Annotated in this window: 104 protein-coding genes, 1 tRNA gene, 1 pseudogene and 1 riboswitch (2 of these 107 running past the window's edge); of the genes and pseudogenes, 31 read left to right on the forward strand and 75 right to left on the reverse strand. The window is 63.3% G+C overall.

Annotation, left to right across the window (positions count from 1 at the left end):
• From HU144_RS17135 to HU144_RS17170, 8 genes are all read right to left on the reverse strand, one after another.
• Nucleotides 1-104 carry the beginning of an MIP/aquaporin family protein gene (locus HU144_RS17135; RefSeq protein ID WP_235352321.1) on the reverse strand. The gene continues 619 nt to the left of window position 1, outside the view, so 104 of the gene's 723 nt are visible here — the first part of the coding sequence; its start codon is at nt 102-104; its stop codon lies off the left edge, out of view.
• Nucleotides 105-141: 37 nt separating this feature from the next.
• Entirely contained in the window at nt 142-1863 is a 1722-nt protein-coding gene (locus HU144_RS17140) for a glycerol-3-phosphate dehydrogenase/oxidase (protein ID WP_235352322.1), read from the reverse strand.
• Between the two features lie 143 nt (nt 1864-2006).
• Entirely contained in the window at nt 2007-2972 is a 966-nt protein-coding gene (locus HU144_RS17145; RefSeq protein ID WP_235352323.1) for a Ppx/GppA phosphatase family protein, read from the reverse strand.
• Nucleotides 2973-2992: 20 nt separating this feature from the next.
• Nucleotides 2993-3844: an enoyl-CoA hydratase/isomerase family protein gene (locus HU144_RS17150; RefSeq protein WP_235352324.1), complete on the reverse strand. Its 852-nt coding sequence runs from the start codon at nt 3842-3844 to the stop codon at nt 2993-2995.
• 26 nt (nt 3845-3870) lie between these two features.
• Entirely contained in the window at nt 3871-4992 is a 1122-nt protein-coding gene (locus tag HU144_RS17155; protein WP_235352325.1) for a bifunctional 2-methylcitrate synthase/citrate synthase, read from the reverse strand.
• Nucleotides 4989-5894 (reverse strand): methylisocitrate lyase, encoded by a 906-nt coding sequence (gene prpB / locus HU144_RS17160; protein WP_235352326.1) that lies wholly within the window; start codon nt 5892-5894, stop codon nt 4989-4991. Before prpB ends, HU144_RS17155 begins: the two co-directional genes overlap by 4 nt.
• Entirely contained in the window at nt 5894-7390 is a 1497-nt protein-coding gene (locus HU144_RS17165) for an MmgE/PrpD family protein (RefSeq protein WP_235352327.1), read from the reverse strand. The genes prpB and HU144_RS17165 overlap by 1 nt, the downstream gene beginning before the upstream one ends.
• A 264-nt stretch (nt 7391-7654) precedes the next feature.
• Nucleotides 7655-7957, reverse strand: a complete 303-nt coding sequence (locus tag HU144_RS17170) for a putative quinol monooxygenase (RefSeq protein WP_235352328.1) — start codon at nt 7955-7957, stop codon at nt 7655-7657.
• A 60-nt stretch (nt 7958-8017) separates the two neighbouring features.
• On the opposite strand from HU144_RS17170, the gene HU144_RS17175 reads away from it, so the two are divergent.
• Together HU144_RS17175 and HU144_RS17180 are read left to right on the forward strand one after the other, a co-directional pair.
• Entirely contained in the window at nt 8018-8557 is a 540-nt protein-coding gene (locus HU144_RS17175) for a DUF4916 domain-containing protein (RefSeq protein WP_198397686.1), read from the forward strand.
• A 114-nt stretch (nt 8558-8671) separates the two neighbouring features.
• Nucleotides 8672-9580: a universal stress protein gene (locus HU144_RS17180; protein WP_235352329.1), complete on the forward strand. Its 909-nt coding sequence runs from the start codon at nt 8672-8674 to the stop codon at nt 9578-9580.
• Between the two features lie 58 nt (nt 9581-9638).
• Here HU144_RS17180 and HU144_RS17185 read toward each other — a convergent pair whose 3' ends face one another.
• Nucleotides 9639-11489, reverse strand: a complete 1851-nt coding sequence (locus HU144_RS17185) for a fibronectin type III domain-containing protein (RefSeq protein ID WP_235352330.1) — start codon at nt 11487-11489, stop codon at nt 9639-9641.
• 115 nt (nt 11490-11604) lie between these two features.
• Nucleotides 11605-11713, forward strand: a riboswitch (TPP riboswitch).
• Nucleotides 11714-11736: 23 nt separating this feature from the next.
• On the opposite strand from HU144_RS17185, the gene HU144_RS17190 reads away from it, so the two are divergent.
• From HU144_RS17190 to HU144_RS17200, 3 genes are read left to right on the forward strand one after another with little or no spacing between them, the layout of a single operon-like run.
• Nucleotides 11737-12366 carry an ECF transporter S component gene (locus tag HU144_RS17190; protein ID WP_235352331.1) on the forward strand — a complete coding sequence of 210 codons (630 nt, stop codon included), beginning with the start codon at nt 11737-11739 and terminating at the stop codon, nt 12364-12366.
• On the forward strand, nt 12366-13901 hold the full coding sequence (locus HU144_RS17195; protein ID WP_235352332.1) for an ABC transporter ATP-binding protein: 1536 nt from the start codon (nt 12366-12368) through the stop codon (nt 13899-13901). Before HU144_RS17190 ends, HU144_RS17195 begins: the two co-directional genes overlap by 1 nt.
• Entirely contained in the window at nt 13898-14728 is an 831-nt protein-coding gene (locus tag HU144_RS17200; RefSeq protein WP_235352333.1) for an energy-coupling factor transporter transmembrane component T family protein, read from the forward strand. The genes HU144_RS17195 and HU144_RS17200 overlap by 4 nt, the downstream gene beginning before the upstream one ends.
• A 23-nt stretch (nt 14729-14751) precedes the next feature.
• On the opposite strand, the gene HU144_RS17205 is transcribed toward HU144_RS17200, so the two are convergent.
• The 5 genes from HU144_RS17205 to HU144_RS17225 form a co-directional block, all read right to left on the reverse strand.
• A complete protein-coding gene (locus HU144_RS17205; protein WP_235352334.1) occupies nt 14752-15297 on the reverse strand; it encodes a hypothetical protein in 546 nt (181 codons plus the stop codon).
• A gap of 75 nt (nt 15298-15372) precedes the next feature.
• Entirely contained in the window at nt 15373-15693 is a 321-nt protein-coding gene (locus HU144_RS17210; protein ID WP_235352335.1) for a putative quinol monooxygenase, read from the reverse strand.
• 63 nt (nt 15694-15756) lie between these two features.
• Nucleotides 15757-16524, reverse strand: a complete 768-nt coding sequence (locus HU144_RS17215) for a class I SAM-dependent methyltransferase (protein WP_235352336.1) — start codon at nt 16522-16524, stop codon at nt 15757-15759.
• 14 nt (nt 16525-16538) lie between these two features.
• The gene (locus tag HU144_RS17220) at nt 16539-17141 is read right to left on the reverse strand and encodes a class I SAM-dependent methyltransferase (RefSeq protein ID WP_235352337.1); all 603 of its coding nucleotides are present in this window, start codon (nt 17139-17141) and stop codon (nt 16539-16541) included.
• Nucleotides 17138-18028: a LysR family transcriptional regulator gene (locus tag HU144_RS17225; RefSeq protein ID WP_235352338.1), complete on the reverse strand. Its 891-nt coding sequence runs from the start codon at nt 18026-18028 to the stop codon at nt 17138-17140. Before HU144_RS17225 ends, HU144_RS17220 begins: the two co-directional genes overlap by 4 nt.
• A gap of 89 nt (nt 18029-18117) precedes the next feature.
• Here HU144_RS17225 and HU144_RS17230 point away from each other — a divergent pair, with 89 nt between their 5' ends.
• The 3 genes from HU144_RS17230 to HU144_RS17240 all read left to right on the forward strand — a co-directional run bounded on the left by HU144_RS17230 (nt 18118) and on the right by HU144_RS17240 (nt 21335).
• Nucleotides 18118-19437: an NAD(P)/FAD-dependent oxidoreductase gene (locus tag HU144_RS17230; protein ID WP_328284308.1), complete on the forward strand. Its 1320-nt coding sequence runs from the start codon at nt 18118-18120 to the stop codon at nt 19435-19437.
• Nucleotides 19438-19521: 84 nt separating this feature from the next.
• Nucleotides 19522-21060, forward strand: a complete 1539-nt coding sequence (amaB, locus tag HU144_RS17235; RefSeq protein ID WP_235352339.1) for an L-piperidine-6-carboxylate dehydrogenase — start codon at nt 19522-19524, stop codon at nt 21058-21060.
• Between the two features lie 32 nt (nt 21061-21092).
• Nucleotides 21093-21335 (forward strand): PLD nuclease N-terminal domain-containing protein, encoded by a 243-nt coding sequence (locus HU144_RS17240; RefSeq protein ID WP_235352340.1) that lies wholly within the window; start codon nt 21093-21095, stop codon nt 21333-21335.
• Here the strand turns inward: HU144_RS17240 and HU144_RS17245 are convergent, their stop codons facing one another.
• Nucleotides 21336-21575: a hypothetical protein gene (locus tag HU144_RS17245; protein WP_235352341.1), complete on the reverse strand. Its 240-nt coding sequence runs from the start codon at nt 21573-21575 to the stop codon at nt 21336-21338.
• Between the two features lie 150 nt (nt 21576-21725).
• Between HU144_RS17245 and map the strand changes: the two genes are divergently transcribed.
• The 3 genes from map to HU144_RS17260 all read left to right on the forward strand — a co-directional run bounded on the left by map (nt 21726) and on the right by HU144_RS17260 (nt 24356).
• On the forward strand, nt 21726-22493 hold the full coding sequence (gene map / locus HU144_RS17250; RefSeq protein ID WP_198397700.1) for a type I methionyl aminopeptidase: 768 nt from the start codon (nt 21726-21728) through the stop codon (nt 22491-22493).
• 75 nt (nt 22494-22568) lie between these two features.
• Complete coding sequence (gene radA, locus HU144_RS17255; protein WP_143922047.1) at nt 22569-23921, forward strand: DNA repair protein RadA; 1353 nt, start codon at nt 22569-22571, stop codon at nt 23919-23921.
• 42 nt (nt 23922-23963) lie between these two features.
• The gene (locus tag HU144_RS17260; protein WP_235352342.1) at nt 23964-24356 is read left to right on the forward strand and encodes a VOC family protein; all 393 of its coding nucleotides are present in this window, start codon (nt 23964-23966) and stop codon (nt 24354-24356) included.
• A 30-nt stretch (nt 24357-24386) separates the two neighbouring features.
• Here HU144_RS17260 and HU144_RS17265 read toward each other — a convergent pair whose 3' ends face one another.
• Nucleotides 24387-25160: a hypothetical protein gene (locus tag HU144_RS17265; RefSeq protein ID WP_235352343.1), complete on the reverse strand. Its 774-nt coding sequence runs from the start codon at nt 25158-25160 to the stop codon at nt 24387-24389.
• Between the two features lie 36 nt (nt 25161-25196).
• Here HU144_RS17265 and HU144_RS17270 point away from each other — a divergent pair, with 36 nt between their 5' ends.
• Nucleotides 25197-26234, forward strand: a complete 1038-nt coding sequence (locus HU144_RS17270) for an A/G-specific adenine glycosylase (RefSeq protein WP_235352344.1) — start codon at nt 25197-25199, stop codon at nt 26232-26234.
• Between the two features lie 97 nt (nt 26235-26331).
• On the opposite strand, the gene HU144_RS17275 is transcribed toward HU144_RS17270, so the two are convergent.
• From HU144_RS17275 to HU144_RS17345, 15 genes are all read right to left on the reverse strand, one after another.
• Nucleotides 26332-26916: an amino-acid N-acetyltransferase gene (locus HU144_RS17275; protein WP_235352345.1), complete on the reverse strand. Its 585-nt coding sequence runs from the start codon at nt 26914-26916 to the stop codon at nt 26332-26334.
• Between the two features lie 95 nt (nt 26917-27011).
• On the reverse strand, nt 27012-29564 hold the full coding sequence (locus HU144_RS17280) for an ATP-dependent Clp protease ATP-binding subunit (RefSeq protein ID WP_235352346.1): 2553 nt from the start codon (nt 29562-29564) through the stop codon (nt 27012-27014).
• A gap of 552 nt (nt 29565-30116) precedes the next feature.
• Nucleotides 30117-30455, reverse strand: coding sequence for a histone-like nucleoid-structuring protein Lsr2 (locus HU144_RS17285; RefSeq protein ID WP_143922051.1), 339 nt, complete (start codon nt 30453-30455; stop codon nt 30117-30119).
• Nucleotides 30421-30666 (reverse strand): hypothetical protein, encoded by a 246-nt coding sequence (locus HU144_RS17290; protein ID WP_198397867.1) that lies wholly within the window; start codon nt 30664-30666, stop codon nt 30421-30423. The genes HU144_RS17285 and HU144_RS17290 overlap by 35 nt, the downstream gene beginning before the upstream one ends.
• Nucleotides 30667-30670: 4 nt before the next feature.
• On the reverse strand, nt 30671-32230 hold the full coding sequence (gene lysS / locus HU144_RS17295) for a lysine--tRNA ligase (RefSeq protein ID WP_235352347.1): 1560 nt from the start codon (nt 32228-32230) through the stop codon (nt 30671-30673).
• Between the two features lie 82 nt (nt 32231-32312).
• A complete protein-coding gene (locus tag HU144_RS17300) occupies nt 32313-33218 on the reverse strand; it encodes a Rossmann-like and DUF2520 domain-containing protein (protein WP_235352348.1) in 906 nt (301 codons plus the stop codon).
• Nucleotides 33215-35080, reverse strand: a complete 1866-nt coding sequence (locus tag HU144_RS17305; protein ID WP_235352349.1) for a PH domain-containing protein — start codon at nt 35078-35080, stop codon at nt 33215-33217. The genes HU144_RS17300 and HU144_RS17305 overlap by 4 nt, the downstream gene beginning before the upstream one ends.
• Before the next feature lie 2 nt (nt 35081-35082).
• The gene (locus HU144_RS17310) at nt 35083-35583 is read right to left on the reverse strand and encodes a PH domain-containing protein (protein ID WP_235352350.1); all 501 of its coding nucleotides are present in this window, start codon (nt 35581-35583) and stop codon (nt 35083-35085) included.
• A complete protein-coding gene (locus HU144_RS17315) occupies nt 35580-36041 on the reverse strand; it encodes a DUF3180 domain-containing protein (RefSeq protein WP_143922057.1) in 462 nt (153 codons plus the stop codon). Before HU144_RS17315 ends, HU144_RS17310 begins: the two co-directional genes overlap by 4 nt.
• A 28-nt stretch (nt 36042-36069) precedes the next feature.
• Nucleotides 36070-37002: a 2-amino-4-hydroxy-6-hydroxymethyldihydropteridine diphosphokinase gene (gene folK, locus HU144_RS17320; RefSeq protein ID WP_235352351.1), complete on the reverse strand. Its 933-nt coding sequence runs from the start codon at nt 37000-37002 to the stop codon at nt 36070-36072.
• Complete coding sequence (gene folP / locus HU144_RS17325) at nt 36999-37865, reverse strand: dihydropteroate synthase (RefSeq protein ID WP_235352352.1); 867 nt, start codon at nt 37863-37865, stop codon at nt 36999-37001. Before folP ends, folK begins: the two co-directional genes overlap by 4 nt.
• Nucleotides 37866-37874: 9 nt before the next feature.
• Nucleotides 37875-38498 carry a GTP cyclohydrolase I FolE gene (gene folE / locus HU144_RS17330; RefSeq protein WP_235344446.1) on the reverse strand — a complete coding sequence of 208 codons (624 nt, stop codon included), beginning with the start codon at nt 38496-38498 and terminating at the stop codon, nt 37875-37877.
• Nucleotides 38498-40648, reverse strand: a complete 2151-nt coding sequence (gene ftsH / locus HU144_RS17335) for an ATP-dependent zinc metalloprotease FtsH (protein ID WP_235352353.1) — start codon at nt 40646-40648, stop codon at nt 38498-38500. Before ftsH ends, folE begins: the two co-directional genes overlap by 1 nt.
• A gap of 167 nt (nt 40649-40815) precedes the next feature.
• On the reverse strand, nt 40816-41367 hold the full coding sequence (gene hpt, locus HU144_RS17340; RefSeq protein WP_092103277.1) for a hypoxanthine phosphoribosyltransferase: 552 nt from the start codon (nt 41365-41367) through the stop codon (nt 40816-40818).
• Between the two features lie 46 nt (nt 41368-41413).
• Nucleotides 41414-42739 carry an MFS transporter gene (locus tag HU144_RS17345; RefSeq protein WP_235352354.1) on the reverse strand — a complete coding sequence of 442 codons (1326 nt, stop codon included), beginning with the start codon at nt 42737-42739 and terminating at the stop codon, nt 41414-41416.
• Nucleotides 42740-42881: 142 nt separating this feature from the next.
• Here HU144_RS17345 and HU144_RS17350 point away from each other — a divergent pair, with 142 nt between their 5' ends.
• Nucleotides 42882-44153: an amidohydrolase family protein gene (locus tag HU144_RS17350; RefSeq protein ID WP_235352355.1), complete on the forward strand. Its 1272-nt coding sequence runs from the start codon at nt 42882-42884 to the stop codon at nt 44151-44153.
• Nucleotides 44154-44175: 22 nt separating this feature from the next.
• On the opposite strand, the gene tilS is transcribed toward HU144_RS17350, so the two are convergent.
• From tilS to dacB, 3 genes are read right to left on the reverse strand one after another with little or no spacing between them, the layout of a single operon-like run.
• Nucleotides 44176-45201 carry a tRNA lysidine(34) synthetase TilS gene (gene tilS, locus HU144_RS17355; RefSeq protein WP_235352356.1) on the reverse strand — a complete coding sequence of 342 codons (1026 nt, stop codon included), beginning with the start codon at nt 45199-45201 and terminating at the stop codon, nt 44176-44178.
• Nucleotides 45188-46204, reverse strand: coding sequence for a zinc-dependent metalloprotease (locus tag HU144_RS17360; protein ID WP_235352357.1), 1017 nt, complete (start codon nt 46202-46204; stop codon nt 45188-45190). The genes tilS and HU144_RS17360 overlap by 14 nt, the downstream gene beginning before the upstream one ends.
• A complete protein-coding gene (dacB, locus tag HU144_RS17365; RefSeq protein WP_235352358.1) occupies nt 46201-47667 on the reverse strand; it encodes a D-alanyl-D-alanine carboxypeptidase/D-alanyl-D-alanine endopeptidase in 1467 nt (488 codons plus the stop codon). Before dacB ends, HU144_RS17360 begins: the two co-directional genes overlap by 4 nt.
• Before the next feature lie 112 nt (nt 47668-47779).
• Between dacB and HU144_RS17370 the strand changes: the two genes are divergently transcribed.
• Both HU144_RS17370 and HU144_RS17375 read left to right on the forward strand, forming a co-directional pair.
• A complete protein-coding gene (locus tag HU144_RS17370; protein WP_143922067.1) occupies nt 47780-48265 on the forward strand; it encodes an inorganic diphosphatase in 486 nt (161 codons plus the stop codon).
• Between the two features lie 177 nt (nt 48266-48442).
• Nucleotides 48443-49087, forward strand: coding sequence for a VOC family protein (locus tag HU144_RS17375; RefSeq protein ID WP_198397720.1), 645 nt, complete (start codon nt 48443-48445; stop codon nt 49085-49087).
• A 397-nt stretch (nt 49088-49484) separates the two neighbouring features.
• On the opposite strand, the gene HU144_RS17380 is transcribed toward HU144_RS17375, so the two are convergent.
• The 12 genes from HU144_RS17380 to HU144_RS17435 form a co-directional block, all read right to left on the reverse strand.
• Nucleotides 49485-52016: a PhoX family protein gene (locus HU144_RS17380; protein ID WP_328284309.1), complete on the reverse strand. Its 2532-nt coding sequence runs from the start codon at nt 52014-52016 to the stop codon at nt 49485-49487.
• A gap of 130 nt (nt 52017-52146) precedes the next feature.
• Entirely contained in the window at nt 52147-52908 is a 762-nt protein-coding gene (locus tag HU144_RS17385) for a CPBP family intramembrane glutamic endopeptidase (RefSeq protein WP_235352359.1), read from the reverse strand.
• A 25-nt stretch (nt 52909-52933) separates the two neighbouring features.
• Nucleotides 52934-56626 carry an efflux RND transporter permease subunit gene (locus HU144_RS17390; RefSeq protein ID WP_235352360.1) on the reverse strand — a complete coding sequence of 1231 codons (3693 nt, stop codon included), beginning with the start codon at nt 56624-56626 and terminating at the stop codon, nt 52934-52936.
• 131 nt (nt 56627-56757) lie between these two features.
• Nucleotides 56758-58089, reverse strand: a complete 1332-nt coding sequence (locus HU144_RS17395) for an MFS transporter (protein WP_235352361.1) — start codon at nt 58087-58089, stop codon at nt 56758-56760.
• A complete protein-coding gene (locus HU144_RS17400) occupies nt 58086-58904 on the reverse strand; it encodes a nitroreductase family protein (protein ID WP_235352362.1) in 819 nt (272 codons plus the stop codon). Before HU144_RS17400 ends, HU144_RS17395 begins: the two co-directional genes overlap by 4 nt.
• Nucleotides 58905-59435 carry a peptide-methionine (S)-S-oxide reductase MsrA gene (msrA, locus tag HU144_RS17405; RefSeq protein ID WP_235352363.1) on the reverse strand — a complete coding sequence of 177 codons (531 nt, stop codon included), beginning with the start codon at nt 59433-59435 and terminating at the stop codon, nt 58905-58907. It lies immediately after the preceding gene.
• A gap of 43 nt (nt 59436-59478) precedes the next feature.
• Complete coding sequence (locus HU144_RS17410; protein ID WP_235352364.1) at nt 59479-59970, reverse strand: peptide deformylase; 492 nt, start codon at nt 59968-59970, stop codon at nt 59479-59481.
• A complete protein-coding gene (locus tag HU144_RS17415) occupies nt 59970-60149 on the reverse strand; it encodes a hypothetical protein (RefSeq protein WP_235352365.1) in 180 nt (59 codons plus the stop codon). Before HU144_RS17415 ends, HU144_RS17410 begins: the two co-directional genes overlap by 1 nt.
• 16 nt (nt 60150-60165) lie before the next feature.
• On the reverse strand, nt 60166-60969 hold the full coding sequence (locus tag HU144_RS17420) for an HpcH/HpaI aldolase/citrate lyase family protein (RefSeq protein ID WP_235352728.1): 804 nt from the start codon (nt 60967-60969) through the stop codon (nt 60166-60168).
• A gap of 8 nt (nt 60970-60977) precedes the next feature.
• The gene (locus tag HU144_RS17425; RefSeq protein ID WP_235352366.1) at nt 60978-61517 is read right to left on the reverse strand and encodes a MaoC family dehydratase; all 540 of its coding nucleotides are present in this window, start codon (nt 61515-61517) and stop codon (nt 60978-60980) included.
• Between the two features lie 135 nt (nt 61518-61652).
• Entirely contained in the window at nt 61653-62138 is a 486-nt protein-coding gene (locus HU144_RS17430) for an SRPBCC family protein (protein WP_235352367.1), read from the reverse strand.
• Nucleotides 62139-62161: 23 nt separating this feature from the next.
• Entirely contained in the window at nt 62162-62473 is a 312-nt protein-coding gene (locus HU144_RS17435; protein WP_198397727.1) for an ArsR/SmtB family transcription factor, read from the reverse strand.
• A gap of 137 nt (nt 62474-62610) precedes the next feature.
• Between HU144_RS17435 and HU144_RS17440 the strand changes: the two genes are divergently transcribed.
• Both HU144_RS17440 and HU144_RS17445 read left to right on the forward strand, forming a co-directional pair.
• Nucleotides 62611-63432: an HAD-IIA family hydrolase gene (locus tag HU144_RS17440; protein WP_198397728.1), complete on the forward strand. Its 822-nt coding sequence runs from the start codon at nt 62611-62613 to the stop codon at nt 63430-63432.
• A 235-nt stretch (nt 63433-63667) separates the two neighbouring features.
• The gene (locus HU144_RS17445; RefSeq protein WP_235352368.1) at nt 63668-64651 is read left to right on the forward strand and encodes a hypothetical protein; all 984 of its coding nucleotides are present in this window, start codon (nt 63668-63670) and stop codon (nt 64649-64651) included.
• Between the two features lie 141 nt (nt 64652-64792).
• Here the strand turns inward: HU144_RS17445 and cls are convergent, their stop codons facing one another.
• From cls to HU144_RS17465, 4 genes are all read right to left on the reverse strand, one after another.
• On the reverse strand, nt 64793-66265 hold the full coding sequence (gene cls, locus HU144_RS17450; protein WP_442862665.1) for a cardiolipin synthase: 1473 nt from the start codon (nt 66263-66265) through the stop codon (nt 64793-64795).
• A gap of 148 nt (nt 66266-66413) precedes the next feature.
• Nucleotides 66414-67586: an acyl-CoA dehydrogenase family protein gene (locus HU144_RS17455; protein WP_143922081.1), complete on the reverse strand. Its 1173-nt coding sequence runs from the start codon at nt 67584-67586 to the stop codon at nt 66414-66416.
• Between the two features lie 43 nt (nt 67587-67629).
• Entirely contained in the window at nt 67630-69648 is a 2019-nt protein-coding gene (locus tag HU144_RS17460) for an acetyl/propionyl/methylcrotonyl-CoA carboxylase subunit alpha (RefSeq protein WP_235352370.1), read from the reverse strand.
• Nucleotides 69649-69656: 8 nt separating this feature from the next.
• Complete coding sequence (locus HU144_RS17465; RefSeq protein ID WP_235352371.1) at nt 69657-71270, reverse strand: carboxyl transferase domain-containing protein; 1614 nt, start codon at nt 71268-71270, stop codon at nt 69657-69659.
• Between the two features lie 125 nt (nt 71271-71395).
• Here HU144_RS17465 and HU144_RS17470 point away from each other — a divergent pair, with 125 nt between their 5' ends.
• Nucleotides 71396-72028: a TetR/AcrR family transcriptional regulator gene (locus HU144_RS17470; protein WP_235352372.1), complete on the forward strand. Its 633-nt coding sequence runs from the start codon at nt 71396-71398 to the stop codon at nt 72026-72028.
• 6 nt (nt 72029-72034) lie between these two features.
• On the opposite strand, the gene HU144_RS17475 is transcribed toward HU144_RS17470, so the two are convergent.
• The 3 genes from HU144_RS17475 to HU144_RS17485 form a co-directional block, all read right to left on the reverse strand.
• A complete protein-coding gene (locus HU144_RS17475; protein ID WP_235352373.1) occupies nt 72035-72955 on the reverse strand; it encodes an NADP-dependent oxidoreductase in 921 nt (306 codons plus the stop codon).
• A 78-nt stretch (nt 72956-73033) separates the two neighbouring features.
• Nucleotides 73034-75205: a 3-hydroxyacyl-CoA dehydrogenase NAD-binding domain-containing protein gene (locus HU144_RS17480; protein ID WP_235352374.1), complete on the reverse strand. Its 2172-nt coding sequence runs from the start codon at nt 75203-75205 to the stop codon at nt 73034-73036.
• 1 nt (nt 75206) lies between these two features.
• The gene (locus HU144_RS17485) at nt 75207-76415 is read right to left on the reverse strand and encodes an acetyl-CoA C-acetyltransferase (protein WP_235352375.1); all 1209 of its coding nucleotides are present in this window, start codon (nt 76413-76415) and stop codon (nt 75207-75209) included.
• 298 nt (nt 76416-76713) lie between these two features.
• Here HU144_RS17485 and HU144_RS17490 point away from each other — a divergent pair, with 298 nt between their 5' ends.
• Nucleotides 76714-77124, forward strand: coding sequence for a hypothetical protein (locus HU144_RS17490; RefSeq protein ID WP_235352376.1), 411 nt, complete (start codon nt 76714-76716; stop codon nt 77122-77124).
• Nucleotides 77125-77171: 47 nt separating this feature from the next.
• Entirely contained in the window at nt 77172-78683 is a 1512-nt protein-coding gene (locus HU144_RS17495) for a hypothetical protein (RefSeq protein ID WP_235352377.1), read from the forward strand.
• Nucleotides 78684-78850: 167 nt separating this feature from the next.
• Here HU144_RS17495 and HU144_RS17500 read toward each other — a convergent pair whose 3' ends face one another.
• From HU144_RS17500 to HU144_RS17510, 3 genes are all read right to left on the reverse strand, one after another.
• Nucleotides 78851-79066 carry a hypothetical protein gene (locus HU144_RS17500; RefSeq protein WP_235352378.1) on the reverse strand — a complete coding sequence of 72 codons (216 nt, stop codon included), beginning with the start codon at nt 79064-79066 and terminating at the stop codon, nt 78851-78853.
• A gap of 129 nt (nt 79067-79195) precedes the next feature.
• Complete coding sequence (locus HU144_RS17505) at nt 79196-79576, reverse strand: hypothetical protein (protein ID WP_235352379.1); 381 nt, start codon at nt 79574-79576, stop codon at nt 79196-79198.
• Complete coding sequence (locus tag HU144_RS17510) at nt 79573-80079, reverse strand: hypothetical protein (protein WP_235352380.1); 507 nt, start codon at nt 80077-80079, stop codon at nt 79573-79575. Before HU144_RS17510 ends, HU144_RS17505 begins: the two co-directional genes overlap by 4 nt.
• 90 nt (nt 80080-80169) lie before the next feature.
• Here HU144_RS17510 and HU144_RS19580 point away from each other — a divergent pair.
• Nucleotides 80170-80601 (forward strand): annotated as a pseudogene (locus HU144_RS19580) (tyrosine-type recombinase/integrase); the annotation flags it as partial.
• Nucleotides 80602-80638: 37 nt separating this feature from the next.
• Here HU144_RS19580 and HU144_RS17515 read toward each other — a convergent pair.
• Nucleotides 80639-80711: transfer RNA gene (locus HU144_RS17515), tRNA-Thr, on the reverse strand.
• A gap of 126 nt (nt 80712-80837) precedes the next feature.
• Here HU144_RS17515 and HU144_RS17520 point away from each other — a divergent pair.
• Both HU144_RS17520 and HU144_RS17525 read left to right on the forward strand, forming a co-directional pair.
• Nucleotides 80838-81749, forward strand: a complete 912-nt coding sequence (locus HU144_RS17520) for a GNAT family N-acetyltransferase (protein ID WP_235352381.1) — start codon at nt 80838-80840, stop codon at nt 81747-81749.
• 112 nt (nt 81750-81861) lie between these two features.
• Nucleotides 81862-82953 (forward strand): M20/M25/M40 family metallo-hydrolase, encoded by a 1092-nt coding sequence (locus tag HU144_RS17525; RefSeq protein WP_235352382.1) that lies wholly within the window; start codon nt 81862-81864, stop codon nt 82951-82953.
• A 3-nt stretch (nt 82954-82956) separates the two neighbouring features.
• On the opposite strand, the gene HU144_RS17530 is transcribed toward HU144_RS17525, so the two are convergent.
• Together HU144_RS17530 and tmk are read right to left on the reverse strand one after the other, a co-directional pair.
• Entirely contained in the window at nt 82957-84114 is a 1158-nt protein-coding gene (locus HU144_RS17530) for a DNA polymerase III subunit delta' (protein WP_235352383.1), read from the reverse strand.
• Nucleotides 84115-86826 (reverse strand): dTMP kinase, encoded by a 2712-nt coding sequence (gene tmk, locus HU144_RS17535; RefSeq protein WP_235352729.1) that lies wholly within the window; start codon nt 86824-86826, stop codon nt 84115-84117.
• 115 nt (nt 86827-86941) lie between these two features.
• Here tmk and HU144_RS17540 point away from each other — a divergent pair, with 115 nt between their 5' ends.
• Nucleotides 86942-87676: a lipoate--protein ligase family protein gene (locus tag HU144_RS17540; RefSeq protein WP_235352384.1), complete on the forward strand. Its 735-nt coding sequence runs from the start codon at nt 86942-86944 to the stop codon at nt 87674-87676.
• Between the two features lie 79 nt (nt 87677-87755).
• Nucleotides 87756-88283 carry a GNAT family N-acetyltransferase gene (locus HU144_RS17545; RefSeq protein WP_235352385.1) on the forward strand — a complete coding sequence of 176 codons (528 nt, stop codon included), beginning with the start codon at nt 87756-87758 and terminating at the stop codon, nt 88281-88283.
• A gap of 144 nt (nt 88284-88427) precedes the next feature.
• Here the strand turns inward: HU144_RS17545 and topA are convergent, their stop codons facing one another.
• Both topA and HU144_RS17555 read right to left on the reverse strand, forming a co-directional pair.
• Entirely contained in the window at nt 88428-91310 is a 2883-nt protein-coding gene (gene topA, locus HU144_RS17550; RefSeq protein ID WP_235352386.1) for a type I DNA topoisomerase, read from the reverse strand.
• A 135-nt stretch (nt 91311-91445) separates the two neighbouring features.
• The gene (locus HU144_RS17555) at nt 91446-93128 is read right to left on the reverse strand and encodes a DUF7059 domain-containing protein (RefSeq protein WP_235352387.1); all 1683 of its coding nucleotides are present in this window, start codon (nt 93126-93128) and stop codon (nt 91446-91448) included.
• A gap of 55 nt (nt 93129-93183) precedes the next feature.
• On the opposite strand from HU144_RS17555, the gene HU144_RS17560 reads away from it, so the two are divergent.
• Nucleotides 93184-95460 carry a DEAD/DEAH box helicase gene (locus HU144_RS17560; RefSeq protein WP_235352388.1) on the forward strand — a complete coding sequence of 759 codons (2277 nt, stop codon included), beginning with the start codon at nt 93184-93186 and terminating at the stop codon, nt 95458-95460.
• Nucleotides 95461-95488: 28 nt separating this feature from the next.
• On the opposite strand, the gene HU144_RS17565 is transcribed toward HU144_RS17560, so the two are convergent.
• From HU144_RS17565 to HU144_RS17605, 9 genes are all read right to left on the reverse strand, one after another.
• On the reverse strand, nt 95489-95806 hold the full coding sequence (locus tag HU144_RS17565) for an Rv3654c family TadE-like protein (RefSeq protein WP_235352389.1): 318 nt from the start codon (nt 95804-95806) through the stop codon (nt 95489-95491).
• Nucleotides 95803-96228 (reverse strand): TadE family protein, encoded by a 426-nt coding sequence (locus tag HU144_RS17570; protein WP_235352390.1) that lies wholly within the window; start codon nt 96226-96228, stop codon nt 95803-95805. Before HU144_RS17570 ends, HU144_RS17565 begins: the two co-directional genes overlap by 4 nt.
• A 1-nt stretch (nt 96229) precedes the next feature.
• Complete coding sequence (locus HU144_RS17575) at nt 96230-96586, reverse strand: DUF4244 domain-containing protein (RefSeq protein ID WP_235352391.1); 357 nt, start codon at nt 96584-96586, stop codon at nt 96230-96232.
• Nucleotides 96587-96756: 170 nt separating this feature from the next.
• On the reverse strand, nt 96757-97359 hold the full coding sequence (locus HU144_RS17580; RefSeq protein ID WP_143922100.1) for a GNAT family N-acetyltransferase: 603 nt from the start codon (nt 97357-97359) through the stop codon (nt 96757-96759).
• 110 nt (nt 97360-97469) lie between these two features.
• Complete coding sequence (locus tag HU144_RS17585; protein WP_235352392.1) at nt 97470-98060, reverse strand: type II secretion system F family protein; 591 nt, start codon at nt 98058-98060, stop codon at nt 97470-97472.
• Between the two features lie 5 nt (nt 98061-98065).
• A complete protein-coding gene (locus HU144_RS17590; protein WP_235352393.1) occupies nt 98066-98743 on the reverse strand; it encodes a type II secretion system F family protein in 678 nt (225 codons plus the stop codon).
• Nucleotides 98743-99912 carry a TadA family conjugal transfer-associated ATPase gene (locus HU144_RS17595; RefSeq protein WP_235352394.1) on the reverse strand — a complete coding sequence of 390 codons (1170 nt, stop codon included), beginning with the start codon at nt 99910-99912 and terminating at the stop codon, nt 98743-98745. Before HU144_RS17595 ends, HU144_RS17590 begins: the two co-directional genes overlap by 1 nt.
• Nucleotides 99909-100916, reverse strand: coding sequence for a septum site-determining protein Ssd (ssd, locus tag HU144_RS17600; RefSeq protein ID WP_235352395.1), 1008 nt, complete (start codon nt 100914-100916; stop codon nt 99909-99911). The genes HU144_RS17595 and ssd overlap by 4 nt, the downstream gene beginning before the upstream one ends.
• Nucleotides 100917-101160: 244 nt before the next feature.
• Nucleotides 101161-103725 (reverse strand): hypothetical protein, encoded by a 2565-nt coding sequence (locus HU144_RS17605; protein WP_235352743.1) that lies wholly within the window; start codon nt 103723-103725, stop codon nt 101161-101163.
• A gap of 737 nt (nt 103726-104462) precedes the next feature.
• Between HU144_RS17605 and acs the strand changes: the two genes are divergently transcribed.
• Both acs and HU144_RS17620 read left to right on the forward strand, forming a co-directional pair.
• The gene (gene acs, locus HU144_RS17615; protein ID WP_235352396.1) at nt 104463-106397 is read left to right on the forward strand and encodes an acetate--CoA ligase; all 1935 of its coding nucleotides are present in this window, start codon (nt 104463-104465) and stop codon (nt 106395-106397) included.
• Between the two features lie 167 nt (nt 106398-106564).
• Nucleotides 106565-106972 carry a phage holin family protein gene (locus tag HU144_RS17620; RefSeq protein WP_009883350.1) on the forward strand — a complete coding sequence of 136 codons (408 nt, stop codon included), beginning with the start codon at nt 106565-106567 and terminating at the stop codon, nt 106970-106972.
• Between the two features lie 184 nt (nt 106973-107156).
• Here the strand turns inward: HU144_RS17620 and HU144_RS17625 are convergent, their stop codons facing one another.
• Nucleotides 107157-108176: a TetR/AcrR family transcriptional regulator gene (locus HU144_RS17625; RefSeq protein WP_235352397.1), complete on the reverse strand. Its 1020-nt coding sequence runs from the start codon at nt 108174-108176 to the stop codon at nt 107157-107159.
• Nucleotides 108177-108279: 103 nt separating this feature from the next.
• On the opposite strand from HU144_RS17625, the gene HU144_RS17630 reads away from it, so the two are divergent.
• Nucleotides 108280-109230: an ABC transporter ATP-binding protein gene (locus HU144_RS17630; RefSeq protein ID WP_235352398.1), complete on the forward strand. Its 951-nt coding sequence runs from the start codon at nt 108280-108282 to the stop codon at nt 109228-109230.
• A gap of 2 nt (nt 109231-109232) precedes the next feature.
• Nucleotides 109233-110057 (forward strand): ABC transporter permease, encoded by an 825-nt coding sequence (locus HU144_RS17635; RefSeq protein WP_235352399.1) that lies wholly within the window; start codon nt 109233-109235, stop codon nt 110055-110057.
• A gap of 142 nt (nt 110058-110199) precedes the next feature.
• Here HU144_RS17635 and HU144_RS17640 read toward each other — a convergent pair whose 3' ends face one another.
• The 3 genes from HU144_RS17640 to nth all read right to left on the reverse strand — a co-directional run bounded on the left by HU144_RS17640 (nt 110200) and on the right by nth (nt 113381).
• Complete coding sequence (locus tag HU144_RS17640; RefSeq protein WP_235352400.1) at nt 110200-111654, reverse strand: HNH endonuclease; 1455 nt, start codon at nt 111652-111654, stop codon at nt 110200-110202.
• 222 nt (nt 111655-111876) lie between these two features.
• A complete protein-coding gene (locus HU144_RS17645; RefSeq protein ID WP_235352401.1) occupies nt 111877-112644 on the reverse strand; it encodes an NUDIX hydrolase in 768 nt (255 codons plus the stop codon).
• Entirely contained in the window at nt 112641-113381 is a 741-nt protein-coding gene (nth, locus tag HU144_RS17650) for an endonuclease III (protein ID WP_442862666.1), read from the reverse strand. Before nth ends, HU144_RS17645 begins: the two co-directional genes overlap by 4 nt.
• Before the next feature lie 246 nt (nt 113382-113627).
• Between nth and HU144_RS17655 the strand changes: the two genes are divergently transcribed.
• Nucleotides 113628-114305, forward strand: coding sequence for a Crp/Fnr family transcriptional regulator (locus tag HU144_RS17655; RefSeq protein WP_069599638.1), 678 nt, complete (start codon nt 113628-113630; stop codon nt 114303-114305).
• 144 nt (nt 114306-114449) lie between these two features.
• Here HU144_RS17655 and HU144_RS17660 read toward each other — a convergent pair whose 3' ends face one another.
• Nucleotides 114450-114632 carry the 3' portion of a hypothetical protein gene (locus tag HU144_RS17660; protein WP_235352402.1) on the reverse strand. It continues 171 nt past the right edge of the window, so the window shows 183 of its 354 coding nt (coding positions 172-354); the start codon falls outside the window, past its right edge; its stop codon occupies nt 114450-114452.

Below are 114632 nucleotides of genomic sequence, written 5' to 3' on the forward strand. Positions count from 1 at the left end.
CCGTTGCCTTTGGTCTTGCCCAAAACCACATTGGCGACGACACCGACGCCGAGCAGCATGAGCATCGCCGTTCCGCCGATCTCATAGAGGAAGATAGTACCCATATTTCACAAACTCCTATGTTTGTCCTGCTTAGCGGATTTACGGTTTCAGTGTCTCCTCGACGAGTGCCGCAGCGGACACATCGTCGTGGGTGGATTCGGCGGCGATCTGTGCGTCGACGTGAGCATTGAAGTCGGCGATCTCCTTCGCTTCCCGCTCATCGTCCCAACTCAGGATAGGCGCCACGATGGCGGCGACCGCCTCGGCGGCGCTCTTGCCTCGGTCCCTGACCTCATAGTTGAGGCGCATTCGGCGCTCGAGGATATCGCCGAGGTGGACGGCACCTTCCGAGGTCGCCGCATAGTGGGCCTCTGCGCGCAGGTAGCGCTGCGCGCCAGGGAGTGGGCGCCCGAGTTCGGGGTCCTCGTCGACGAGGTCGAGGATGTCCTCAAGCAGGGTGCCGTAGCGGCGGATGAGTCTCTTCACCCGGTCCTCGTCCCAGCCGTACTTCTCGGCGATGCCTGCCTGACCTCGTCTCACTGCGCCGACGCCTTGGGCGCCGAGCAGCGGGACCGATTCGGTCAGTGAGCGCCGATCCTTCGCATCGTCGCCGAGGACGAAGTCGACGGCGTCCTCGGCCATCACCCGGTAGGTCGTGAACTTTCCGCCGGCGATCGCGGCGAGTGCGGGTTCGATCTCCATCACCGTGTGCTCGCGCGATACCTTCGTCGAGGCCTGGCCCTCCTTGACCACGGGCTGAAGCAGAGGTCGGAGTCCGGAGTAGACGCCGATGACGTCGTTGCGGGTGAGCTTCTCGGTCAGGATCGCGTTCGCGTGCTTGAGCAGATAGTCGATGTCGTCGGAGTTGGCCACCGGAGAGTCGACGTCCTGGTCCCACGGGGTGTCCGTGGTGCCGATGACCCAGTAGCCCTCCCACGGGATCACGAAGAGCACGGACTTCTCCGTCTTCGAGATGATGCCGGTGTCTGGGTCGGCCCTGATCTTGTCCTGGTCGACGGTAATGTGCACGCCCTTGGACGCGAGCACCTGGAGGCCTGCGTCGGCCTTGGCCAGGTCCTGCTGCTCCTCGGTCCAGACTCCCCCGGCGAGGATTGTGCGGCGGGCGTGGATGTCGAACTCGCGTCCGGTCATCTCATCGCGGGCTCGGACGCCGGAGACTCGTTCTCCGTCGTGGAGGTAGTCGATGACGGAGACATGGTTGGCCGCGGCGGCGCCGTAGCCCACAGCTGAGCGGATGAGCGTCATGACGAAGCGGGCGTCGTCGACCTTCGCATCGTAGTATTCGAGGGCACCGACAGCGGCATCATCGGCCAGGCCGGGGAAATGCGAGGTCAGTGCCTTCTTGCCCAGATGCCGATGCAGGGGCAGAGCGCGTTTGCGACCGGGGCGGGTGGCCATGGTGTCGTAGAGCAGAACGCCGGATCCGATGAATGCCCGGTCGATGAGGCGATGTTCGAAGGGGAAGACGAAGGCGACGGGCTCAACCAGGTGGGGCGCCGTGTGCTGGAGGAGGAGGTCGCGTTCCTTCAGCGCCTCGGCCACGAGCTTGAAGTCGAGCATCTCGAGGTAGCGCAGTCCACCGTGCATGAGCTTCGAGGACCGCGACGACGTGCCCGAGGCCCAGTCCTTGGCATCGACGACCCCGACCTTCAGTCCGCGGGTGGCGGCATCGAATGCAGAGCCGGCTCCGGTGACGCCGCCGCCGACGACGAAGACGTCCAGCGGATTGTCGGGAGTGGTGTTCTCGAGGGTGTGCAGGGCTTCATCGCGGAACGATGGGGACAGCTCGCCATTTCGCATTGACAGTTCTTTTCCTTCTCCGAGCGTGTGTGTTCCCACCATTATCACGCCCCGAACTGTGGGTTCGGGTCGTGTGCGGCAGTTAGGAAAAATCTAACAGGCAATGCGCAGAAGGGAAACATAACGACCAGAAGCGTAACCCCTCAGACCAGTTCCACCCGCATCGCCGAGGAGGTCTCCGCGGAATCGAGCAGGTCGAGTTTGCGCATGATGATCCCTTCCCGCAGTGCCCATGGGGAGATGCTCATGACGTTGACGTCGAAGATGGCGAAGGCCGCGTCGGCGACGATGGCGCCCGCGAGGATCTGTCCGGCCCGAGCCTGGGAGACTCCGGGCAGCGTCGCGCGCTCTTCGGGGGTCCGGGAGGACAGTGTTTCGATGATTCCGGCGAGGTCACGGCGGAAGAGTTTGCGTGGCGCGTAGATGCCGTCGCCGCTGGGCGCCGCGCCGGCGATCCGAGCCAGCGAACGGAAGGTCTTCGATGACCCGACCACCTGATCGGCGGTGCCGACTCGGTTGATCTTGCCGGCGATGCGACCGATCTGGGACCGCGCATATTTCTGCAGGCTGTGGATGTCATCGGCACTGGGCAGTGGATCAGGGAGGAAATCGGAATAGGTGCGACCAGCGCCCAAGGGCACTGACACGGCCGCTTCCGGGTATTCGTCCTGACCGGCCGCGATTTCAAGGGAGCCGCCGCCGATGTCGAGCAGCAGGATCTTGCCCGCCGACCAGCCGAACCAGCGCCTGACTGCGAGAAAAGTCACCCGTGCTTCGTCCTTGCCGGACATCACGTTGAGGGTCACGCCGAGTTGAGCATTGATGGCATCGATGAGCTCGGTACCGTTCGGGGCATCTCTGACCGCCGAGGTGGCGAACGCCAGGATCTGTTCCGATCCTTGGTCTTCGGCGATCTCCACCGCCTCGGCGATGAAGTTGTGCAGTCGTTCCTGACCTGCGGCATCGATCATCCCGTCATCGCCTAAGTACTCGGCGAGGCGCAGGATCTCTTTGTGGGAGGTGGCAGGCAAGGGAGGGGCTCCGACGTGAGCGTCGACCACGAGGAGGTGGACGCTGTTGGACCCGATATCGAGGACTGCTAGGCGCATTCGATCAGTTTAACCACTGTTTACGGCTTTTCCGGTGCCGAGCTCCTAGGTATCGACCCCTCGGCCCAGTCCGTGCCCCGGAAGCCGAACTCGGGCGGGCGCTTCGCGAAGAACGCCTCCTGTCCGCGGGCGATCTCATCCTGGTAGGCCTCGTCGAGCCACTGTGGTGGGTTGAACGCGGTGTCTGCATCCGGAGTGCCGGCGGTCTCCATGAGGTCTCCGGCGAGGACTGCCTTCGAGCCGATCTGCGACAGACGCGAGAGTCCGACGATCTTCTCCCCCATCGCCTGTGCCGACTCCAGCGGAGCCTCGGAGACCTCGTGGAAGAAGCCGAGCTCACGCATCTGGTCGAACTTGACGATCGAGGCAGTGACCAGCAGATACCTGGCCCAGGAGTCACCGAGCACGGTGGCCAGGCGGCGGGTTGGACCCGGTGGGTAGACGAGGCCGAGCTTCGCAGCCGTGACGCCGAAGATCGAGCCGGGGGCCGAGATGCGGATGTCGCAGGCGGCCGCGATCTCGGTGCCCCCGCCCACGCAGTTGCCGGTGATGGCCGCGATCGTCGTGGTACGGGCATTGGCCACAGCCGCCTCGGCGGTCGAATTGAGTTCCCAGAAGTCGGCGAGGGCGACGTTGAGGTCCGCAATGTCGGACCCGGCGGAGAAGTGCCCGGCCGCGCCCGTGATCACCAGTGCCCCGATCGAGTCATCGGCGTCGATGCCGGCGATGATCTCCGGCAGGGCCCGCCACATCGGACGGGAGATGGCGTTGCGTTTTTCGGGCCGATCAATGACGAGGGTTCCGACTCCACCTGTGACGGTGAAGTCGAAACCCTCGAGATCGACCGGACGGTATGTGCCGTCAACGGTCATGTTTATCGCCTTTCAGCTGTGGCGCTTCAGCCCCGGTTTTCGGGGACCTCGCGCTGCTCGTGACCGTCGTAGGCGCTCAGCGGACGGATCAGAGCGTTGTTGGCCTGCTGTTCCATGATGTGAGCGGTCCAGCCGGTGATGCGGGCCATGACGAAGATCGGGGTGAACTGATCGGTATCGAAGCCCATCAGGTGGTACGCGGGACCTGATGGGTAGTCGAGGTTCGGGTAGATGCCCTTGCGTGAGACGAAGTCCTCTTCGAAGGCGTTGTAGAGATCGAGGAGATCGGTTGCGCCCTTCGCCGCAACCATGTTCTCGAAGGCCTTGCGCATGGTCGGAACGCGCGAGTCGCCGTTCTTGTAGACACGGTGTCCGAAGCCCATGATCTTGGCCTTCTTCGCCAGGGCGTCGTCGATCCACGCCGATGCCTTGTCGGCGGTGCCGACCTCTTCGAGCATCGCCATGACGGCCTCATTGGCACCGCCGTGCAGGGGGCCTTTGAGGGCGCCGATGCCACCGGCGACTGCCGAGTACAGGTCGGCCGTCGTCGAGGTGATGACGCGGGTGGTGAACGTCGACGCGTTGAACGAGTGCTCCGCGTAGAGGATCATCGAGATGTCGAAGCAGCGCACGACCGCCTCGTCGGGAACCTCATCGAAGACCATCTTGAAGAAGTTCGCGGCGTAGTCGAGGTCCTCGGTCGGAGCGACCGGGTCGAGGCCATGGCGGCGACGGTGGTCGATGGCCACGATCGTCGGCAGCTGGGCGTAGAGACGCTCGGCCTTAGCCAGGTTGGCCTCTTCGCCTTCGACGTCTGCGTCAGGATCGACGGCGCCGAGGTAGGACACGGCCGTCTGCACCACGTGCATCGGGTGGCAGTCCTTGGGCAGGTCGAGGATGAGCTGGATCAGCTTGTCATCGACGGTGCGCTGTGAGCGCTCGCGGGCCTTGAACTCGTCGAGCTGAGCCTTCGTCGGCAGTTCACCGTTCCAGATCAGGTAGGCGACGTCCTCGAAGTTGCGCTGTGCAGCGAGTTCCTGCACGGGATACCCGCGGTAGGTGAGCGAGTTCGTTTCCTGGACTACCTTCGAAACGGCCGTGGTGTCGACGACGACGCCGGCGAGGCCCTTCTTGATTTCTTCGGTCACTGGTGACCCTCCTGTGAAAAGTTGAATACGGCTGCGTCAAAATCGTTGTACGCAGCGTAGTCGATCGTGTCGTAGAGGTCCGCACGGGTCTGCATTCCCTCGAGCAGGTCCACCTGGGTGCCCTGATCTCGAATGGTCTGCAGGCCCGATTTGATCGCACCCATGGCGAGACGCAGAGTTGTGACCGGGTAGATCACGACTTTGACTCCGACGTTCGCCAACTGCTCGGTCGTGAACAGTTCGCTCTTTCCGAATTCTGTCATGTTCGCCAAAATCGGAACATCCACGCTGCTGGCGAATTTCTCGAACTCGCTCAGGTCGCGCATGGCTTCGGGGAAGATCAGGTCCGCTCCGGCGTCGACGTAGGCCTTCGCACGATCGATCGCCGCGTCGAGGCCTTCGCCTGCACGGGAGTCGGTGCGGGCGCTGATGACGAAGTTCTCATCCCGACGGCCCTTGACAGCGGCGGCGATGCGTTTGCTCATTTCAGCGGCGGTGACAACCTCTTTGCCGTCGAGGTGGCCGCAGCGCTTCGGATTCACCTGATCTTCGAGGTGCATCCCCGAGATTCCTGCGTCTTCGAATTCCTGGATGGTGCGCGCCACGTTCATGGCTTCGCCCCAGCCGGTGTCGGCGTCGATGAAGGTCGGCAGGTTCGTCACCCGGGCGATGTTACGTCCGTGATCGGCCACCTCGGTGAGGGTGGTGAGTCCGATATCCGGCAGGCCCATGGCGGCGGAGAAGGCGCCACCGGAGATGTAGACGCCCTCGAATCCGGTCTGCTCGATGATCTGAGCGTTGATCGGATTGATGGCGCCGGGGAACTGGACGATCTGGTCACCGGCGAGGAGTTCGCGGAACTTTGCGCGGCGCTCGGCCGGCGTTGCGGTTGCCCCCAACATCAGAAGATGCCCTTCGAGCCGGTGTGCTCGAGTCCGTCGACGGTGAAGCTGAGTTCGGCGACACCCTTCGCGTCGAGGTTCTCGAGGTTCTCGGCCAGGTCGATGAAGCGAGTCTGCTCGGCACCGGTGAGGATGCCCTCGGACAGGGTCTTGAACTTCTCGATGTAGTTCGCGCGGGCGAAGGGACGGGCACCGAAGGGGTGCGCGTCGGCCACTGCGATCTCGTCGACCAGGGTCGTTCCGTCCTCGAATTCGATCTCAACGCGGCCGCCGAAGGCCTTCTCATTGGGATCGGTCGAGTGGTAGCGGCGAGTCCATTCCTTGTCCTCGGTGGTCTCGATCTTGTGCCACAGCTTGACGGTCTCAGGACGTCCGGCACGCTCGGGAGCGTAGGAGTGCTCGTGGTGCCAGCCCTGATCCTCCATGGCCACGGCGAAGATGTACATGATCGAGTGGTCGAGGGTCTCGCGGCTGGCCTTGGGATCCATCTTCTGCGGATCGTTCGCGCCGGTGCCGATGACGTTGTGCGTGTGGTGCGAGGTGTGGATGACGATGCGCTTGATCTTCGTCAGGTCTTCGATCTCGCCACCGAGCTTGCGGGCGAGGTCGATGAGCGCCTGGGCCTGGTACTCGGCCGAGTGCTCCTTGGTGTAGGTGTCGAGGATCGCGCGCTTGGCCTCACCTGCACCCGGCAGAGGAATGGTGTAACGAGCCTCGGGGCCCGAGAGGATCCAGGCGATGAAGCCGTCTTCACCTTCATAGATCGGGTTGGGCGCACCCTCACCGCGCATGGCACGGTCGACGGACTCGACGGCCATCTTGCCGGCGAATGCAGGAGCGTGTGCCTTCCACGAGGAGATCTCGCCCTTGCGGGACTGACGTGTCGCGGTGGTCACGTGCAGGGCCTGCTGGATCGCCTGGAAGGTGATTTCGGTGTCGAGGCCGAGCATTGCGCCGATGCCGGCTGCTGCGGATGGGCCGAGGTGGGCGACGTGGTCGATCTTGTGCTCGTGCAGGCACATTCCCTTGACCAGGTCGACCTGGATCTCGTAACCGGTGGCGATGCCGTTGATGAGGTCCTTGCCGCTGATGCCCTTGTGCTGGGCGACTGCAAGGACTGGTGGGATGTTGTCGCCGGGGTGTGAGTATTCGGCGGCGAGGAAGGTGTCATGGAAGTCGAGTTCACGAACCGCGACTCCGTTGGCCCAGGCAGCCCATTCCGGGGAGAAGTGCTCGCCCAGGGGCAGACCGAAGACGGTGGCTCCGGGTGAGTATGGGTGGGTCTGTGCCTGTTCACGGGCGTGCAGCGGGGCCGAACGGCGCACCGAGGCTGCGGCCACCGAGGCGTTGTCGATGACGCGGTTGATCACCATTTCGGTGACCTCTGAGTCCACCGGAGTCGGGTCTGAGGCGACCTCGGCGATCTTCCAGGCGAGTTGGTCTTCGCGAGCCAGGTTCTCTGAGCTCTTGTGCGTGCGGACTTCATGATCGATCATGGTTAACCCCTTCAAACGTCCTTGACCGTTCAGGTCTTCCAGTGGCTGACACAACTGTAGGCTACGTCACGTCACTGTCACGGTCTGGTCAGAATTTTATCTCGACATCAAGATACTTTACCCGACCGCACCGAGTTCCCACCACCCGGTCTCGCAATGCCGATCCGGCAAGATTCGCTGGCACGGCCGCGGTCCGGGAGAGCCGCGCAGCCGCGATATGAGAAAGCCGTGCAGAAGTGAGGAGCCATCCACGAGATGCGAGGCTCAGTCGCGCAGGGGTGACCCTGCGATGTCGAAGCGGTAACCGCCGAATTCACCGGAGAGCATGGGGCGGGCTTCTGCGATCGAGGCCTGGACTTCCGACAGCTGCAGGGACTCTCGGTGTGCATGCTCGCTCTCCCAGAGTTCGATGACGAAGATGGTGTCGGGATGATCATCACTGACTCCGACTTCATAGCTCAGGCAGCCGATCCGCTTGAGGTAGTCGTTGCGACGGGTGAGGAGAGCAACCAGGACGTCGCGCTGTCCGGGCAGTGTCCCGAGGGTGCCGACATTCGCGAAGACCATGTTCTCAAGGATACCAGCGGGAGTGAACTGCATCACGTGCCGATGTGCCACAATTGAGCCATGACGCGCACTGCTCTGGACTTCGACGATAACTGGTTCGACGATGCCGAGTTCGCTCAGCTGCGACGGCGACTGCCCATCCCCTATGTCAATGCGATTCCTGTGCGGGTGGGCGAATCGGGAGACGTCGAGAGGATCGGTCTCCTGCTGCGCAGCCTGGACGACGGAACACTGGGCCGAGAGGTCGTCGGCGGGCGGATCCGCTTCCACGAGAGCATCCGCACAGCGCTGATGCGCCATGCAGAGAATGACCTCGGACCGATGGCACTGCCGGTCATTCCGCCTGCGATCGCACCGTTCCACATCGCCGAATACTTCCCCACCGAAGGCTCCTCGCTCCTCCACGACCCTCGCCAGCATGCGATCTCAATGTGCTTCATCCTCGAAGTCCGAGGCGAGTGCACTCCTCGCGCGGATGCACTGAGCCTCGACTGGCTGACGCCGGAGGAAACGCTGCGCTCTGACATCGTCGGCGAGATGTGCCACGGTCAGGAGCACATCCTCCGCTACGCACTGGCGCATATGGGCTTCGCGATCTGACAATTTTTCTACACTCCGTAGAGGTCCCTTGGTAGACTGAGTCCACGAGGACGGTTCTGATGACGGGGCCATCGTCCTCGTCCGGGTACAGTCGGCCCCCACGGGAGGTCTGCCATGACTGCCGAGAACCACACCGCCGACCAAGCATCGATGAACCTCGGAATCCTCGTCGGTTACGACGGCTCCGAACTCGCCGCGCGCGCCCTCGAGTACGCGGCAGCCGAGGCCACTCGCCGCAGCGCCGCTCTCACCGTCGTCGCCGCTTATACCGTTCCTGCGATGATCTATCCGAACATCGCATCAATGCCGGAGGAGAACGAGGAGCAGGCCTCACTCCGAGCGGTCGAGAAACTCCTCGGTGAAGCGGCCGGACTCCTGCGAGACCACGTAGGCAAGGTCTCCTACCGCGCCGATCGGGGAGACGCGGCCGGGGTGCTGAAAGATCTGAGCGCACACGCACGGACAGTGGTGGTGGGCGCGAGAGGCCGCGGCGGATTCATGGGCCGAATTCTCGGCTCGGTTTCCACAGCACTGCCTGCCCACTCCCACTGCCCGACCATCGTGGTCCCGGGCCACCGAACGGAGACGGATGATGCCCCGGTGGTCGTCGCCGTCGACGGCTCGGATGCCGGACGTCTGGCGATGTTCACCGCCGCCGAGGTGGCCAGCTCCCGAAGCGCCGCCCTCGACATCATCTCCGTCCTCCCAGCCGGCGAGGAATGGCTCTACTGGTACCCCGAACTGGAGCTGAGCGCCGAGGTCTCCGTTCGGAGGAAGAAGCAGCTCGAGGCAGCGCTCGAGGCCGAGGTCGCGGCAGTGGCTCAGCAGTTCCCCGATCTGCAGGTCGATGCCGAGGTGCCCATCGGAGACCCGACCGAGGTTCTCGTCGAAGCCGCAAAGACCGCACAGCTGACTGTCCTCGGCACCCGCGGACGCGGAGCAGTCCGAAGTGCGCTTCTGGGCTCCGTATCCCGTGGAGTCCTCCACCGCGCGGACGGTCCGATCATGGTCGTCCCGAGCTGAGCCGGCGGCGTCAGCGCAGACCGCGCAGGCAGCGTCAGCGCAGACCGCGCCGGTAGCGTCAGCGCAGACTGCGTCGGCGCCTTGACATGAACAGCAGCACCGCGCCGATGATGATTGCGGTGGCACCGACAATGATCGGCACACCGAGCTGAGTGCCGGTGCGCGGGAGATCGCCGGCGTCCGCATCTGCACCTACGTTCGCCGAGGTGGCACCCGAGCTGGCCGCAGCAGAGGTGGCATTCTCCTGCGCACCGGCTTCCACGCCGGCAGTCGTGCCGTCGGCCTCGTTTGTGCCGTCCGTCTCGTTTGTGCCGTCAGACTCGTTTGTGCCGTCAGACTCGTTTGTGCCGTCAGACTCGTTTGTGCCGTCAGTCTCGGTCGTACCGTCGGCTTCGGCGGTGTCCGAGCCCGAGTCAGCTTCAGTCCCGTCTGAGCTGGTGGCCGCATCCACGCTGTCCGCGCCGCCGCCAGCGTCCGCACCGTCGGCTTCCGCGTTCGCATCTGCTTCCACGTCGGCTCCCGGCTCTGGAGCGTCATTTCCGGCGCGGGTGATCTCGACATCGTCGATCTTCTCGGACGCTGCCTGCGCTTCCGGCTCCTGTGCACCGCCTTCTGGGACCTCATAGGTCGTTGCCTGCAGAGCTTCGTCACTCACCCGCACTCGGGTGAAGGCCGGGGTGTCGTTGTGCACGCTCTTGGCCTCCCATTCCAACCCCGGAACGTAGTCGTAGTACTTCGAACCCGAGGATGAGGTCAGCGTCAGGTACATCGTCTGCCCTTCGTCTTTTTCCTGCTCGAAGCCGGCATCGGAATCTTCGACCTTCTTGCCCTCGGAGTCCATGAGGAACGTCCGGTTGTAGATGTGGTCGTGACCGGACACCACGAGGTCGATGTCGTTGCGTGCAGCAACCGGTGGAATCGCCTCACGCAGCTTCTTCACATCAAGGTCGCTGTTATGCGTCGCGGTCGAATAGATCGAGTGGTGGAAACCGAGGACCTTCCACCGGGCCTCGTCGCCGTGGGCCTTGACGACTTCGTCGATGAATTCGGCGTGCTCGTCGGTGTCATGACTGTTCGAATTGATGTTGATGAACAGAACCCCGGAATCGATGAACCAGTAGTCCCCGCCGGAGGTGATGGCTCCACCTTCACCGTGGTCCTGACTGACGTTGGGCCGATTGAAATGCTGCTCATACGATTTCGATGCGACATCATGGTTGCCGATCGTCGTCGCCTGCGGAACAGTTGTCATCGCCTCAGGTGCCAAGTACTCCTCGTACTGGCCCTGGTCATTGGCGGAGTTCACCTGATCGCCCAGAGAGTAGACCAACCGCGGATCCTGCGCTGTCCCCAGCGCCGAGGTGAGCGTCCTGTTCCAGCCGGTCGCATCGTCGGGGTTGCCACCACCGGCACCGATCTGCGGGTCGCCGAAGACAAGGAACTCGCTGCCCCCGCCCGCTGTCCCCGTATCGAACTGCGCCACCGGTGAGAAGCCGTCATCCTCGCTTCCGACCTGGTAGACGTATTCGGTGTCCGGCTCCAGCCCGGTCATAATCGCATGGTTGTAGTGGCGTTTGAGATCAGTTGAGAGCCCGGACTTCGTCGTCGTGGCGCGCTTCGCATCGGCGGGAAGCGCCGAACCCTCAAGTTCGGAAGCCTTGGCCCAGCGGACCTCTCCCCCGCCGGAGCTCTCACTCATCCACGACAGGTTGCGCGTTCGCTCGTCGGCTCCGACTTGGAGGACGGGATCGGTGATCGCGGATGTCCGTTCCTGGCTCTTCGCGGTGGGATCGCTGCTGAGCAGCTGTTCCTGGGCATGTGCCGGAATCGGTGCCGAGACGAGCACGGCCAGCAGCGTCAGTGCGGACAGGAAGCCCAGTGGCCTGATCAGATGATGTTGTGTTTTCACCCGATCATTCCTACCCGCCGGTAATGAAAGCCTCGACCCCGACGGGCGGCCGCCGAGTCAACGGCAGGTGAACTTTTCGCCACGGGGCACTGCCGTGAACTGTTGTACAGTTGGCCCTACACGACAGGGGAGCGCCAATAGGGGCGCTGAGAGTGCAGATGAAGCTGCAGACCCTCGAACCTGATGCGGCTAGCACCGCCGAAGGAAGTCGAGACTCTTCTACCCCTCCTTGATATGAGGAGGCACAATGCCAGAAACAGCCGCGCCTGAATCCACTTCGAAGACCGCGCGAAACCATTCCCACGCACCGACGACGAAGCAGTGGCGGGTCGTCGACTATGTCGTCACCGCTGTGCTCGGGATCAGCGTCGGACTCATCTTCTGGGTCCTGGCCCTGAGCTGGAAGGTCCTCGAACTCGGGTTCCAGGCTTTCCCTCCCTCGATCGGCCTCATCGCCGGGCTCTGGGTCCTCGCCGGGCCGTTGGCCGGGGCCATCATCCGCAAGCCCGGTGCCGCACTGCTGTGCGAGATGATCGCCGCCATCGTCGAGGCCGTGCTGGGCTCCCACTTCGGCGCTACCGTCCTGCTGTCCGGGCTGGTCCAGGGCCTCGGCGCCGAACTCATCTTCGCAGCCTTCGGCTATCGCAAGTTCAACCTGTGGGTCACGAGCCTGGCCGGCCTCCTGGCCGCCGCGTTCATGTCCGTGAGCGAGAACATCATGTACAACGCCGAATGGCAGTTCGGCTTCCAAGCCGCCTACACGGTGTGCGCCGTCATCTCCGGCGTCGTCATCTCCGGCATCGGCGCCTGGTTCGCCTACCGCGCGATCGCGAAGACCGGGGCGCTGAGTTCCTTCGCCTCCGGTCGCCTGCGCTGATGGCCCTGCCAATCACTGCCCGCCGGTACTCGTGGCGCCACGCCGATCGCGAGCAGCCTGCGTTCGTCCCCCTCGACCTGCACATCGACGCAGGTGAGAAGGTGCTTCTTCTGGGCCCATCCGGGGCTGGCAAGACCACCCTGCTGCATGCGATCGCCGGGGTCCTCCCCGCCGAATCCGGCGAAGCCGCCGGCGAGCTGCTCATCGGTGACCTGCCACCCGATCCTCGCCGAGGTGAGACCGGGCTGGTCCTGCAAGATCCCGATTCGCAGGTGATCTTCTCCCGCGTCGGCGACGACGTCGCCTTCGGGATGGAGAACCTGGGACTGCCTGCGGAGATCATCGATGCCCGCGTCTCCGCCTCGCTGCAGACGATGGGTCTCGACCTCCCCCATGACCATCCCACCGCGGCACTGTCAGGAGGTCAGAAACAGCGGCTGGCACTGGCGGGAGTCCACGCGATGGCACCACAGGTGATCATCCTCGACGAGCCGACGGCGAATATCGATCCGGACTCGGCCGCCTCCGTCCGTGATGCTGTCCTCGATACCCAGGCGGCCACCTCGGCGACGATGATCATCGTCGAACACCGGGTCGAACTGTGGCTCGATCATGTGGACACCGTGATCGTCCTCGGCCCAGATGGGCTGCTCGCGCAGGGCACACCGAGTTCGGTCTTCGGTGATCCCGAACTCGCCGAGGTGCTTCTCGAGTGTGGAGTCTGGGTGCCGGGAACGACAGAATCCTTGGCAGGAGACGATCGGAATCCGGTGGAGTCCGTATCAAGAGCTGCTGCTGTGGCTACCGGAGAGGTCGTCCTCCAGACCGAGCAGCTCAGCGTTGCTCGACCGAGGGTGAAGGCTCCGGCCGCGACCGGTCTCGATCTGTCCATTCGGGCTGGTGAGGCCGTGGGTATCGTCGGCGCCAACGGGGCCGGCAAGTCGACGCTGGCCCTGACCTTGGCCGGCCTCATTCCCGAGTTCGGTGGAGAAGTCGCCGCGCTGGGCTCTCTGCGGGCTGGGGCTAAACATGACCGGCCCTTCCGCTGGCCCTCAGCATTTCTGGCTCCTCGCATCGGGATGGTGTTCCAGGAGCCGGAGCATCAGTTTCTGCGCTCCAGCGTCGCCTTAGAGCTGGCGCTGGGTCCGCGTCTGTCCGGATGGTCAGCGGGCCAGGTTGAGGAGCGTGTCGTCGAGCTGCTGCAGGCGCTTGGCCTTGAGACTCTCGCCGAGGCGCATCCGCAGGGGCTTTCGGGAGGTGAGAAGCGGCGCCTGTCGGTAGCGGCCATGATGGCTCCCCGACCGCAGGTCCTCATCGTCGACGAGCCGACCTTCGGTCAGGACGCCCTGACCTGGGCAGGGCTGGTCGAGCAGTTCCTCGATGTCCTCGCACGCGGATCAACGGTGGTCGCCATCAGTCACGACCATGCCTTCCTCGACGCGATCGGTGCCAGACGCGTCGTCCTCGGCGGTGCCAAGCAGCCCACAGCGGAGAAGACCGGAGCTGGAGACATCCAGGAGGGGCGAGAGTTTTGAGTGCACCAACACCGTCACCGGCCGCAGTTCACGATCCGGGCCAGCTCATCCCCCTTGTGCGCAGGACGGCGCTGGTCAGGTGCAATCCGCTGACGAAGATCGCTGTGGCGCTCATCCTCATGGTCGGGACGCTGCTGAGCATCGACATGGTCTCAGCAGGAATCGTCCTCGGGTTCTGCCTGCTTGCGCTGCCGGCGACGGGACTCGACCTGCGGGCGGCGCTCCTGCGGTTGTGGTTCCTGCCTCTCGGTGCACTGTTGGCCGCGTGGGGCACAGCGATCTTGGCGGAGAAGACAGGTGCGGTGGTCGTCGACGTCGGTCCGATCCTGATGACAACTGATTCGCTGGAGGCTGCGGCGGCGATCTTCCTGCGAGCCCTGGCGCTGGCGATTCCGCTCATCGTGCTCGCCTCCACCATCGATCCCCGTGACTTGGCGGATGCGCTCGTCCAGCGGCTGCGGCTGCCCGAGGTGGTTGTCGTCTCGGTGCTGGCGGCCAGCAGACTGCTCGGTCTCCTCGTCAGTGAGTGGCAGACCCTGGCGATGGCCAGACGGGCCAGGGGCATTGCCGGCGGTTCGATCATCCGGCGCACGCGCAGTCTGTTCGCCGGCATCTTCGTGCTGTTGGTGCAGTCGATCCGTCGCGGCACCACCTTGGCGATGGCTATGGAGGGCCGGGCGTTCGGTCGTCCGGGGCGGACCTGGCGTCGGGAGTCGACCTTCGGCTCCGGTGACCGTCTGGCGGTGGTGGTGTCTCTGGCAGTGTGTACTCTTGCCATCGTGGCCGCACACATACTCGGAACCTGGAATCCGATCGTCGGCGGCTGAGCGCGCACACCGTCGGCAAGACGTCAGAGCTGCCGGAGAAGGTTCTTGAGATCGGCTCGCCATTCTTCGAGTCTCTCGGCGCTGGGGAGTTTGGAGACTGTGAGGACGAGGAGTGTCCTGTTCTCGTCCTTCGGTTCGGCGGCTGCCTCGAACTTGGTTCCGTCCTCGAGGTTCGCCCGCCAGAAGGAGCGCTTCTCCGTCTTCGACGTGCGCGCCTCCCCGTCGAGGGCCAGGCCCGCCAGCGTTCCCTCATTAATGAGGAACGCGAATCGGGTGATGACATCATCACGCTGACCGGTCACGGTGCGTGAGACCGCCACATCGAAGGTGCCGTCGGCCCGTTGGCCGGGCACCCGTCGGCCGATCTCCTGCTCATAGGCCACGACCGCGCCTTGGACCCACCAGCCGTGCTTCTCGACGACTCCGTCGAACTGCGGGTAGAGGGCGTCGGCGAGTTCCTTGTGACTCGCCGACGCTCCCCCGGCCGATTCGAGGCGGGCCTTGGTATCCGCCCAGGATTCGCCGAGAGCCTTCTCGATTGCCGCCACATTCATCGCCTTGGTCACCATGAGTGAAGTCTAGGCAACTATCGCCCAGCCGTGAATGCTCAGCGGGCCGATAATGCTCAGCGCTGCAGAGAGGCCTCAGCCGATCTGCAGTTCGCCCATCTCGTCCCAGCCTTCGCCGTCGATCTTGCGGGAGATGATCTTCGGCGTCGACGCCAGGTGCGGACGCATAGCCTCGAGGCCGGCAGCGAAGTGGTCACTTTTGACGTGGGGTTCTGCCCCTTCGTCGGTGAATGCTTCGATGAGGACGAACTCGTTGTCCTTCTCCAGGCTCTTGGACCATTCGAACCACAGGTTGCCGGGCTCCTGTCGCACTGCCTCGGTGAAGGTGCGCACCGCCTCGGGGAACTCATCGACGCTCTCGGGCTTCACGTCGTACTTCACAACGATGAAAATCATGCTGACCGCTCCTGTGTTTGTGCGAATTCCGTCGGACCGTGTCGGCCCGACGCCACCAGCCAATCATGTTTCGGCCTGCGCTCCAAGAGCCACGTCTGCGCTCACCGCTTCAACGATCATCAGCGGTTCGTCGACAGATCCCGTGAACGGAGTACGATCCCAGTCCCGCCAGACATTGCGCACGGACAGACCGGCTGCACCTAGATCGTCACGCAAAGTGTCGAACGTCCGGAACTGCAATCGCTGACTGACCTTGATCACCTCATCGGCATCAAGGAATTCGTTGACGCTGTCCATGGTGATGATGCCCAGCTCGTCCGGCGCCGAGGTGGCCGTCGTTTCGCGCAGACGCCCCACTGCGGTCTGCCGGGTCTCGGCATGCGTGTTCCAGTTCCGCCAGGCTTCAGCATCTGGATTGCGAGCTTCGAAGGCCACGATTCCGTCCTCGCGGAGTCCTCGGGTGATGTCTTGCAGCGTCGACTTCCACTCATAACCGAGGATGTGCATCGCGACGTTGCCGCTCAACACTATCAGGTCGCTTGATTTCGTCTCAATCAGTTCCGATGTTCCCAGGCGCCATTCAACCATGTCCCCACCGGGCCGTTTCGAAGCGATTTCGAGCATCGCTGCGGCAGGATCGATGCCGACGACGACGCGATCAGGTGCTGCCAGGGTTGCTGTCAGCATCCCTGTGCCGCATCCCAGATCTGTGATGCAGGCGGCCGACAGGTCTCGTGCGAGTTCACGAAAGTAGTCGTGATCTGGCCCATCCGGATTGTCATCATCATAGATGGCGGCGAGAAACTCGTCCTCATAGGCGCGATTGCTCACTTCAGAGCCCGCGCTCACACACGTTCGGCGATGAGCACGAGGAAATCGCTGTCGGGTTCGAAGGGGTGGAGTTCCCACGTGGACAGCTTGAGGTTGACGAGCATCCCGGTCGACTTCACATCGTCGATGAAGTCTGCAAAGTCGTAGCCGCGGCCGGCCCCGAATCCGGCGACGAAGCGTCCACCGGACTTCAGCGTCGATCTGATGTTGCCCAGGGTCTGGCGACGCGAGGCGGGATCGAGGAAGGACAGGACATTGCCGGCACAGAACGCCACGTCGATGTCGTTGATGCCCGCATCTGCGAAGTCGAATTCGGCCAAGTCGCCGGTGTGCCATTCACCGCTCGGGAAGTCCTCCTCGGCGACTGAGATGAGGAACTCATCGAGGTCGACGCCGTAGACGCTGTGCCCTTCGCCTAAGAGCAGGCCACCAGCACGACCGGTGCCGCAGCCGGCGTCGAGGATACGCGCCCCACGCGGTGCCATCGCATTGACGAACCTCGCCTCTCCCCCGATGTCGTGGCCGGAGGCGGCGAGAGTGCGCCACCGCTGCGCATAGTTCGCGGAGTGGTCGGGATTGGTCTCACGGATGCGGTTCCACTGATGATCGAAGCTCATGGCCCCATCCTAGGACGAAAGACCTCGGCCACCACCTCGGCGACGGCAGCGACCGGATCTGCCGGGTCCGGGGAGGTCAGAACGATGATCTCCCTGCCGCCCGCCTCGGCGATGGGATGGAGGTCGACGTCGGGCCCGCCCAGGGACATCATGATCGGCGTCGCCAGGGTCAGCCCGAGTCCCGTGCCTGCCAGGGCGAGCGCGACGGCGGTGTCGGTGACGATGTGGGTCTCCTTCGCAGCGATCCCCAGCGCCGAGGTGGCCAGTCGCATCGCTCGGCCGAAGAGCTCTTCGGCCGGGGGCAGGATCCAATCGGCCTCGGCCAAGGCCTGCTGTGTGGGACCCCGTGCGCCCGCGGGCACGACGATGCCGAAGTCCTCACTGGCCACCGTCGTCCAGCTCAGACCCCGCATCGGCGGCAGGGGCACGGCCGGATAGTTGATCCCGATGCCTAAGTCGATGGCTCCGTCGATGACGGCCGCCGACATAGTCTCGACATTGATCTCCCGGGCCCGAACCTCGATGTGCGGGTGCTGTTGGCCCAGGAGGCGCACAATGGCCGGCAATGCCCTCGTCGATGCCGAACCGAAGACGCCGAGCGTGACGATGGCCTCGCTGCGGAAGTCCCTGCCCAGCATCGCCATCTCTGCCTGCTTCTGGGCGGCGAGGATGCTTCGGGCGCGCGGAAGCAGCGTTCGGCCGGCTTCGGCGAGGACCATCCCCCTGCCTCGACGAAGGAACAGCTCGGAACCGACCGCGCGGCGCAGGGCGCTCATGTGCTGCGAGACCGCCCCGATGCTGTAGCCCAACTGTTCCGCGGCTCGGGTCATCGACCCGAGTTCGGCCACCGTGACGAAGGTGCGCAGCTGTCCCAGAGTCCATGCCATGGCCACAGCCTAGCTGTTTTCAGGTTTGCTAAAAACAGTTTTCATGAACTCGCTCTTGTCCTTAAACGTGACTGGAACCACAATGGGCAGTGAGCCGCAATACGCCGACATCGACGTCGGCGCTCCCCGTTGCCGCGACGGCCAAGGAAGGGCGTTCGCAGCAGAAGACAGTGAGGTTGAAGTTGGAGAGCACATCACCGACAGGCACGGCCCCGACGAGCGCCGAGGTGGTCATCATCGGTGCCGGGGTCATGGGAGCATCCATCGCCTATCACCTGGCCAAACACGGCGTGAAGGACATCGTCCTCGTCGAACGCGACGTCCCCGGTTCGGGGTCGACGTCAAAGGCCGCCGGCGGGGTGCGCAGCCAATTCTCCGATGAGGTCAACATCGCCCTGTCCACACGCAGCCTCGAAGTGCTGCGCAGCTTCGAGAGCGAGTTCGGCGTCGACATCGATCTGGTGAGCAATGGGTACCTCTTCCTCCTCGATTCCGCCGAGGATGCCGAGACCTTCACCGCCAACGTCGAACTCCAGCAGCGGATGGGTCTGAATTCCCGGATGCTCACCGTCGCCGAGGCGGCTGATCTGGCCCCGTACATCGACACAGAGGGACTCGTGGCCGGTGCCTTCAATCCCGGAGACGGTCATTGCACCCCTGAGGCCGTGGTGTCCGGGTACGTGAATGCCGCACGGAACCTGGGTGTGCAGGTGCTCAAGAAGTGCGAGGTGACCGGGTTCGAAACCGCCGGCGATGCCGGTTCGGTGGGCAGCGACGGTTCGAACAGCGGCCGCAGAGTCAGCGCGGTGACGACCAGCAAGGGCAGGATCGAATGTGCACAGGTCGTCTGTGCCGCCGGCGCCTGGTCCGGTCTCATCGGCGAGGCAGCCGGAGTCGATCTGCCGGTCAGGCCCCTGCGCCGCGAGATCATGGTCAGCGAACCCGTGGATGAAACGCAGCTGGGCATCGAACTGTCGCGGTTGCCCTTCACCATCGACTTCTCCACGAGCTTCTACGTCCATCCGGAGGGTCCGGGCCTGCTCTTCGGATGCCCGGACGAGACGGACGTGTGGGAATTCGATGACAAGCGCAATCCCGACTGGCTGCCCACCCTGGCAGAGCTCATCGAATCTCGGGCTCCGGCCTTGGGCGATGTCGAAGTCAAGCGCGGCTGGGCGGGACTCTACGAGATGACGCCCGATCACAATGCGCTCATCGGTGAGGCCGAGGAACTCGCAGGCTTCTTCTACGCCTGCGGATTCTCCGGCCACGGGTTCCTCATGGGCCCGGCAGTCGGAGAGGTCGTCGCCGACCTCATGACCGGGCATCAGCCCTTCGTCGACGTCTCCGGCTTGGACAAACGACGCTTCGCCACCTCTGGCCTGCGCAAGGAGCTCAACATCGTCTGACGACCCCTCCCCCACTGCAATCGACCGTGACTCAACCACATCATCAGATTCCCGCTCACCAGATGCACCAGCGAAAGGACAGCAATGACTGCATTGCCCACCGACCAGACCATCACCGATCTCCTCACCTCCGGACTTAAGGCCTGCGGAGTCGAGGCGGCCGTGCTCAACGCCGGACCTGGAGCCCCGGCGAACCTGCCTGCCCGCTCCCCCATCACCGGCCAGAGCCTGGGCACGCTGGCTGCGGACACCAAGGAGTCCGTTGCAGACAAGATTGGCGCAGCCGCCGAGGCGTTCGCTGCCTGGCGTGACGTTCCCGCACCAGTGCGCGGCCAATTGGTTCAGCGCTGGGGGCAACTGCTGGGCGAGCACAAGGAGGATCTCGCAAAGATCATCACTGTCGAGGCCGGCAAAACCCCGTCCGAGGCCGCCGGTGAGGTGCAGGAGATGATCGACATCTGCGAGTACGCCCTGGGCCAGTCCAGGCAGCTGTGGGGCAAGACCATGCCCAGCGAACGCCCCGGACACAGGCTGATGGAGACCTGGCATCCGCTCGGCGTCGTCGGCGTCATCTCGGCCTTCAACTTCCCTGTGGCCGTCTACTCCTGGAACACTGCGCTGGCCCTGGTCGCCGGCGATGCCGTGGTGTGGAAGCCCTCGGAGAACGCCGTGCTCGCAGCCCTTGGCGCCCAGTCCCTTCTGGCCCGCGCCGCCGCTGAGGTGGGTGCACCGGAGGGGCTCGTCCCTGTCCTCGTCGGCGGCAGGGACATCGGCGATGCCATGGTCCGCGATGAGCGCGTGGCCCTCGTCTCGGCCACCGGGTCGGTGCGCATGGGCCGCGAGGTCGGACCCGTCGTGGCCGAGCGCTTCGGTCGCCTCCTGTTGGAGCTCGGCGGCAACAATGGTGCGATCGTGGCCCCGAGTGCCGACATCGACCTGGCGCTGCGCGGTGTCGTCTTCGCTGCCGCAGGAACCGCGGGACAGCGCTGCACCACGCTGCGCCGCCTCATCGTCCACGAATCCATCGCCGATGACTTCGTAAACAAGATCGTCGCCGCCTATAAGACCTTGAGCATCGGGTCTCCCACCGAGGACGGAGTGCTGGTGGGACCGCTCATCAATGAGGGCTCATTCGAGGCGATGCAGGCGGCCCTGAAACAGGCCGAGTCGGAAGGCGGCACCGTCCTGACCGGCGGTGGGCGCGTCCTCGACGGTGATCGACCCGACGCACACTATGTGGAGCCGGCGGTCGTGCGGATGCCTGCCCAGACCTCGGTGATGGAGTCGGAGACCTTCGCCCCGATCCTCTACGTCGTGACCTACAACGATCTCGACGAGGCGCTCGACATCCACAACGGAGTGCCACAGGGTCTGTCATCGGCGATCTTCACCTCGGAGCTGGCCGAGTCGGAGAAATTCCTGTCCCGATCCGACTGCGGCATCGCCAACGTCAATATCGGCACCTCCGGTGCGGAGATCGGCGGGGCCTTCGGTGGCGAGAAGGAGACCGGCGGCGGCCGCGAATCCGGCACCGACTCGTGGAAGGCCTACATGCGGCAGGCCACGAACACCGTCAACTATTCGGGTGAGCTCCCGCTGGCCCAGGGTGTGGAGTTCCTCTGAAGGTCACTTGTCAGATGAGATAGTCTGCTGAAATGTCTGAGACTCCGCTGCTCCCCGCTTGGTACGACTTCGCCTGGACCGCGGTCCTCCTCGTCGTCATCGGTCTGGCAATTTGGTCATTGGTGTCGCTGGCTCAGTCGAAAGTCGATGCGCCCACCAAGCTGGCGTGGGCAGTATTCATCATCGCCTTACCGATTCTCGGATCGCTCGTCTGGCTCGACTATCGCCGCAGAAGTTTGGCGCAGCGCAAACATTCCGATGAGTTGGCGCAATAGTCAGCGAGGTTGTTCTGGCTGCTGATCAGTATTAGGAGAATCCGGGCGTCGGCTTTCAGCCGGCGCCCGCTTCTTTCTGTGCTCGAGGAGCAGGGCCACGAGCCCTGCCAGCGCGGCGAGCGGGAAGACGATCAGTAGGAAGACCCAGCTCACCCCTCCATCGTTGACTGATTCCACGCCCGAGAGCAACGAGTTCGTAAATGCCGTCCCCAGGATGAATGCCATGATGATGTTCCGCATGGTTCGGAACCTACCTGCCAGCATGATTCCTTGCAATGGAACTCACTCGCAACTGTCTGCTTGATCACGGAAAGCAGGTGCGACCGCGACGGGAGGGACCGGAACGACTAAAGTTGCGATTGAGCCCGTGCATACTGAAGGAGAACACCTGTGATTGAGTTGAAGACACCCGCCGAGATCGACAAGATGGCGGTCACCGGCCGATTCGTCGCGAAGACACTGGCCGAATTGTCTTCGATCGCAGAACCGGGCATGAACATCATGCATCTGGAGAAGCGCGCCAGGAAACTCATCGAAGAGGCCGGCGCTGTCTCCTGCTATTGGGACTATGCACCATCATTCGGTGAGGGCCCCTTCCGAAACGTCATCTGCCTCTCGGTCAATGACGGGGTCCTCCACGGCAAGCCCCACGAATACGTGATGAAGGACGGCGACCTTCTGACCTTGGACTTCGCCGTGTCCATCGACGGCTGGGTCGCCGATGCAGCACGGTCCGTCATCGTCGGGAACGGCAGCGAAGAAGATCAGCGCCTCATCGACTCAACCTGGTCAGGACTCGAAGCCGGCATCTCCGCCGCCCAGCCGGGCAGCCGCCTCGGCGATATATCGAAGGCCATCGGCGATGTCGCCGATGAGCAGCGCATTCCGGTCAACCTCGACTTCGGCGGTCACGGGCTGGGCCACACGATGCATGAGGATCCGCACGTGGCCAACCGCGGGAAGGGCGGACGCGGCCTGGTGCTCAAGCCCGGTCTCACACTGGCGATCGAACCATGGTGGTCATTCACCTCGAAGAAGCTCTCCGTGGACAAGGACGGATGGACCCTGCGCTTGGCCGACGGATCGAACGGCGCGCATTCGGAGAACACGATCGCCATCACCGAGGATGGGCCCAGGATCCTCACCGCGCTGGACTGATCGGCTCCTGTGGCCCGGCAGTGATCTCTGCGTCTGCACCCCCTCCGTGTCAGTAGGGCGTGCCAGAATTGTCCTATGTCTTTCACCTGCACCGAATGCGGCTATTCGACCGTCAAGTGGCTGGGCCGCTGCCCCGAATGCCAGGCCTGGGGCACGCTCGAGGAGAAGGGCGCCGGCAAGTCCTCGGTCAAGACGAAGGTCAAGAAGTCCAGCGGTGCGAAGTCGATCAACCAGATCGACTCCACACTGGCCCAGGCGAAGACCACCTACGTCAGCGAATTCGACCGTGTCCTCGGAGGCGGGATCGTCCCCGGCGCCGTCGTTCTCCTTTCTGGCGAGCCCGGTGTCGGCAAGTCGACGCTGCTGCTCGATGTCGCGTCGCGCGTTGCTAAATTCGGGGCCAAGGTTCTCTACGTCACCGGTGAGGAATCGGCTGGGCAGGTGCGGCTGCGGGCCGAGCGCATCAACGCCCTCGAGGACTCCCTGCTGCTGGCTGCGGAGACCGACCTCGGCGCGGTCCTGGGCATGATCGAGGCAGAGGAGCCCGAAATGCTCATCGTCGACTCCATCCAGACGCTCGCCTCCTCCGAGATCGACGGGGTCCCAGGCGGGGTCACCCAGGTCAGAGAAGTGGCCGCGGCCCTGATCCGCGAGGCGAAGGCCAGGTCTCTGCCGACTGTGCTCGTCGGCCACATCACGAAGGACGGCACGATCGCCGGCCCCCGACTTCTCGAACACCTTGTCGATGTGGTGTGCAACTTCGAAGGGGAACGTCACTCCCGACTGCGTCTTCTGCGAGCCGTGAAGAACAGGTTCGGACCGACCGACGATGTTGGCTGCTTCGACATGGAGGAGAACGGCATCAAGAGCCTCGAGGACCCGTCTGGCCTCTTCCTCTCCCGCAGCGGCAGCAATCCTCCAGGGACCTGTCTGACCGTGACGCAGGAAGGCAAACGTCCGCTCCTCGTCGAAGTTCAATCACTGATCACCGAGTCCGCCGGCGGACAGTCCCGCCGGTCTGTCTCCGGCGTGGACTCCTCCCGTGTGGCGATGATGCTCGCCGTGCTCAGCCAGAAGATCGGAAACATCAGTCTGGCCAAGTCCGATGTCTTCACCGCAACTGTCGGGGGCGCGAAATTGGCAGAACCGGCCAGCGACCTGGCGATCTGCCTCTCACTGGCCTCGGCCGCGATCGGAAAGTCGCTTGCCGCAAAATTCGTGGCTATCGGTGAGATCAGCCTCTCGGGCGAGATTCGCAATGTACCCAACCTCGGGCAGAGGCTCAATGAGGCGTCACGCCTGGGCATCACCCATGCGATCGTCGCCCACGGTGCGCTGCGCAACGTCTCCACCCCCCAGGGGATGCGCGTCAAGGAATGTGAACACGTTTCGGAGGCTGTCGAGTTACTTTTGGGAGGCAATCGGTAAAAATTCCGGGACATCTGCATGAAAATGGCGCATCCTGGAAGTATGACCACGACAGTCTTTCCCGCAATGAGGACCACAGACGCGGCCGCAACGACCGCTCTGCTGCTCGCGCTCGGTTTCACCGAGAGGCTCATCGTCAGGGACGAGTCTGATCCCGAGATCGTCGTCCACGCCGAATACGCACTAGGCGAGACGGGCGGAATCATGTTCGGCTCCGTCCGCAATGACGGCTCGGCTCTGGACAGCGTCGGCGGGAGCTCTATCTACGTCGTCGTCGACACCGAACGGGAGGTCGACCGACTCTACGAGGAGATCGTCGACATGGGCCATGCGATCGTCCGTCCCGTGGCAACGCAGCCTCACGGCGGTCGGGAATTCGACTTCCGCGACCATGACGGCAATTCCTGGGGCGTGGGGTCCTACCGCGGAGCCTGACCAACAGCCGGCTGGGTCAGCAGGGATCTACTACTCTGTTGACTTCTCTTCCGATGGCTTCTCGTCAGGCGCCTCGGACTCCTTTTCCTCCGACTTCTTGTCCTCGGCCTCTTTCTTCTCCTTGGCCTTGGTGGCGGCGTCCTTCTCCAGTTCGAACTTCGCTGGCTTGCTCTTCTCATCGCCGAGTTTGACGACGAGCTCGTACTCCCCCGGTCCGAAGGCCTTGTTCGTGCGATTGCAGTTCTTGTCGACCTGTACCCGATTCCATTCGAACTGAGCAGTCTTCTCAGACTCCGGCGCGAACTCGGTCGAGACTTCAGCGTTCTCGTCCTCATCGGCGGCGCAGAACTTCGATGACCAGACGACGTCACCGTTCTTCTCGACCAGGAACTCCTGCTCCTTGGTGCCGACCTCGATCAGGCATGTGGCCGTGTGGTTGTTCTCGATCACCATTTCGAACTTGGGCTTGGCCTCTTCTTTGAAGCTCTTCTTGTCGACCTTGGCTTTGAGTCCGACCTTCTCCTCGGGACACTTCCCACTTGCGGCCTTCTCGTCTGGGACCGGTGCTGCAGAGGTCGTGCTTGCCGACGGTGTCTCCTCGGCGACAGGTTCGTCTCTGCTGCCCCCACCCAGTCCTTTGACGATTCCGACGACGCCTAGCACCAATAGTGCGACCACCACGAGGCTGGCCACCAACAGCGCGTAACGTCGCCGACGGTACACGTGCGATGGCAGCTTCCCGCTAGACTGGCGGGGCTGCCTGGCGCCGTTCTTCGGCTGCGAACCACGATTGGAAGGAGTCATCGCTTTGAGCCTAGGCCGAAGCGATTGAGCATCCAAATGACACACCGAGCCGCTTCCGAATCGAGATCTTCGCGCCGCGACTCTCCGTTCCCCACCGTCGCGAACGCGGACATCCACCACGTTCGCGAGACGATCATCACCTGGTTCGAAACCGCTGCTCGCCCTCTGCCTTGGAGAGATGCAGACACCAGCGCCTGGGCCGTCCTCGTCAGCGAGATCATGTCGCAGCAGACTCCAGTCTCCAGAGTCGAACCCCGGTGGCGGGAATGGATGCACAAGTGGCCGACGCCCGCAGATCTGGCACAGGCGCCCACCGCCGAAGTGCTCCACAGTTGGGACCGCCTCGGCTACCCACGAAGGGCACTGCGACTCCAGGAAGCCGCACGGGTGATCGCCGAGGAACTCGACGGTCACGTGCCGCAGACTGCGCAGGAGCTCGAGCGTCTCCCCGGCATCGGTTCCTACACCGCAGCGGCTGTGGCCTCCTTCGCCCACGGTGAGCGCACCACCGTGCTCGACACAAATGTGCGCCGTGTTCTCATCCGGCTCTTCGCTGGCCGCGATCGTCCCTCAGCTTCACCGGGACGCGCAGAGACCGAATGGGCCAGCCAGTTCGTTCCCGAGACAGATCACAAGCAGTGGAACGCCGGGGTCATGGAATTCGGGGCGCTCATATGCACGGCCAGGAACCCCCATTGCGAGACCTGCCCGCTCAGCGACATGTGCGCCTGGCAGAAGGCGGGAAGGCCAGCCTCGGCGGTGAAGCCGAAGACACAGAAGTGGGCGGGCACGGACCGTCAGCTGCGCGGTGCCATCATGGATGTGCTCAAGTCCGCGCACGAACATTCCGACGGCAGCGACAATTTCGGCTGCGTCTCCTTCGATCTCTTCACCGCATCCACCGCCGAGGTGGATCTCAAGCTGCTCGACTCGCTCCCTTCCCACACATCGACGAAGCTTGCGCAAGTACGGGAACTCAGCGCAGATGCGGATCGGATCTCCCGCCTCATCGGCGATTTGATCTCTGACGGTCTGGCAACTCAGGACGGTGAGATGCTTCGTCTTCCCGGGTGAGCGCCGCTGCCGCTGCGCGCTTGGGCTCTCAGATGCGCCCGAGGATACGGTCTCCATCGTCGAAGAGTTCATCTCGAAGTTCGACGGGCAGTGATCCTCACAGGAACTTGATCATCCGGGCGTTGCCCAGGGTATTGGGTTTGACGCGGGCGAGGTCCAGGAACTCTGCCACACCTTCGTCGGCGGAGTGCAGGAGTTCGACGTAGACCTCTGGGGAGACAGGGATGCCCTTGATCGGCTCGAATCCGAGTGCACCGAAGAATCCGGTCTCGAAGGTCAGGCAGAAGACCCTGTCGACGCCGATCGCCACGGCGTCTGCCAGGAGCTGCCGGATGAGGGCCTTACCCACTCCACGCCCCCGATAGGCCGGCGAGGTGGCAACGGTGCGCGCCTCCGCAAGGTCCGCCCAAATGATGTGCAGTGCGGCGCAGCCGGCCAGAACTTCGGTTCCGTCCGCCTGCGGGTCCACCACCAGCCAGAATTCCTGCAGGGTCTCGAAATAGGTGACGGTGTCCTTGGCGAGCAGAATGCGCTCTTCGGCCAGCGGTGCGACCAATGCCTCAATCCCTTTGACGTCGCTCGTGCGCGCCCTGCGCAGGTAGAGCCCGCCGGGAAGGGAATGGTTGAAGTGATGGTCTGAGGAGACCTGGTGATGGTCGAAGTCGACTGGGGCTGAGCTCATATCTTCATTCAACACCATCGGCCAGCGGGCATGAAAAAGCCCGGGGACGCAGCTTGTGCTGTGCCCCCGGGGCTCTTCAACGCTCTAGAAGGAGATCAGGACGCGGAGCTTCCCGATCCGCTGCCGCCGGACGAACCGGCACCAGCGAGTTCTCCACCGGAACCGGAATCATCCGGACCGCTGGCGGCAATGCTCTCGGTCTCCACGCCCTCGAACGTGAATTCCGCTTCCTTGCCCTCTCCCTTGACGTCGACCTTGATGGTCTGACCGCTGCCGATCTCCTTGAACAGGATCTTCTCGGACAGGTGGTCTTCGATCTCGAGCTGGATCGTCCGACGCAGCGGACGAGCGCCCAAGACAGGATCGTAGCCACGGTCGGCCAACAGACTCTTGGCCGCATCGCTGACCTCGACCTTCATGCCCTGATCGGCCAGACGGGCGTCCAGACGTGCCAGGAACTGATCGACGATCTGCAGAATCTCTTCCTTGTTCAGCTGAGGGAAGACGATCGTGTCATCGACACGGTTGAGGAACTCGGGGCGGAAGTGCTGCTTGAGCTCCTCGTTGACCTTCTGCTTCATGCGCTCGTAGTTGTTGTTCGTGTTGCCCTCAACCTGGAAGCCCAGCTGCAGGCCACTCGAGATGTCTCGAGTACCCAGGTTGGTGGTCATGATGATGATGGTGTTCTTGAAGTCCACCTCACGACCCTGCGAGTCGGTCAGACGGCCATCCTCAAGGATCTGCAGCAGCGAGTTGAAGATATCCGAGTGAGCCTTCTCCACCTCGTCGAAGAGGACCACTGAGAACGGTTTGCGACGGACCTTCTCCGTCAGCTGGCCGCCCTCTTCGTAGCCAACATAGCCGGGAGGAGAACCGAAGAGTCGGGACACGGTGTGCTTCTCCGAGTACTCCGACATGTCCAGGCTGATGAGCGAATCCTCATCACCGAACAGGAACTCCGACAGAGCCTTCGCCAACTCGGTCTTGCCGACACCGGTGGGGCCAGCGAAGATGAACGACCCGGAGGGGCGCTTCGGATCCTTCAGACCCGCACGGGTCCGGCGGATGGCACGGGAAATCGACTTGACCGCGTCGTTCTGCCCGATGATGCGCTTGTGCAGCTCGTCTTCCATCCGCAGCAGACGCGAGGATTCTTCCTCGGTGAGCTTGAAGATCGGAATACCGGTGGCTGCAGCCAGCACCTCGGCGATCAGCTCCGCGTCGACGACCGCAGAGGTGTCCTTGCCGCTCTTGCGCCAGGCTTCTGTCTGTTCATCCTTATCCTGCTGCAGCTTCATCTCGGAGTCACGCTCAGATGCCGCGAGCTCAAAGTCCTGAGCGTCGATGGCGGCTTCCTTGCGGTGACGGGCCTCGAGGATCTGCTCCTCCAGGTCGCGGATCTCCTGCGGCACCGACAGACGCGAGATGCGCAGCTTGGCGCCTGCTTCGTCGATGAGGTCGATTGCCTTGTCCGGCAGGTACCTGTCGTTGACATAGCGATCCGACATGTTCACGGCGGCCGAAAGTGCACCTTCCGTGATCGTGACCTTGTGGTGCGCCTCGTACTTGTCGCGCAGACCCTTGAGGATCTCGATCGAATGCGCCAGCGATGGTTCAGGAACCTGAATCGGCTGGAAGCGACGTTCGAGTGCAGCGTCCTTCTCGATGTGCTTGCGGTACTCGTCGAGAGTCGTCGCACCGATCGTCTGCAGCTCACCTCGCGCCAGCATGGGCTTGAGAATCGAGGCAGCGTCGATGGCACCTTCAGCGGCACCTGCACCCACCAGAGTGTGGATCTCGTCGATGAAGAGAATGATGTCGCCGCGTGTGCGGATCTCCTTGAGGACCTTCTTCAGGCGTTCCTCGAAGTCACCGCGGTAGCGGGAGCCTGCCACCAGTGAACCGAGGTCCAAGGTGTAGAGCTGCTTGTCCTCCAGAATCTCCGGAACTTCGCCGTTGACGATCGCCAAGGCAAGTCCTTCGACCACTGCGGTCTTGCCGACACCGGGTTCACCGATGAGGACAGGGTTGTTCTTGGTCCGGCGGGACAGGATCTGCATCACGCGCTGCATCTGCTCGTGCCGGCCGATGACCGGATCGAGGTTGCCTTCGCGGGCGGCTGCGGTCAGGTTCGTTCCGAACTGGTCGAGGACGAGCGAACCGGATGGGGTTCCCTCCTCGCGTCCACCTGCGGAGACGGGCTCCTTGCCCTGGTAGCCCGACAGAAGCTTGATGACTTCCTGGCGAACTCGTCCCAGGTCGGCGCCCAGCTTGACGAGCACCTGTGCGGCAACGCCTTCGCCCTCGCGGATCAGACCGAGCAGGATGTGCTCGGTTCCGATGTAGCTGTGTCCCAGCTGCAGCGCCTCACGGAGGCTGAGCTCGAGGACCTTCTTGGCACGCGGCGTGAACGGGATGTGCCCGCTCGGTGCCTGCTGCCCCTGTCCGATGATCTCCTGGACCTGGTCGCGCACCTGCTCGAGGGAGATGTCCATTCCCTCGAGTGCTTTGGCTGCCAGGCCCTCACCCTCGTGGATCAGCCCGAGCAGGATGTGCTCGGTTCCGATGTAGTTATGTTTGAGTAGTTTGGCTTCTTCCTGGGCAAGCACTACCACTCGGCGTGCTCGGTCAGTGAACCGCTCGAACATATTCACCCTCCTCGGTCTTGTTATTCTTTAGAGCCTAACGACCATTGGCCACGATCTATTGCACGTTTCGCCATCAGCCGAAACCGTTTGGCTGTGGGCGAAATTCGGTGTTCGCCCCTTCGTCACTCCTCTGCACGACATACTGCCGCCTCGTCCTGCGCAGATTCCGGTTCTCCGTGTCCCTGAGGTGTGTCGATTCCGTACTTCGCAACGGGAAATCGAGATACTCCACAAATTGCTGCGGTCATAGATTACCGCGGATGGGAATTGAGTAAATCGTCTAACTTTACTGTCGGCGGTCAAGTGACAACGTGATTGCAGTCAGCCGTCATATTCGGCAATGGTGCTGGGACGTCATTCACTCCAACGTCATCCGCGGGGTGGATATTCCGGTGCCGACTCCGGAAGCCCGGCTTGCGAAACTCATCAGCAAAAACACTGAAGGACCAACGGTTCAACCGTTGGTCCTTCAGGAAGCGATTATCGAATCAGTCGCAATCAATCGATTCGCTATACCGCTTCAGTTATCGGCGGTGACTGGATTGAGGCGGATCAGCTGTCTGCAGCTTCGTATGCCTGGACGATTTCAAGCGGAATGCGTCCGCGATCGCCCAGCTGGTAACCGTTTGCCTGTGCCCATTCGCGGATCTTGGCAGTGTCGCGCTTCGGACCCGCGGTGGAGCCGGCCCCTGCACGACGTCCACGGCCACCCGGGTTGGCTACCCGACGAGCCTTGGCGATGAACGGGGCGAACGTTTCACGGAGCTTTTCGGCATTCTCTGTCGACAGTTCGAGTTCGTAGGTACCTTGGTCGAGGCTGAAGCGAACGGTTTCCGACGCCTCCGAGCCATCGAAATCATCCGTGAGAACGAGTCGCATCTCCCTTGCCATGTTCACTCTTTTCATAATCAGAAGTATTTGTCGCAGTCAGCTTAACATCTGATTCATGATTATCGCCTAATTCGCTAACCTCATGCTCTGAATAGAATTTATCGATCTGCTCTCGTTCGGTCCGATCTGCACGCAGGATGTTTCTCATCACGTACCAGAACAGCAAACCAACACAGATCGAAGGCAATAGTGCCTTCATCAGATCCATCATGTGCTCAACCTTCCTCAGCCATTTCCGAATTACCGGAGGCAATTGGCTTCGTGAATGGGAAGAGAATCGTTTCTCGAATTCCCAGGCCGGTCAAAGCCATGAGCAGACGATCAAGTCCCATTCCCATACCGCCGGTCGGCGGCATTCCGTGTTCCATCGCGGTGAGGAATTCCTCGTCGAGTCCCATCGCCTCTTCATCACCCTTGGCCGCGTCGGCTGCCTGAGCCTCGAACCGTTCACGCTGAATGACCGGGTCGACGAGCTCGGAATAGCCTGTGGCCAATTCGAAGCCGCGAACATAGAGGTCCCACTTCTCCACGACGCCCCTCTTGGTCCGGTGTTCACGAACCAGAGGTGAGGTGTCGACGGGGAAGTCGGTGACGAATGTCGGCACCCACAGCTTGTCCTGGTAGAAGTGCTCCCACAGCTCCTCGACATACTTGCCGTGTGAGCGGAATACTCCACCCAGGTCGACGTTGTTATCGGCTGCGATCTTGTCCAGGACGTCGAGTCCGGTCTCCGGGGTGACTTCGACTCCGGATTCCGCGGACAAGGTCTCGTACATGCTCACCACGGGCCAGTCACCGCCGAAGTCGTAGTCCTCACCGTCTCCCAACTTCACCACGAGAGATCCGGTGGCGTCCTGTGCCGCGTTCTGGACCAGCGTCTTCGTCAGTTCGGCGATCGAGTGGTAGTCGCCGTAGGACTGGTAGGCCTCGAGCATCGCGAACTCCGGTGAGTGCGTGGAGTCGGCGCCTTCATTGCGGAAATTGCGATTGATCTCGAAGACGTTCTCGATGCCGCCGACGATCGCCCGCTTGAGGAAGAGCTCCGGCGCGATGCGCAGGAACATATCGATGTCATAGGCATTCATATGTGTCTTGAATGGCCGTGCTGCAGCACCACCGTGCATGAACTGGAGCATCGGAGTCTCGATCTCGACGAAGTCCTGTTCTGCGAACGTCCGGCGCAGAGACGACATGACCTCTGCTCGCGCCAGCATGTTCTTCCGTGCGTCTTCGCGGGTGATCAGGTCAAGGTAGCGCTGACGCACACGAGTATCCTCGGCCAGCTCGGTGTGCAGGCCCGGCAGCGGACGCAGCGCCTTGCTCGCCATCGTCCAGGAATCGGCGAGCACAGAGAGTTCGCCGCGTTTGGACTTGATGACCTTGCCGTGGACGAACAGGAAGTCGCCCAGATCGACGTCGGTCTTGAAGTCGCCGAGTCGTTCCTCCCCCACTTCGCGCAGAGACAGCATGCCCTGAAGGCGCGTCCCGTCACCCGACTGCAGTGTCACGAAGCAGAGCTTGCCCGTTGTCCGGACGAACACGACACGGCCGACGACGCCGACGATGTCCTCGGTCTCGTCGCCGGCTTCCAGCCCGTCATGGGCGGCATGAACCTCGGCGAGGGTGTGCGTGCGAGGGATTCCGACCGGATAGGCATCGGTGTCGGAGTCTAAGAGTCGCTGGCGCTTTTCCTTTCGGATCCGGATCTGTTCGGGATCGAGATGCTCGGGTGAAAGGTCTGCGTTTTCGGGCGTGTTCGACTCGGTATCTGCCATACCCTCCAGGCTACCGTGAGCGCGGCCCCAGGGGGAATTCGCAACCGATCGCCGGCCCCTGCAAGCAGTTCCAGCACGTCGTTCAGTCCAGACGGGACAGGATCTCCTGCGCCTGCGACTGCGTGATCCGTCCCAAGCTCAGCGCCTTGGCGGTCGTCGATCTGGCCAGCGCTATGTAGCTGTTGCGAGCCGCAGGGTTGGAGACGTTGAGACTGAACTCACTGAGCGCTGCCAGGTGCGCAGAGACCGTGCCCACGTCTCCGCGGCTGACGGGTCCGGTCAGGGCCTTCGGACCGTTCTGCAGGGTGTTCGTCACGCTCGCATCGACGAGAGCTGTGAGCACACGTGAAGGGTCGCTGACTCCCGCCTCGGCGAGCATCTCCATCGCTTCGCTGATGATCGTTATCGAGTGGTTGGAGGCATGGGTGATGGCTGCATGGTAGAGCGGACGGTCGGCCTCGGCCACGTCAATCGGCTCGGCACCCATTTCGACGACGAGCGCCTGGCCCACAGGACGGATCGGTGCAGGTGCGGTCACGGCGATCGTCGACTGCCGCAGGCGTGGAAGATCGACTGCGGTGCCGGTGAAAGACAGCGATGGATGCAGTGCGATCGGCAGCGCGCCGAGGCTGGTCCCGGCTTCGAGGACGTCCGTTCCGTACCGGCCCGAGCAGTGAACAAGGATCTGCCCCGAATGGATTCGTGACACCTTCGCCAGACCGCTGACGAGGGATTCGATCTCATCGTCAGGGACGGTCAGGAGCAGAAGCTCGGCACGGTCTGCGACATCGTCCGGTGGCAGGACCGGTACTCCTGGCAGCATCTCCTCGGCCCGTTGCAGGCTGGTCGCCGAGGTGGCACTGACACCGATGATGGCATGACCGGCCTCGCGCCAGGCAGCTCCGATGGTCGCGCCGACCTTCCCACAGCCGATGATTCCGATTCCCAGACGAGGGGCCCCGTCTTGGCCCATACCTGCTTGGCTCATGGCCTGCCTTCCTTGGCCCTGCGGGCTTCCTCGTCGTAACGCTGCCGCGCGAGTCGCGTCCGGTTCGAGTGCTCACTGAAGAACCGCTTCGCGTCGTCGACACTCTGATGGGTGACGCGGGGGTCGATGGGACCAGCCGTGGAGTGCACGGCGACCGTGCCCAGACCGAGCGCGCGCATGAGCGGACCCTGGTGATAGCTCATCGACTGCACGCGCACATGCGGTACGAAGTCGACTCGACGGTCAAGGACACCCATTCGCAGCACGAGCAGTGAACCGGTCACGACATAGGCCCGCCGCTTCCACACCAAAGGGTCGATGAGCCTGGAGGAACGGGGCTGACCGTGGAAGAGCTCTTCTGCGGCTTCGGCCTGCGGGTCCTCGGACTTGCGGTCGTACATGGCTGATCGCACCAGGGTCGCGGCGCTGACCTCGTCTGGCATCTGCGGATCCGGGAGCGCGAGGCCGACCATGAGCAGTGCCTGGTCGATATCGCCGACGGGCAGCAGTATGTTCGTCTCGCCCGAGCCTCCGGCGCTGGCGAGGTTGTATTCGACCTTCCACCAACCGGCCCACCGCCACAGCAGCGGCTGATGGAGGCACACGGCCTGCAGACGGTCGAGTGGGATCACCTTGCGGGAGGTGGAGACGAGCCCGTGGTTGACGGCCAGTCCGTTCTCTCCCAGTTTGACCACGAAGTTCGCGTTGTCGAGGTTCTTCCTGAAGGCGGAGAAAGCTGCGAAGAGGCCGGGGATGACTGCGACGAGCATCGGGATGAAGGCCTCGGTCAGCCCCATAGCCAGGAGAACGATGGCTGCGGCGATGACGATAAGCACGACCAAGACCGAGATGATCGTCTCTGACTTCAACAGCGAGGAGACCACGACCCGGTGCACGGGCACGCGAACGATCTCGCCTTCGTCACTGACGTCGGCGGAGACATTGTATGGAGCCAGAAGTTCGTTGATGCTGGACTCCGCCTCCTGTGAGGCCCCTTCGGCCAGTGAGCCGAGGCGTTTGCTCAGGCGTACGCCGATGCTGTCATCGCGACGTTCGGGTACGCTGCGATCGATGGCCGGCTCTGCACCGGAATCGCCTGGTGCGCCCGTGGCTTCGGCATCGCCGGAAGCTCGGGGTTCGGTTCCGGCGGGCGCACCGACGGCGCCCGGAGCTGTGCCAGGGACCGCCTCGGCGGATCCTCCCGAGGCCGGGGTTCGCTCCCCCTGGTGAGCTCCTTGCCTCTTCTCACGGACAGCGGCGAGAAGCTCGTCCCGCAGTCCTTCTGCACGCTTCTTCGACAGATACTTCAGGGAGATGTTGGAGTCGGTGCCTCCGGCGACGTCGAAGACGAGTTCCGCCATTCCCAGCAGTCGGGGAAGCAGCTTCTGCTGCAGGTCAATCGACTGCACGCGGTCGAGCCTGGCTTTGCGCAGCTTCTTCGACAGCAGACCGCGTCGATAGTAGATGGACTCGGAATCGATCCGATAGCCCATCACCCTCCAGGCCAACCAACTGAAGAGTGCGGTGATGAGGAGGATGAGAACGAGCCCTCCGACGCCGCCGAGGATGACGAGGGGGTGGGTGCGCAGCCAACCGGCGAATCCCAGGTCGACCTCATCGCCCCTGGCCAGGTTTTCGATGGCAGTCTGCGCAAAGTTCTGCAGACCGTAGGCGGCCGCGATGAAGATACCCACGAGCACGCCGAAGCTTTCGAGAATCGGTGTCAGAGGGTGGACTCTGTGCCACACCTCGGGAGCCGCCGCATCCTGGTCTGCAGGCTCAGCTGCCGGCTTGGTCGCGGGTTCAGCTGCCGGCTTGGTCGCGGGTTCGGGAGGTTGGCCGTTCGGTCCGTCCTCAGTCATGCTCACAGCCCTGCCAAGTTGGCCTGACCCAGGCCGGCGAGGCTGTCGCGCAGACGATCGGCCTCGGCGCGTGGCAATCCCGGAATGGTGGCATCTGTGGCCGCCGAGGCAGTATGAAGTTTGACGGTGGCCAGGCCGAACATGCGATCGATGGGGCCGGCATCGACGTCGACGAACTGCAGACGTCCGTACGGGACGACCGTGGCCTTGTGGAACATGATGCCGCGCCGGATGAGGAGGTCGTCGGCCCTCTCGGCATAGCCGATGGCTTTGGCCTGACGGATGATGATGACGATGAGGAAGACGGTGAACGCCACAAGGCAGGCCCAGATCGCGTGCAGCCATGGAACTTCGGAAGTGAAGATGATGGCGAAGACGAGAGCAACGATGATCATCGGGACGAGCATCGTCAGAGTCGCGATCGTCTCCTTGAGACCGTATTTGGGACTGACCCGGTTGAAGTCGGCATCTGTTCCGGACAGATAGTTGAATTCGCGGCTCATGCTGCTTCGGCTCCTGGTGGATCTTGAGGGGGCAGCTCGCAGAAGCCTTCGACGATCAGGCCGACGATCATCAACGCTGCGGCTGCGATCATAGCGAACAGCATACCTGCCGCCAAATCATTGCGGATGCCGGGTGCGGACAGGAAGTAGTAGGCGGCGTTGCCCATATACCAACCGGCCAGTCCGGCCCCTGTCAGGGCACTGGCCTTGGCCATGACGGCTACGCGGGCTGCTTGGAGAGGGTCGATCTCCTTGGTCCGGTCGCCGTCATTCCATTTCTTGATCGGCCAACCCAGGACCAGCAGGACTGCAGCGAGTATGAGCATACCGATGATGGCGAACCAGGGCAGCCCCGGCAGTGCGAAGCCCTGACTCTCCAGCAGCACGTCGACCGTCGGCGCCACCACGGCGCCGATGACGGCCCAGATGACGAGAGTCCCCGACGATGTTCGCTGCATAGCTCCAAGTCTCTCAAACCTTGGCCCCTTATGGGGCCGGGATTCGCGTGATTTCCTGGTCGCCCAGCTCGCTCAGGACGGCGGTGATCGGTCGCGGACCGGTGGGTGTGCGGATTTCTGCGGCCGCATCGAGCTCGGCCCATGGTGCGAGGACGAATGCACGTTCGTGCGCCCGTGGGTGGGGCAGGGTCAGCGCGTCGGTGTCGATGATGAGCTCTGCCGGCTCGGTGCCGAAGCGGATCAGGTCGATGTCGAGGGTGCGTGGTCCCCAGCGCAGTTCCCGGGTCCGGCCGCAGGCGACTTCGATTCCCTGTGCCACGGCCAGGAGCTGTGCGGCGGGCAGGCTGGTGGCCACGATGAGGCCCAGATTGAGGAAGTCGTTCTGTTCGACTCCGCCCCAGGGCGCGGTGCGGTACAGGGAGGATCGCCTGAGCACGGTGATCTTGGGATGTCGATCGAGTGCGGCAACGGCCTGCTCGAGTGTGTCGGCCGCATCGCCGAGGTTGGCCCCGAGATTGAGGTACGCCTCGGTCTCGGCCGGCTCATCATCGACCGTGGCGGCCGTGGCGGCGCCGGTGGAGTCGGCAGCGTCGGTGGTGTCACGGGAACGGATGACGGTGACGCTGACGTCGTTGAAGCTGCGCTGGATCGGAGCTCCGGGCTTATGGACGACAACTTCGACATGTTCAGCCAGGCCCAGGCAGTGCTCGGCGATCCGGACGGCCAGGGTCTCGATGAGGTCGAAGGTGTTGTCTTCGACGATGTGTGCGACGTCTTCGGCCAGATCGCCGTAGTGGACGGTGTCGGCGATGTCGTCCGTGGCTGCGGCCCGCGATACGGAGGTGTGCAGGGTGACGTCGATGACGAAGTCCTGGCCCTCACGCTTCTCGAAGTCGAAGACTCCGTGGTTGCCGCGGACTCTCAGCCCGCGCAGTTCGATCCGATCCGAATCGGCACTCATGCGTCTGCCTCCGTTGCACGCTCATCCGGAGCGGCCGCCGGGGCATGTGAGTTCACGGCGTGAATGACCTTGGCCGCGATCGCTGAGGTGGAAGGTTCATGGACGCGCACCGCCCACGCTCCTGCCCTGGCCGACAGGGCCGAGATCGCTGCCGTGGCCTGATCCTTCGCCGACTCCTCAGCGAGTTTCGGGTCCTCCGGTGAGAGCAGGGTAGAGATGAAGCGTTTGCGGCTGGCGGCGACGAGGAGCCGATGATCCAGATCCGCAAATTCGTCGAGGGCTCCGAGGATCTGCCAGTTGTGTTCGGCGTTCTTTGAGAAGCCCAGGCCCGGGTCGAGGATGATGTTCTCATGCTTCACACCGACGGCCGTCGCTTCATCGATTCTCGTCTTCAGCTCCGTGATCACCTCGGCGACGACATCGTCGTAGTGGAAGGACGCCGACGCACGGTCGAGGTAGCCTCGCCAGTGCATGAGCACGACCGGGGCTGAGGTCTCGGCGGCGACGGTCAGCATCGTCGGATCGGAGAGTCCCGCGGAGACGTCGTTGATGATGTGGGCGCCGACATCCAGTGATGCCTCTGCGACCTTGGCTCGCATCGTGTCGACGCTGATGACGGCACCCGCGGCGGCCAGCTCTCTGATCACGGGGACGACGCGGCGCAGCTCCTCCGCCTCATCGACTCGAACCGAGCCGGGGCGAGTGGACTCCCCTCCGACATCAATGATGTCTGCGCCCGAGCGCAGCAGGTCGAAACCGTGGGCGACGGCGGCGTCGTGGTCGAAGTAGCGACCGCCGTCGGAGAAGGAGTCGGGCGTGACGTTGAGGACGCCCATGATCTTCGTGCGTTCCGGTGTGGGCATGTGCGACCTCTATCTCCGGATGATCAGACTCATGGCTTCTGCTCGGGATGCCGTTTCGCGCAGCTGCCCGCGCACCGCCGAGGTGATGGTCGAGGCACCCGGTTTCCGGACTCCCCGCATGGTCATGCACAGATGTTCGGCCTCGACGACGACGATCGCACCCTGAGGCTCGAGGTATTCGACGAGTGCGTCGGCGATCTGAGTCGTCAATCGTTCCTGGACCTGGGGGCGACGAGCATAGATCTCGACGAGGCGGGCCAGCTTAGACAGTCCGGTGACTTTGCCGTTCTTACTGGGGATGTAGCCGATGTGGGCGACTCCGTGGAATGGCACCAGATGGTGTTCGCACATCGAATACAGGTCGATGTCTCGGACGAGGACCATTTCCTCGTGGCTGATGTCGAAGGTCACGCCCAGAACGTCGGCCGGGTCGCGGTGGATGCCGGCGAAGACCTCTTCGTAGGCACGAGCGACCCTGTCCGGGGTCTCCAGCAGTCCTTCTCGATCAGGATCTTCACCGACGGCGATGAGGATCTCACGCACGGCGGCGGCGATCCGCGGCTGGTCGACCTTATTGCCGGTGCCGGCAGGCGCCTTGCCGAGGACCTCCGTCACCTCTTCGAGCTCTGACATCAGTAGCCGCTCTCCCCGCTGCCGTCGGTATTGCGTGGACTCGTCGGTCCGGATGGACCCGTCGGTCCGGATGGACCGGTCGGATCGTTGGGATTGATCGGTCCCGTAGGGTTATGGGGCACGTGAGGTCCGTTCGCACCCGTCGGTCCGGCGCCGGGAACGTCGGTGGTGTCGACCTCCGAGTTGCCGTTGCTCTTGCCGTTGCGGTCCCCGCTCAATGGTGCAGGCGGATCGATGGGGCCGCGTTCGGAGACCGGGCGTTCGTCATTGGCCAGCCACACATCGCGCGTGGGGCGTTTGACGATGGGGGTGAAGATCTCTGCCAGTGCCGCCTGATCAAGAGTCTCCCGCTCGAGCAGCTGGTAGGCGAGGTCGTCGAGGACGTCGCGGTTGTGCGTCAGCGCCCAGTAGGCGTCAGCATGGGCGGCGTCGATGATGTCGCGAACCTCGCTGTCGATCGAGGACAGTGTCGCATCGCCGTACTCGTCGCCCCCGCCGTAGCCGCGACCCGCGAAGGGCTCGCCCTGATCGTCTCCGATCTTGACCATGCCCAGCTTGTCGCTCATGCCGTACTGCGTGACCATCTTCCGGGCGATGTTCGTCGCCTTCTCGATGTCGTTGCTAGCACCGGTGGTGGGATCGTGGAAGACGACTTCTTCGGCCACGCGGCCACCCATGGCGTAAGCCATCTGGTCGAGCAGCTCGTTGCGGGTCGTGGAGTACTTGTCCTCACTCGGCAGGACCATGGTGTAGCCCAGGGCGCGGCCGCGGGGCAGGATAGTGACCTTGGTGACCGGGTCGGTCTGGTTCATCGCCGCGGCCACAAGTGCGTGTCCGCCCTCGTGATACGCGGTGATGAGGCGTTCCTTGTCGTTCATCAGGCGGGTCCGCTTCTGCGGTCCGGCGATGACGCGATCGATCGCCTCGTCGAGGATCCGGTTGTCGAGGACCGTCGCGCCCTCGCGAGCTGTCAGCAGAGCCGCCTCGTTGAGGACGTTGGCCAGGTCCGCGCCTGAGAATCCGGGGGTGCGCTTGGCGATCTGGGCCAGATCGACGTCATCTGCCAGGGGCTTGCCCTCGGCGTGGACCTCGAGGATGTGCTGACGGCCCTTCATGTCTGGGGCCTCAACCGGGATCTGCCGATCGAAGCGGCCGGGGCGCAGAAGCGCCGGGTCGAGAACGTCGGGACGGTTTGTGGCCGCGATGAGGATGACGTTGGTCTTCACGTCGAAGCCGTCCATCTCGACAAGCAGCTGGTTGAGCGTCTGTTCGCGCTCGTCATGGCCGCCGCCCATGCCGGCTCCGCGCTGGCGACCGACGGCGTCGATCTCATCGATGAAGATGATGCAGGGAGCGTTCGTCTTAGCCTGCTCGAACAGGTCGCGCACACGGGAGGCGCCCACGCCGACGTACATCTCGACGAAGTCAGAGCCCGAGATCGAGTAGAAGGGCACACCGGCTTCACCGGCCACTGCCTTCGCTAGCAGGGTCTTACCGGTACCGGGCTGACCGTAGAGAAGGACGCCTTTGGGGATCTTGGCTCCCACGGCCTTGAACTTCTCCGGTTCGGCCAGGAACTCCTTGATCTCCTCGAGCTCTTCAAGAGCCTCGTCGACACCGGCGACGTCCTTGAAAGTGACGTCCGGGTTCTCCTTGTTGACGAGCTTCGCCTTGGACTTGCCGAAGTTCATCATCTTCCCGCCCGACATCTGCGAAATGAGGAACCAGAAGACGACGAAGATGATGACGAATGGGATCAGAGTTCCCAGCAGGGACATCAGCCAGCTCTGCTTGGGCACCTCGTCGGTGTATCCCTTGCTCGGCTCGGCCGAGTCCACGGCCTTGACGATCTGTTCCCCACGCTGCTCCACGTAGAAGAACTGAACCTTCTTGCCGAAGTCCTTGCCCTCGATCTTGAGATCGTCTTTCAAGGTCAGGTCGACGCGCTGATCCTTGTCGACGATCTTGGCCTGTTCGACCTTGTCGTCCTGGAGCAGTTCGAGGCCTTGCTGGGTGTCAATCTGGCTGAATCCGACTCGGCTGAAGAGCAGAGCACCGATAGACACTACGAGGAGTGCCAGAACGATCCAGACCAATGGGCCCTTCGTCGCCTTGTTGAGCAGTGGGCGACGCTTATTCGACTCGGCCATAAGTCCTCTCAGGAAAAAGATGTGGGCAACCTGTTCAGGCTACCGAGGCTGCCTGGGAACATCCCCCACAGCCTAATACCTCGCACTGACATAGCTCGAATGCACCCGATTTTGTTCCCGGGTGCGGCAGGCACTCAGTCAATGCGCGGAACGCTCATGCGCAACGCTCAGCTGTAGACGTGCTGAGCCAGGGTCGCGACGAACGGAACGTTGCGGTATTTCTCGGCATAGTCGAGTCCGTAGCCGATGACGAATTCGTTCGGAACGTCGAACCCGATGTATTTGACGTCGATGTCGACCTTGACTGCTTCGGGCTTGCGCAGCATCGTGCAGATCTCAACGGTCGCCGCTCCACGCGAGCGCAGGTTCTGGACCAGCCAGGACAGAGTCAGGCCCGAGTCGATGATGTCCTCGACGATCAGCACGTGCCGGTCGGAGAGGTCAGTGTCGAGATCCTTGAGGATGCGCACGACACCGGACGATTTGGTACCCGAACCGTAGGAGGAGACGGCCATCCAGTCCATGGTCACGGGCGAATGGATCGCGCGAGCCAGATCCGCCATGACCATGACAGCACCCTTGAGGACGCCGACGAGCAGAATGTCCTTGCCCTTGTAGTCTTCATCGATGGCGGCTGCCAGTTCAACGAGTCGTGCGGCTATCTGTTCTTCCGAGACAAGTACTTTTTCGATGTCATTGCCGAGATCGTTGATGTCCACAGGTGTCGAATCTCCTCGCTTGGGGTGGGTGTGTCTCCATTATGATTCACTTCTGCCCTGGCGTGCCACCACGGAGGTCGTTCGTGCCACCACGGAGGTCGTTCGTGCCGCCGCGGAGGTCTGATGCTGCGCCGCGAGAGCTCGGTGCTGCCAGCTCATCGTCGACGGTCCCCGGGGCGGCAGCAAGGTACCCGGTCACGCCCATGAGCGCCGAAACGCAGATCATGAACCCCAGCGGCACCGACCAGCCGCCGCTGAGTCCGAGGAGACCGCCGACGGCCAAGGGACCGATCGCGGCCAGCACATAGCCGCTGGACTGCACGAATGCCGAGGTCCGGGCAGTGATGGACACGGCCTGTGTGCGGCCCGTGATGAGCGCGAGCGCGGCAGGGAAGGCGAAGCCGCCATAGCCGAGGAGGATTGCCCACAGCACCGGCACGGTGGTGGGCATGAGGAGCAGTCCGAGGTAGCCGCACACGGCGCTGACGGAGAAGCTGACGAGGAAGAAGCGGGGCAGGATGCTGCGCATGATGATCTGCGGAGCAAGGAAGCCGCCGGGGATCCCACCGAGGGTGACGACCGTGAGCATGAGTCCGGCGAGGACCGGATCGATCCCCGCATCACGGTAGATCTGCGGCAGCCATCCGAACTGGACATAGGCGTTGACCGACTGCAGACCGAAGAACATCGCCATGTATCTGGCCTTGGCTGAGGTGAAGATATGTCGCCGAGGCGGGCCGGCCTCGTGCGTGTCCTGCTCGGGCTGATCCAGTTGGGGTACGGATCGGACGAGTCTGAGGATGATCCAGGTGATCAGTGCGCAGGCGGGCACGAGTGCCCAGATGCCCAGTCCCACCCGCCAGTTGTCGAAGTGGCCGGTGAGCGGTGCAGTGAGGAAGGCGGGGAACATCGCGCCCAGTCCCAGGGACACCGTGAAGGCCGTGGCGCCGAGGTTGGCTCGGTTGGGGAAGCGCGTTTTCACGTACACCGGCAGAATGACGTTTCCGATGGACATTCCGGCCAGCGCGACCACAGTCAGCCCGGCGAAGCCGACCCAGTTGTCGACGAGGACCCGGGCGCCCACTCCGACCGCGATCAGCATGCAGGTCATCGCCAGCGAGCTGAAGAGTCCGATCTTCTTGAGCACGGGTACGGCGATGAACCCGCAGATTGCGAAGATCAGGCCGGGAAGTGCTGTGAGCAGGCCCGTCTGCCATTCGACCAGGGCGTAGGCGCCTTGGACTTCGGAGAGGACGGGGCCCAGGGACGAGGCGGCCGGTCGCAGGGAGCAGGCGATGAGGATGAGGCCCACGAGTGCCAGCACGTCGAGTCCCCGACCCGTACGATGGCCGTATTCGGGCTGAGAGGTCATTGGCTCATCCTTTCAGACGCTGTGCTCGCTCGGCCCGGGGGTCTGCACTCGTTGTGGACCCGTACCTGCCGGGGCCCGTACCCGAACCACACAACGGTATACCATTTGGAGATCACGTGCCCTCCTACTGTCAAGGACGACGATGACCACTCTGAGAAATGTTCGCCTCTTTCCCCGCACCGCCGATGCCCACACCGTTGATGTCGAGATCGACAACGGACGTTTCACCTCGTTCACGCCGACGCCCTCGGCGCAGGCGATCGGCCGCACCCACGCCGCCAGCTCCGAAGACATCGATGGGGCTGACTTCATCGATGGGGCTGGGCGAGCGCTGCTGCCCAGCCTCGGCGACGTCCATGCCCATCTCGATTCGAACCGGATGGGCCAGACTTTCCGTCCCCACACTGCCGACGGAACGCTGCACGGCTTCATCATGAACGATCGGGAGAATTGGCGGCAGGGCGAGCGCAGCGTCCGTGATCAGGCGGCCTTCGTGATCGCAGAGATCGTCTCCTCCGGCGGTACGCGCATCCGCTCACATACCCAGATCGACGCCGACTGCGGTCTCGAGCGCTTCATCGGCGTCCGGGATGCACTGGCCGATCACGCGGGGGTCCTCGACTCTCAGATCGTGGCCTTCCCGCAGGCCGGCATCGTGCGTGAAAAGGGTGTCAGGGATCTTCTCGACCTGGCCTTGAGCGAGGGCGCTGATCTGGTCGGAGGACTCGATCCGCTCCAATATGATCGCGATCCGGTCGCGCATCTCGACGTCGTCTTCGGGCTTGCGGAGAAGCACGGCAAAGGCATCGACATCCATCTGCATGAGCGCGGCAGCGCAGGCGTGTTCACGTTCGAGGAGATCGCCAGCCGCACGAAGACTCTCGGCATGGAGGGGAAGGTGACGATCTCACACGCCTTCGCCCTGAGTTCCAACCCTGCACCAGAGGTCGAACGGATCATCGAACTCGTCGCCGAGGCGGGCATCTCTCTGACGACGGTGGCACCGAACAACGGCGTCCTGCCGCAGCGCAGTCTGCGTGAGAATCGGGTGGCTGTGGGTCTCGGCGAGGACGGTCAGCGCGACTACTGGAGTCCCTACGGTGACGGTGACCTGCTGCGGCGGACCTGGCAGCTGGCATTCACGAATGGGCATCGCCTGGATGCGGACATCGAGGCCTGCTTGGACATCGCCTCCCGAGGTGGGGCGCAGGTGATGGCCGGCGCCCGACCGGACGGAACCGCACTGGTCGATGATGCCCGCTTCGGTCTGGGCATCGGTGCTCCGGCGGACTTCATGCTGCTCGAGGCCGATACGGTCACCTCGGCGATCATGGACTGCCCTGCCGATCGCGACGTCTTCAAGAACGGGCAGCTGGTGGCCACCGGCGGCCACCTGGTCGACGGCAAGGTCTGAGCCCAACCACAGTGGGCTGCAGTCAGCCGGTCTTCGCCTCGCGACGGAAGCACAGGAGCTGCCTGGTGATGATCACTTCGGTGTCACCGGGAAGCGACAGACGAGCGTGTGGGCGATCAGAGGTCCCAGGTTCGCGAATCTGGGCGCACAGTCGGGCCACGCGGGCGGCGCCGAAGCTCTGTGCGGGCACGTCGAGGGAGATCAGCCACTCGCGGACGACCCGGGAGAGGATCGCATCCTCCATTCCCGCCAATTCGGCCAACGGCACCTCGGTACGTCCGCGCACGGCGGCGGCAGAGGTCTCGGCGAGCCCGTCGAGGCAGTCGGCATCGGCACGGCACAGCTCGGCGGTGCGGGCCAGATTCGCGGTGACAGGCTGGCCCAGGTCGGCCTCCAGGGTGGCCAGCAGGGTCCGGGCACGCACCCGGGCGAAGGAATCGTCGGCGTTCATCGGGTCATCCCAGACTTCGATGCCCTGAGCCCGGCACGAAGCGACGTTGGTCGCCCGTTCGATGTCGAGCAGGGGACGCACCACGGTGCCGGTGCGCAGAGCCATTCCAGCCAGGGATCTCGTGCCCGAACCTCGCATCAGTCCCAGCAGCACCGTCTCCGCCTGGTCGCTGCGGGTGTGCGCGGTCAGCACCCACTCGGCCCCCTGCACCTCCCGGGCGGCTTCAAGTGCGCCGTAGCGGGCATCGCGGGCGGCAGCTTCGAGGCCCTCGTCACCGGCCGCGACGGTGACGGTGGCGACCTCGGCGGGCACACCCCAGGATTCGGCGATGGAGACGACCCGGCGGGCCACCTCGGCGGTCGAGGACTGCAGACCATGGTCGACGGTCACGGCCTGCGCATGCAGCTCCCCACGTCGGTGGAGGAAGGCGCAGGCGTGCAGCAGCGCCATCGAATCCGCTCCCCCGGAGACCGCGACGATGATGTTGGGCCGGGAGCTGCCCAACTGGGTCAAGGCTTCACGGACACTGGTGCGGATCGCTCCGCTGGCCGGATCGAGGCTCGGTCGCCGAGGTGGTCGCGCCTCAGCCGTGGACACGGTCCAACCACAGGCTCGGGGTGTGGATCTCCTCGCTCCTCGGCAGGTTCTCCGGTTCGGCATAGATGGCGGAGAAACCGGTCTGGCCGACTTCCTTGCGGACGGCGCGGACGAACGTGGCGCCGTCGCGGTACTGGGCGAGTTTGAGGTTCATGCCCAGCAGGTTCGACAGGAATCCGCCCTGACCGGCGTCGCGGCGGGCTTCGAACTTGCGTCGCAGCTTCCGCACGCTCGGGATCACTTCGATGCCGACCTCGTCCATGACCACGTCGGCGTGCCCTTCGAGCAGGCTGAGGATCGCCGTCGCCTCGTCGAGGGCGCTGCGCATCCCCTCGTCCCTGATCAGATCGACCATGCTCGCATCGCCCTTGATGATCCGGCCCACAGTGGAGAAGACGTCAGCGAGACCGCTGATGCCCGGTGCCTTGAGCGGAGTCGCGACGACCTGAGACAGAAGAGAGCGCATATGCTCACGCAGCCAGGGCGCGGTGGCGAACTGCACCTGGTGCGTGGCCTCGTGCAGGGCCACCCACATGCGAAAGTCGCGCGGTTTGACGTTCATCGCCTCTTCGGCGATGAGGACAGCCGGGGCGACGAACATCAGCCGGCCAGTGTCCACCGCAAAGGGGTCGAATTGGCCCAGAACTCGAGTCGACAGCAGCGAGAGCACGCCTGCCAGTTCCACGGCGGCCGCTTTCGCGGCTCCCGGACCGACCGGGGCGGGCAGGGAGTCCGCGTCGACCATGCCGTTGAGCGACTGCGCATTGGCCTTGATCCAGCCGATCTGATCGAGCACGAGCACGGAACCGGCGCCCAGGCGACTGCGCACGTCATCGGCATGGGCAGGGTCGAGGAGGAACGAGTCGACGACGAGTTCCTGCGCCGTCAGCGCATTGTCCTTGAGCCCGGCGACCAGCGCGTCGAGTTCATCGGTGTCGGGCATACGCGCCGCAGGGACGAGTTCCCGGGCTGTGCGGGCGGCGAACTTCTCATCGACGATCATCGGCAGCCGCAATCCGCGAGTGCTGCGACGATATCGTCAACTGTCTTCCTGGCTTCCAAAATTTTGTCCTTGTCCACATCGTCGATCTGCAGGGTGAAGACGAGATAGCGTCCATCGGCATCGAGCACCCCTCCTGCCAGTGAGGTCACGGTCGACAGGGTCCCCGTCTTCGCGTGCACCGTACCGGCTGCGGTCTTATCTTTGGTGAATCTGTCCGTGAGCGTGCCGGTCAGTCCTCCGACGGGCATATAGCTGATGAGGCTGGCGAGCGAATCGTCGGCGACGACCGATGCCTGCAGGATCGTCGTCAGGTCGTGCGGACTGATCTGGTTGTCATAGGACAGGCCCGAGGTGTCCTCGAGGTGGGTCTTGCCCAGGTCCACGGAATCGGACAGGGCCGCAAGAACAGCCTTCGGCCCCGCTTCCAGGCTGCCCGGCTCGCCCTGGGCGATGGCGACCTCATTGCCGAGGACTTCGGCGACGACATTGTCACTGTGTACGAGCGCATATTCCACGATTTCGGAGATCGTGGCCGACTCCACCCCCGCCAGCTCGGTGGTGTCGGAATCACCGTCGGTCTTCGCGTCCTCACCTGTCTTCGCGGCAGGTTTCGGGGTGTCGGTGACCGTGATCCCGGCCGCCTTGAGTTCCTTGGAGAAAACAGCGAAGGCGTCCTTGGCCGGGTGCTCGCTGCGGCCCCGCCACTCCTTGTCTTTGCTGCCGACATAACCGGTGTCGATCATCAGCGGCTGGATCGGGGTGATGACGCCCTTGGCGATATCGGCACGCTCCCACCCGGGGCTGAAGTCCTCGCCCGTGTACCGGGAGGTGTCCAAGTCAAGGGCCACCTCGGCGACGTTCTGGCTCTTGAGTGATTCGGCGGTCTGCTGAGCCAGCGTCTTCAGGCCCGCGTGACCGTTCACGGCACCCGGCTGCGACTCCCCCGCACCCAGCAGTGAGTCACCGCCGCCTGTCAGCGTCACCGTCGAAGTGGACGGGTCGAATTCCGTGGTCGTTCTCAGTCGCTTCTCGCCGCCGATGCTCAGCAGCGCCGCCGAGGCGGTGAGGACCTTGGTCACCGAGGCCGGGGTGCGAGGACTGTTCTCGTTCTCTGCGTAGAGGATGTCATCGCTGAGCCCGTCGCGGATCTCGATCCCGAAGCCCTTGACCTTGGCATCAGAGAGAACCTTGTCCACTGTGTCGGGGATCTTGGTGGGCACGGGTGCGGAATCATCCAGCGCCGAGGCGGGGGCAGTCATGTCCTTCCCCTGTGCGTGAGGTGCGGGGACCGCCTGGACCTCGACGGCGGGGTCGGTGGTCAGGATTCCCGGGAGCTCGGGAAAGACGTCGTAGGCGTCGATAGCTGCGATGCCGGCCAGCACCAGTGCGAGGCTGCCTGCGGTGATGCCGGCGACAGCCTTCTTCGACCGCTTCTGCCTCGTCCGTTCCGGAGTCTGGTTCAAGCGCGGGCTCTCATTCTCATTGCCATCGTCCTCGCCGTAGCCGTTGTGGTTGTCGTTCGTGGGGACTTGTAAGCTCTATTCTAGTGATGCAACCCTAGCTTGAAGGAGCACTATGGAACTCTTGGCCACAATCGAGATCCCGCGCGGATCGCGCAACAAGTACGAGGTCGATCATGAGACAGGTCGAGTCAAGCTCGACCGCTACCTCTACACCTCGATGCAGTACCCCGCTGACTACGGCTTCTTCGAGGACACCCTGGGCAACGACGGGGACCCGCTCGACGTTCTCGTGCTGCTGCCCGAACCCCTCTTCCCCGGCGTCCTCATCGATGTGCGCCCCATCGGCATGTTCAAGATGGAAGACGAAGCAGGCGGCGACGACAAGGTCCTCGGCGTCACGGCCGGCGATCCCCGCTGGGAGAGCTACCAGGACATCGGCGACGTCGATCAGTTCACCCTCGACTCGATCGAGCACTTCTTCACCCGTTACAAGGATCTTGAGCCGGGCAAGTTCGTCAAGGGCTCCAGCTGGGTCGGCCGCGCTGAGGCTGAGGCCGAGGTCGAGGCTTCGATCAAGCGCTTCAAAGACTCTCACTGAGTTCACCCTCACCGAGGCGGTGTGAAGCATCGCCTCAACCGTGATCAGAGACCGCCCGGACCTCGCCTTCCGGGCGGTCTCTGCGTTCATCAGACGAGTCGCTGCCGCACCTGGCACGACCCACTACTTAGGTGATCCTAATGAGAAGTGTGAGCTAGGTTATGCGATTGTCGAGACATGAAACTCGATCATGTGTCATTCGCCAGCGAACCAGACGGGTACAAAGCCACCGCCGAGCGCATCTCGGAGAAGCTCGGCGTGGTTCCCTACGACGGTGGTGTGCATCCTCGATTCGGTACCAGAAATCTGATCTTCCCTCTCGCGAACGGTCATTACCTCGAAGTCGTCGAAGCCTTGGAGCACCCGGCCGCGTTGTCAACACCCTTCGGCCAGGCAGTGCGAGCTCGCTCCGAGCTCGGCGGCGGCTGGATGGGCTGGTGCGTTTCGGTCGATGACCTCGCCGGAGTGGAGACTCGTCTCGAACGCAAAGCCGTCGACGGAAACCGCACCCCGGAATCAGGCCTGGAACTCAAGTGGCTGCAGATCGGAATCAAGGGGCTCATCGCCGACCCTCAGCTTCCGTTCTTCATCAAGTGGGCAGCCGACTCGTCTCAGCATCCTTCGTCCTACAAGACCAATGGCGATGTCGCCATCGACACCCTGCAGATCGCCGGGGATCGTGACCGACTCCGCGACTGGCTGGGGACCCAGGATCCCAAGCCCATCCCGGAGATCCACATCGACTGGTCGGCGCCGCACGGCACCCCCGGCATCATGTCGATCAGCTTCGACACCGCCAAGAACGGCCTCGTCACCATCTGAGATGCCGTCGCAGCCGTTGCCGGGCGACCGGCGGTGCACAGCACAGTCCAGAGGGCATCACACCAACGCGGTGTGATGCCCTCTGCGCTCTGCTGCTCGGCGACCCGCCGCGATGCTTCGTGATCTGGATGGATGTGAGCGATGATCTGCTCGACTCCGCGGGTGCGAAGACTGTCGGCGAGAAGCGACGGCGCCGCTTCAGGTCAGCTTCGCTGGCCGGTTCCCCACCCGTGTACCGGTAAAAGTCACGCGACAGTGCCAGTGGCTGCTGTATCGCCGGGTGTGGGCCAGGTTCACGCTCGAACGCCACCGGTCCACGTTCAAGTGGACGTTTTGGGCTGAAGACAAAGGGGTTTGTCAGCCCAAAACGTCCACTTAAGCTGGAGAGGCCGCGGAGTCAGACCTCCGCGGAGCCCTCTGTGAGGTCTTCGGTACCCTCTGCTGCCTTTTTCTTGCGCATGTGCGCGGCCGTTGCCATGGCGCCGCCCGCGGCGAGCAGGCCTGCACCTCCGCCGAGCAGCGGCAGAGTGCTGTCGTTGCCGGTCCGCGGCAGGTCACCGCCGCCACCGGAACCCGAACCGCCGGAGCCCGAGCCACCTGAGCCGGATCCGCCGTTCGCGCCCGAAGCGGACCCCGAACCGCCGGACCCGTAGCCGCCGTTCGAACCGGCGTCACTTGCGCCGGCTGCTCCGGCCGCTGCAGCTGCGTCCTTGGCGCCGTCCTGCGATCCGCTCTTCGATCCCTCGGACGAGGAGGTTCCATCGCCGCCGTCGGACGCGCCGCCGTCAGCCCCGTCGCTGCCATCGGACGAACCGTCCTCGTTGCCTTCGGCGTCAGCGTCTTGGTCTGCGTCCTTCGGGTCCTCTGTCGGAGGGTCTGTGGGCTCTTCGCCGCTGCCCTTGATCACCTGGACCACTGTTGGGCGGGGAAGCGCGGCCACGCCCTTGTCGACATCCGTCTCGTCGACGTAGTCGGGGAACTGCGAGTGCTGGTCCGACCATGCGCCGTCCTCACCGGGGTGCTGGACGGCCACGAACGCCGAGTTGTAGGAGTCGTGGATGAGTGGTCCGCAGACCTCACCTTCACGAGGGACTGAGAGGAACTGCTCGACGCGTCCGCGCTCCTCACCTTCGATGGTGACCTTGAACAGACCGTCGCAGTAGCCGATGCCATCGGGTGCACCGTCGGTGGAGATCCACAGGTTGCCTGCAGAGTCGAAGGTGACATTGTCGGGGCAGGAGATAGGCGAGACCTGGTCTTCGGGGAAACCTGAGAAGTAGGTTGTGTCGCCCTGCTTCGGGTCACCGCAGACCAGCAGAAGAGTCCAGTCAAATTCAGTGCCGGTGTGGTCGCCGCTGCGTTCGGTCAGTTCCACGATGTGTCCGTCTCGGTTCTCGGTGCGCGGGTTCGCCTCATCGGCCACGGCCTTGCCGTCCACGCCGCGGTCCGAGTTGTTCGTGCACGCGACGTAGATCTTCCCGTTGACGGGGTTGGGTTCGACGTCCTCGCAGCGGTCCATCTTCGTGGGACCGACCTTGTCGGCTGCCAGTCGGGTGTTGACGAGCACCTCTTCGACGGCCATGCCTGAGACCCGCGATCTGCCGTCCTTGATCAGCGGCAGCCACTGTCCGCTGCCATCGAACTCGCCGTCGGCCGGAACGTCGCCGCTGCCATCGATCTCACCCTTCGGGGAGTTGCCCGTGAACTTTGCTACGTACAGGTCACCCTCGGTCAGCAGGGTCATGTTGTGGGACAGGTCGCCCTCGACGTACTTCCCCTTGGACACGAACTTGTAGAGGTAGTCGAATTTCTCATCGTCGCCCATGTACGCAACGGCCTGACCTGAGTCGGCGATCGTGATGTTGGCTCCCTCATGCTTGAGGCGCCCCAAGTTGGTGTGCTTGAGCGGTGTCGATTCGGGGTCGCGCGGGTCGACCTCGACGATCCAGCCGAATCGGTTCGCCTCGTTGGCGTAGCCGGAGTTGTTCGTGTCGAATCGCTGCAGGTCTTCTTCCCAACCGTTCGCGGAGGCTTCGTTGGTCAGACCGTAGCGCTTGTCGGCCGCCGAGGTGCCCTGCGCCTTGAAGTAGGAGTTGAAGTTCTCCTCGCCGGAGACCAGAGTGCCCCACGGGGTCAGGCCTCCCGAGCAGTTGCCCAGGGTTCCCTGAGCCTTGTCGCCGTTGGGGTAGTCCCTCGTCCGAAGCAGGTCGGATCCGGCTGCCGGTCCGGTGAATTCGTATTCGGTGTCGATGAGGAAGCGGCGGTTGTTTGCGCCGTTGACGTCGACCTTCCACGGGGTCTTTTCATTGGTTCGGACCAGTTCGGCAACTGTCAGCCCGTGTGCGTCGCGGCTGATGGCGCGCTGAGTGGCCTTGTCCATGCTGTCGGGGTACATGATCGCATCGTTCGTGTACTCCTGATTCGAGAACAGGAGGGCGCGGTTGCCGTCTCCGCTCTCGTCGACCTGGATCTCGAGGTAGTCGTTGTTGTATCCGAACTGGCGGCGCTGCGATTCGACGCTCTGGTTCTCAGGGTCGAACTTCGGTGCGTCAGCGAACAGGGGGTCGCCCCAGCGAACGACGGGGTGCCAGGAGTACCCCTCGGGGACGATGAACTTATCGACCTCGTGCTGGACCGGGTCGATCGCGGTGAAGTCGAGACTGCCGCCGGTGCCTGCGGCTGCGGCGGCTGCGCGTGTGGTCGGGCTCGGGGCGCTCGTGACTGCGATGGCCAGTGCTCCTGCCGCCGACGCGCCCAACACTGCCCTGCGGGACAGCTGCGCTCCGACGATGTCGCGGAAGTAGCTGTTGGACGAGGTGTTGCAGATCGCCTTCGTGCACGCGTTGTCGCATTTGAGCGCGCATGTCACGGGGCTGCGCTTGCCACGGACGTGGCTGGCCATGGGCAGAAGTTCACGTAGGGGTGCCATCGGTTCAGTTGTCTCCTCGGGTCGTGTCCGTCGGCCCTGGCTCACGAAACTGAGTCGGGCTCACCAAATTGAGACTTTCAGGGTCAGTTGGACCCAGAACTACGGTTCGATGAACTGCGTGTGAACCAGTTCAGCCGATGTCGACGAGACTGAGGATTCCCGGTGCCAGGAAACCCACGGCATCGATGATGAAATGTGCCCACACCAGCGGCATCAGCCTGCCCCGACGCATGAAGTACCACCCGAAGATGATGCCCATGGCGACGTTGCCGATGAATGGCCCGATGCCCTGGTACAGGTGGTAGCTGGCACGGAAGATTGCCAGGCTGATGATGATCGGCCACATCCCGTAGCCCAGGCGCTGGAGCCGTTCGGCCCCGAAGCCGAAGATGATGACCTCTTCGACGATGCCGTTCTTCGCCGCCGCCAGAATGAGCACGGGAATGGTCCACCAATGATCGCCGAGGTTGGCCGGCTGGATCTCGGCCGTGATCCCCAGTGCCCTGCCGCCCGCATAGACGGCGAGGGTGCCGATGCCGATGATGGTGAAGATGAGCGTTCCGCGGCCGAGGTCCTTTCCGCACTGGCCATTCACGCCCAGCCGTGTGCTCAGGGGCGCGGCATTCGGGTCGCGAGTCAGCAGGTAGAGGGCCAGGAGCACTGGCACGAGGGTGAACCCGATGTCGAGGATCTGGTAGACAAGGTCGAATCCGGGTCGCGGCGACAGCGAGGTGTTGAGCTTCGCTTGGGCGTCGCTGATCGGACCGCGGGTGGTGATGTCGGCCAACCGCACGATCGCATAGACCGCCGATTGGCCCAGCGAGAGTGCCGCAACGAGACCGAGCTCGAACCACAGGCGCTTCTTCTCCTGTGGTTCGAGCTCGCTTCTCATGGATCCCACTGTAGTGGGCGAGGCCTCAGTGCTTCGGTTCCTCACCCGTGTCGGGGCGCTCACTGTGGTCAGGACGCTCAACCGCGGTGTCCGAAGCCGACGATGACGCCTCGGTGCGTTCGGCTGTGGCCACCGACCCTGCCTCGGCGGTGGTGTCCGTCTGAGCTTCTGAGCGCGAATGATCCGCAGAGCCCGGATGCTGCGCGGCTCTCGCTTCGGCGACGTCGAGGACCTGGCCGCGGGCCATGTTCTTCACGTGCTTCTTCTCTCCGCGACGTTCCTTCGCCCCTTCGAGCAGGAGGTAGAGGACAGGCACGAGGATGAGCGTGAGCAGAGTCGAGCTGACGAGACCGCCGATGACGACGATCGCCAGCGGCTTCGAGATGAACACTCCCCCGCCGGTCAGGCCCAGCGCCATCGGCACGAGCGCGAAGATGGTCGCTGCCGCGGTCATGAGGATCGGGCGATAGCGCAGTCTGGCACCGTGGACGATGGCCGCGCGCAAGTCGACGCCCCGCGCCCTGAAGTGGTTGATCAGGTCGATGAGCACGATCGCGTTGGTGACCACGATGCCGATGAGCATGAGCAGACCGATCATCGAGGTCAGGCCCAGCGGAGTATCCGTCAGCAGTGACAGCGCGATGGATCCGGTGGCCGCGAACGGGATCGAGACCAGGAGGATCAACGGCTGCAGCAGCGACTTGAACGTGGCGACCATGATGACGAACACGATGAGAATCGCGGCGAGCATGGCCAGGCCCAGCTGGGAGAACGCTTCGTTCTGCTCCTGCGTGGCACCACCGGTGTCGACGCTGACCGAGTCGGGGATGTCGACCTCGCCCAGCGCGGACTGCACATCGGCGGACACGGTGCCCAGGTCATCGCCGGCAGGGGTCACCGACACGGTGGTCGAGCGCTGCGAATCCGTGTGACGGATCGTCGGCGCGGTCTTGACCTCTTTCACCTCTGCGACGTCACTGAGATCGATGAACCGAGGCTCAGACGTCGGTGCCGGAGCGCCTGCCATGGCGCCCGGGTCACCAGCGCCACCGGCGTCGCCACCGGCTCCCCCGCCGGCACCGGCTCCACCGCTAGCACCGGCTCCTCCGGCATCACCGGCTCCGCCCGCAGCTCCGGCACCACCGTCTGCTGCACCAGCAGCACCAGCAGCGCCGGCGCCACCGGCGGGGGCGGTCTCCTTCGGCTTGCCGGGGATCTTGAGGTCACGCAGTTCGTCGACCGTGTCGGCGTTGCGGTCGAAGAGCAGCACCGAATGCGACACGTTGTCGATGACGACCTCACCGATGTTCTGGCCGTGCATCGCCCGCTGCACGTACTGGCCGATGGTGGCTTCCGTGAGATTCTCCTCGGCTGCCTTCTCATGATCGACCTTGACCTCGATCACGGGCTGGACGGCTTCGAGGTCGCTGGTCACCGACTGGGTGCCCGAGACGCCTTCGAGCTTGTCCGTGACTGCCTTCGTCGCATCGTCGAGCTCTTCGGCATCCGAAGCCGAGAGCGTGACGTCGATGGTCTGAGCGCCGGGCATCGAGCTCTGGCTCTGCACCTCGACCGTTCCCACATCCCCCAGATCGTCGAATTCCTTCTGCAGCTCGTCGGAGATCGACTGAGCCGAGACGCCCGATTTGGAGTTGACGGTGTAGGTGCCGGTGAGTGCCGAATCATCGGTGAACCCGAAGTTCGAGCCCCCGACGGAGAGCTGATAGGACTCGACATCGCTGTTGTCTTTGAGCACCTTCTCGACCGGTTCTGCCTGCTTCGAGGCCTCATCGAGATCGGTGCCGGGGTCGAAGGTCTGCGAGACCTGCAGGCTGTCCTGGCCGGTGTCGCCGAAGAGCTCGGTCTTCAGCTGCGGGACCATCGCTCCCGTTCCGACGAGGAGGAGGACCGCCACGAGGATCATCACGACCGGGTGCTTGGTGGAGAAGGAGATCACCGGCATATAGGTCTTCTGCAGTCGCGTCACCGGCGAATGCATGCCGGCAAGCTCATCGACCGCACCGGTCCCCTCGACAGTGGAGTCGAGGCCTGACCCCGCCGAGGCGGTGGCGGCACTCGCAGTCGTGGACTCGGTGGCGGGCCCGTCATGGCGTCCGGCGGTGAGGATGTCCTGCTTCTTGGACGCCTTCTTCGCGGCCCTGTTCTCGCTCTTCCATTCGGAGAGCATGCCTTTGCGATTGCGGCGGATCTCCTTCTTCTCCGCGCGGGTGAGCTTGACCTTCGCCTCACGCTGCCTCAGGAACCAGTAGGCGAGGACGGGCACGATCGTCAGCGCCACGAACAGGCTCGAGAGCAGGGCGATGGTGGCTGTCAGGGCGAAGGGTCGGAACATCTCGCCGGTCTGGCCGGAGACGAAGGCCAGCGGCAGGAATACGGCGACGGTCGTCAGCGTGGAGGCGGTGATGGCCCCGGAGACTTCGGAGACTGCGGCGAGGATGTTCGCGAACTTCTCACCACCCGCTGCGTGCCGTCGTCGGATCGCCTCGATGACGACGATCGAATCGTCGACGACGCGTCCGACGGAGATCGTCAGAGCGCCCAGGGTCAGCATGTTCAGGGTCTCACCGCCCATCCACAGACCGACCATGGCAATGAGCAGTGAGAGCGGAATCGAGATCGCCGTGATGATCGTGGCGCGCACCGAGAGCAGGAACACGAGGATGACGAGGACCGCGAAGAACAGCCCCAGTCCGCCTTCGACGAGCAGATCGTGGATCGACTGCTCGATGAATGGTGCCTGGTCAAAGGCGGAGACGAACTCTGTATTCTCCCCCATCGACCTCTCAAGATCGGGCAGCTTCTGGGACACAGCATCGGAGACGTCAACGGTGTTGGCGTCGGATTCCTTCATGATCGACACCGACAGCGAGGGCTGTCCGTTGGTGCGCGAGATCGATTCCACGGGCTGGTTCTCGATCGTGACGTCGGCGACGTCGGAGAGCTTGATCGGGTCGTCCTTGCCGCTGATGACGAGATCCTTGATGGCATCCACGGAGCGGATGCGGGTGCCGACCTCGACCGGCGCGGTGCCCTCATCGCTCTTCAATTCGCCCGCCGAGGTGGGGATTCCGTTGGACTGGAGGATGCCGGCGATCTCGTCGAGGTTGGCTCCCTCGTCTTCGAGGTCGTCACGCCGGATGGTGACCTCAACCTGTTTGGTCTTCGCACCGGCGATCATGACCTGGGAGACGCCGTCGATCTTCTTCAGTTCGGGTTCGGCGATGTCGTTGAGGTTGGCAGCGAGTTTGTCCTCATCGGCGTCCGAGGTCACGGACAGTGCGAGGACGGGGATGTCATCGGTTCCGGCCGTGTTCACGGTGGGTTCGACACCGTCGGGAAGAGTGGCCTGAACCTGTGAGACCGCACGTTGGAGGGACTTGACGACATCGTCGGAGTCCTCGCCGTACTCGGTGCTCACAGTGATAGAGGAGCTGCCTGCCGAGGAGGTCGAAGTCATGTCCTCGACTTCGGGCAGTGCCGTCAGCGCACCTTCGAGGGGATCGGTGACCTCTTGTTCGACGGCTTCGGGAGTCGCACCCTCATACGAGACGGTGATCGTGGCCTGCGGGTTCTCAAGAGAGGGGAACAGCTCCTGCTTGAGCGCTCCCGCCCCGATGATGCCGAAGATGATGGCGACGACTGAGATGAGCGCAATGAGTGCGCGGTTCTTCAGGCTCAAACGGGTCAGAAAACTCACGTGGTGACTCTCTTGTCGGTGACGCATGCGCAGGGATCGCCTGCAGGGGATGGTGCTCCGTGGACCAATACTAGTGATTCACACTATCCAAATCACGTGAGCAGACCCTGAGCGCCCGGGCACTGCCGAGCTCAGCTCAGATCGTCCTCAATCCGCTCGTTCTGCTCCGCTTTGCGCACCACCCGCGGCCGGGTCTCACGACCGGTGATCCAGTACGCAGCGGCCAGGATGCCGAGGACACCTGTGAGCATGAATGCCCAGGAGTAGTCGAAGTGGTCGACGACGGCACCGGCGATGACGGGCCCGAGGATTGCTCCCGCGTCGAGCGCCATCTGGTACTTCGCCAGGACGCGACCGCCTTTGCGATCGCGTCCGATGACATCGGCAACGGTGGCCTGCTGGGCGGGATTGGCCAATCCTGAGCCGATTCCGGCGATCACGGAGAGGAGGAAGAACAGCCAGATCGAATCGGTGAACGCCAGCGCCGAGGTGGTCACGCCGAGGACGAGCAGGCCCCATTGGATGAAGGGTTTGCGTCCATAGGTGTCAGCGAATCTGCCGACGACGGTGACCGCCGAGGCATTGCCGATCGCGAACATCGTCAGCGCCAGACCGGCGACCGCGGTGTCGGCCTTGAGCGCTTGGATGGCGAAGAGCGGGTATATGGCCACACGGATGCCCATGGCCGACCAGCCTTGGACGAAGGCAGAGATCAGGGCGGCGCGGTAGGCAGAGTCCTGCCACGCCTGTTTGAACGTCATCACCTCCATCTGCGTCTCGTCCTTCGTTGCTTCCAGGCGTGCGCGCCCGAGTTTGGTCGAGGAGCCTTCTGAGGCGGTGGAGGCGAGGAAGATGCGAACGACGATGGCGGCGATGAGGAGCCCGACGGCGTAGATGATGAACGGGATGCGCATGCCCCATCCGGCCATCGCACCGCCGAGGACGGGGCCGGCGATATTGCCGACGAGGAAGGCCGTGGCATAGGTGCTCGAGGCCTTGGCGCGGGCGTCGATCGGGGCCAGCCGGATGATCAGGGCCATCGCTGAGACTGTGAACATCGTTGAGCCGATGCCTCCCAGACCACGGAAGATCAGCAGCTGCCAGTAGTTCTGGGCGAAGGCGACGGCTGCGGTGGAGGCGGCGACGATGAGGAGACCGGAGATGTAGATGCGGCGTTCGCCGAAGGCGTCGACGAGGCGTCCGGAGGACGGTGAGAACACGAACCGGAAGAAGGCGAAGGAAGAGACCACGATCGTGGCGGCAGTGACTCCGAAGTTGAAGCTCGCCGCGAACTGCGGAAGCACGGGGGCGATGATGCCATAGCCAAGAGCCACGATGAAGGCCGCCGCGACGAGGACGTAGATCTCCTTCGGCAGGCGGCGCGAGGCAACGGTCGACTCTGCCCGTTCGTCGTCGTTGTTCGTCGAGTTCTCGTGGTTCGTCGAGTTGTCGTCGTTCGTCACAGGGTATCGAGGAACTGCTCGGGGTCCGGCAGTGGTCGGGTGCTGTTGGCCATGCGCTGTCGGTAGCGTTCGGGGACCGCCCCGATGTAGAGCCAGCCCATGAGCAGTTCCTGGCCCTTGAGCCTGTGGAGTCTGCGCACGGCAGGTTCGTTCGTGAGGTTTCCGCTGCGCCACATGACGCCCCAACCTGCCTGCCACAGAGCGAGTTCGAGCAGGTGACCTGCTCCGGCCGCTGTGGCGTGCTGTTCCCATTCGGGAACCTTGGGGTTGTCCTGCGGTGCGGCGACGAGTGCCAGGAGGAGTTCTGCCCGAAGCGGCTTCTCGTTGATCTCACCGGACTTCCGGTGCACCCCTCCCGCTTCATCGAGGGCCGCGCCGAGACGGATCCTGTCGTCACCGCGGATGATGATGAACCGCCAGGGCTTGAGCCCCTTGTGATCGGCGACCGAGGAGACTGCGTGGATGAGTTCGCGCAGGTCGGAGTCGTTGGGTGTCTCCGGGTCCAGTTTTGAGATCGAACGCCGGGTGGAGATCGCGTGCAGGACAGGGTCGGCGACGATGTCGATGGAACTCGGCGCCGAATAGTCCGGACCCAGTCGGTGCGAGGGAAGCGCCGTCTGCTCATCCGGTGCCGGTGCCGCTGCTGATGTCTCTTCAGCGCTTGGACCCGCGGCCAGCTTCTTCGCCCAGGGGCCGGTCTCGCCGTCGAGGAAGTGGGCGCGCACGCGCCCCTTCGTCACCTCGCAGGCACCGTCGCTCTTCGGCTTCTTCCTCTTCGAGCCGCGATGCTCAGACGAGTCTTTGTGTTTCGACATTCAGCTCACCCAATCCGCAAACGCCTCCCGTGCATGGGACAGCTTCGGATCAATGATGACACGGCAGTACCCGTTGTTGCGGTTCTCGGTGTAGAAGTCCTGGTGGACAGCCTCGGCGGTGTGGAAGATGCCCAAGGGTTCAAGCGTGGTGACGATCGGAGCCTCGAAGATCTCCTGTGCCTCGGCGATGGCGGCCTCGAAGCGTGCCTTCTCCTCTTCGTCGGCGTAGAACATGGCCGACCGGTATTGGGTGCCGACGTCGTAGCCCTGAGCATTGAGGCTCGTGGGGTCGTGTCCGGTGAAGAAGAGGCCCAGGATGACGCTTTCCGGGACGATCTCCGGATCGAATGTCACCTGCAGCGCCTCAGCATGACCCGAGGTGCCTGAACAGACTTCACGGTAGTGCGGATTCGGCGTATGTCCTCCGGTGTAACCGGAGATCACCGAGGTGACTCCGGTGGTCCGCTGGTAGACGGCGTCGAGGCACCAGAAGCATCCGGCGCCCAAGGTCAGGGTACGAAGTTCACTCATATTCCGTACAACCATGATGTGTGCGAGTTATTCCCGGTCGAGTTCACATGAGCATGCCGCTGGGCAGGGTGAACCCGAGCTCGGCGGCGGCTTTCTGTGTGGAAGGCTGGCTCCAGAACCTCGCAACCGAGGTGTTCGTCGACAAGGATCGCATCTCTGCTTTGTCCAGGAACATGACGCCTTCAAGGTGATCGGTCTCGTGGGCGACGATGCGTGCCGACCAACCGGAGACCACCTCGGCGATGGGCGTGCCGTTGAGGTCCTGGCCTCTCAGCTCGATCTCGCGGGGACGAGCCACGACGGCTTGGTAGCCGGGGATCGACAGGCAGCCTTCGAAGAAGGCGACGTTCTCCGAGGTGGCAGGGGTGTAGTCGGCGTTGAGGACGACGCGCAGGGGCATCGGGGACCGCTGCCGCACCTCGGCGGTCTCAGGGTCGAGACTTCCGGGGTCTTCGGCCACGAACATCGACAGACCGATTCCCACCTGCGGACCAGCCAGCCCCACGCCCGGGGCGGCGAGCATGGTTGCCCGCATCACCTCGGCGAGCTGAGCCAGTTCGACATCGTCGACCTGCCCGTCGAAGGGCGAGTCACCGAGCGCAGTATCGGGTCGCCGGCCTCGACGATCGGGGCCACTCCCCCGCCTGTCTCTGCTGTGGCGAGCACGGAACGGATCTGGGTGGCGATGAGCGCATCGGCGTCATTCATGGTCATGGCCCTTTCGACCGGCTCACACGTCCCGGGCGACGATGAGCTCGGCGTGCTTGAGCAGGGGTGCGTCGATCATCTTGCCTTCGTAGGCGAAGGCGCCCTTCTCGGTCTTCGCAAGTTCGAGCACGGCCTTCGCCCAGGTCAGCTGCTCTTCGCTAGGGCGAAACGCATTGCGGACGACGGGAACGTGGTTGGGGTGGATGGAGACTTTGCCGCTGAAGCCGGACTGCACGGCGTCTTCGGCTTCCTCGCTCAGCCCGTCGAGGTCGGGGATGTTCGCCCAGATCGAGTCAAGGGCGAATTTTCCGTGTGCGCGGGCGGCCAGCAGGGTCGAGTTGCGCACGTGTTTGGCCACGTCGCGGTAGCCGCCTTCGGCAGTGCGCGACGATCCCCCGCCGAGGTCGGCGATGAGGTCCTCAGATCCCCACATGAGCGCGTAGGCGTTGGGTGCGGCGGCGATCTCGGCGACGTTGACCGCGCCCAGTGCCGTCTCGATCAGTGCGATGACCTGGTAGTCGGCGAGGACCGTGAGGTCTGAGGCGTGCTCGGACTTCGGCAGCATCACGGCCGTGTACTCGGTCTTGGCGAGCATCTTGAGGTCATCGCCTAGGTGCTCCGAATCGCGGGCATTGATGCGGACGACGGTGCGTGTGGGGTCGAGCGGATAGTCGATGATCGCTTCGCGGGCGGTGGCCTTGTCGGCGTCGTTGACCGCGTCCTCAAGGTCGAGGATGACGATGTCGGAGCGTTCGGCGGCCTTCGTGTAGCGGTCGGGGCGGTCGCCGGGGACGAAGAGCCAGGCGGGTTTGAAGTCCAATGCCATGGTGGTGCTCACTTTCCGGTTTCGGGCTGGGTCGGTTCAGTCTGCTGGGCGGCGTGCGCCCCTGCTTCGTCGGCGTGGCTGGAGTCGAACATCATGGTCTGGCGCACAGCCTTGGCCACGAGGGTTCCGTCCTGGTTGTAGCCGCGGTGCTCCAAGGTCACGATGCCCTGGCCGGGCCGGGACTTCGAGTTGCGCTTGTCGAGGATCGTCGTCTCCGCATACAGGGTGTCGCCGTGGAAGAGCGGGGCGGGGAAGGAGACCTCGGAGAAGCCGAGATTGCCCACGATCGTGCCCTGAGTCAGCTGCGTGACCGACAGACCGATGAGGGTGGAGAGGGTGAACATCGAGTTGACGAGGCGCTGTCCGAAGGGCTCGGTCGCTGCGAAGGCTGCGTCAAGATGCAGGGCCTGCGTGTTCATGGTCACGGCGGTGAACCAGGTGTTGTCCGCCTCGGTGATGGTTCGGCCGGGCGCGTGCTTGTAGATCGCGCCGACTTCCATCTCGTCCAGCCACAGACCTCGTTGTTCGATGACCTTCTGCTCACTCATGCGTCACTCCTCTGTGTCACTGCTGATCGCAGTGTGTCTTTGACCACTTGTCGTGATGTGAGCTTATCGCCTGGGACCGAACGACAGGTGGCCCGGGTCCGTCTGTCCGAACCCGGGCCACCTTCCGTCGGGGATTCACCCAGCGACCTCGGCCTCGAAGACGTTGAAGGCGGAGGTCCATCCGTCAAAGACGCTGTCGACGGCGCCGGAGTCGCTCGGGAGCCCTGTGAGCGTAAAGGTCATCCGTGTCATCGCCTCGTCGATCTCCTCGAACTCGAGGCTGACAAGCGGCGATAGGTCCTCCTCGCCCTGACTTCCCCACGTGAAGTCCAGTCGCCGAGGTGGATCGACGTGGCGGTACTTCCCACCGGTGGGAAACTCCTCACCGGTTTCGTCGACGATCATCGTATAGGCGTATATTCCGCCCTCTCTGAGATCGACGCTCACCGAATCCCGCGGGGTGTGCAGTCCCTCCGGGTGGTACCAGCGAGCCATGACATCGGGGTTGATCCAGGCATCCCAGACCCGTTCACGTGGTGCTGCGAAGTCGCGGACGATGGTGAACCCGGGTTCGTCGGTGGCGGATGGGGTGCTGTTGGCGGACATGCTGTTCTGGTTCATGATGGTTCTCCTCCTTGAGTCGATCACTTCTTCTCGGCCAGCACCTGGTCGAGATTGTCGAACCGCTGCTCCCAGTCCTCGCGTGCTGACAGCAGCCAGTCCGTGGCCGTCGTCAGCCGTTCGGCATTGAGATGCACGATCCGTGTCTGTGCGCTCTTGGTCCTGGTGATCAGCCCAGCGTCCTCGAGCACCTTGAGATGCTGCGATACTGCCGACCTGCTGATGGTCAGCGGCTGCGCCAACTCTCCTGCGCTGAGGTCCCCTGCTCGCAGGCGGTCGATCATCGCCCGCCGAGTCGGATCAGCCAAAGCGCCGAACAGCGAACTCAGATTCATTTCAGCGTCTCCTTAATTAAGTGGTTACTACAATACGGCCTGAGACGCAGATGTCAAGGGTCTTCTGCGAATCCGGATCGGACGCATCGACCCGCTAGGCTGGTGGCATCGGCTCAACGACTATCTTCAGGAGAGACATGGATCGCGATTCGATCGAATGCTGGTTGACCGACATGGACGGCGTCCTGGTCAAGGAGAACAATCCACTGCCGGGCGCGGCCGAGCTTCTCGCACAGTGGCGACAGGCAGACATTCCCTACCTGGTGCTGACGAACAATTCGATCTACACCGCCAGGGACCTCTCTGCCCGGCTCCGGTCGAACGGCCTCGACGTTCCCGAATCGAAGATCTGGACCTCCGCGATGGCCACCGCCGACTTCCTGTCCAACCAGGTCGAGCACGGCACCGCCTACGTCGTCGGCGAGGCGGGACTGACCACGGCCATCCATGAAGCTGGGTTCATCATGACCGAGAAGGATCCGGACTTCGTCGTCGTCGGCGAGACCCACTCCTATTCCTTCGAAGCGATCACTAAGGCGATCCGCCTCATCGACGGCGGTTCACGCTTCATCGTGACTAACCCCGATGCCACCGGCCCCAGCCCCGAGGGCGTCCTGCCTGCCACCGGCGCCATCGCCGCGCTGATCACGAAGGCCACGAACCGTGACCCCTATGTCGTGGGCAAGCCAAATCCGATGATGTTTCGATCCGCACTCAACCAGATCGGCGCTCACTCGATGAGCACCGCGATGATCGGCGACCGGATGGACACCGACATCATCGCGGGGATGGAAGCGGGCATGCACACGGTTCTCGTCCTCTCAGGGATCTCCACCGCCGAGGATGTGCGCCGCTTCCCATTCCGCCCGAACGAGATCGTCAACGGCGTCCACGATCTCCTTGACGTCCCCCTCGATCAGCGAGGGACGCTGGGACCAGACGTCACCGGCTCCGCCTGAGGCGACCTGCCGACCGAGAAACGGCCCCCGCGTCGAAACACAGGCTCGTGGCCAGAGACCTCCGGCGAGTAACTGGCTGAGTGTCGAATAACTTATGTGCACATATGGTTTTCGACGTTCAGCCCGATTTGCAGTGCGCGCCTTCCCCACCACCCAGCACTGTAGTTAAATACTGTTTGATATCTTTTGGTGACTCTTGATTGCGTTTAGCACAGCTCGGGCGCATACTGACTCCATGTTTCAAGTGCTGACCACCCAGCAGCTCCGCGAACTCGGCATGACTCGAGCCCAGTTGTCGGAGTCCGAACGGTGCTGCCTGCGTAAGGTCAGGAGAGGCCGCTATGTGATTACTCGCAAGTGCGATCAGGAACACCATAAGGCAGCAGCACATCTGTCTGAGGCTGAGGAGACAACGTTCCCCAGAGCCTACGGCGACATCAGGGACCACGCCGAGACACTGCGGCTGCAGATCGCCTGCCGTCGTGATTCGGTTCAACCAGGTGATGTGTTCTCGCATGTCTCCGCTGCGCTCATCCACGGCCTCGACCCAGTCCTCATGGGAACGCCGAAGGTCGAGATCTCGAGGCGGTCTCCTACCCGCAACTACAGCAGCCTCTACATCTACTCTCGTGACCTCTCAGCCGAGAAGACCGCCGACAGTTTCGCCTATCCGGTCACCACGTTGACGCGCACACTCGCCGACCTTGCTCTCGACCATTCACTCGAAGTCTCAGTGCCACTCATCTCCCAAGCTGTGCGCGCCGGATCGGTGTCTGTCCACGACATAGAAGATCGGCTGGTCAAAGGCCAGCGCGGTCGTAGGAGAGCCCAGCTGGCGCTCAAGCTCTCGAACGCCGAATACGAGTCTCCGTCTGAGGCCTTCTGCGCGGTGAAGTTCTACCGACACGGCATCACAGGGATGGTGCCTCAGCTCGACGCCTACACCGATTCCGGTGAGTTCATCGGTCGCAATGACTTCCGCCACGAGAAGGCACCGGTGGTCGTGGAAGTCCATGGAGTCGGAAAGTTCTACCTCAATCCCAATGGCCCCGATGAAGCTGCGAAAAGGAACCACCAGCGCAACATGAACCTGCTCAACGCCGGATTCACTGTGTTCAACCTGACCTTCGGCGACCTGTTCCGGCCCCGGATATTCGCCGAGATCAAACGAAGCATCCAGAGGACAGTGCAGCCCCTCTCTCGCGGCAAAACGGGTTGAGCGTCGAAGCACGCACGTGCACAGCCGCTATTCGACGCGCAGCCCGCGTATCGCCGGGTGCTGGGTGCTGGGTGCTGGGTGCTGGGGCTGGGCGCATCATCACTCTTGCTCATGATTCGAGCCAACGCGGCCGCCACAGGCTCACTGCAGCGACGAGGTCAGCCTCATCACGGACTCCAGGTAGCGGCGAATATAGGGTCGCTGCTCCCATTCCTCGAGGGAGAGCTCACGGCTCGTGCGCTGGTAGTCCACGACCACCTCGGCGATGTCGTCGACCAGGTCTCCCCCTGTCGTCAGCAGGCTGATCTCGTAGTTGAGGCCGAATGAGCGCATGTCCAGATTTGAGGACCCCATCACCGCGTACTCGTCATCGACGATGAGGCACTTCGTGTGCAGAACCTGCGGTTTCGGGTAGAGGAAGATCCGCACCCCCGCCTCGAGCAGCGACCGGTAGTACGAGGATTGGGCGTAGTCGACCATGAACTGATCGGCCTGTTCGCTGACGTAGAGTTCGACGTCGACCCCGCGCTCGGCGGCGGTGACGACAGCGGCCAGCAGGGATTCATCGGGCACGAAGTACGGGCTCACGATCGCCAGGCGCTTCTGTGCCAGATACATCAGCGAGCTGAAGACCTTGAGGTTCGGTTCGGTGGTGAAGCCGGGACCTGAGGGAACCAGCTGCATGGCACTCGTCTGCCCGCCGACATCGGGTTCGTACGCGTCGCGATCATAGGACCTGATCCCCAGGGATTCTCCGCACTCGGTGTACCAGTCGGTGGCGAAGACCGCTTCGACGGCGGCGACGATGGGCCCGGAGAGTTCGACCATGATGTCGTGCCAGGCCCGCCCGACCTTCACGTTCGCCTTCTTCAGGTACGAGGAGTCGATCATGTTCTGGGACCCCATCATCGCCTTCTTCCCGTCGACGACGAGCAGCTTGCGATGGTTGCGCAGATCGATGCGCCTGGTCTTTCCGCGCCAGGGGATGAAGGGAAGCATGAGATGCCAGTCGATTCCGCCGTTGGTCAGGCGCTTGCCCAGACGGTGGAATCCCGGATACTTCCGAGAGCCGATGTGATCGAAGAGAACCCTGACCTTCACGCCCCGGTCTGCGGCACGTTCGAGGGCCCGGAAGAAGACATCGGTCGTCGAATCCCAGGCCATGATGTAGATCTCGACATGCGCGTATTCGCGCGCCTCGTCGACGAGGCCGGCCATCCGCGCGATGCTGGCCTCGTAGTCGCAGATGACACCGTGGCTGTCGCCGGTGACCATCGGCAGAGCCGTGAGTCTGCGCCCGAGCTGGGCGATCGACACGAAGCCGGGGGCCGTGTGCAGCGACGGGGGCACGTCGGGCAGATCGTCGGCACCTTCGTGCATGAGCTCATCGGCCTGGGCCTGGATGCGAGCCCGCCGTCGGTTGATGTAGGGGCTGCCGAGCATGAGGAACAGAGGGATCCCGACGATCGGCACGAACAGGATCAGCAGCAGCCAGGCCGAGGACGACGAGGGCCTGCGGTCCTCAGGGACGACGCCGACGGCGATGATCTTCACCGCATATTCGACGACGATCCACCCCACGCCCAGGACGGACGTCACGATGCTGAGATCCACGTACACCCTCCCCTTGCTCGGCTGATCTTCTGCTCCACACTAACGGAGCCTGCCCCAGACAGATGACAGCACCGCCCGCCGAGGTGGCCCTGCACTTCCGTACGGAAGTATCGAGCCGCCTCGGCGGGCGGTGGGACTGCGGCTGAGCTCAGATGCCGAGTTCGCGGGCGATGAGCATGAGCTGGACCTCGGTCGTGCCTTCGCCGACTTCGAGGATCTTCGAGTCACGGTAGTGGCGGGCGACGAGGTATTCGTTCATGAAGCCGTAGCCGCCGTGGATCTGCGTGGCGTCGCGGGCGTTGTCCATTGCGGCCTCACCGGCGACCATCTTCGCAATCGCGGCTTCCTTCTTGAAGGGAAGCCCTGCCATCATGCGCGATGCCGCGAGGTAGTACGCGGAACGGGCTGCGACGACGCGGGCCTCCATCCGGGCGATCTTGAAGGAGATCCCCTGGAAGTCGGAGATCGGCTTGCCGAAGGCCTGACGCTCCTTCGCGTACTTCACGGATTCGTCGACACAGCCCTGGGCGGCACCGACGGACAACGCACCGACGGCGATGCGGCCCTCGTCGAGGATGCGCAGGAAGTTCGCGTAGCCGCGACCGCGTTCGCCGAGCAGGTTGGCTTCGGGCACCTGCACGTTGTCGAAGGTCAGCGGATGCGTGTCCGATGAGTTCCAGCCGACCTTGTCATAGGCGGGCTCGGCGGTGAAGCCGGGGGTGCCCGTCGGAATCATGATCGTCGAGATCTCGGGGACCTCGCGGCCGGAGCCGGAGGTTCGGGTTCCGGTCACGGCGGTGGCTGTGACCAGACGCGTGATGTCGGTGCCCGAGTTCGTGATGAAGCACTTGCCGCCGTTGACCGTCCAGGTGCCGTTCTCCAAGGTGGCCTTGGTCCGCGTGCCGCCGGCGTCGGATCCTGCTTCCGGTTCGGTCAGGCCGAAGGCGGCCAGCCCGGAGGCATCGGTGAGCTTGGGCAGCCATTCGCGCTTCTGCTCCTCGGTGCCGAAGCGGTAGATCGGCATTGCTCCCAGGGAGACTCCGGCCTCCAGCGTGATGGCAAGCGACTGGTTGACGCGGGCGATCTCCTCGATGGCAAGTGTCAGCGCGAAGTAGTCCCCGCCCATGCCGCCGTACTCTTCGTCGAAGGGCAGGCCGAAGAGGCCCATCTGTCCCATCTTCTTCACGAGTTCGTAGGGGAACTCGTGCTTGGCATCGAGTTCGGCGGATACTGGTGCGACCTCTTCGTCGGCGAATTTCGCGACGCCGGCTCGCAGGTCTTCGTATTCTTCGGGCAGCATGCCCGGAACGAAAGCTGTCATGATTTCCTCCCCGCTGTGTGCGTGGTCAGTGAGTTTCTGGTGGTCAGTCGTTTGCTGCTGTGGCGTCGTCGGCTGCGTCCGCGGCGGCTTCGTCGACGACGGTGGCGAGCACCTCGTCGAGGCCGACCTGGACGCCCTGGACTGCGGTGACGGTGACGATTCCCGTGGCCGGCGCGGTGAGCACGTGTTCCATCTTCATCGCCTCGACGACGACGATCGGATCGCCCTGTTCGACGTGGTCTCCGGACTCCACTCGGACCTCGACGACGGATCCGGGCATCGGTGCGAGCACCTCGGCGCCGTCGAGTCCCGGTGTCAGGGACGTATCGGCCTGGGGACGGGTGAACGTGTAGACGCCCTGGTCGCTGCTGACCCAGATGCTGCGATCGCGAGCATCGGAGAACACGCGGGCCGTGTGCTGCACACCGTCGATCGTCAGGTGCCAGAGGCCGCTGTCATCGACGGAGACATCACCGAGGTGTGATTCGACATCGGTGACGTCTCCCCCGGAGCTCAGCGCCACGGTGGGACGGAAATCCGGACGTGAGGTCCGCCAGGCAGATGGTCTCCCCCACGCCGAGGCGGTCGCGGAGTTCTGCGGCAGCTGTGCTGCCGTGATCGCTCCGGTCAGTTCGGTTCCGGCGAGACCGCCGGTGACGAGTACGGCCGCAGCGGCAAGCTGACGGTCAGTCTCGCTCGGTGCATGCGCGAGCTGGTCCTCACTGAGGTTGTCGATGAGTGAGGTGTCGAGATCGCCGGAGACCACTGCGTCGAGGTTGATGAGAGTGCGCAGGAAGTCGATGTTCGTGACGATCCCCGGTACCGCCGAGGCGGCAAGCGCAGCATCGAGGCGAGCGATGGCTGACGCCCGATCCGGAGCGTGGACGATGAGTTTGGCGATCATCGGGTCGTAGTCCGAGGCAATCGTCTGCCCGGCTTCGAGTCCGGCATCGACGCGGATGCCTTCGCCTTCGGGGAAGACGACGTCGAGGGCACGACCGCCGGTGGGCAGGAATCCGCGCGAGGGGTCCTCTGCGTAGATGCGCGCCTCGATCGAATGACCGGTCATCGTGATGTCGTCCTGGCTCAGTTCCAGCTCTTCACCTGCTCCGACGCGCAGCTGGAGCTCGACGAGGTCGATGCCTGTGACCTCTTCGGTCACCGGATGCTCGACCTGCAGCCGGGTGTTCATCTCCATGAAGAAGAACTCGTCGGGGCGGTCGGCACCGACGATGAACTCGACTGTGCCTGCCCCGCGGTATCCCACGGACTTCGCGGTCTCACAGGCTGCTTGGCCGATCCGTGCCCGGGTTGCCTCGTCGAGCAGTGCCGAAGGAGCTTCCTCGATGACCTTCTGGTGGCGGCGCTGCAGGGAGCACTCGCGTTCGCCGAGGTGGATGACATTGCCGTGCGCATCGGCCATCACCTGGACCTCGATGTGACGCGGGGTCGCGACGAGGCGTTCGAGGAACAGCGTGTCGTCGCCGAAGGAACTCGCGGCCTCACGGCGGGCGGTGTCCAGTGCTGCGGACAGTTCGGAGGGTTCGAAGACCGCGTGCATGCCCTTGCCGCCGCCACCGGCGGAGGGTTTGATGAGCACCGGGAAGCCGATGTCGGCCGAAGCCGCCACGAGGGCCTCGTTGCTCATGGCGGCGTCCTTGGTGCCGGGCACCAAGGGAACTCCACGCTGGGAGACGGCGTTCTTCGCGGTGATCTTGTCGCCCATGGTGCGGATGGCTTCGGCACCGGGGCCCAGGAAGACGATTCCTGCGGTGTCACATGCGGCAGGGAAGTCAGCGTTCTCCGACAGGAATCCGTAGCCGGGGTGAATCGCCTCGGCGCCGGTGGCCTTCGCCGCGGCGATGACCTTATCGATGCGCAGGTATGACTCGGAGGCCTGGGCTGGACCCAGGTGCACGGCGGTGTCGGCGGCCTTGACGTGGGCGGCGTGGGCATCGGCGTCGGAGTAGACGGCGACTGTTCTGATGCCCAGTCGGCGGCAGGTGCGGATGACGCGCAGCGCGATTTCGCCGCGGTTGGCGATGAGTACGGTATTGAACATGGGTGAGCTCACATTCTGAAGACGCCGTAGCCGCTGGCATTCAGCGGGCGTTCCATGGGTCCGAAACGGGCGAGTTCGAGTGCCAGGGACAGCACCTGGCGGGTGTCGGTGGGTTCGATGATTCCGTCGTCCCAGAGGCGGGCCGTCGAGTAGTACGGGTTGCCCTGAGCTTCGTACTGATCGCGGACTGGCTGCTTGAACGTGTCCTCCTCTTCGGCGCTCCAGGTCTCGCCGCGGCCTTCGATCTGGTCGCGTTTGACCGTTGAGAGCACGCTGGCAGCCTGTTCGCCGCCCATGACGGAGATGCGGGCGTTGGGCCACATCCACAGGAAGCGAGGTGAGTAGGCACGACCGCACATCGAGTAGTTGCCGGCGCCGAAGGAGCCGCCGATGACGACGGTGAACTTGGGCACTCGGGCGGTGGCGACGGCGTTGACCATCTTCGCTCCGTGCTTGGCGATGCCGCCGGCTTCGTAGTCGCGGCCGACCATGAAGCCCGAGATGTTCTGCAGGAAGATCAGCGGCACGCTGCGCTGGTCGCAGAGTTCGATGAAGTGGGCGCCCTTCTGCGCGGACTCGCCGAAGAGGATGCCGTTGTTCGCCACGATTCCCACCGGATGTCCATCGAGGTGGGCGAAGCCGGTGATGAGGCTGGTGCCGTATTCGGCCTTGAATTCATGGAATTCGGAACCATCGACGAGGCGGGCGATGACCTCGTGGACATCGTAGGGAGTCCTCGAATCGACGGGAACGACCGCGGTGAGCTCCCCGGGAGAGTGCAGCGGTTCGCGGGATTCGACGATGTCCCAGTTGGCCACCGGCTTCGGTCCCAGCGTGGAGACGATGTCGCGCATGATCTCCAGGGCGTGGGAGTCGTTGGCCGCGAGGTGGTCGGTGACTCCGGAGACGCGTGAGTGGAGTGCTCCGCCGCCGAGGTCTTCTGCGCTGACTTCCTCACCTGTGGCCGCTTTGACCAGCGGTGGGCCGCCGAGGAAGATCGTGCCCTGTTCGCTCACGATGATCGATTCGTCGGCCATGGCCGGAACGTAGGCACCGCCGGCGGTGCAGGAACCGAGAACGGCTGCCAGCTGCGGGATGCCTGCGGCCGAAAGCGTGGCCTGGTTGAAGAAGATCCGGCCGAAGTGCTCGCGGTCGGGGAATACATCGTCCTGATTCGGGAGGTTGGCTCCGCCCGAATCGACGAGGTAGATGCATGGGAGATTGTTCTCCTTCGCGATCTCCTGGGCGCGCAGGTGCTTCTTCACCGTGACGGGATAGTAGGTCCCGCCCTTGGCTGTGGCGTCGTTGGCGACGATGATGCACTCGCGTCCGTTGACGCGGCCGATGCCCGTGATGATTCCCGCTCCGGGACTGGCATCGTCGTACATGTCGTTGGCCGCCAGCGGCGAGAGCTCGAGGAACACTGTGCCCGGGTCGAGGAGATTCTCGACGCGCTCGCGTGGAAGCAGCTTGCCGCGGTCGATGTGGCGCTGCCTGGATTTTTCGGGTCCGCCCAGGGCCGTGGCCCGGATCCGCTCCCGGAGTTCAGCGATGAGTTCGGCATGGGCCTCGGCGTTTGCCTGCCCCGTTGCCGGACTGACCGCAGTTCCCACTGCTCTCATTCCACTCCCCATTTCAGTTAATATTTGTTAACTGACTGCTATGATACTGCTCAAAGGCCATTGTGACAATGCGCACGATCGAGCAGACTTCGAGCCGGGTGCGGACGAGAGATGAGGTGTCGGATATGGAGCCGAAGGCATCTGCGCGCTCAGCGACGGCAGGGTCGGGAATTGCGAGGACCACCCGCGCAGCGGCGAAGGCTGCGCGTCGTGAGCAGCTTCTTTCGGTGGCGAAGACCCTCTATGCTCAGCATGGTTTCCACGGGGTCCGCCTCGATGATCTGGGCAAGGGTGCCGGGATCTCCGCCCCGGCGGTCTATCGTCATTTCGACTCGAAGGAAGCGGTCCTCGAGGAGCTGCTCGTCGGAATCTCCGAGTATCTGAACTCGGGCGGGGACGCGATCATCGCCCGTCATGAGAACGACGCGGCCGCCTCGGCGCTGGTCGAGCTCATCGACTTCCATGTCGCCTTCGCCATGAGCGAGCCCGAGCTCATTCGGATTCAGGATCGTGACCTCGCGGCCCTTCCCGAGTCCTCACGGCGCACTGTCCGTCGCCTGCAGAGAAGCTATGTCAGCCACTGGGCTGAGGTCGTGGCGCGCGCCAACTCGGATTGGTCGATCGATGCCGCGACGGTGCGTGTCCACGCAGTCTTCGGCATGATCAATTCGACCCCGTACCAGGCCAGGCGTTCAAGCGCCGAGGTGGTCGGGGTCGAATTGCGCGCCGCCGCTCTCGCGGCGCTGGGTATCGCCTGACGTCGCTCAGGGGACGATGACGATCTTTCCGCGGGTATGGCCGGTGGCACTGGCCTTGAAGGCCTCGGGCACCTGGTCAAGACCGTAGGTGTTCGCGACTTCGACCGTGAGCTCGCCCGAGTCGACGAGTTCGGCCACTCGCGCGGTCTGCGAGCCGTAGGGTCGCACCCAGATGTAGCGTCCTCCGTGTTCGGCCACCGAGGGGTCTGCGACGGAGGCATGCGCTCCGCCGTTCTTCAGCACCGCGAGGGTGGTTTCGAGCATGTCTCCGACGAAGTCGACGACCCCGTCGATCGGGCCGCCCGCGATCTCGAGAACACGATCGCGAAGTCCGTCCCCGTAGGTGACAGGTTCGGCTCCGAGCGTGCGCAGGTAGTCATGATTGGCCTCCGAGGCGGTGCCGATGACTCGGGCGCCGAAGGCCTTCGCGATCTGCACGGCGAAGCTGCCCACTCCCCCTGATGCCCCGTGGACGAGCACGGTCTTTCCGTTGATGTCGCCCAGCGCCTCGAGGGTGCGCAGGGCAGTGCCGCCGGCCAGCGGCAGTCCACCTGCCTGTTCCCAGCTGAGCTCCTTCGGCTTGGCGGTGACCGCGTGGACGGGAACCGCGACCTTCTCTGCGAATGTGCCCCCGCCGAGCACATCCTTGCGGGCGTAGGCGATGACCTCATCGCCGATGGAGAATTCCGGAGTGTCGAAACCGAGTCCGATGACGACTCCGGCGACATCCCAGCCGGGAGTGACCGGGAACTGGGTCGGCATGACCGGATCGAGGTGACCGCCGACGAGTTTCCAGTCGACCGGGTTCACCCCCGCTGCGCGGACCTCGATGAGCACGGATGCCGGCGGGACTTTCGGGTCATCGACGTCACGGACCGTGATGTCGTCGAAGTCATCGGTGTACTGGTCATAGACTGCTGCACGCATAACGGCGGCCTTCCGGTAGTCATCAGTGGATACCTGATGAACACCGAAAGGCCGCCGAGCTATTCCTGCGTGCGGATCCTACTCGTAGGTGTCGTTCGACTTCGCACGCTCGATGAGCGAAGCCGGCGGGGTGAACCGGTCACCGTAGGTTGCCGCAAGTTCCTTCGCACGTGCGGCGAAACCGCTCAGGCCGCCCTCGTACTGATTGACGTACTGGAGCACGCCACCGGTCCAGGCGGGGAAACCGATGCCGAAGATCGAACCGATGTTCGCATCCGGCACAGAGGTGAGCACTCCCTCGTCGAGGCATTTGATCGTCTCGATCGCTTCAGCGAAGAGCATCCGCTCCTGCAGGTCCGTGAAGGGCTGGGTCGCGGAACCGGAGTCGTACTTCTCGCGCAGGCCCGGCCACAGCTTGCCGCGTTTGCCGTCCTCGTCGTATTCGTAGAATCCGGCGCCGTCCTTGCGGCCTGTGCGTCCGGCTTCCTCGACCATCCAGTCGAAGACCACATCGGAGGGGTGGCTTTCGCGCTTTCCTCCGGCGGCCTCGATCGCCTCTTCGGTCTCCTTCCGGATCTTCTGCGACAGAGTCAGCGTCAGTTCGTCGAGCAGCTGCAGGGCACCGGTCGGGTACCCGGCCTGCAGTGCGGCCTGCTCCACCGATGCCGGCTCCACGCCCTCACCGACGGCGGCGACCGCCTCGGCGATGAATGTGCCGATCACACGGGAGGTGAAGAAGCCACGACTGTCGGTGACGACGATCGGGGTCTTCTTGATCTGCTGCACGAGGTCGAAGGTACGTGCCAGGGTCTCGTCCGATGTGTTCTCACCACGGATGATCTCGACCAGGGGCATCTTGTCAGCGGGCGAGAAGAAGTGGACGCCGATGAAGTCGGAATCGCGCTTGACCCCGGTGGCCAAGTCGGTGATCGGCAGGGTCGAGGTGTTGGAGCCGAGCACTGCGTCGGAGTCGACGACGTCCTGGATCTCCTGGAACACCTGCTGCTTGAGGGGCACCGATTCGAAGACCGCTTCGATGACGAAGTCGACGCCGGCGAAGTCATCGGCCGACGCACTCGGTGTGATCCGCTCGAGGACGGCCTTGCTCTTCTCCGCGGTGGTCTTACCCTTGGCCAGAGCTGATTCTTCACGCGTGCGCGCATAGGCCTTGCCCTTGTCCGCGGCCTCGATCTTGACGTCCTTGAGGACGACCTCGATGCCGGCCTTGGCTGCGGTGTAGGCGATCGCAGCGCCCATCATTCCGGCGCCGAGGACGCCGAGCTTCTTCACCTGGCGCGGTTCGACGCCATCAGGCCTCGAGCCACCGGAGTTGATGTGCCCGAGGTCGAAGAAGAACGCCTTGATCATGTTCTTCGCCACCGGGGTGTGGGTGAGGTGGACGAAGTAGCGGGTTTCGACTGCCAGTGCCGTGTCGATGTCGACGTAGGCACCTTCGACGGCGGCAGCGATCGCCGCGCGCGGAGCGGGCATCGGTGCGCCCTTGGTCTGACGACGCAGGAGCGCCGGCAGTGCGGGCAGCATCGCGCCCAGTGACAGTGAGGTGGGTGATCCGCCAGGGATTTTGAAGCCCTTGACGTCCCAGGGCTGAGTCGCCTCGGGGTTGGCCTTGATCCAGGCTTTGGCACGATCTTCGAGCTCGGCCACGGGGGCGAGTTCGTCGATGAGTCCGAGCTTGAGGGCCTCGGCTGCCTTGAACTTCGTCGACGGCAGGATGGCCTTCTGCAGTGCATTCTGGAGGCCCATCAGGCGTACGGCTCTGGCGACACCGCCACCGCCGGGCAGGAGGCCCAGGGAGACTTCGGGAAATCCAACCCGCAGGCTGGAGACGTCCTCCGCTGCAATGCGGTGATGTGCGACGAGCGCGACCTCGAGGCCGCCTCCGAGCGCGGCACCGTTGATGGCTGCGACGACGGGCTTGCCCAGCGTCTCGAGGCGGCGCATGACCGCCTTCATGTGGTTGGTCAGTGCGGCTTCGGCCTCCGAGTTCTCAGGGTCGGCGGCGCGCAGCTTATTGAGGTCTCCGCCTGCGAAGAAGGTCTTCTTCGCCGAGGTGAGGACGACGCCGGTGATGTCATCGACGTTTGCTTCGAGCCAGTCCACGACGCCCTCGAAGGCATCCTTGAAATGGTCGTTCATCGTGTTGACCTTGGAATTCGGGTCGTCGAGGACGACGGTGACGATTCCGTCCGAGTCAGTGGAATGGGAGTAAGTCGTTTCAGTGTTCGTCATGTCAGACCCTTTCGATGATCGTCGCAATGCCCATTCCGCCGCCGATGCACAGTGTGACGAGGCCACGCTGAAGATCACGACGTTCGAGTTCGTCGAGGACGGTGCCGAGGATCATGGCACCGGTGGCACCCAGAGGGTGACCCATGGCAATTGCTCCGCCGTTGACGTTGACCTTGTCGTGCGGGATGTTGAGGTCCTTCATCCACTTCAGGACCACTGCACCGAAGGCTTCGTTGAGTTCGAACAGGTCGATGTCCTCGACAGTCAGTCCGGCCTTGTCCAGCGCCTTCTGCGTCGCGGGTGTGGGACCGGTGAGCATGATGGTCGGCTCGGATCCCGTGACGGCAGTGGAGACGATGCGAGCGCGCGGCTTCATATTCATCGTCTGACCCACCTCGGCGTCGCCGATGATGACGAGGCTGGCCCCGTCGACGATTCCCGAGGAGTTCGCTGCGGTGTGGACGTGGTCGATCTCCTCGACCCAGTGGTACTTCTGGAGAGCAACCTCGTCGAAGCCTGCCTGCGCAGCGACCTTGGTGAAGGCCGGGGACAGCTTCGACAGAGACTCCACCGTCGAACCGGGACGCATATGCTCATCGGTGTCGAGCAGGGTCACACCATTGATGTCTTTGACAGGGACGATCGACTTCTCGAAGTAGCCGTTCTTCCAGGCGTTGGCGGCGCGCTTCTGCGATTCCTCGGCGAATTCGTCGATATCGGTGCGGCTGAATCCCTCTGTGGTTGCGATGAGATCGGCGCTGATGCCCTGGGGCACGAAATAGGTGTCGAAGTTCGTCGCCGGGTCCTGTGCCCATGCGCCCCCGTCGGAGCCGAGGGGAACACGCGACATCGATTCGACGCCGCCAGCCAGGACGAGGTTCTCGAATCCGCTGCCGACCTTCTGTGCGGCGATGTTGACCGCTTCGAGCCCGGATGCGCAGAACCGGTTGACCTGAACACCGGCGACGGATTCATCGAGGCCTGCGACGAGCGCCGCGGTGCGAGCGATGTCTCCGCCCTGTTCACCGACGGGTGAGACAACGCCCAAGACCATGTCGTCGATCGCTTTGTCGTCGAGATCGGGGTTGCGTTCGCGCAGGGCATCGATGAGCCCTGTCACAAGATCGATTGGTTTGACGCTGTGCAAGGCTCCGCCGCGGTTCTTTCCGCGCGGCGTGCGCACTGCGTCGTAGATGTACGCTTCGCTCATCTGTTCCTCACAGTCCTAGAGAACGGCCGAGGATCGGGTTCGTGATCTCAGCCGTGGATACGTCAATGACGCTCGCTCAACCTCATTGGCTAATCGATCGTTCAGTAACATTCGCACCCCTATTCAATACCAGTTGCCTGTGATGGTCAACACGAAAACCAGGTTGTGACACCGGGGAGCCTGGCGCGAGTTCCCATGTGACTCACTTCACTTGAGGAAAGATGATTTCGAGACATAGAAACCACGCCCGAAGTGCTTAGAATTAACCCGCCTAACACTCTTAGTTTTCTGGAGAATCATGTCCTCGATCATTCCTGCCCGATTCGTCCCTGCCCGCATGGGGTCGAAGCTCCTCGCACTGTTCCTGGCCATCGGCCTGCTCGCTGGCCCCATCGTGCTCGACGCCCCGCCCGCCGAGGCTGCTTCGAAGACGTGCGCGGTCAGAATGTCGAATTCGAAACCGCGCCAGTACTCGAACACCTGGGTCCAGGTGTCAAAGGTCGGCTCGAAGTCCAAGATCACGACGACCGCTCACTACAAGACGACGAAGACCAAGAAGAAGGCCACCGCCTCCAAGAAGGGCAAGGCCTCGCTGAAGTACTACATCTCCGGCGCCACCCCGGGCAAGAAGGTCAAGGTGTCCGTGGTCGCAAAGAAGGGCAAGACGACGTGGACGTGCTCAACGTCGTTCAAACCCAAGAAGAAGTAGGCCGCCTGCGCGCGTAGAACAATCGCCGGTCGATGGGAAGATGAACCATGCGTCAATTCTTCGCGGTGACCTCGATTCTGTCCCGGGGAGGGGTGGGCCGGATGTACTTCTGGCCGATCATGGCCTCGCTGTGCGTATATGTCATAGCCCTGTCCGTCCTCGTTCCTCTCTTCGGCGCCATCGAACGGGCGGGTGCCGACGAGAGGGGCCAGGCTCCGGCCCCCGTTCCGACGACAGCGGAACAACTACCTAGCTCACCCCCGAATTTCTCAATTGCGGTCGGCACGGACGACGAACCGCACGAGATGCCGGCGATCCAGAGCGCAATGACGGACTACCTGTCATTTTCGGATCAGTTCTTCACCAGGCTCGAACAAGGCGTGGTCGCTCCCGATTTCTCCACGACTGAACGCGAGCTTTCACCTGAAGCTGCCCGCTCTCAAGTGGAGGATGGGACTTCGGTGCTCGCAGTCCTAATGCCGAAGGACCTCACTCCACAGGCCATCGACGACATCAGAGCGTACTACCGCGGTGACATCGACGCCCCGCGCTACACGATCACTGTCCTTGCAAATCCGCAGGCACTGAACGAAGACAAGTTCATTCTCAATCAATACCAGGATCAGGTCATCCGCCAAGCGGAGGAGCACGTCTCCGAACAGATTCGCATCGTCGCCCAGAAGTTCGGATGCGAGACCGGGGAGCAGGCCTGCCCACGTACTTCGAAAGAGGCCCAACGCGCCTTCGAGCGGCCCTTCGACATCAATGTTGAGAAAGTCAGCGGCCCACCGGCCGTCGACTACTTCAGCCAGAAATCGGATGAGGGTAGTCCTTCGCCTCATGACCAGCCCTCTGCACCTGCACCGGTGACTGCCTCGCCGTCCGACCCCGCTGCCACATCCTCCCAATCGCACGCTCCACAGTCGTCGAGCAGTGCCAGAGTCTCCGCGATCATCAGTGCACTCATTCTCGCCGCGGTCACTTTGGCCATGCTGTCATCGGCGACCGTCAATCGGGCGGCGGGACTGCAGGTCGCGATCCTCGGGCCATGGCGATCGCTGTCACCTCAGAGACCATTCCCCAGAAGAACGTTGCTGAGCCAGAAATTCGGACTGGCCGCCGCCGGGACACTCGCACTGACTACGGCGGCCGCCGTCAGCACGGCATGGCCGGGACGAATCATCGTCGACAGCCTCGGCGCCTACCCGGGCCTCCGGCTGATCGCGATCATCGGATTCTTCAGTCTCGTCTTCCTGACTGTGGTTATCGTCGTCCTCGCCGTGACCGACGCCCTGGGTGTGCTGGCCGGAGTCGTAGTCGCTGTCGGCGCCGTTGTCTGGGGAACCGTCTGGAACACCCTGGCGAATCTTCTCGACCCGAGCCGTTCGGGCTGGTGGTCCAGTGCCACGATGCTCATCGGCGGAAGCAGACATTTGGTTGGAGAAGTGGTGCCGACGCTGGTCGTCCTGCTGATCATCCTTGTCGCGGCATTGAGCGGAGGCCTCGCCGTGACCGGTGCTTTCGATCGGAGATTCAGCACTCAGATCACGCGGTCATAGGGGGCCTGGGTTACGTTGCCCGGCCTGCTTTGCGTACTTGCTATTGCCGCCGTGGACCCTGCTGACTTCGAGGCCCGCGTTCGGACGGTTGCCAAACTGTCCCTCGGGCCGGCGCTTAGATAGGATCTGGCTGTTCCTGGGCCCCCAGCCCGTCTCATCAACGGTGCTCATAGTCCGATGACCACGACGGTCTGTTCGACGTACACGCTCACGCCGTTGGGAACAACGTGTTGGAGGGCGCCGATGATGAGGATGCTGGTGTGGGATCCGTGGTTGGGGATGATGTTGGTGAGGGTGCCTTTGCGGCAGCATCTTGGGGCTGAGAGGATCGGCAAGGCGATTGTCGTGCCGAGTTCAGCCGCGTCGAGGTGTCTTACGATCACGCACGAAACTTGTGACCGGGCACGGCAGAGTTACCAGAGACGACACGCGGAGAATCAGGCACGGCTGGAATCCCCACATAAACACCCCCAGGCTATGACGGCCCGGGGGTTGTTCTACACGAGATGACTCTAGTTACGTCGCCTAGTTGGGAAGTTCTCCATGTCGATTACAATCGGTTCGTAATCGTCATCGTGGTACACGATCTCACCGCTGGAAGACGTATCCCATTCTTCGTGATGATCCTCGCGGATACCGTTTGCAATAAGAGCGAGAGCAGCGCGTTGTGCTCCACGACTGTTTCCCATCGCGATGACCGCGTCGGAACTGTTGGCTTCGACTTCGTCTGCGAGGCCACGAATGTCGATGCTAAAACTCACGAGTGAGCCTTCGTTGTCACGCATCGGGAATGTCATTTCGGGTCCACGAACTTCAACGTCCCCTTCCGCGCCGACCATGTCGGCCAACCGTCCGGCGAGAACGTAGTCGAGGTCTCGGATCTTCTTGGTCATTCGCACTTCTTTGCCTGGTATGTGGTGATAATGTTTGTGCCTTTGAATGAGACTGACGCATTGGTATTGAATGTGTCGTAGGTCTTGCCCTTGCATTTCAATTTTACAGGTGCACAGTAGTTGTACGTGTCGTTGGCTTTCCTCACAACTATTTGGGATTTCTTAAGCGTCAGCTTGGTTGCGAACTCCATCATGTCGAACCAGTCGGTCCCTGCTCCCCTATTCGCCCAGCCGCCTTTGTGACGTTCCCCGATGTGGCACAGGCCCCAACTCCCTGGCCCGTATGATCCGCATCGGAGATTGGAGGCATGTCCGCCGAATTCTTGCAGGCCAGCTCGAGTGTATGATTTGACATGAACCTGGCTGCTGTCCTTGTACCCGCGATACGGAGCTGGAGTCTCCTTCTGGGTTTCGGCCTTACCGGGTGAGATCTCAAGTGTCTTTGACTCGCCTGCTGCAACCATTTCGATCGTTCCACCGTTCTTGGCAAGCTCGTCCGGCACGTTGGCTTCCGCCGCGCTGGCGGGTGCCACAACAAGCGTGCACCCCACTAATACGGCCGGGACTGATGCAGGGTTTGGACTGGGCTTCGATGGTCGGAACTGCGAGCGATCACCGTGGGCGATTTCTCACGTGTTCCTGTACCCGTGCTGGTGGTACGACGAGCTGCGCCGGAGGGTATCGCTGTAAAAACGGCGAAGGGACGTCGTGCCCGTACTGTCCCCGTCGCAGATCGAGTTTTGAGCTTGATCGAGACGTGTGCTGGCGACAAAGCCGGAGATGATCCGCCGTTCACGTCGAGCACAGGAACTCGCCTTCATGCCTCAGGCTTCAAGAAGTCGGCGCGCTGCCCCCAGACGGCTAAGGGTCGTCGAATACACAACCTGCGCCACACCGCGATCTGTCTATGGCTTCGTCGCGGCGTCGATGCGGCGACGGTACAAGCATGGGCCGGACACGCCCTACCCATACACACATTTTGGCCTATAACCCACAATTGGAGACGAGGACGGTGCCAGCAATGAAAACACCCCAGGCTATTGACCTGGGGTGTTGTTGCCGAGCCGCCTGCGAGAATCGAACTCGCGACCTATTCATTACGAGTGAATCGCTCTACCGACTGAGCTAAGGCGGCAACCGAGCTAACTCTAGCCAAAACCAGGACTCCTGGTCAAAAGGAGCGCAGCCGAACCCCAGCTACGTAACACAGCTCACATATGCTGGACTTCCCTGCGCATTCTCTTCCCGTCTCAGGAGTCACATGAGAACCGTTGTGCTGACCGTCCCTCAGGTCTCAGAACTTCCCGATATCGGTGCCGTGCTCGATCGATGGCAGTCCGATGCCGGCCCTGTTCACCTCCACACAGGCGACCTGGGCTGGTATTCGCTGAGAGGTGGGGCAGCAACAGCTCAGGCACTGCGGGTCTGGCGATGCCAGGACAGGATCCTGGCAATCGGATTGCTTGACGGCGAGAACCTTCTCCGTCTGTCTGTTGACCCGGATCTCACTCACGATGACGCTTTGGCACGGCAGATCGAAACAGACATCAACTCATCGGACAGGACTGCTTCGGGGACGGACATCACTGTCTTCGAAAAGGGAACAGCAATTGTTGAAGCTCGGGGAGCAATTCGCCTCTGCGATAGTCTGAAAGCCCGTGGATGGGGTACAGACGAGCCGTGGACGCCGATGAATCGTGACTTGAGTCTGCCGGTGGAACAACCCGACATTCGAGTCGAGGTTGCCGGGCCAGACGATGCTGAGGCCTGGACGGCCATTCACTGGTCGGCATTTCGCGGTGTGCCCTACACCGCTGACGACAGACAGCGATTCGTCGACAGATGGCACACGATGATGTCTGGCCCCTTCTCCTCCCGGGCAAGAAGCCTGCTGGGGTATGACGACAGCGGTCTGCCGGTCGCCGTGGTGACAGTATGGTCTGCGGGTCTCAACCGTCCCGGACTGCTCGAACCGTTGGCCGTCCACCGCGACCAACAGGGTCACGGCTATGGAAAGGCCATGGCGATCGCTGCGGCAAGACGCCTGCAACAGTTGGGATCGTCGTCGGCATCAGTCTGTACGGAGAGTTCCAACAGGAGCGCCGTCGCCGCCTATTCGTCCGCCGGCTACATTCCTCGCCCCCAGGTCAAGGATCTTCGCCGAGGCAGTTGACGCCTCCCAGCCCTCACGCCGCTGCGGCTGCTCACCGGTTAACCTGGTGGAGACAGACATTCCACAAGAGAAAAGGGTGACGCACGTGGTCGAGTTCGACTCGAAGGACTTCATGAGTGATTTCCAGGCGCTCATCGAATGTGAGTCGTTCTCCCAGGACCCCGAATCGCTGGCCCGCAGTGCTCAGCTCGTCTCTCGGATCGGCACCGGTCTGCTGGGGGCTGCCCCTCACATCATCGAAACCGACTCGCACCCACACGTGCTGTGGCGCTTCGGGCCCGGGCCCCGCACGGTCGTGCTCATCGGCCATCATGACACTGTGTGGCCCACCGGCACTCTTGCCGATTTCCCCTATTCGGTCACCGACGGCGTCGTACGCGGACCGGGCGCCGACGATATGAAGGGCGGTCTGCTCATCGCTCTCTACGCGATGGCGCGTCTGCGCGAGGAGCGCGGCACTCTCGATGGCGTCAGCATCCTCATGACCGGAGACGAAGAACTCGGCTCCCCCGGCTCACGCCAGATCATCGAGGACGAAGCCCGTGGAGCCAAGGCGGCTTTGGTCTTCGAAAGCGGCGCACCCGACGGGGCTGTGAAGATCGCCCGAAAAGGTGTCGCCATCTACTCACTGGAAGTCACCGGTTTGGCCGCTCATGCGGGCGTGGAACCCGAGAAGGGCATCAACGCCACGATCGAGGTCGCCAACCAGGTCGTCAAGATCGCGGGCCTTCATGATCCGTCTGCGGGAACCTCAGTTGTGCCGACCGTCATGCACAGCGGTTCGACGACGAACACCGTGCCGGCCAAGGCTGTTGTCGGTGTCGACTCCCGGGCCGCCTCGGTCGCAGAACAGGAACGCATCGACGCAATCATGAACTCCCTCTCCCCCACTGTGGCCGGGGCCAAGGTCGACGTCCTAGGTGGCATCAACCGTGCCCCGCTGGAGGAGAATATGGCGATGGGGCTCTACGCCCGAGCCCAGCGGCTGAGTGCTCACCTGGGGCACCCGCCATTGCGGTCTGTGGCCGTCGGCGGTGGATCGGACGGCAACTTCACAGCCGGAGTCGGAACACCGACCATTGACGGACTCGGGACAGTGGGCGGAGGTTCGCACGCGAGAACCGAACATGCCCTGCAGGTGTGGATCCCTCGCCGTGTTGAGCTCACCACTGCTCTGGTCGGTGAGCTCCTCGACGAGGAGTGAGCCTCAGAGTGCGCCCGTACGGTCCTCGAGCAGCCAGGGGTTCGACAGCAGCACGAACGCCGATTCGACGATGAGCACGGGTGACATGTTCGTCTGCAGCCGTCGTCTCGCCTCGGTGATGGCGTCGATGCGCAGCAGAGTCGTGTCGGGGCCGTCCCGGTTCGCCTGCTCGGCGATGAGATCGACTTCTCCGGCGTTGATCCATCCCTCGCGGATCCCCAACTGGTGCATGAGGATGTCACGGTAGAGACTCATGAGTTCGAGGAAGATTCGGTCGAGTTCGTCATTGCGGGCGCGTACCGACCGGCGCTTCTGCTCCTCTTCGAGCTTCCTGATCTGAGATCTCGCCGAGGGAGGGATGGACTTCTCGGATTCGATGCCCAAAGTCGCCATGAGATCGCTGCGCTCCGAAGCGTTGCGTTCCTCGACACGGGACTTCGCTGTCTCTGCGGCTTCATCGACGATGCGTCCCGCCAAGCGGATCGTCGCACCGACGGAGGTCAGCTTGCCGGGGATCGCGAGGATCTGCTTACGCTCCTCACCGGCAGATTCGTTGAGCGCCATGTACTTGGCGCGACCGATGTGGTTCTGCGCCACGGCGGCGGCCCACTTGGCTCTGTCCTCGTCGACATGGTCGCGTTCGATGAGGAGCTGTGCCACGGCTTCCCGTGAGGGGATGCGCAGGCGCACAGGGCGACACCGGGAACGGATCGTGGTGAGCACATCGATGGGACTCGGCGCGCACAGCAGCCATACGGTGTGAGGTGGCGGCTCCTCGATGGCTTTGAGCAGCACGTTGGCTGTGCGCTCGCTCATACGGTCCGCGTCTTCGATGATGACAACCCGCCATTGAGAGTTGACCGGGGCCGACTGTGCTCTCGTCACAAGTTCCCGCACTTCATCGATCGCGATGACCGATTTCTGGGTCGACATGATCGTCAGCGATTCGTGATGACCTTTGAGTACACGGGCGGTGACCTCGTCGGGCTCCTCGCTGCCGGAGATCAGGGCAGCGGCGAAGGCTCGTGCTGCATTGGATCGACCGGACCCAGGGGGCCCGGTGAATAGCCAGGCATGGGTCATCGCACCCGGCGAATAGAGCGCGTACTTGAGCTGGGTGATGACGTCGTCCTGGCCGACGAGCTCATTGAAGACGCTCACTCAGTGACCTTCCGGGTTGTTGAAACGCTGATGGTTGCGTTCTCGCTGTTTGCGCAGCCGCTCGCGTGCCTGACGTTCGATCTCAGCCTGGGCATGCAGTCGCTCTCGGCTCATCTGTCGGGCGTTTCGCATGGGCAGGACCGTTGTCGCTGCATCTTCGTCGCCCGCGTCGGTCCCGCCTCCCGGCTGAGCCTCGGACCTCGGTGGAGTCCCGTCACCGCTGCAGGGGTCGACCTGACCTACCACACGGGTTTCTGCCTCCTCCGAGTCAGGAGTTGCGATCTCATTCGTCGGCACCGCGTCCTCATCATCGTCATCCGCCAAGGGAGCACTCGGCGTGACTCCGCGGGACGGCAGCACCGTGGTGGCCGCATCCTCGTCGGTCTCGGGTTCGGACTCAGGTTCAGACTCGGGCTCTGGTTCGGGTTCAGGTGCGCTTGCGTGAGCTGGAAGCACCGTCGTGGCCGCTTCATCATCGCCCTGTTCGTCTGGCCCTCGCAGATCAGCGCCGAGGTCGACCCTCTCCGTTTCGACTCCGTCATTGCGTTTTTCGGATTCGAGGCGGTCAGCGGATTGCGGGATGAACCGTTCGTTCGAAGCGGGAACGAATCGGACTCCGGGCTCGGGTGCGACCGACTCGTCGGCGGTAGTCGATGCCCCCTCATCGGACTCCTCGGCGGGCGCGTCGACGACGGCTTCGGAGGGATGGCTCTCCTCCACCTCGGCGTCGGTTGAAGTGCTTTTGACCACACCTGCATCGGTGGCGGCCGCGCTGCCCAGCTGCCGCGGCAGACGGGTGCGGATGGCGGTGAGGATCTCGGCGGTCAGTTCATCCTCCGACACCGATGCGTCGAGGACGACGTAGCGGTCGGGCTCTTTGTGCGCACGGGTCAGGTAGGTCTGACGGACCCGCTGGTGGAACTGCTTGTTCTCCTCGTCGAGGTAGTTGTTCTCGCCGCGCTTGCCCATCCGGGCCGCGGCGGTGTCGGGATCGATGTCGAGGACGATCGTCAGATGCGGGACGAGTCCCTGAGTGGCCCATTTGCTCAGCGCCAGGATCGTCTTCGGGTCGAAGTTGCGGCCTGCGGCCTGGTAGGCGATCGTCGAATCGATGTACCTGTCGGTGATGACGATGTTTCCGCCGTCGAGACTCGGATCGACCAATGAGGCCACGTGGTGGGCGCGATCGGCGGCGAAGAGCAGCGCCTCGGTGCGGGGGCTCGGTGGTTCGGAGTCGAAGAGCACCGAACGGATCTGTCGTCCCAGTTCGGTTCCGCCTGGTTCCCGGGTCGCCTCGACGTTGTGTCCCTCGTCGGCCAGGGTCTGTGAGATTCGCTTGATCTGTGTGCTCTTGCCCGAACCATCGCCGCCTTCGATGGCGATGAAGAATCCGGCTCCCAGTCGTTCCGCGGAGTTTCCGATACCGTCGTTCGCTCCGTTCTCGGCGGCGCTGGGCGGACGGAATCCATGCACGATGTCGACGGACAGTCCCTGAAGACCGTGCGGGTCGAAGATGAAGAGTCCGATGACTCCGGCGACCAGAGCGGCCAGTCCCAAGATTCCGAAGGCAACGTCGCTGGGGGCCAGCAGCCATTCCATGGCCGAGCCGACAGGGATGGTGATGCCGAAGTCGATGGAGTTGAGGATGAGGGCGACCACCGCGCCGCCGACGGCTCCGATCCGCCGCGAGAAGTCATAGGGCTGTGAGCGGACCCCGATTCCGACGAGGAAGGCGATGACTGCGGAAAGGACGACCTTGCCGGAGAGCTCGCTGATGGCTCCCGTGGCGATCAGCAGAATTCCGGACACGGTCAACGCGAAGGCGGAGACGCGCGGCCGAGACATTCCGGGCGCGAAAGTGGGCCCCATCTCGAAGCCGATGGCCCAACCCACCAGGCACGACGCAATCATGACGGCGAAGCCGGCTTGGCCGAAGCTGTGTTCGACAGCGGTCGGCTGGGCCAGGATGACGGTGGTTCCCAGCACTGCGAACAGCGCGATGCAGACCCACGGCATCTTAATGGTCGCGGCTGGTCTGGCCACGCGTGCCTTGGTCGAGGGGAATGCGCCGGTTGTCGCTGCTTCGGCGTGGAGAGCACGCTCAGGAGTGAGGAAGATGATCACGGCGCCGACGGCCATGGCGATACCCACCAGGAGACTCATCCACCCCAGGGACTGAGTGCCTGCGGCGGACCCACCGATGATCTGGAAGGAGAATGCGACGAAGACGAGGATCGCCGCGGGGATGCCGACTCGACGCCACGGCTTCTCGTTCGTGAACGGATTGATGCTCATCAGCAGGCCGACGACGGCTCCGAGGAACAGTGCGGTGACCCAGGTCAGCCAGGCACTCGGTGCGAGGGAGAGGACGATGAGCAACCCGGCCTCGATGACAGCGGCGATGCTGAGCGCGAGTTTGCGCACGGCCGGGCCCTTGCTCGCCAAGATCTTCTGCGGAATGAACAGTCCGGCCCCGGCGAGGACGAAGACGATGAGCAGTGACAGGCTTCCCAACTGGTTGTCGAAGCCTCCCGCACCAATGCTGTCTGCCGTTGCGGTAAACGCCCGCCCACCGATCGTGGCGAAGAATCCGCTGGTGCCCGCCACGACATAGCTGATCGCCACGAGCACTATCAGTGCGCCCCAAGCAGCGGTCTCGGCAACCAACCGGCCAGGGGCTCCGGGAAGTCGATGTCCTGTAGTCGTCAACATACTCACAGCCCTACAATATCTGCCGCGACTGACATATCTCTTGGAACCGGCCGGATCTCTTCTCACCGACGCCTGATCCTCTACTCTTGATTGCGTGCACACTACGAATACCGCCATGTCAGCAGTTGCAACCACCGGACTAAGTCCGATCGAGGAGCTCGCCTTCGCCCGAGTCCTCCTCGACTCGGTCAAGCATGGCAGCCGCGAGGCGACCCTGCGGATGTACCGCCCTGCTCCGACGGTGGCATTCGGGGCCAGGGACCGTTTCCTCCCCGGGTTCCCGACGGCCGTCGAAGCAGCCCGAGATCACGGATTCACCCCAGCTCTGCGCAGCCTCGGCGGGCGAGCCGCGGCCTATCACCGGGGGTCCTTGGTCATCGATCACATCGAGCCCAGTGATGCCTTCATCAAGGACACGACCGCCAGGTTCTCCGGGTTCGGGCAGGACTACGTCGAGGTTCTGCGTGGCATCGGAGTCGACGCCCGCCTCGGCGAGATTCCCGGCGAATACTGCCCCGGTGAGCACAGCATCAACGTGGCCGGTCGGATCAAGGCGATCGGAACCGCACAGCGGGTGGTCTCAGGTGCGTGGCTGTTCTCGTCCTCCGTGATCGTCGAGGATCCAGGTCCCATCCGTGCCGTCCTCACCGACGTCGAGGCGGCCCTGGGCATCGGGTGGGACCCTGCCACGGGCGGTTCGATCAGTGAAGTCCACCCCGAGATCACGATCGATGCCGTCACCGAGGCGTTCGCCTCCTACTACTCCTATGCCGATCCGCACGCGCCCGGTGAGCCCACCGCCGACGAGCTCGCGGCACTGCCGGAGAAGACCGGCACTCACCTGCTGTGACACCCCTAGATCTGCGACAAGTCCTGGACTGCGACAATTCCTGCACTGCGACGCTGAAGCGATTGGAGACTGTGACCTCATGAATGTGCGCGAGGCGAGGAAGAATGATCTGCCGGACATTCTCCGACTGGTCCATGCTCTGGCCGTGTATGAGAAGGAACCCGACGCGGTCGACGCCACCGAGGACGACTTCGCGGCGGTGATGTTCCCAGCCGATGGCCACCCGAACACCTATGGGCTCGTCGCCGAGGTGGAAGGGCAGATCATCGGCATCGCGATCTGGTTCCATTCGTTCTCCACCTGGACTGGAAAGAATGGGATCTGGCTCGAGGATCTGTTCGTTGACCCTGATCATCGCGGCATCGGGGCGGGCAAAGCCCTGCTGGGGCACTTGGCCCAGATCTGCCAGGAACGGGGTCTGACCCGCCTCGAGTGGTGCGTGCTCAAGTGGAACGAGCCCTCGATCGGGTTCTACCGCTCGCTGGGCGCGAAGGCTCAGGATGAGTGGGAGACCTTCCGTCTCGATGGTCAGGCTCTGCACTCGTTCGCCGATGAATCAGCCGCGAACACATCAGATGCAGACGCATCGGGTGAAGGTGCTCAATAAGAGCTGGTGACTCCCATCTCAGCCACTGTGAACGACTTAGATGGTCGTTTTGGGCCGATCCCAGAGCGGGAAATCAGTCCAAAACGTCCACCTAAGGGGCGTCCGTCCACCTAAGGGGCGTCGATGCTAGCCGACCCAGGCTCGTCAGGGAGTCTTCGGCTTCGCAGTCGTCGACTTCTTAGCGGCTGTCGTCTTCGTTGCCGCGGCCTTCTTGGCTGTCGTCGACTTGGCTGTCGTGGCCTTATTGGCTGTCGTCGACTTCGCAGCTGTCGTCGACTTCGCAGCTGTCGTCGACTTCGCAGCTGTCTTCGCCGGAGTCTTCTTTGCAGCGGTCGTCTTGGCAGCCGTCGTCTTCTTAGCGGGAGCCTTCTTCGCTGGTGCCTTCTTTGCCGGCGCCTTCTTCTTAGCCGGTCCCTTCGCACGCTTCTCCGCCAGGAGCTCGGCGGCGCGGCCGATGTTCATCGACTCGACCGTATCGTCCTTGCGCAGAGTGGCGTTGAACTCACCATCGGTGACGTAGGGGCCGAAGCGACCGTCCTTGACCACGACCGGCTTCTTCGAAATGGGATCCTCGCCCAGTTCCTTCAATGGCGCTGCGGCTTGACGGCCACCGCGCTGCTTCGGCTGGGCGTAGATCTTCAGCGCCTCGTCCAAGGTGATATTGAAGATCTGCTCTTCGTCGGTCAGCGACCGTGAGTCCGTGCCCTTCTTCAGGTACGGACCGTAGCGACCGTTCTGGGCGGTGATGTCAGTGCCCTCTTCGTCCTGGCCGACGACCCGGGGAAGGCTGAGCAGGGTCAGTGCCGTCTCAAGGTCGATCGAATTCAGATCCATGGACTTGAACAGAGAGCCGGTGCGAGGCTTCGGCTTCTTCGCTCCGCGCTTGGGCTTCTCCTCGGGCTCGGGCAGGATCTCGGAGACATAGGGGCCGAAGCGTCCGTTCTTCGCCACGATCGTGTGACCGGTCTCTGGGTCGGCACCGAGTTCACGGTCGCCATCACCCTGCGATTCGATGAGTTCAGCGGCCTTGGCCGCGGTCAGCTCATCCGGGGCCAGATCCTCGGGCACAGACACGCGTTTCGGGTCCGCGCCCTCTTCGGAGGCCGGGACCTCGAGGTAGGGCCCATAACGACCCACACGCAGATTCACGCCTTCGCTGATCCGCACGGTGTTGACCTCGCGGGCGTCGATGTCGCCGAGGTCGTCGACGACTTCCTTGAGCCCTTCGCGGTCCTGGGACTTGTCGCCGAAGTAGAAGCGGGCCAACCACGCTTTGCGGTCTTCCTCGCCCATGGCGATCCGGTCGAGTTCGGATTCCAGGTCGGCGGTGAACGCGTAGTCGATGAGGCCTGTGAAGTGCTCCTCAAGGAGGCGGACGACGGAGAACGCCAGCCAGCTGGGTACCAGCGCATTGCCGCGGGAAGTGACGTATCCGCGGTCCTGGATGACAGAGATCGTGGCGGCGTAGGTTGACGGTCGGCCGATGCCGAGCTCTTCGAGCTGCTTGACCAGGCTGGCTTCCGTGAAGCGTGGCGGTGGGGCCGTCGTGTGACCGTCGGCTTCGGCCTTGACCACGGACAGCGACTGTCCTTCTTCGACCTGCGGCAGGCGTGACTCGCCGGACTTCGTGTCATAGCGTCCGGCGTCGGTGCCCTCTTCGTAGGCGGCGAGGAACCCGCGGAAGGTGATGACGGTGCCGCTGGCACTGAAGCCCGCATCATGGCCGTCGGCGAGGTCGGCGCGGACCTTGATCGTTGCGGTCTTGCCCTTGGCATCGGCCATCTGGCTGGCGACTGTGCGCTTCCAGATCAGGTCGTAGAGACGGAACTCCTCGCCGCTGAGCGATTTCGAGACCTGGGCCGGGGTACGGAAGGAGTCACCGGAGGGACGGATCGCCTCGTGGGCCTCCTGCGCCGACTTCTGTTTGCCCGAGTAGGTGCGAGGCGACTGCGGAACGAATTCGGGACCGTAGAGTTCGGTCACCTGTTTCCGTGCCGCGGAGATCGCCTGACCCGACAGCGCAGAGGAGTCGGTACGCATATAGGTGATGTAACCGTGCTCGTACAGCGACTGGGCGGTGCGCATGGCCTGACGAGCACTCATGCGCAGCTTGCGGCCGGCTTCCTGCTGCAGGGTCGAGGTCGTGAACGGTGCCGCAGGCTTGCGCGAATACGGCTTCGACTCGACGGCAGTGACCGTCAGCGCGTCCTTCGCGGTGCCCTTGAGCTCCGTGGCCAGCGCTTCGGCTCTGGCCTGGTCGACGACGGTGGCCGAGGAGTTCTTCAGCTCACCCTTGTCATTGAAGTCTCGGCCGGAGGCCACGCGTGCACCGTCGAGGGTTGAAAGGTTCGCGGCGAACGGGCTGGTGCCATCGGGCAGTCCCAAGTCGACGTCGAGGTCCCAGTAGTCGGCGGAGACGAACGCCATGCGTTCGCGTTCGCGTTCGACGACGAGTCGGGTCGCCACCGACTGGACACGGCCGGCGGAGAGGCCCGCACGGATCTTGCGCCACAGGACGGGCGAGATCTCGTAGCCGTAGAGGCGGTCGAGGATGCGGCGCGTCTCCTGTGCGTCGACGAGAGCGGTGTCGATCTCACGGGTGTTCTCCAGTGCCCGCTCGATGGCCTCGCGGGTGATCTCGTGGAAGACCATGCGCTTGACGGGGATCTTCGGCTTGAGGACTTCGAGAAGGTGCCAGGCGATGGCCTCACCTTCGCGGTCCTCATCTGTTGCGAGATAGAGTTCGTCGGCGTCCTTGAGGAGGCGCTTGAGTTCGGTGACCTTCTTCTTCTTGCCCGGGTCGACGCGGTAGTAGGGATCGAAGTTGTTGTCGACGTCGACAGCGAACTTTCCGTACGGTCCCTTCTTCATGTCTGCCGGGAGTTCGGACGGGGTGGGAAGGTCGCGGATGTGGCCGACCGACGCCTCAACGTCGTAACCCTCTCCGAGGTACCCAACGATCGTTCGCGCCTTCGTCGGGGACTCGACGATGACGAGACGGCGGGGCTGCTTCTCGGTTGTGGTCACGCTTTCACATTCCTCTCACGGCGCCGGTTGATCGAATAAACGGACGATCCGGCCCAATGTAACACTGATGATCGTGCCCGACCTGCATCGGGCTGATGCAGCGAACCTCAACGGCAACGGCTTTCGATACTACCGTTATTCCTGTTTCCCCTCGTTCACCGGCAGCAGTGCACCGGCGGTGACGAGCTGTCTCACCTGAGCGATGAGCTGGTCTTCGAGTGCGGTCGGGTTGACGTCGAGAAGCTGTGCAAGAGCCACCGCTGTCTGCCGCAGAGTCAGGCTTCCGTCAGCGACTGAGACGAATCCGGCCAGGGCTGTGTCAAGGTCGAATACCTGACCGAATCCGATGCCCTGTTCCAGCGTGATCGAGCTCGGGTCTGACTCTCCGGGCATATGGTGGCGGTGCTCGACGAGGTCCGGGGAGCGGGTGAATACGGTGTTCGCGATCTCTTCGGCACCGGCAGTCGCCAGCCACGATCGCAGCGCGAATGTGGTCGCGATGAATTGTCCGAGTCCATGCGGGTTGTTCGCTATCGCCGAGGTGGTCCTGACCCTTGTCTTGAACACGGATGATGGCTGTTCGCCGTTGCCGGCAATAGTGTGGTCGGCAATCGTTGGGACATCGTTATCTGTGGCGCAGCTGTGCTCGGCCCTGTGCATGATGACGTATCCGAAGACGACCTCGGTCACATCACGTGTGTCGAAGTCCTCAATCCAGGCTGCAGTTGCCGCGTTCCAGTCCTCGCTGGCACGAGGGATGCCTCCGTCTCTGATCCATGTCTCTGCGTATGCGATGGGGTCGAGCGCCTCACGTTCGATGACGAGCACCGAGGTATCCGGGTCCGTGACCCAGGCCTCCGGCCCTGCATCCACCGCCGAGGTGGTCTCCCAGTTCCCGAGGCACACTGACCGTCCGCCCGGTTGCAGGTGGTCGGGAATCGCGGTGAACAGGGACCGCACCAGCCGGTCACCGGTCATCCCGCCGTCCCTGTATTCGAAGTTGGCCACGGTGGTGCGCGGGGTGATGACGAAGGGTGGGTTGGACACGAGCAGATCGACTGGTTCGCTGAGCGGTTCGAGCATGGATCCTGCTCGAAGTTCGATGTTGTCCACGCCATTGAGTCCGGCGCTGAGTCCGGTCAGGTGCAGAGCGCGCTCTGAGATGTCGGTGGCGATGACTCGGTCGCTGTGGCGGGCCAACAGCAGAGCCTGGATCCCACACCCGGTGCCGATGTCGGCGGAGATGGAGACATGGTCACGCGGTGTCAGTGACACGAGCGTGCGTCCGGCCCCGCCGAGTCCGAGCACGAAGTCGCCGTCGAGAACATCGGGGTTGATGAGAGTTCCATGGTCGCTGACGAGATAGAGGTTTTCGTCGCCGGGGCGGAAGCCGCGTGGAACACCGACCGGCAGATCATAGGGAGTGACCGCAAACGGAGCGGACACATGTCCCGGTTCCCTCACCCCGGCGTTCGACATCTCATCACCATTATCTGTCGTGCCACGGCTGCTGGTCACGAGCAGTCCGCTGTCGACTGCGATATCGAACGCGTCCTCGCCGAGGGCTGCGCGCGCCGTTTCGGTGCTGATCTCGCGATGGAAGTGGAAGAGCATCGCCAGTGCCGCCAGGTGCTCGTCGAACGCCGTCTGATCCTCGGCTGCTTCGAGCACCGTCTGGCAGAAGTGGATCGCGGGGGCAGCGTTGTTGCGCACCAGCGCGGAGGCGATGGGTCCACCCCAGAACTGTCGGAGCCGTGGCTCGGTGTATCCGGCCCGGTAGAGTCGGTCTGCCACGAGAGTCATGTCTTGTTCAATCACACACAAATCCTAGCGACTGCACCCCGATGACTCTGACTGCGCCATAATTGGGGCCATGGCCTCTTCTGCTCTTCTCGACATCGTCACCGGATTCGGTGCCAGAGATGAACGGATCGTCCACGTGCGCGATATTCCACAACGGTTCGAACATGAGTCGGACTGGCCGGAGTGGATCGACGAGGAACTCAAACACGCCTGTCATGCCATCGGGGTCGACCAGCTGTGGGACCACCAACTCGAAGCAGCGCAGGCGGCGAGGGACGGTTCGGACGTCGTCATCGCCACTCCGACTGCCTCAGGGAAATCTTTGGGGTTCTGGCTGCCGGTCCTCGAATCGATTCAGAGCACCCGTGCGAAGCTGCGCACCTCCTCGGCGATCTACATCGCACCGACCAAGGCTTTGGCCGCTGATCAGTTGGCGAATCTGGAGAAGCTCATCGTCCAGGGCATGCGGCCTGCGACCTACGACGGCGACACCTCCCAGGCGTCGAAGGACTGGGCCAGACGGCATGCGAACATCATCTTCACCAACCCGGACATGCTCCACCGCGGGATCCTGCCGCAGCACGAACGGTTCGCTCGGCTATTCAAGTCGCTGCGCTTCATCGTCATCGACGAGGCCCACCGCTACCGAGGAGTCTTCGGCTCCCACGTGGCACTGATCCTCCGCCGCCTGCTGCGCATCGCCGCGCACTATGGGGCTCACCCTGTGGTCATCGGAGCGTCGGCGACGATGGCGAACCCGGATGAGGCGTTCTCCAAGCTCACGGGACGAGAAGTGCACGCGGTGAGCCATGATTCCTCTCCCCGCGCCTCGGGCAGCTTCGCTCTCTGGGAGCCACCGGTCTCCCCCGGCGGCGAGCGCCGCAGCGGCCTTGTCGAAGCGGCAGATATCCTCACCGACGCGATGTGCGCAGGCTATCGTTCGATTGCGTTCATCGCCTCCCGCCGCGGCACAGAAGCATTGGCGTCGACCGTGCGTGACCAGGTCGGTCAGGTCGATGACTCGTTGAAGGACAAGGTCGCGGCCTATCGCGGCGGTTATCTTGCAGAGGAGCGCAGACTCCTCGAGTCGGCACTGCGATCAGGACGTCTTCTGGCGGTGGCGTCGACGAACGCTCTTGAACTCGGGATCGATATCTCCGGCCTCGACCTCGTCATCATCTCCGGGTGGCCCGGAACCCTGGCGTCACTGTGGCAGCAGGCCGGTCGTGCGGGACGTGCGGGGCAGCGGTGGATGGCCGTCTTCATCGCCCGTGATGACCCGCTGGACACCTATGTCGTGAACCATCCCGAAGTCATCTTCGATGCTCCCGTCGATGCTGGTGTCATCCATCCCGGCAATCCGCATGTTCTGGGCGGGCACCTGTGTGCCGCGGCCGCCGAGGTACCGCTGACGAAGGCGGATCTCGTTCACTTCCCCGACAATTCCGCCGAGGTGCTCGCTGACCTGGTCGGGCGAAAGCTCCTGCGCGCACGACCCACCGGGTGGTTCTGGGCGAAGGACTCGTCCGCGGCGGACATGTCCGACATCCGTGGCAGCGGGGGTGGACAGTTCCGGCTCGTCGAGGCCAGCACGGGTGCACTGTTGGGCACCGTCGACGAGTCCGGTGCTTTCACTGGGGCTCATCCCGGTGCGGTCTATACGCATCAGGGCGCCGACTTCACGGTCCTCGACCTTGATCTCGAGGATCATGTGGCGCTGGTCGAACGTGCCGAGGTCGACTACACGACGCAGGCCCGGTCCCAGACCGAGATCGACATCGTCGATACCGATCAGCAGCGGACTCTGTCCTCCGGCGTGTCCGTGCACAGCGGGACGGTCGATGTGAAGGACCATGTCATCGCCTACCGGATGCGGGCGAAGCGCGGTGGGGCGATCATCGCCGAACACGAACTCGATCTGCCCGAACGCACCCTGGAGACCAAAGCCGTGTGGTGGACGATTCCGCAGACGCTGTTGGACGAAGCCGAGATCGTCCATGCCGACCTGCCCGGTGCCGTCCACGCAGCCGAGCATGCTTCGATCGGTCTTCTGCCGCTGTTCGCCGGCTGCGACCGGTGGGACATCGGCGGCGTCTCCACCGCGCTGCACGCTGACACCGGAATGGCCACGGTCTTCGTCTACGACGGGCTCGCCGGTGGGGCCGGGTTCGCCGAGCGCGGCTACGAGGTCATCGAAGGGTGGCTGGGCGCGACACGTGATGCGATCGCCGCGTGCGAATGCGTCGACGGCTGTCCTTCGTGCGTGCAGTCACCAAAATGCGGCAACGGCAATGAACCTTTGGAGAAGGATGCGGCTCTGCGACTGCTGCGCACCGTGTTGGACTGACGATCTCCGTCGTTTCTGACCACTCCTTCTATTTCCCGGCCACGGCCTTTTCCTTCACCTTCGGCAGCGGACCGGGGATGTCGACTTCGACCTGGACATAGGCACTCTGCTCTGACGTCGATGCACGGCAGTCGTCGAGCACCGCACCGTTGCGCTTCGCGACCTCCTTGGCAATGTCACAGGGGTCGCCGGTGGCGAGTCCGCGAACTGCGTCGGCCGCCGCGAGCACCGCAAGGTCGGCGGCACTCTGCGCTGTGCTGTGGGCTGCGAAGGCTTGGCTGAGGCCGCCGATAGCGGTGACGAGGACCAGAATCATCGAGCATAGCCCGACCACGATGTTCGTCACGGCAGTCCACCTGAAGCGGGCTGGCCCAGGGCCTCGCCGGCAGTGAAGCGACTTCCTTCTGTTCGCGCCGTCGCTGCTGCTTCGACTTCGCTGAGGAAGATGATCGCTGCGGGGAGTTCGATGGTGACGGTCACCGTCGAATATCCTCCCTCGGAACGGACCAGCACCTCGGACGCATTTCCAGCGTGCTTCTTGGCTTCGGTCACGACCGCTGCCTGTGGTTCACCGCGGGCGATCTCTCGGGCGGCAGATCTGGCTGCGTCGAAGGCCCTCAACTGGGAGAAGCCGACAGCGGCTGCCCCTGTGAGTACGATGATGAGAAGCACGATGGCGGGCATGACCACTGCGAATTCGGCGGTGGCCGTTCCCGCATCCCGGTGCTGCTTCTGTCTTCGTGAGTCACAGGAGCATCCGGTCGCCATGTCAGGCTCCGAGCCCGAGGGCGGTCTGGATTACGCCGGTGACGAGTTCTTTGATCGGCTCCGATTTCAGAATGACGACCAGAAGCGCCGCGAATCCGCAGGCAGCAAGGGTGGTGATCGCATATTCTGCGGTCGTCGCCCCCGCGTCAGTACCCCAGGGTTCTGCAGTGCCATCCTCTCGCCAGGGTTCTTCACCGTCGTTGAAATCCGCAGCAGCATCCGCATCGGTGCCCGTGACAGCGCCGGAGTACAGGGCTGTTCCGGACCAATCGACATCGCTGGTATCGACGCTTCGCACCTGACCCCATTGCGGGTAGGGTGGCCCGTCACAGTCGGTCGGCTTTGTCTCTATGCTCATAGTCTCCTCCTCGTTGAAGCCATCATTCGCGGTCTGCGATGAGAGTTTCAGTGTTGGATGAGACTAGGACTCACGTCCAGAGGTCACAATCGGGCTGTGGAAACAGGTTCAGCGTCCACAGTCGAAACGCACATGAGTCGAGGCTGATTCCACAGGTTGAAGCACACGAGTCAGCCCCGGCCGGCCCACTCCTCTTTGAGGATTGCCATGAGGACTTCGTCGTGGCGACGACCGTTGAAGAAGACAGCCTCACGGCGACGTCCCTCTTCGACGAATCCGGCCTTCGTGTACGAAGCGATGCCGCGGGTGTTGAACGCCCATGTCTGCAGCTCGATACGGTTGAGTCCCAGTTGCAGGAAGCCGTATTTGATGCCCAGACGCACGGCATCGGAGCCATAGCCGCGGCCGTGGAACTCGGGTCCGAGGACGATGGCCAGTGTGGCGGACTGGTTGATCGAATTCCGTCCGAAGAGTGTCACGTGACCGACGAATTCCTCGGTCTCGAGCAGCTCGATGCTGAAACCGACCGCATCGGTGTCTTTGTTCGCGCTCCACAGTGCGAACTGTTCGGACACCCCGCCCTCGGGTCGCGGCAGCACCGTGTGGTTCTGCAGGACCACGATCGAGGGATCAAACCACCACTGTTCGAGGTAGGGCAGATCCTCCTGCTGCAGCGGACGAAGCCTCACGTGTCGACCGGTGAAGAGCTTGTCGGCGTATTCTTCGGCTTGTTCGACGTTGGACAGTTGATTGAAGGGCGTAACCGGTGCCATCCCCCGACCTTACCAAGGCCAGCTGAACGGTCGGTCGACAATCACTCACGACAGTCAGAACGCGCGGTCGGCCCCTGGGTCAGGGGCTCTGTCATGGGTGACGGGTTCTGTCAGAAGAAGACAGTCGTCAGGTCAGACAGCAGCGAAATGACCACGGGAACGACGGAGAGCAGCAGAAAAGCTGGGAGGATGCAGACTCCCAGCGGTACGACGAGTTTGACGCCCAGAGCCGCAGCCGCTTCCTGTCTGCGCCTGCGGGATGAGTCCCGGAGTTCCTTCGCGACGGATTCGATGAGTGGTGCGGGTCCGACGCCTGTGTGTTCGGAGAATTCGAAGACCTCCAGGACCGGGATGAGCCGATCATCGTCGGACAGGTCCTGGCCCCCGATCGTCATGGATCGCGAGATTCGCCCCAACCCGGACCGGTCGCCTGTCGCCTCGGCGGTCAATGCCAGAGCGACCGGGATCGGCAGCCCGGAGGTGAGGCAGATGGCGACGAGATCGAGGTCGAATGCGAGCAGGTCATCGACGACCCGAGACTGGTTCTTCGAGTCCGGCTGGGAATCGCTCTGGGGCGCTTCGACTCCGCCTTGCCGTCGTTGACTCCGCCCGTTCAACAGGCGTCTCAGCCGCCCGTCGGATCTGTCCGACCACAACAGGACTCCAATCGCGATGAGCACTCCCATCAGGACTGTGGTCATATCGATCAGCGCTCCGCCCGAGCCATCATTCGTCGCATCCACCAGCGCCCGACGAAGTAGAGGGCGAGACCGCCGCCGATGCTCAACCGGCCAGGAAGTCCTGAGAACAGTTCAACGGGTTGGACGCCGATGAGCAGCCCGAGACCGACCCCGATCAACGGCAGCCAGCTGAGGACTCGGACTGTCGCTCGAGGCCCAGCCATCGCTATGCGTCGCTCCCGATCAGCATCGAGGGCGCTGCGCTGGGCCGTGGCATAGCGGAGAATCATGTCGGCGGCAGGTGCACCGGAACGCTCCGACACGGTCCACACCGACGACATGCCGGCGAAGACTTCGGCGGCGGCAGGCGGCAGTGCTGCGCCCCTGGTGGCAATGGCTCGTCCGGGTTCCTCGCCCAAGGAGATCGCACGAGAGATCGGTGCCAATTGTGCGTTCTGCCGGCTCAGGGTCGCCATCACTGCCTGCGGAGTCATTCCCACCTTGAGCAGGTGCGCACAGTTCTCCACCGCAGAGATGGCCCACAGCTTGTCCTGTTCGGGATCTTCTTTGGTCGATCGTCCACCTCGGCGGGAGTCGTCCCTGTCCGGGTGTGTGCGGAGCAGATCCTGCAGTCGCGATGCCGGATCAAGCGGCGCGCTGAGGATGATGCTCACGGCCACCAGCACGGCGATGGCGGTGATCATCAGGCAGCCTTCTGCTCGAGCACTGCTTCGAATCGGCTCAGGGCTCGACGGTTGAATGTGCCCTCGGACAGTGGGGATGGTCGGCCCCAGACGGGTTCCATTGTCACCCCGCTGCTGCTCTCCCTGGTGGGGATGGCCAGTTCTGTGATTCCTCGGTCGGCTCCGATCCGGCGCAGGTGGATGACGAGGTCGATTGCCGTTGAGAACTGTGAGAACACGGCCTGTGGGCTCATGTTCGCCAGTGCACCCAGCGCTGCCAGGCGGCTGGGAACGGCTTCGGCTGTGTTCGCGTGGATCGTGGCGCTGCCGCCCTCGTGGCCGGTGTTCAGCGCGGTGAGCATGTCCCTCACCTCGGCGCCTCGACACTCTCCGACGACGAGGCGGTCGGGCCGCATCCGCAGGGCGTTTCGAACGAGGTCCGTCAGCGTCACTTCACCGCCGCCCTCGACATTGGCCTGACGTGCGGCGAGCTGGACCACGTGGGAGTGTCCGACGATGAGCTCTCGGGAGTCCTCGACGATGACGATGCGGTGCTCTGCATCGACAAGACCCAGAAGCGCGCCGAGGAGGACCGTCTTTCCGGTTCCGGTGCCGCCGGAGATGAGGATGTTGGCTCGGGATCGGACCGCCGAGATGAGAAGTTCGTGCACTTCTTCGGGGATGAATCCGCCGGTGAGCAGCTGGTCGAAGGTGAAGCCGGCATGCCGGGGAACTCGGAAGGAGATCGTCGTGTACTCACCGGAGATCGGTGGCACGATCGCATTCATACGTACCCCGTCGGGCAGCCTGACATCGACGAACGGACTCGAATCATCGAGACGGCGGCCGCCCAGAGCCGCCAAGCGCACAGCTAATGACCGCACTTCGTCCTCAGAACCCAAGGACAGGTCGAGGAGGTGGGGTCCCGTTCCGGTGTCGGCGAAGATCTCACGTGGTCCGTTGACGAACACATCGGTGGTATCAGCGACTTCGAGCACTGATTGGAGGGGACCTGCTCCGGAGAGCTGCGCGGACAGTCGGTTCACGAGTTCGAGGAGGGCGCTGGAACCGAGCACCCGCCCGGTGCGTTGAACCGCCTCGGCGACGGCAGCTGTGGTCACCGGCCCCGGATTGTCGAGCAGGGTCTTGCGGACCTCTGCCACGAGTGAGGCGTCGAGCCATTCGCTCATTCCACCCACTCCCCCAGAAGCCGGTCGACGAGCTTTCCCAGTCGTGCCCCGCCGGGGATGCCCTCGCCCCGGTCGACGGCGGCGGACAGGCCACGATCGTCACGGATGCTGCCGGCGAGGTCGAGTCCGATGGATTCGGCGAGGAGCGCGGCGTCAAGACCTCCGGCGCCGGTGTCGCGAACGACAAGACGGACGTCGGGATGGGATTGGGACAGGCGTTTGGCGACTTGAGACGCTGCGACTGCGGACCGGACCCGTGCCGGGGAGACGAGCAGGACGTGATGGCAGCGGCGCGTCCACTGTGGTGGGGCGTGACGAGGCAAGTCGACGATGACGAGTTCGAATGCCTGTCCGGCGGCCGCCAGGAAGTCGTCGAATACGTCCGGGTCGAGGTCAAGGATGTCGTCGCGGCCCCACGACAGGATAGCCAGGCCCTCGTGGCGGGGCAGCGCCTGACTCAGCGTCGAGGGCCGAAGCTGTCCCCGTGATGCACTGAGATCGGCCCAGCGTGGGCCCGGAACCTGTTCTGCGCCGAGCACCAGATCGAGTCCACCGCCCAGCGGATCAGCGTCGACGAGGACCGTACTCACATCCGGTCCGGCACGGCGGGCGAGAGCACAGGCAAGCACCGAGGCGCCCGCTCCTCCGCACCCGGCGACGACGCCGACAGTGACGCCGGGGGCCACAGGCGGTTCGACGGCTGCGATCATGCGTCCACTCAGCCACTCCGCTGCGGAGGGCAGAACCGCCAACTGTTCGACGCCGAGGTGGGCCGCACGCTTCCACGCCGAACTGGGTTCGTCCCCGTCGAGGACGACGAGGATGCGGTCCGCATGGTCCGTAGCCGGAGCCTCGCGAACATCCTCGCCGAGGAGAATGAGAGAGGCGTTCTGCCAGCCGCCCGAGTCCGGAGGCAGGACCTTGAGCGAAATGCCGATACTTTCGGCGACTCGTGCGCATTCGTCGGTGATGGCGCCGAGGTCGGTGATGAGTGCTACCTGCATGGTGACAGCGTGGACCCGCAGTATGTCCTGAGGACAGGTCCGCACGGTGGGTTGTGGACAAAAGACAGATGGGGCGGCTCCTGTGCACTCAAGTCACAGGAGCCGCCCCATCTCAGTCGGCCTGAGCATCTCGCATGGTCAGAACCCTCACGGGCACAGTCTGACAGGATCTGCCCAGGTGGTCAGACGACGAGTGCTCGGACCGTTGTCCACAGCCCGAGCACACGAGTCGACCGTTTAGGTCTCAGCCGCGCTGGACACCTTCTGTGTTGCGCAGGAGTCCTTCGCGACCGTCCGAATCACGAACCTTGAACCACGAACCGTTGTCCTCAAGACCGAGGAACCAGTCTCCGGGGTAGATCGTGAACACCGGCATTCCGGTGGTCGCGTCCACGGCTTCGCGCGGTTCGGGAACGGCGAACCAGAACGCCTGAATCACGTGCTGGCCGGCACCCTGATCGGATTCGTTCTGGTCGGCATCGTTCTGGTTCTCACCCGAGCGGTCCTCGCGATCGTCCAGGCTGGTGCCCGGTTGAACTGCGCTTTGGACGACAGTTTCCTCTTCGTCGATCGCGAAGGAACTCGACGAGGCGGTCGCTGCTCCGAACTGTGGAGCCGAAGGCGCGTTCTCGGCGTTGTCTCCGCCGCGCCCGCTCGCCTCTCCTGTGTCCGAGCCGTTGCCGCCATGTCGGTTGCTGCCATAGCCGGCCACCGGCACGTACTGCGTCGGTTCGTCAGCTTCCGGGTGGGTGGTACGTTCCGGAGCTGATTCCGCGACACCAGTCGCACCTGTTGCGGCAGCAGCACCAGCAGCACCAGTTGCGGGGGAACCGTTGACGACGGTGGCATCGTCGTCAGAAGCCCCGGTGTGTGACCTGTCGGCGCCGGCCGCGCTTCCACGGTCCTCGTCGGCGGTCGTGCTTCTCTCGCTGCGTCGGGCATTCGCCGAAGCGGTTGAGTCAGCTGATTCGCCCGAGACGGCTGAAGCGGTTGAGGTGGTTGAGGTGGTTGAGTCGCTTGAGTCGGTTGAGTCGTCTTCCGGCTTCAGCGCAACCCCTTCGGAGGCACGAACGTTGGTGTCCGATTCGTGAGCGTTGACCTTCGATGCAAACGAGCTGCTCTCCGCGGGAGATGCGGAGTCGTCGTCGGTCAGTGGTGAGGAATCATTCTGCGTCGACGTCACCGCCGCACCTGAAGTGGTTCCGGCCTTGTTCCCCTGGTCGCTGACCACTTCACGATCGGCGCCTTCGGTGCGGTCGAGGCCACCTTCTGAACGCTCGGCCCGGCCATCGGCCCGTCCCTCAGCTGTTTCGGATTCTCCATCCGAATTGGGAGCGGCATGGCGTCCGCGACGACGTTCTGATTCCGACTTCGACTCAGATTCTGAGCTCGCTGAGGCTACTCCGGCAACAGCGGCACCGACTCCGACTGCGCCCGCGCCTGCGACGGCAGCGGTCGTGCCCGCTCCCGACGAATCGTGGTCAGCACTGCCTGACTTCGACTCGGTGTTGCCCCGGCTTTCCTCGCCGGAGCCACTCGCATCACGGGAGTCGCTTCCGTCATTCGAACCGCTGGTGCTTGAGCCCTCGGCAGGCACGGGAGCTTGAACTGCTGTTTCGCCGTCGTTGCTCCACGGCGATTCCTCATGCTGAGCGCCGAAGCCGAACGTCTGCGTCGGTTCGCTCTGCGTGTGCTGGGGATCCTGTGAGTCTTGGGCGCCGAGGTAGGTCTGGCCCGACCCTGTGCTCTGAACCGCCTGGTCTTCCGAGTCATCGGCGGCCGATGCAGAATCGAAAGACAACTCCTGCGCCTGCTGCTCCGGCGGAGCATATGGGCTTCCCTGTTCGGCTCCGATAGGCTGACCGAACTGGTCCTGCCCATCGGGCTGACTGAACTGGTCCTGCCCAACAGGCTGGCCACTCTGTTCTGGCGCAGCGAACTGACCGGCTGCTGCCGACTCTGCGGGCGCAGCGAATTGCCCCGACTGTCCTGGCTGGTTTGGCTGTCCGTACTGTCCTTGCTGGTCGTACTGTCCTGGCTGGCCGAACTGGTCCACTCCACCTGGCTGGCCTGCGCCAGTCTGCTGACCTGGGCCGCCGAACTGGCTCTGTCCGCCGAACTGACCCGGTCCACTTTGCTGACCTGGATGTAGGGGTGCTCCTGGCTGACCCTGCGAACCGATCGGTCCATTGGACTGACCACCGTAGGGTGCACCGAATCCGCCTGGGCCGTTGTGGGCGCCTGGCACGTTCGCCACAGGAGCTGGATGCGGTGCGCGCTTGCTCACGGGGCGTGCCTTCGGATGTGCGGCAACATCATCGCGAACCGCGAATTCCTTGCTGAAGAAAGGAAGCATGGTGAATACGCCCGCGAAGAAGGCAATCAGAGCTGCGAAGAAGGCAAGATACGCACCGACGTGCCAGTACTGGACCGACGTCAGCAGGTGGACGAAGGCGAAGGTGAACGCAGCGCCGGACAGAACCGAGATCGCCTGATCAAGGCTGAGTGAACCGACTCTGAGTCCGCCGTTGCCGAATTTGCTGACGAAGACTGCCGCCACAATCAACCAGATTCCGAACACGTCGAATGTCAAGGTGCCCATAGCGTCGATGGTCCAATGCCACAGCGACACCGATACGAACCCATCGCCCTTGAACGGCACGAAGAGGACAACCAGTGAGAGGAGTCCTGCAAAGAGCAGGAACAGATCGCGCAAGGTCAGCGGCCCGAGGAGGCCCGGGCCGCTGCGCGCACTCTTCTGGACTGCTGGACCTGCGGAACCGAACTGCCCCGGTGCTGACCCCTGCATGCCTGGAGCGGAACCATAGGGACCAGGTGCCGAACCATAAGGTCCCGGGCCTCCCGAGCCGTAAGGGCCTGGACCAGTGTTCTGCGGGCCTGGAGCTGGGCCCGAACCGTATGGTCCCGGCGCCGGTGCCGAACCATAGGGACCGGGGCCCGAGTTCTGCGGACCTGGACCCGAACCATAGGGACCGGGCCTTCCCGAACCATAGGGACCTGGTCCTCCCGAGCCGACAGGCCCGCCGCCGTATCCGCCGGGTCCGGAGGACTGAGGATCAGGTCCTGCACCGTAGGCAGGTCCTGATCCATATGCCGGCCCTTGGCCGAACTGTGGTTGGCTGTTGGGGCGGGGGTTCTGCGCGTGCGGATCATGCCACGGCTGTGGTCCCGATCCAGTGGGGTGCTGCGGCGAACTCATCGATTACTCCAGTCGCTCTTGGGGACAGGGTCGTCAAACTTCATGTGTCTGTCTAGTTTCCATCCTGACAGACTCCTCCCCCATCCTTGCAGAACAGGACCCCCTGCGCACTCCTTCTATGCCGCCTGTCCGGTGCCGGTGAATCTCTGGATACGTCTCCCCCGCGTACCGCTCGGTGCCTAGAGTGTGTCCTATAGCACAGCCTCTGAGTGATTGCTACCCCCGGACACCACCGTTCATCGAACGGACGACGGTGCCCCTGGGCCCCACCTCGGGTATACAGTGCAACTAGAATTTTCGATCCATCAAAGAAGCCGGAGGGAAAAATGACCGACAGCACAGCAGAATCCGAAACCTTTACCCCACCTGAAGAGTTCGTTGCTGCCGCCAATGTCACGGCCGACGAATACGAGCGGGCCGATGCCGACTACCTGAGCTTCTGGGCCGAGCAGTCTCGTGACCTCGTCGACTGGAATGAGGACTTCGGCGAAGTACTCGACTGGACCAACCCGCCATTCGCGAAGTGGTTCATCGGCGGCAAAATCAACGTGGCCTACAACTGCCTCGATCGCCATGTCATCGCCGGCAACGGTGATCGCGTTGCCATCAACTTCGAAGGCGAACCCGGCGACTCCCGTTCCTTCACCTACGCGGAGCTGCTCGCCGAAGTGTCCAAGGCAGCCAACACCCTCACCGATCTCGGGGTCAAAGCCGGCGATCGTGTGGCGATCTACCTGCCCATGCTCCCCGAAGCGATGATCTCCATGTTGGCCTGCGCCCGCCTCGGCGCCGCCCATTCAGTGGTCTTCGGCGGCTTCTCCGCCGATGCGCTGCGCTCACGCATCATCGATGCCGAAGCACGTGTGGTCATCACCGCCGACGGCAGCTACCGTCGTGCCAAGGCCACCAGCCTCAAACCGGCCGTGGACGACGCCCTGTCACACGGTGACACTCCCGTCGAAACTGTTCTCGTGGTGCGCCGCACGGGTCAGGACGTCGAGATGGTCGACGGGCGGGACCAGTGGTGGCACGAGAGTGTGGAAACCGCGAGCCCTGTGCACGAATGCGAATTCTTCGACTCCGAGAACCCGCTGTTCATCCTCTACACCTCCGGAACCACAGGTAAGCCGAAGGGCATCCTGCACACCTCGGGCGGCTACCTCACCCAGGTTCTGTACTCGATGAAGGCCGTCTTCGACATCAAGCCCGAATCCGACGTGTTCTGGTGCACCGCCGACGTCGGCTGGGTCACCGGACACTCCTATGTCACCTACGGACCATTGGCAGCCGGCGCCACGCAGATCGTCTACGAGGGCACTCCTGACACGCCCCACCAGGGACGCTGGTGGGAGATCATCGAGAAGTACAAGGCAACGATCCTCTACGCCGCTCCAACGGCGATCCGCACATGCATGAAGTGGGGTGAGGAGATTCCAGCGAAGTACGATCTCTCCAGCCTGCGTCTGCTCGGCAGCGTCGGCGAGCCGATCAATCCTGAGGCCTGGCGTTGGTACCACCGCGTCGTCGGCGGTGAGCGCTGCCCCATCGTCGACACCTGGTGGCAGACGGAGACGGGCGCACACATGATCGCTCCGCTTCCCGGCGTGATGGCGACGAAGCCAGGCTCGTCGCAGCGTCCTATCCCGGGCATCTCCGTCGATGTAGTCGACGATGAGGGCAACAGCCCAGCCGGTCCGGAGGGCGGGCTCCTCGTCATCCGCCAGCCATGGCCATCGATGCTGCGCGGTATTTGGAAAGATCCCGAACGCTTCAAGGAGACCTACTGGTCGCGGTTCGAGAACACCTATTTCGCGGGGGATGGCGCCCGGCGCGATGAGGACGGAGACATCTGGTTCCTCGGCCGTGTCGATGACGTGATGAACGTATCCGGGCACCGTCTCTCAACAGCCGAGATCGAGTCATCCTTGGTCGCTCACCCCTATGTCGCCGAGGCGGCAGTGGTCGGAGCAGCGGACGATACCTCCGGTCAGGCCGTCGTTGCCTTCGTCATCGTGGGCAATGACGTCGAAGACTCCCCAGAGATCTCCGAAGAGCTGCGTCAACACGTCGGCAAGGACATCGGGCCGATCGCGAAGCCGAAGAAAGTCCATATTGTGTCCGAACTGCCAAAGACCCGCTCCGGCAAGATCATGCGCCGCCTGCTCAAGGACGTCGCCGAACACCGCAAGGTGGGAGACTCCTCGACCCTGGCCGACTCATCGGTCATGGACCTGATCGAAGAATCGGTAGCGAAGGACTGACCGGGCTCTGAGACGAACCCGCCGATGAGAACGGATGCTCGCAATGAGCCGTTCCGTATTCATCTGGCGGGTTTTTCTCGTTTTACTGGCCGCATTTCTTTGGTCACCACGCACGTTCAGACTACTCTTAAGAAAGATTGTCCACGTTTTTGTCGATAGGAGCACTCATGGCTGAGAGGTCGATCAGCGAACTGATCAAAGGCATCGGCGACGATTCCAAAGCGATCGCCGAGGAAGAAATTGCGCTGGCCAAGGCTGAGGCCACAGCCGGTGCGAAGAACTTGGGCATCGGCTCGGCGCTTGCCGTCGTCGCCCTGTTCTTTCTGTTCTTGTCATCGTTCATGGTGATTTTCGCCGGGGCGGCCGCATTCCACGAGGGCCTGGGATGGCCATGGTGGGGCAGCTTCCTCATTGTCTTCGGCATCCTTGCGGTGCTCGCCATCATCCTCGTGCTGATTGCTCTGCCGCTGTTCAAGAAGGGCAACCCGGTCCCGGGTACGGCGATCGGTTCGGCCAAGTCGTTGGTCGCGTCGGTCAAGCGTGCGGTGAAGAATCCCTCGGGCCCTCGGTACTGAGGAATTGGCGCAGAGATTCGCGGTTGCCACTTGATCACTGGACGGTGATTGGGCTTCCGGCTTGTTCGTCAGCCTCAGAGGCAAGTGCACTTGAGCACATGATGGTGGTGTTGGGCTCAGCCCAACACCACCATCCGCATTCACACCTTGGTGGCAATCAACCACGACCACCTCTACAGCGGACTCAACGCTTTCTCGCGACTCGTTCCTTCGCTTCCCTCAGAGTCTGACGCTCCCGCTTGCGTGCCTCGGCGAGCACCTTCTGCGCTTGCCTGACAGCCTTCTGCGACTCGCGGTACTTCTTGTCGGCCACAACGTCTGGATCGTCATCGGTCACGACCGACTGTTCGGCGCTTGGCGTGTCATCAGCAGGCAAAGTCGCCCCTGGAGCCGATGATTCGCCCACGTCGGAGGCGGTCTTAGCGACCTGCCCGGCGGCAATTGAGGTTTCGTCGCCGCGCTCGAGCCCGACTCTGTCGATGTAATCTGCCAAGCCGTCGAGTCCGCGCTCGAGCCCGAAACCGAATGGGTCGTCCTCGGATGTGAAGACACCTGCGTCGATGGCGAGACGCAGCGAAGGGTAACCGTCAGAGGAGATGACGGCATCGAAGAGCTGAGATTCCTGCTGTGCCAGCTCCGCCTCGTTCAGACCGGTGACGCGGCCCTGTTCCTCATAGCCAGCGAACACGGCGCCTTTCCACCGGGCCGCGCCGGTGACGAGGAGCGAGGCAGCAACGCGCTCGCCCTGCGTGAGCGGAGTGTCGTGGAGCGCCTCGAGGCTCGCGTCCAACCACGCCGAGCTGTTGGGCGTGATGGGAGTGCCCATGATCGGCAGAGACAGCAACCACGGTTGCGTCGTGTAGACCCTCGTCTGGGCCTCATAGAGCTCCTCGAGCCGAGTGCGCCAGCTCTCCACACCCTCGGTCTCCGGAGGCAGTCCCGTCGCCTCCTCCTGCATGAGAAGCAGCAGATCATCCTTGGCACTGACATACCGATACAACGACATCGGCGTGTACCCCAAGCGTTTGGCGACCGCCGACATCGACACCGCCTGGATGCCGTCGTGATCGGCAATCTCGATGGCAGCATCGACTATTCGCTCAACACTCATTTCGCGCTTGGGCCCGCGCTGAGGTGTTGCGGCGACACCCCAGGCCAGCGCGATTCCGCGTGGAAGCTGCTCGATCGGTTCTTCTGTGGTCATTTCACAAGCTTATATTGTGTACGCCATATATTGCGTGTTATGGTCATATACAGTTTTATACGTACACAGTAAAATGCACGCAGGATCTCACGATAGGCACGACATGAAACGCACAATGACGTCAACTGGCTCGGACCCCGAAGCAATGGATTCCTCGACGCCCACGACTGCGATCGAATTCTCCGGTGTTCGCAAGAGCTTCGGCAAGAACCCGGTTCTCCAGGGACTCGACCTCAGTGTCAGCAAGGGCGAAGTCTTCGCCCTGCTTGGTCCGAACGGGGCCGGAAAGACGACGTCGATCAACATTCTGACCACTCTGATTCGCCCGGATTCGGGCTCGGTTCTCGTCTCGGGGATCGATGTCGCCATAGACCCGAATGAGGCAAAACGCCGCTTCGCCGTCACGGGACAGTCGGCGGCCGTCGACGAATATCTCTCAACCCGGGAGAACCTCATCCTGTTGGCACGCTTGTCGGGGCTCTCGCCCCGGGAGTCGAAGGTCAGAGCCACGCAGCTGGCCGAGCGCTTGAGCCTGACCTCATTCATCGATACGAGGGTCGCCGCCCTCTCCGGCGGCATGAGGCGCAGACTCGATCTGGCGCTGAGCCTGGTGGTGCAGGTCGATGTGCTGATCCTTGATGAACCGACGACTGGATTGGACACTCGTTCGCGTCGCGAGCTGTGGGATGAGGTGAAGGAACTGGCACAAGGCGGCACGACCGTCTTCCTCACCACTCAGTACCTCGAGGAAGCAGATGCCTTGGCCGACCGAATCGGCTTGCTCGATCGCGGGCGCCTGGCGGGGCTGGGCACACCGGCAGAACTCAAGGCGAAGGTCGGTCAGGGCATGGTGGCGGTCCACGACGATCGTGGCACGACCATCTCACAGGTGCCGACCACCGGAACTGTGCGCGATATTTCTTCCGTCCTGGCAACAGTCGAGCCAGAGTTCGCCGAGGCCTCTGTCAGTCTCCGCCATCCCAGCCTTGACGACGTCTTCCTCTCACTCACTGCCCCCACCACGTCCGTAGAACAGCCGCAGACAGGAGAATGATCATGTCCAATACTGCAGAATCGTCACCGACGACGAAATACCCGTCACCTGCTCAACGACGAACCACTCCTCGAGGCATCAATGCCGAGTTAGCCCTCATCGGTCGAAGTCTTCGTCATGCCGTTCGGGACATCGAATCCATGCTCATGGCAGTCGCGCTCCCAGTCCTGCTCATGCTGATGTTCACCTTCGTCTTCGGTGGAGCCATCGACCCGGGCGGAGACTACGTCAACTACATCGTTCCCGGAATCATACTGACCTGTGCCGGATTCGGCGCGGCTTCAACGTCGCTGTCGGTGGCCAATGACATGACCTCAGGATTCATCGACAGGCTGCGAACGATGCCGGTCCGAGCAAGCGGGGTGATCACAGGACATGTGGTGGCGAGCGTGGTGAAGAATCTGTTCGCCACCGGAGTCGTCTTCGTGGTAGCCGTGTCGATCGGTTTTCGCCCGTCTGCAAACGTGGCGGAGTGGGTGGCCGTCATCGCCCTCATCACGATCTACATCCTCACCATCACCTATCTGTTCGCGGCGATCGGCATGGCCGCGAAATCAGCGGAGTCGGCAAACGGCTACGGATTCATTCTGCTGTTCCTGCCATATGTATCCAGTGCGTTCGTTCCGGTCGAAACGATGCCCGGATGGCTGACCTGGTTCGCCGACAATCAACCGATCACCCCGATCATCGATGCCCTGCGAAGCCTGCTCGTCGGTACCGACATGGGCAATTCGGCCCTATTCGCGGTCGTCTGGTGCGTGGTCATCCTGGTGATCGCCATCGTGTGGACGGCACAACAGTTCAAAATCAAGGCCAGTCGACGTTGAAACCGTCGTCACGGCTCAGAAGTCGATGTCGCTATGTGCGTCGCGATCGCACTTCCCGGCTCAAGGGCAACCCGGTTCCGGGCACTGCGATCGATTCGGCCAAATCGCTGGCGTCGGGCTCAGCCCGGCGCCTCCGGTGCATTCACCGGGCTGAGTTCGCGGAGAGGAATGCGCGGATTCGGGTGCCGAACAGGTATTCGACCACACTTGTCCCGCGATCGGGCAACGACCTGTCGGTGGGCCGTTGTCGTCTTGCCGGCGGGCCGTGAGCCGGGTCGGCTTCCTGGAATCGCCGCTGGCGCTTCGCTGCATCCGCTTCACGATCAGCCCCATCATCGTCAGCGTGGCCATTGCTGGCTCGGGAGTCGAGGGGCTTGGTTCGTGTCTCGTAGCGGTGGCCTGTCGGGGTCTTCACGACCAGCTTCTCGGGATCCGATATGTGCGTCCAGCCGTTGAGCTCCTTGGCGAAGTTGCAGGCGGCGCATAGGCCCGAGGAATTGTCCCATTCGGTGCCGCCACCAGCGGCAAAGGCCGTGGCATGGTCAGCGTGTTTTATCTGCGCATCGCACCATGGTGAGCGGCACACGTCGTCACGGATGACGATCATGCGTCGCAGCAGCCCTGAGAACTCCCTGCGTCGGGAATCCACGCGCACCAGCTGGCCGTCGTCGGGGCGGGTGTAGAGCCTGCGCAGGAATACGGTGGCCTCGTTCTCGGCCACAAACGTGCGCGCGGCTCCCGCGGGCAATGGCCCGAAGCCGGGAAGCCAGGCGGGAGCGTCACCGGGACCCACCAAGCTGCCATCATTCATCACAAGATGAATCTCAGTCGGAACTGCTGCTGCGCATTCCTGACCTGTCGTCCGCTCGACGAGCAGGTCTGCCATGACTTGTGGCTGCGAGCGTCGGCCCGCCTCGCCAGTCCCGATGAGGGAGGCTGCCGACTTCTTCAGATTCGCGTAGACGGCAACGGCCTGCGGCATGGGCAGCAGTGCGCTGAGGTATGCCATGTTGCCAGGGGCTGGGCGAACCGAGACCGCCCGCTCCTCGGTGCACTTCTCGAGATGTTCAACGGCGGCCTTCTGGTCGATCTGCTGTGCCAGAGCACGGACCTCATTGCCCAGCCGCCCGACGCCCACCTCGGCGAGGCGTCCCGCCATACGCTCATCGACCTGACGTCGTTTATCTCTGGGCAGCCAGTCGGTCTCCTTCGCCACGGCACGAGCCTTCTCTTCGGATATGCTGCCGACCTTCAGAGCCGAGTAGGTGTGTGGCAGGTCGATGAGCAGGGAGCGCGAGAACTTGAGAAGCGCGCTGCCCCGCGCCCGGGAAACCTTTCGTGCCAGGGCGATCTCCGCCCCGACTCCTCTCCCCTGCTTTCTGCTCGCCACTCCATCTTCGGCCTCGCTGTTGCGTCGACGCATGTCGAAGGTCAATGTTTCTCGGGCCTGGGCAGCAGCAGCGGCAGCCGTCAGTTCCTCAAGTGCGGTGATCCGGTCGATGGCCTCGACCTCGCTGAGGGCGGGAGGCAGATCCGACAGCAACTCATGCCACCGGTGGATCTCGGTGATCACTTCGGGAACCGCCTCCGCTTCCATACGGATAAGGCTAGTACTCGCCCCTGACACGACATTTTTCGAAGGCGTCTCCCCTGGTCAGGAGTCTAGGTTCCCAACTGGCGACCTGTCGCCCGACGGTGAGGTCTGTGCTCCGCCGAGTCTGTGCGCCGCTCTGCCCTAGTATGCCCCTGCCATTGTGCGACTCTGCCCCTGTACGTCTCTGCCCCTGAGCAGTCGCCTTCGAGGCAAGGAGCAACAGCCTCAGAAGTCGATGTCTATGTGTGCGTCGCGATCCCAGTCCCCGGCCCAGCCGAGATGGTCGAGAGCGAAGTCGAGGATTCCTGCGGTGAAGCCCCACACCTTGAGCACTCCGACGTCGAAGGCCGGTGTCGTGACCTTCAGGTCCGGCCGGGAGAACGTTCCTCGATTGGCCGGTGCCACCAGGTCGGCAGCAGAGACCCGGTAGACCGAGTACGACTCTGCCTCGTCCATCACCCGCACGACACCGGGCTGCGCCCAGTACCCGATGACAGGCGTGACCTGGAACTTGCTGACGGGAATGTAGAGCGGGTCCATCTGACCGAGAACATCGACCGTCGATGGCACGATGCCGGCCTCCTCCTGAGCTTCACGCAGGGCCGCGGCGACCAGAGAGTCGTCTTCTGGGTCTCGTCCGCCTCCGGGAAACGCCACCTGTCCGGGATGATTGCGCAAGGTGCTTGCCCTCTGCAGCAGAACGATGTCGACGTCGTCGACTCCGAAATCCGCCAGACGTGATGACTCGGCACGGCCGGCATCTGTGCGCGGCTGACCGCCCCTGCCGAAGAGCATGAGGACGGCCGCGTCACGCACCGATTCGTCAACCGGTGTCGGTGCCCGCCTGAGCCACTCGGGCGAACCATTCGAGGCCGCGAGGTTCTCCAGCTGCGTCCGCAGGGTCTCATCGTGCGAAACGGAGTCCCGCCCGGTCGACGCCCGCACTGCCGAGCCTGGCCCCGCCGGTGGATACTCACATGCTTCGGCGCTCATGCCTGGGGCGCCATTTCGAATCTGAGCATCGCCCGCGCCTTCTCCGGATCGAGTTCCCCGACCCCGAACGAGGGACACAGTGCCATCAATGGGCACACTCCGCAGGCCGGTCTGCGCGAGTGGCAGATGCGTCGTCCGTGGAAGATGACTCGGTGGGAGAGCAGGGTGAGTTCGTTCTTTGGGAACAGCGCCGCGATGTCGTGCTCAGCCTTGACCGGGTCCTCCTCTTCGGTCCATCCGAGGCGGCGTGCCAACCGCCCCATGTGCGTGTCGACGGTCAGGCCCGGGGTGTCGAAGGCGTTGCCGAGGACCACATTCGCGGTCTTCCGTCCGACTCCTGCCAGCTTGACGAGTTTGTCCAATGAGTTGGGGACCTCACCGTCATAGGTGTCGACGAGTTCATTGGCGAGTTTGACGATGTTGCGAGCTTTGGCTCGGTAGAAGCCGGTCGAGTGGATGAGTTCCTCGACTTCGATCAGGTTGGCCACCGCGAGGCTGTGAGCATCAGGGAAGACGGAGAACAACCCTGGAGTCACCGCGTTGACCCGGATGTCGGTGGTCTGCGCAGACAGGACGGTCGCAATCAGGAGCTGGAATGGGGTCTCGAAGTCGAGCTCGCATTTCGCGTTCGGGTACACCTCGGCGAGGATGCGATGAATCTTCCTCGCGCGTCGGGTCCGGCCCAATGGGGTTTCCTTGGCGAACTTCCGCGCGCTCTTCTCTGCCACCGTCAACACGACTCACCATCCTAATCCGTGCCCTGCATTTCCGCAGTGGCGCCCCTCACATCGCCGAGGTGGCTCTGCAGCTGTCCGTCGAACGGGGTCGTCCGTACGCAACCGTGGCCCACCTCGGCGAGGGTGGAGGAAACGCAAGCAAAACCCCTTGTTTTGCACTAATGCCGCAAACTCCCGCGCCTTTGCTGGTATCAGCACCGTTGACCAGGTAGATTTATCTGTGATTACCACGACAAGGAGGACACAGTGGATATTGAAGTTGTGCGGGGCGCCACGCTCTTCGCAGGTTTGGACGATGAAGCCACAAGCGCATTGATGAAGTTCATGAACCCGCGGAGTCTCCGTCGGGGAACCGTGCTCTTTCACGAGGGCGATGCCGGTGACGAACTCTATATCGTCTCCAGCGGCAAGCTCAAGATCGGCCGCGAGTCCTCCGACGGCCGCGAGAATCTGCTCTCGGTCATCGGGCCGGGCGAGATCATCGGTGAGCTCAGCCTCTTTGATCCAGGCCCACGTTCCACCTCCGTCACCGCTGTCTCTCAGTCCGAGCTGCTCAGCCTCAAGCATGAGGACCTCACGACGTGGCTCGATGAGCGCCCACGGGCCGCAATGAACCTGCTCAAGGCTCTGGCACAGCGTCTGCGCCGGACTAACGAGACCGTTGGTGACCTCGTGTTCTCCGATGTTCCCGGTCGTGTTGCCAAGGCGCTGCTGGACCTTGCCTCTCGCTTCTCGAAGCCGGCACCCGACGGTGTCCTCGTCGCGCACGATCTGACGCAGGAAGAGCTCGCGCAGCTCGTCGGTGCCTCACGTGAGACCGTGAACAAGGCCCTGGCCGACTTCGCAGCTCGTGGCTTCATCCGCCTCGAAGCTCGTTCCGTCGTCATCCTCGACATGGAGCGGATGCGCAACCGCGCCCGCTGATCGCTGCGCTTTACGGCTGATATCTGTCGCGGTCGCACAACTTGGAACTCCCCAGCTTTATGGCTGGGGAGTCCCTTGTTTCATGAGAGGGCCATCGCCGAGGTGGGCCATCGTATACCTCGGCACCAATGCTAGAGTTTCGCCTCAATCGGCGAGGAGACGTGAGGTTGTTGCCCGCCGGAAAAGGACGATCACACCGATGAGTGCGATGATCCCGGCAACCGCCAGGATTGTGAAGTCGAGCGGCAGCACAGTGAAGCGTTCGTCCGACCATCCGGTTCCAGTGGCACCGACGCTGCACCTGATCCCCGGCGGGAAGAAGCTCGT

Origin of the sequence: Brevibacterium sp. UCMA 11752 (genome assembly GCF_021532235.1) — a bacterium.
Taxonomy (GTDB): domain Bacteria; phylum Actinomycetota; class Actinomycetes; order Actinomycetales; family Brevibacteriaceae; genus Brevibacterium; species Brevibacterium antiquum.

Excerpts from the sequence above, each read along its gene's own strand:
- HU144_RS17240 (WP_235352340.1), top strand. The coding sequence starts at position 21,093 with ATGTCTGAGACTCCGCTGCTCCCCGCTTGGTACGACTTCGCCTGGACC.
- HU144_RS17165 (WP_235352327.1), bottom strand. The coding sequence starts at position 7,390 with ATGATCGATCATGAAGTCCGCACGCACAAGAGCTCAGAGAACCTGGCT.
- HU144_RS17290 (WP_198397867.1), bottom strand. The coding sequence starts at position 30,666 with ATGATGGATCTGATGAAGGCACTATTGCCTTCGATCTGTGTTGGTTTG.
- HU144_RS17310 (WP_235352350.1), bottom strand. The coding sequence starts at position 35,583 with ATGAGCCGCGAATTCAACTATCTGTCCGGAACAGATGCCGACTTCAAC.
- radA (WP_143922047.1), top strand. The coding sequence starts at position 22,569 with ATGTCTTTCACCTGCACCGAATGCGGCTATTCGACCGTCAAGTGGCTG.
- HU144_RS17280 (WP_235352346.1), bottom strand. The coding sequence starts at position 29,564 with ATGTTCGAGCGGTTCACTGACCGAGCACGCCGAGTGGTAGTGCTTGCC.
- HU144_RS17410 (WP_235352364.1), bottom strand. The coding sequence starts at position 59,970 with ATGCGGGCAACCATGCTCGCCGCCCCGGGCGTGGGGCTGGCTGGTCCG.
- HU144_RS17625 (WP_235352397.1), bottom strand. The coding sequence starts at position 108,176 with ATGACCACAGAAGAACCGATCGAGCAGCTTCCACGCGGAATCGCGCTG.
- ftsH (WP_235352353.1), bottom strand. The coding sequence starts at position 40,648 with ATGGCCGAGTCGAATAAGCGTCGCCCACTGCTCAACAAGGCGACGAAG.
- HU144_RS17645 (WP_235352401.1), bottom strand. The coding sequence starts at position 112,644 with ATGAGCGCCGAAGCATGTGAGTATCCACCGGCGGGGCCAGGCTCGGCA.
- folP (WP_235352352.1), bottom strand. The coding sequence starts at position 37,865 with ATGCCCACACCGGAACGCACGAAGATCATGGGCGTCCTCAACGTCACG.
- HU144_RS17440 (WP_198397728.1), top strand. The coding sequence starts at position 62,611 with ATGGATCGCGATTCGATCGAATGCTGGTTGACCGACATGGACGGCGTC.
- HU144_RS17485 (WP_235352375.1), bottom strand. The coding sequence starts at position 76,415 with ATGAGCGAAGCGTACATCTACGACGCAGTGCGCACGCCGCGCGGAAAG.
- HU144_RS17225 (WP_235352338.1), bottom strand. The coding sequence starts at position 18,028 with ATGGCATGGACTCTGGGACAGCTGCGCACCTTCGTCACGGTGGCCGAA.
- HU144_RS17630 (WP_235352398.1), top strand. The coding sequence starts at position 108,280 with ATGAAACGCACAATGACGTCAACTGGCTCGGACCCCGAAGCAATGGAT.
- HU144_RS17435 (WP_198397727.1), bottom strand. The coding sequence starts at position 62,473 with ATGAATCTGAGTTCGCTGTTCGGCGCTTTGGCTGATCCGACTCGGCGG.
- HU144_RS17220 (WP_235352337.1), bottom strand. The coding sequence starts at position 17,141 with ATGAGCTTCGATCATCAGTGGAACCGCATCCGTGAGACCAATCCCGAC.
- HU144_RS17580 (WP_143922100.1), bottom strand. The coding sequence starts at position 97,359 with ATGGCACCGGTTACGCCCTTCAATCAACTGTCCAACGTCGAACAAGCC.
- HU144_RS17640 (WP_235352400.1), bottom strand. The coding sequence starts at position 111,654 with ATGGAAGCGGAGGCGGTTCCCGAAGTGATCACCGAGATCCACCGGTGG.
- tmk (WP_235352729.1), bottom strand. The coding sequence starts at position 86,826 with ATGTTGACGACTACAGGACATCGACTTCCCGGAGCCCCTGGCCGGTTG.
- HU144_RS17415 (WP_235352365.1), bottom strand. The coding sequence starts at position 60,149 with ATGACCATGAATGACGCCGATGCGCTCATCGCCACCCAGATCCGTTCC.
- folK (WP_235352351.1), bottom strand. The coding sequence starts at position 37,002 with ATGAGTGCCGATTCGGATCGGATCGAACTGCGCGGGCTGAGAGTCCGC.
- HU144_RS17545 (WP_235352385.1), top strand. The coding sequence starts at position 87,756 with ATGAATGTGCGCGAGGCGAGGAAGAATGATCTGCCGGACATTCTCCGA.
- HU144_RS17570 (WP_235352390.1), bottom strand. The coding sequence starts at position 96,228 with ATGGCGACCGGATGCTCCTGTGACTCACGAAGACAGAAGCAGCACCGG.
- HU144_RS17285 (WP_143922051.1), bottom strand. The coding sequence starts at position 30,455 with ATGGCAAGGGAGATGCGACTCGTTCTCACGGATGATTTCGATGGCTCG.
- HU144_RS17525 (WP_235352382.1), top strand. The coding sequence starts at position 81,862 with ATGAGTGATTTCCAGGCGCTCATCGAATGTGAGTCGTTCTCCCAGGAC.
- HU144_RS17400 (WP_235352362.1), bottom strand. The coding sequence starts at position 58,904 with ATGTCGAAACACAAAGACTCGTCTGAGCATCGCGGCTCGAAGAGGAAG.
- HU144_RS17430 (WP_235352367.1), bottom strand. The coding sequence starts at position 62,138 with ATGAACCAGAACAGCATGTCCGCCAACAGCACCCCATCCGCCACCGAC.
- HU144_RS17360 (WP_235352357.1), bottom strand. The coding sequence starts at position 46,204 with ATGATCGTCGATGAGAAGTTCGCCGCCCGCACAGCCCGGGAACTCGTC.
- HU144_RS17315 (WP_143922057.1), bottom strand. The coding sequence starts at position 36,041 with ATGCAGCGAACATCGTCGGGGACTCTCGTCATCTGGGCCGTCATCGGC.
- HU144_RS17455 (WP_143922081.1), bottom strand. The coding sequence starts at position 67,586 with ATGACAGCTTTCGTTCCGGGCATGCTGCCCGAAGAATACGAAGACCTG.
- HU144_RS17275 (WP_235352345.1), bottom strand. The coding sequence starts at position 26,916 with ATGAGCTCAGCCCCAGTCGACTTCGACCATCACCAGGTCTCCTCAGAC.
- HU144_RS17490 (WP_235352376.1), top strand. The coding sequence starts at position 76,714 with ATGTCCTCGATCATTCCTGCCCGATTCGTCCCTGCCCGCATGGGGTCG.
- HU144_RS17265 (WP_235352343.1), bottom strand. The coding sequence starts at position 25,160 with ATGACTCCTTCCAATCGTGGTTCGCAGCCGAAGAACGGCGCCAGGCAG.
- acs (WP_235352396.1), top strand. The coding sequence starts at position 104,463 with ATGACCGACAGCACAGCAGAATCCGAAACCTTTACCCCACCTGAAGAG.
- HU144_RS17140 (WP_235352322.1), bottom strand. The coding sequence starts at position 1,863 with ATGCGAAATGGCGAGCTGTCCCCATCGTTCCGCGATGAAGCCCTGCAC.
- HU144_RS17260 (WP_235352342.1), top strand. The coding sequence starts at position 23,964 with ATGACCACGACAGTCTTTCCCGCAATGAGGACCACAGACGCGGCCGCA.
- HU144_RS17375 (WP_198397720.1), top strand. The coding sequence starts at position 48,443 with ATGAAACTCGATCATGTGTCATTCGCCAGCGAACCAGACGGGTACAAA.
- HU144_RS17170 (WP_235352328.1), bottom strand. The coding sequence starts at position 7,957 with ATGGTCTTCGCGAATGTCGGCACCCTCGGGACACTGCCCGGACAGCGC.
- HU144_RS17480 (WP_235352374.1), bottom strand. The coding sequence starts at position 75,205 with ATGACGAACACTGAAACGACTTACTCCCATTCCACTGACTCGGACGGA.
- msrA (WP_235352363.1), bottom strand. The coding sequence starts at position 59,435 with ATGAGTGAACTTCGTACCCTGACCTTGGGCGCCGGATGCTTCTGGTGC.
- folE (WP_235344446.1), bottom strand. The coding sequence starts at position 38,498 with ATGTCAGAGCTCGAAGAGGTGACGGAGGTCCTCGGCAAGGCGCCTGCC.
- HU144_RS17635 (WP_235352399.1), top strand. The coding sequence starts at position 109,233 with ATGTCCAATACTGCAGAATCGTCACCGACGACGAAATACCCGTCACCT.
- HU144_RS17590 (WP_235352393.1), bottom strand. The coding sequence starts at position 98,743 with ATGATCACCGCCATCGCCGTGCTGGTGGCCGTGAGCATCATCCTCAGC.
- HU144_RS17495 (WP_235352377.1), top strand. The coding sequence starts at position 77,172 with ATGCGTCAATTCTTCGCGGTGACCTCGATTCTGTCCCGGGGAGGGGTG.
- HU144_RS17145 (WP_235352323.1), bottom strand. The coding sequence starts at position 2,972 with ATGCGCCTAGCAGTCCTCGATATCGGGTCCAACAGCGTCCACCTCCTC.
- HU144_RS17175 (WP_198397686.1), top strand. The coding sequence starts at position 8,018 with ATGACGCGCACTGCTCTGGACTTCGACGATAACTGGTTCGACGATGCC.
- HU144_RS17150 (WP_235352324.1), bottom strand. The coding sequence starts at position 3,844 with ATGACCGTTGACGGCACATACCGTCCGGTCGATCTCGAGGGTTTCGAC.
- HU144_RS17460 (WP_235352370.1), bottom strand. The coding sequence starts at position 69,648 with ATGTTCAATACCGTACTCATCGCCAACCGCGGCGAAATCGCGCTGCGC.
- HU144_RS17470 (WP_235352372.1), top strand. The coding sequence starts at position 71,396 with ATGGAGCCGAAGGCATCTGCGCGCTCAGCGACGGCAGGGTCGGGAATT.
- HU144_RS17195 (WP_235352332.1), top strand. The coding sequence starts at position 12,366 with ATGGCCCTGCCAATCACTGCCCGCCGGTACTCGTGGCGCCACGCCGAT.
- HU144_RS17520 (WP_235352381.1), top strand. The coding sequence starts at position 80,838 with ATGAGAACCGTTGTGCTGACCGTCCCTCAGGTCTCAGAACTTCCCGAT.
- HU144_RS17575 (WP_235352391.1), bottom strand. The coding sequence starts at position 96,586 with ATGAGCATAGAGACAAAGCCGACCGACTGTGACGGGCCACCCTACCCG.
- HU144_RS17595 (WP_235352394.1), bottom strand. The coding sequence starts at position 99,912 with ATGAGCGAATGGCTCGACGCCTCACTCGTGGCAGAGGTCCGCAAGACC.
- HU144_RS17620 (WP_009883350.1), top strand. The coding sequence starts at position 106,565 with ATGGCTGAGAGGTCGATCAGCGAACTGATCAAAGGCATCGGCGACGAT.
- HU144_RS17350 (WP_235352355.1), top strand. The coding sequence starts at position 42,882 with ATGACCACTCTGAGAAATGTTCGCCTCTTTCCCCGCACCGCCGATGCC.
- HU144_RS17300 (WP_235352348.1), bottom strand. The coding sequence starts at position 33,218 with ATGAGCCAAGCAGGTATGGGCCAAGACGGGGCCCCTCGTCTGGGAATC.
- HU144_RS17180 (WP_235352329.1), top strand. The coding sequence starts at position 8,672 with ATGACTGCCGAGAACCACACCGCCGACCAAGCATCGATGAACCTCGGA.
- HU144_RS17190 (WP_235352331.1), top strand. The coding sequence starts at position 11,737 with ATGCCAGAAACAGCCGCGCCTGAATCCACTTCGAAGACCGCGCGAAAC.
- HU144_RS17605 (WP_235352743.1), bottom strand. The coding sequence starts at position 103,725 with ATGCAGGGGTCAGCACCGGGGCAGTTCGGTTCCGCAGGTCCAGCAGTC.
- HU144_RS17380 (WP_328284309.1), bottom strand. The coding sequence starts at position 52,016 with ATGGCACCCCTACGTGAACTTCTGCCCATGGCCAGCCACGTCCGTGGC.
- lysS (WP_235352347.1), bottom strand. The coding sequence starts at position 32,230 with ATGGCAGATACCGAGTCGAACACGCCCGAAAACGCAGACCTTTCACCC.
- HU144_RS17425 (WP_235352366.1), bottom strand. The coding sequence starts at position 61,517 with ATGAGTGAGCAGAAGGTCATCGAACAACGAGGTCTGTGGCTGGACGAG.
- HU144_RS17540 (WP_235352384.1), top strand. The coding sequence starts at position 86,942 with ATGTCAGCAGTTGCAACCACCGGACTAAGTCCGATCGAGGAGCTCGCC.
- HU144_RS17385 (WP_235352359.1), bottom strand. The coding sequence starts at position 52,908 with ATGAGAAGCGAGCTCGAACCACAGGAGAAGAAGCGCCTGTGGTTCGAG.
- HU144_RS17475 (WP_235352373.1), bottom strand. The coding sequence starts at position 72,955 with ATGCGTGCAGCAGTCTATGACCAGTACACCGATGACTTCGACGACATC.
- HU144_RS17420 (WP_235352728.1), bottom strand. The coding sequence starts at position 60,969 with ATGGCATTGGACTTCAAACCCGCCTGGCTCTTCGTCCCCGGCGACCGC.
- prpB (WP_235352326.1), bottom strand. The coding sequence starts at position 5,894 with ATGTTGGGGGCAACCGCAACGCCGGCCGAGCGCCGCGCAAAGTTCCGC.
- ssd (WP_235352395.1), bottom strand. The coding sequence starts at position 100,916 with ATGCAGGTAGCACTCATCACCGACCTCGGCGCCATCACCGACGAATGC.
- amaB (WP_235352339.1), top strand. The coding sequence starts at position 19,522 with ATGACTGCATTGCCCACCGACCAGACCATCACCGATCTCCTCACCTCC.
- HU144_RS17505 (WP_235352379.1), bottom strand. The coding sequence starts at position 79,576 with ATGACCAAGAAGATCCGAGACCTCGACTACGTTCTCGCCGGACGGTTG.
- HU144_RS17370 (WP_143922067.1), top strand. The coding sequence starts at position 47,780 with ATGGAACTCTTGGCCACAATCGAGATCCCGCGCGGATCGCGCAACAAG.
- HU144_RS17465 (WP_235352371.1), bottom strand. The coding sequence starts at position 71,270 with ATGAGAGCAGTGGGAACTGCGGTCAGTCCGGCAACGGGGCAGGCAAAC.
- HU144_RS17270 (WP_235352344.1), top strand. The coding sequence starts at position 25,197 with ATGACACACCGAGCCGCTTCCGAATCGAGATCTTCGCGCCGCGACTCT.
- HU144_RS17205 (WP_235352334.1), bottom strand. The coding sequence starts at position 15,297 with ATGGTGACCAAGGCGATGAATGTGGCGGCAATCGAGAAGGCTCTCGGC.
- HU144_RS17305 (WP_235352349.1), bottom strand. The coding sequence starts at position 35,080 with ATGACTGAGGACGGACCGAACGGCCAACCTCCCGAACCCGCGACCAAG.
- HU144_RS17560 (WP_235352388.1), top strand. The coding sequence starts at position 93,184 with ATGGCCTCTTCTGCTCTTCTCGACATCGTCACCGGATTCGGTGCCAGA.
- HU144_RS17245 (WP_235352341.1), bottom strand. The coding sequence starts at position 21,575 with ATGCGGAACATCATCATGGCATTCATCCTGGGGACGGCATTTACGAAC.
- HU144_RS17585 (WP_235352392.1), bottom strand. The coding sequence starts at position 98,060 with ATGACCACAGTCCTGATGGGAGTGCTCATCGCGATTGGAGTCCTGTTG.
- HU144_RS17210 (WP_235352335.1), bottom strand. The coding sequence starts at position 15,693 with ATGATTTTCATCGTTGTGAAGTACGACGTGAAGCCCGAGAGCGTCGAT.
- HU144_RS17345 (WP_235352354.1), bottom strand. The coding sequence starts at position 42,739 with ATGACCTCTCAGCCCGAATACGGCCATCGTACGGGTCGGGGACTCGAC.
- HU144_RS17445 (WP_235352368.1), top strand. The coding sequence starts at position 63,668 with ATGTTTCAAGTGCTGACCACCCAGCAGCTCCGCGAACTCGGCATGACT.